This is a genomic window from Parafrankia irregularis (genome assembly GCF_001536285.1).
GTDB lineage: Bacteria > Actinomycetota > Actinomycetes > Frankiales > Frankiaceae > Parafrankia > Parafrankia irregularis.
On the sequence record NZ_FAOZ01000028.1, the window covers coordinates 1 to 115,343 of the forward strand.

General features: G+C 72.5%; 98 protein-coding genes, 1 tRNA gene, 1 other RNA gene and 3 pseudogenes (1 of these 103 running past the window's edge). 72 read left to right on the plus strand and 31 right to left on the minus strand.

The genetic code is table 11. The annotated features are described in order from the left end of the window. The 8 genes and pseudogenes from AWX74_RS40255 to AWX74_RS29565 all read left to right on the plus strand — a co-directional run. A pseudogene (locus AWX74_RS40255) lies at positions 1-200 on the plus strand (IS110 family transposase); the annotation flags it as partial. 784 nt (positions 201-984) lie between these two features. Then, a complete protein-coding gene (locus AWX74_RS29540) occupies positions 985-1,425 on the plus strand; it encodes an SAV_6107 family HEPN domain-containing protein (protein WP_054565807.1) in 441 nt (146 codons plus the stop codon). Beyond that, a complete protein-coding gene (locus tag AWX74_RS29545; RefSeq protein ID WP_091283664.1) occupies positions 1,416-2,120 on the plus strand; it encodes a hypothetical protein in 705 nt (234 codons plus the stop codon). Before AWX74_RS29540 ends, AWX74_RS29545 begins: the two co-directional genes overlap by 10 nt. Beyond that, positions 2,117-3,829, plus strand: a complete 1,713-nt coding sequence (locus AWX74_RS29550) for a DNA polymerase Y family protein (RefSeq protein WP_091283541.1) — start codon at positions 2,117-2,119, stop codon at positions 3,827-3,829. Before AWX74_RS29545 ends, AWX74_RS29550 begins: the two co-directional genes overlap by 4 nt. Further along, a complete protein-coding gene (locus AWX74_RS29555; protein ID WP_091283543.1) occupies positions 3,822-7,130 on the plus strand; it encodes an error-prone DNA polymerase in 3,309 nt (1,102 codons plus the stop codon). Before AWX74_RS29550 ends, AWX74_RS29555 begins: the two co-directional genes overlap by 8 nt. Positions 7,131-7,231: 101 nt before the next feature. Then, positions 7,232-7,384 carry a hypothetical protein gene (locus AWX74_RS40260; RefSeq protein ID WP_162604157.1) on the plus strand — a complete coding sequence of 51 codons (153 nt, stop codon included), beginning with the start codon at positions 7,232-7,234 and terminating at the stop codon, positions 7,382-7,384. 26 nt (positions 7,385-7,410) lie between these two features. Further along, the gene (dinB, locus tag AWX74_RS29560; RefSeq protein WP_341271984.1) at positions 7,411-8,595 is read left to right on the plus strand and encodes a DNA polymerase IV; all 1,185 of its coding nucleotides are present in this window, start codon (positions 7,411-7,413) and stop codon (positions 8,593-8,595) included. Positions 8,596-8,788: 193 nt separating this feature from the next. Beyond that, positions 8,789-9,211, plus strand: a complete 423-nt coding sequence (locus AWX74_RS29565) for a DUF3040 domain-containing protein (RefSeq protein WP_091283545.1) — start codon at positions 8,789-8,791, stop codon at positions 9,209-9,211. 137 nt (positions 9,212-9,348) lie between these two features. Here AWX74_RS29565 and AWX74_RS29570 read toward each other — a convergent pair whose 3' ends face one another. Genes AWX74_RS29570 through AWX74_RS29580 form a run of 3 tightly spaced genes read right to left on the minus strand, consistent with a single transcriptional unit; the run spans position 9,349 to position 14,345 of the window. Then, positions 9,349-11,760 (minus strand): transglutaminase TgpA family protein, encoded by a 2,412-nt coding sequence (locus tag AWX74_RS29570; protein WP_091283547.1) that lies wholly within the window; start codon positions 11,758-11,760, stop codon positions 9,349-9,351. Next, positions 11,754-13,310: a DUF58 domain-containing protein gene (locus AWX74_RS29575; protein ID WP_091283549.1), complete on the minus strand. Its 1,557-nt coding sequence runs from the start codon at positions 13,308-13,310 to the stop codon at positions 11,754-11,756. Before AWX74_RS29575 ends, AWX74_RS29570 begins: the two co-directional genes overlap by 7 nt. A 6-nt stretch (positions 13,311-13,316) precedes the next feature. Continuing rightward, positions 13,317-14,345 carry an AAA family ATPase gene (locus AWX74_RS29580; RefSeq protein ID WP_091283551.1) on the minus strand — a complete coding sequence of 343 codons (1,029 nt, stop codon included), beginning with the start codon at positions 14,343-14,345 and terminating at the stop codon, positions 13,317-13,319. A 539-nt stretch (positions 14,346-14,884) separates the two neighbouring features. On the opposite strand from AWX74_RS29580, the gene mraZ reads away from it, so the two are divergent. From mraZ to mraY, 7 genes are all read left to right on the plus strand, one after another. Next, the gene (mraZ, locus tag AWX74_RS29585) at positions 14,885-15,316 is read left to right on the plus strand and encodes a division/cell wall cluster transcriptional repressor MraZ (protein ID WP_006540930.1); all 432 of its coding nucleotides are present in this window, start codon (positions 14,885-14,887) and stop codon (positions 15,314-15,316) included. 263 nt (positions 15,317-15,579) lie between these two features. After that, positions 15,580-16,599, plus strand: coding sequence for a 16S rRNA (cytosine(1402)-N(4))-methyltransferase RsmH (gene rsmH / locus AWX74_RS29590; RefSeq protein WP_193209704.1), 1,020 nt, complete (start codon positions 15,580-15,582; stop codon positions 16,597-16,599). After that, positions 16,596-18,194: a cell division protein FtsL gene (gene ftsL / locus AWX74_RS29595; RefSeq protein WP_091283555.1), complete on the plus strand. Its 1,599-nt coding sequence runs from the start codon at positions 16,596-16,598 to the stop codon at positions 18,192-18,194. The genes rsmH and ftsL overlap by 4 nt, the downstream gene beginning before the upstream one ends. Continuing rightward, complete coding sequence (locus AWX74_RS29600; protein WP_165615825.1) at positions 18,191-20,584, plus strand: peptidoglycan D,D-transpeptidase FtsI family protein; 2,394 nt, start codon at positions 18,191-18,193, stop codon at positions 20,582-20,584. The genes ftsL and AWX74_RS29600 overlap by 4 nt, the downstream gene beginning before the upstream one ends. 195 nt (positions 20,585-20,779) lie before the next feature. Further along, positions 20,780-22,345, plus strand: coding sequence for a UDP-N-acetylmuramoyl-L-alanyl-D-glutamate--2,6-diaminopimelate ligase (locus AWX74_RS29605; RefSeq protein ID WP_091283671.1), 1,566 nt, complete (start codon positions 20,780-20,782; stop codon positions 22,343-22,345). After that, a complete protein-coding gene (locus AWX74_RS29610) occupies positions 22,342-23,892 on the plus strand; it encodes a UDP-N-acetylmuramoyl-tripeptide--D-alanyl-D-alanine ligase (protein WP_091283557.1) in 1,551 nt (516 codons plus the stop codon). The genes AWX74_RS29605 and AWX74_RS29610 overlap by 4 nt, the downstream gene beginning before the upstream one ends. Before the next feature lie 7 nt (positions 23,893-23,899). Beyond that, a complete protein-coding gene (gene mraY, locus AWX74_RS29615; RefSeq protein WP_006540936.1) occupies positions 23,900-24,967 on the plus strand; it encodes a phospho-N-acetylmuramoyl-pentapeptide-transferase in 1,068 nt (355 codons plus the stop codon). A gap of 42 nt (positions 24,968-25,009) precedes the next feature. Here the strand turns inward: mraY and AWX74_RS29620 are convergent. Further along, positions 25,010-25,331: pseudogene (locus AWX74_RS29620) on the minus strand (transposase). Positions 25,332-25,352: 21 nt separating this feature from the next. On the opposite strand from AWX74_RS29620, the gene AWX74_RS29625 reads away from it, so the two are divergent. From AWX74_RS29625 to AWX74_RS29645, 5 genes are all read left to right on the plus strand, one after another. Continuing rightward, complete coding sequence (locus AWX74_RS29625) at positions 25,353-26,567, plus strand: RNA-guided endonuclease InsQ/TnpB family protein (protein WP_091283559.1); 1,215 nt, start codon at positions 25,353-25,355, stop codon at positions 26,565-26,567. A 167-nt stretch (positions 26,568-26,734) separates the two neighbouring features. Then, positions 26,735-28,270, plus strand: coding sequence for a Mur ligase family protein (locus AWX74_RS29630; protein ID WP_091283561.1), 1,536 nt, complete (start codon positions 26,735-26,737; stop codon positions 28,268-28,270). A 46-nt stretch (positions 28,271-28,316) separates the two neighbouring features. Continuing rightward, positions 28,317-29,768 (plus strand): putative lipid II flippase FtsW, encoded by a 1,452-nt coding sequence (gene ftsW / locus AWX74_RS29635; protein ID WP_091283562.1) that lies wholly within the window; start codon positions 28,317-28,319, stop codon positions 29,766-29,768. A 188-nt stretch (positions 29,769-29,956) separates the two neighbouring features. Beyond that, entirely contained in the window at positions 29,957-31,087 is a 1,131-nt protein-coding gene (gene murG, locus AWX74_RS29640; RefSeq protein ID WP_091283564.1) for an undecaprenyldiphospho-muramoylpentapeptide beta-N-acetylglucosaminyltransferase, read from the plus strand. Between the two features lie 13 nt (positions 31,088-31,100). Then, positions 31,101-32,603, plus strand: a complete 1,503-nt coding sequence (locus AWX74_RS29645; RefSeq protein ID WP_091283567.1) for a UDP-N-acetylmuramate--L-alanine ligase — start codon at positions 31,101-31,103, stop codon at positions 32,601-32,603. Positions 32,604-32,676: 73 nt separating this feature from the next. Here AWX74_RS29645 and AWX74_RS29650 read toward each other — a convergent pair whose 3' ends face one another. Both AWX74_RS29650 and AWX74_RS29655 read right to left on the minus strand, forming a co-directional pair. Continuing rightward, complete coding sequence (locus tag AWX74_RS29650) at positions 32,677-33,219, minus strand: nitroreductase/quinone reductase family protein (protein ID WP_091283569.1); 543 nt, start codon at positions 33,217-33,219, stop codon at positions 32,677-32,679. Positions 33,220-33,340: 121 nt separating this feature from the next. Then, entirely contained in the window at positions 33,341-35,032 is a 1,692-nt protein-coding gene (locus tag AWX74_RS29655) for a UDP-N-acetylmuramate--L-alanine ligase (RefSeq protein ID WP_091283571.1), read from the minus strand. 303 nt (positions 35,033-35,335) lie between these two features. Between AWX74_RS29655 and ftsZ the strand changes: the two genes are divergently transcribed. The 7 genes from ftsZ (at position 35,336) to AWX74_RS40265 (ending at position 40,938) form a co-directional block, all read left to right on the plus strand. Continuing rightward, entirely contained in the window at positions 35,336-36,940 is a 1,605-nt protein-coding gene (ftsZ, locus tag AWX74_RS29660) for a cell division protein FtsZ (protein ID WP_091283574.1), read from the plus strand. Between the two features lie 6 nt (positions 36,941-36,946). Further along, positions 36,947-37,657: a peptidoglycan editing factor PgeF gene (pgeF, locus tag AWX74_RS29665; RefSeq protein ID WP_091283576.1), complete on the plus strand. Its 711-nt coding sequence runs from the start codon at positions 36,947-36,949 to the stop codon at positions 37,655-37,657. After that, positions 37,654-38,610 carry a YggS family pyridoxal phosphate enzyme gene (locus AWX74_RS29670; RefSeq protein WP_091283578.1) on the plus strand — a complete coding sequence of 319 codons (957 nt, stop codon included), beginning with the start codon at positions 37,654-37,656 and terminating at the stop codon, positions 38,608-38,610. The genes pgeF and AWX74_RS29670 overlap by 4 nt, the downstream gene beginning before the upstream one ends. Positions 38,611-38,620: 10 nt before the next feature. After that, positions 38,621-39,181 carry a cell division protein SepF gene (locus tag AWX74_RS29675; RefSeq protein ID WP_091283581.1) on the plus strand — a complete coding sequence of 187 codons (561 nt, stop codon included), beginning with the start codon at positions 38,621-38,623 and terminating at the stop codon, positions 39,179-39,181. A 94-nt stretch (positions 39,182-39,275) separates the two neighbouring features. Continuing rightward, positions 39,276-39,530 (plus strand): YggT family protein, encoded by a 255-nt coding sequence (locus tag AWX74_RS29680; protein WP_054565830.1) that lies wholly within the window; start codon positions 39,276-39,278, stop codon positions 39,528-39,530. 93 nt (positions 39,531-39,623) lie between these two features. Further along, positions 39,624-40,661 (plus strand): DivIVA domain-containing protein, encoded by a 1,038-nt coding sequence (locus tag AWX74_RS29685; protein ID WP_054565831.1) that lies wholly within the window; start codon positions 39,624-39,626, stop codon positions 40,659-40,661. A gap of 106 nt (positions 40,662-40,767) precedes the next feature. Continuing rightward, entirely contained in the window at positions 40,768-40,938 is a 171-nt protein-coding gene (locus AWX74_RS40265) for a hypothetical protein (RefSeq protein WP_165615827.1), read from the plus strand. A gap of 542 nt (positions 40,939-41,480) precedes the next feature. Here the strand turns inward: AWX74_RS40265 and ileS are convergent. After that, positions 41,481-44,831, minus strand: a complete 3,351-nt coding sequence (ileS, locus tag AWX74_RS29690; RefSeq protein WP_226930966.1) for an isoleucine--tRNA ligase — start codon at positions 44,829-44,831, stop codon at positions 41,481-41,483. A gap of 420 nt (positions 44,832-45,251) precedes the next feature. Here ileS and lspA point away from each other — a divergent pair, with 420 nt between their 5' ends. From lspA to AWX74_RS29725, 7 genes are all read left to right on the plus strand, one after another. Beyond that, positions 45,252-46,142, plus strand: coding sequence for a signal peptidase II (gene lspA, locus AWX74_RS29695; protein WP_341271983.1), 891 nt, complete (start codon positions 45,252-45,254; stop codon positions 46,140-46,142). 235 nt (positions 46,143-46,377) lie between these two features. Beyond that, positions 46,378-47,319: an RluA family pseudouridine synthase gene (locus AWX74_RS29700; RefSeq protein ID WP_054565834.1), complete on the plus strand. Its 942-nt coding sequence runs from the start codon at positions 46,378-46,380 to the stop codon at positions 47,317-47,319. A gap of 86 nt (positions 47,320-47,405) precedes the next feature. Then, positions 47,406-48,416 carry a hypothetical protein gene (locus tag AWX74_RS29705; protein WP_091283585.1) on the plus strand — a complete coding sequence of 337 codons (1,011 nt, stop codon included), beginning with the start codon at positions 47,406-47,408 and terminating at the stop codon, positions 48,414-48,416. A 275-nt stretch (positions 48,417-48,691) separates the two neighbouring features. Continuing rightward, the gene (locus tag AWX74_RS29710; RefSeq protein ID WP_006544916.1) at positions 48,692-49,336 is read left to right on the plus strand and encodes a DUF6308 family protein; all 645 of its coding nucleotides are present in this window, start codon (positions 48,692-48,694) and stop codon (positions 49,334-49,336) included. Between the two features lie 172 nt (positions 49,337-49,508). Next, the gene (locus AWX74_RS29715) at positions 49,509-50,471 is read left to right on the plus strand and encodes an ABC transporter ATP-binding protein (protein WP_054566537.1); all 963 of its coding nucleotides are present in this window, start codon (positions 49,509-49,511) and stop codon (positions 50,469-50,471) included. Beyond that, positions 50,468-51,487 carry an ABC transporter permease gene (locus tag AWX74_RS29720; protein ID WP_091283587.1) on the plus strand — a complete coding sequence of 340 codons (1,020 nt, stop codon included), beginning with the start codon at positions 50,468-50,470 and terminating at the stop codon, positions 51,485-51,487. The genes AWX74_RS29715 and AWX74_RS29720 overlap by 4 nt, the downstream gene beginning before the upstream one ends. A gap of 233 nt (positions 51,488-51,720) precedes the next feature. Continuing rightward, a complete protein-coding gene (locus tag AWX74_RS29725) occupies positions 51,721-52,515 on the plus strand; it encodes a hypothetical protein (RefSeq protein WP_091283589.1) in 795 nt (264 codons plus the stop codon). A gap of 109 nt (positions 52,516-52,624) precedes the next feature. Here the strand turns inward: AWX74_RS29725 and AWX74_RS29730 are convergent, their stop codons facing one another. Continuing rightward, positions 52,625-53,299 (minus strand): LON peptidase substrate-binding domain-containing protein, encoded by a 675-nt coding sequence (locus AWX74_RS29730; RefSeq protein ID WP_054566538.1) that lies wholly within the window; start codon positions 53,297-53,299, stop codon positions 52,625-52,627. Positions 53,300-53,541: 242 nt separating this feature from the next. On the opposite strand from AWX74_RS29730, the gene AWX74_RS29735 reads away from it, so the two are divergent. Continuing rightward, entirely contained in the window at positions 53,542-53,931 is a 390-nt protein-coding gene (locus tag AWX74_RS29735; protein ID WP_242666475.1) for a hypothetical protein, read from the plus strand. A gap of 112 nt (positions 53,932-54,043) precedes the next feature. On the opposite strand, the gene AWX74_RS29740 is transcribed toward AWX74_RS29735, so the two are convergent. Both AWX74_RS29740 and AWX74_RS29745 read right to left on the minus strand, forming a co-directional pair. Further along, positions 54,044-56,380, minus strand: coding sequence for a hypothetical protein (locus tag AWX74_RS29740; RefSeq protein WP_091283591.1), 2,337 nt, complete (start codon positions 56,378-56,380; stop codon positions 54,044-54,046). Between the two features lie 125 nt (positions 56,381-56,505). Continuing rightward, complete coding sequence (locus AWX74_RS29745; protein WP_006545650.1) at positions 56,506-56,727, minus strand: hypothetical protein; 222 nt, start codon at positions 56,725-56,727, stop codon at positions 56,506-56,508. 160 nt (positions 56,728-56,887) lie between these two features. Here AWX74_RS29745 and AWX74_RS29750 point away from each other — a divergent pair, with 160 nt between their 5' ends. From AWX74_RS29750 to AWX74_RS29765, 4 genes are all read left to right on the plus strand, one after another. Further along, entirely contained in the window at positions 56,888-57,982 is a 1,095-nt protein-coding gene (locus AWX74_RS29750) for a Nif3-like dinuclear metal center hexameric protein (protein WP_226930963.1), read from the plus strand. Next, entirely contained in the window at positions 57,979-58,722 is a 744-nt protein-coding gene (locus AWX74_RS29755; RefSeq protein WP_091283593.1) for a zinc ribbon domain-containing protein, read from the plus strand. Before AWX74_RS29750 ends, AWX74_RS29755 begins: the two co-directional genes overlap by 4 nt. A 116-nt stretch (positions 58,723-58,838) precedes the next feature. Then, a complete protein-coding gene (locus AWX74_RS29760; RefSeq protein WP_091283595.1) occupies positions 58,839-59,975 on the plus strand; it encodes a bifunctional RNase H/acid phosphatase in 1,137 nt (378 codons plus the stop codon). Positions 59,976-60,231: 256 nt separating this feature from the next. Beyond that, positions 60,232-61,293: an NsdA family TPR-like regulatory protein gene (locus AWX74_RS29765; RefSeq protein ID WP_091283597.1), complete on the plus strand. Its 1,062-nt coding sequence runs from the start codon at positions 60,232-60,234 to the stop codon at positions 61,291-61,293. Between the two features lie 87 nt (positions 61,294-61,380). Here the strand turns inward: AWX74_RS29765 and AWX74_RS29770 are convergent, their stop codons facing one another. From AWX74_RS29770 to rnpB, 4 genes are all read right to left on the minus strand, one after another. Further along, on the minus strand, positions 61,381-62,490 hold the full coding sequence (locus AWX74_RS29770; RefSeq protein WP_091283598.1) for a hypothetical protein: 1,110 nt from the start codon (positions 62,488-62,490) through the stop codon (positions 61,381-61,383). Next, positions 62,487-63,122, minus strand: coding sequence for a SigE family RNA polymerase sigma factor (locus tag AWX74_RS29775; protein ID WP_091283600.1), 636 nt, complete (start codon positions 63,120-63,122; stop codon positions 62,487-62,489). The genes AWX74_RS29770 and AWX74_RS29775 overlap by 4 nt, the downstream gene beginning before the upstream one ends. 15 nt (positions 63,123-63,137) lie before the next feature. Further along, on the minus strand, positions 63,138-63,542 hold the full coding sequence (locus AWX74_RS29780) for a toll/interleukin-1 receptor domain-containing protein (RefSeq protein WP_165615828.1): 405 nt from the start codon (positions 63,540-63,542) through the stop codon (positions 63,138-63,140). A gap of 116 nt (positions 63,543-63,658) precedes the next feature. Beyond that, an RNA gene (gene rnpB / locus AWX74_RS29785) (RNase P RNA component class A) lies at positions 63,659-64,072 on the minus strand. Between the two features lie 118 nt (positions 64,073-64,190). Here rnpB and AWX74_RS42160 point away from each other — a divergent pair. Continuing rightward, on the plus strand, positions 64,191-64,688 hold the full coding sequence (locus tag AWX74_RS42160) for a lipopolysaccharide assembly protein LapA domain-containing protein (protein ID WP_131799564.1): 498 nt from the start codon (positions 64,191-64,193) through the stop codon (positions 64,686-64,688). A 336-nt stretch (positions 64,689-65,024) separates the two neighbouring features. On the opposite strand, the gene AWX74_RS29795 is transcribed toward AWX74_RS42160, so the two are convergent. Both AWX74_RS29795 and AWX74_RS29800 read right to left on the minus strand, forming a co-directional pair. Continuing rightward, positions 65,025-65,672, minus strand: a complete 648-nt coding sequence (locus AWX74_RS29795; protein ID WP_091283604.1) for an MBL fold metallo-hydrolase — start codon at positions 65,670-65,672, stop codon at positions 65,025-65,027. Between the two features lie 202 nt (positions 65,673-65,874). Continuing rightward, on the minus strand, positions 65,875-66,975 hold the full coding sequence (locus tag AWX74_RS29800) for an S-(hydroxymethyl)mycothiol dehydrogenase (RefSeq protein ID WP_091283606.1): 1,101 nt from the start codon (positions 66,973-66,975) through the stop codon (positions 65,875-65,877). Positions 66,976-67,493: 518 nt separating this feature from the next. Here AWX74_RS29800 and AWX74_RS29805 point away from each other — a divergent pair. From AWX74_RS29805 to AWX74_RS29840, 8 genes are all read left to right on the plus strand, one after another. Beyond that, positions 67,494-68,480, plus strand: coding sequence for a ParA family protein (locus tag AWX74_RS29805; protein WP_006540347.1), 987 nt, complete (start codon positions 67,494-67,496; stop codon positions 68,478-68,480). A 234-nt stretch (positions 68,481-68,714) separates the two neighbouring features. After that, positions 68,715-69,404 carry a Zn-dependent membrane protease gene (locus AWX74_RS29810; RefSeq protein ID WP_091283609.1) on the plus strand — a complete coding sequence of 230 codons (690 nt, stop codon included), beginning with the start codon at positions 68,715-68,717 and terminating at the stop codon, positions 69,402-69,404. A 77-nt stretch (positions 69,405-69,481) separates the two neighbouring features. After that, positions 69,482-70,582, plus strand: a complete 1,101-nt coding sequence (locus AWX74_RS29815) for a segregation and condensation protein A (RefSeq protein ID WP_226930962.1) — start codon at positions 69,482-69,484, stop codon at positions 70,580-70,582. Beyond that, the gene (scpB, locus tag AWX74_RS29820) at positions 70,579-71,190 is read left to right on the plus strand and encodes an SMC-Scp complex subunit ScpB (RefSeq protein WP_091283611.1); all 612 of its coding nucleotides are present in this window, start codon (positions 70,579-70,581) and stop codon (positions 71,188-71,190) included. Before AWX74_RS29815 ends, scpB begins: the two co-directional genes overlap by 4 nt. After that, positions 71,187-72,059 (plus strand): pseudouridine synthase, encoded by an 873-nt coding sequence (locus AWX74_RS29825; protein WP_226930961.1) that lies wholly within the window; start codon positions 71,187-71,189, stop codon positions 72,057-72,059. Before scpB ends, AWX74_RS29825 begins: the two co-directional genes overlap by 4 nt. Further along, entirely contained in the window at positions 72,056-73,225 is a 1,170-nt protein-coding gene (locus AWX74_RS29830) for a prephenate dehydrogenase (protein ID WP_091283613.1), read from the plus strand. Before AWX74_RS29825 ends, AWX74_RS29830 begins: the two co-directional genes overlap by 4 nt. Before the next feature lie 159 nt (positions 73,226-73,384). Beyond that, the gene (gene cmk, locus AWX74_RS29835; RefSeq protein ID WP_207550442.1) at positions 73,385-74,224 is read left to right on the plus strand and encodes a (d)CMP kinase; all 840 of its coding nucleotides are present in this window, start codon (positions 73,385-73,387) and stop codon (positions 74,222-74,224) included. Further along, positions 74,221-75,228: a lysophospholipid acyltransferase family protein gene (locus AWX74_RS29840; RefSeq protein ID WP_091283615.1), complete on the plus strand. Its 1,008-nt coding sequence runs from the start codon at positions 74,221-74,223 to the stop codon at positions 75,226-75,228. The genes cmk and AWX74_RS29840 overlap by 4 nt, the downstream gene beginning before the upstream one ends. Positions 75,229-75,231: 3 nt before the next feature. On the opposite strand, the gene AWX74_RS42165 is transcribed toward AWX74_RS29840, so the two are convergent. Further along, positions 75,232-75,363, minus strand: coding sequence for a hypothetical protein (locus tag AWX74_RS42165; RefSeq protein ID WP_278184665.1), 132 nt, complete (start codon positions 75,361-75,363; stop codon positions 75,232-75,234). Between AWX74_RS42165 and der the strand changes: the two genes are divergently transcribed. The 3 genes from der (at position 75,362) to AWX74_RS29855 (ending at position 79,999) form a co-directional block, all read left to right on the plus strand. After that, positions 75,362-76,762 carry a ribosome biogenesis GTPase Der gene (gene der / locus AWX74_RS29845; protein WP_091283617.1) on the plus strand — a complete coding sequence of 467 codons (1,401 nt, stop codon included), beginning with the start codon at positions 75,362-75,364 and terminating at the stop codon, positions 76,760-76,762. The two genes, AWX74_RS42165 and der, sit on opposite strands and share 2 nt — an antisense overlap. Positions 76,763-77,051: 289 nt before the next feature. After that, a complete protein-coding gene (locus AWX74_RS29850) occupies positions 77,052-78,752 on the plus strand; it encodes a hypothetical protein (protein ID WP_131799565.1) in 1,701 nt (566 codons plus the stop codon). A 113-nt stretch (positions 78,753-78,865) separates the two neighbouring features. Further along, a complete protein-coding gene (locus AWX74_RS29855) occupies positions 78,866-79,999 on the plus strand; it encodes a hypothetical protein (RefSeq protein ID WP_091283622.1) in 1,134 nt (377 codons plus the stop codon). A gap of 305 nt (positions 80,000-80,304) precedes the next feature. Here AWX74_RS29855 and AWX74_RS29860 read toward each other — a convergent pair. Together AWX74_RS29860 and AWX74_RS40920 are read right to left on the minus strand one after the other, a co-directional pair. Continuing rightward, positions 80,305-80,378, minus strand: a tRNA-Pro gene (locus tag AWX74_RS29860). A 266-nt stretch (positions 80,379-80,644) separates the two neighbouring features. Continuing rightward, positions 80,645-81,166 carry a hypothetical protein gene (locus AWX74_RS40920; RefSeq protein WP_226930960.1) on the minus strand — a complete coding sequence of 174 codons (522 nt, stop codon included), beginning with the start codon at positions 81,164-81,166 and terminating at the stop codon, positions 80,645-80,647. Between the two features lie 396 nt (positions 81,167-81,562). Here AWX74_RS40920 and AWX74_RS29870 point away from each other — a divergent pair, with 396 nt between their 5' ends. Continuing rightward, on the plus strand, positions 81,563-82,510 hold the full coding sequence (locus AWX74_RS29870; RefSeq protein ID WP_091283626.1) for a class F sortase: 948 nt from the start codon (positions 81,563-81,565) through the stop codon (positions 82,508-82,510). A gap of 46 nt (positions 82,511-82,556) precedes the next feature. On the opposite strand, the pseudogene AWX74_RS42300 reads toward AWX74_RS29870, so the two are convergent. Next, a pseudogene (locus AWX74_RS42300) lies at positions 82,557-82,688 on the minus strand (response regulator transcription factor); the annotation flags it as partial. Between AWX74_RS42300 and AWX74_RS29880 the strand changes: the two are divergent. The 14 genes from AWX74_RS29880 (at position 82,636) to AWX74_RS29945 (ending at position 96,343) form a co-directional block, all read left to right on the plus strand. Beyond that, positions 82,636-82,932, plus strand: coding sequence for a hypothetical protein (locus AWX74_RS29880; protein WP_091283628.1), 297 nt, complete (start codon positions 82,636-82,638; stop codon positions 82,930-82,932). The pseudogene AWX74_RS42300 and the gene AWX74_RS29880 sit on opposite strands and share 53 nt — an antisense overlap. A 1,051-nt stretch (positions 82,933-83,983) precedes the next feature. Beyond that, positions 83,984-85,048 (plus strand): C40 family peptidase, encoded by a 1,065-nt coding sequence (locus tag AWX74_RS29885; RefSeq protein WP_091283631.1) that lies wholly within the window; start codon positions 83,984-83,986, stop codon positions 85,046-85,048. A gap of 151 nt (positions 85,049-85,199) precedes the next feature. After that, positions 85,200-85,820: a cardiolipin synthase ClsA gene (gene clsA, locus AWX74_RS29890; protein WP_054566061.1), complete on the plus strand. Its 621-nt coding sequence runs from the start codon at positions 85,200-85,202 to the stop codon at positions 85,818-85,820. Positions 85,821-85,839: 19 nt separating this feature from the next. Then, entirely contained in the window at positions 85,840-88,356 is a 2,517-nt protein-coding gene (locus AWX74_RS29895) for a mannose-1-phosphate guanyltransferase (protein ID WP_091283682.1), read from the plus strand. A 95-nt stretch (positions 88,357-88,451) separates the two neighbouring features. Continuing rightward, positions 88,452-89,330 carry a DUF881 domain-containing protein gene (locus AWX74_RS29900; RefSeq protein ID WP_091283633.1) on the plus strand — a complete coding sequence of 293 codons (879 nt, stop codon included), beginning with the start codon at positions 88,452-88,454 and terminating at the stop codon, positions 89,328-89,330. Continuing rightward, on the plus strand, positions 89,327-89,677 hold the full coding sequence (locus AWX74_RS29905; protein ID WP_091283635.1) for a small basic family protein: 351 nt from the start codon (positions 89,327-89,329) through the stop codon (positions 89,675-89,677). Before AWX74_RS29900 ends, AWX74_RS29905 begins: the two co-directional genes overlap by 4 nt. After that, on the plus strand, positions 89,674-90,447 hold the full coding sequence (locus AWX74_RS29910; protein WP_242666476.1) for a DUF881 domain-containing protein: 774 nt from the start codon (positions 89,674-89,676) through the stop codon (positions 90,445-90,447). Before AWX74_RS29905 ends, AWX74_RS29910 begins: the two co-directional genes overlap by 4 nt. 40 nt (positions 90,448-90,487) lie before the next feature. Beyond that, entirely contained in the window at positions 90,488-90,868 is a 381-nt protein-coding gene (gcvH, locus tag AWX74_RS29915) for a glycine cleavage system protein GcvH (RefSeq protein ID WP_035951388.1), read from the plus strand. Between the two features lie 509 nt (positions 90,869-91,377). After that, positions 91,378-91,923, plus strand: coding sequence for an FHA domain-containing protein (locus AWX74_RS29920; RefSeq protein ID WP_006540372.1), 546 nt, complete (start codon positions 91,378-91,380; stop codon positions 91,921-91,923). Positions 91,924-91,939: 16 nt separating this feature from the next. Beyond that, positions 91,940-92,749, plus strand: a complete 810-nt coding sequence (ftsR, locus tag AWX74_RS29925; protein ID WP_091283637.1) for a transcriptional regulator FtsR — start codon at positions 91,940-91,942, stop codon at positions 92,747-92,749. 158 nt (positions 92,750-92,907) lie between these two features. Beyond that, entirely contained in the window at positions 92,908-93,393 is a 486-nt protein-coding gene (locus tag AWX74_RS29930) for a bifunctional nuclease family protein (RefSeq protein WP_006540374.1), read from the plus strand. A 367-nt stretch (positions 93,394-93,760) separates the two neighbouring features. Further along, positions 93,761-94,387 carry a MerR family transcriptional regulator gene (locus tag AWX74_RS29935; protein ID WP_006540375.1) on the plus strand — a complete coding sequence of 209 codons (627 nt, stop codon included), beginning with the start codon at positions 93,761-93,763 and terminating at the stop codon, positions 94,385-94,387. A gap of 94 nt (positions 94,388-94,481) precedes the next feature. Then, positions 94,482-95,534: an ATP-binding cassette domain-containing protein gene (locus AWX74_RS29940; protein ID WP_091283638.1), complete on the plus strand. Its 1,053-nt coding sequence runs from the start codon at positions 94,482-94,484 to the stop codon at positions 95,532-95,534. Continuing rightward, entirely contained in the window at positions 95,531-96,343 is an 813-nt protein-coding gene (locus AWX74_RS29945; RefSeq protein ID WP_091283640.1) for an ABC transporter permease, read from the plus strand. The genes AWX74_RS29940 and AWX74_RS29945 overlap by 4 nt, the downstream gene beginning before the upstream one ends. A 47-nt stretch (positions 96,344-96,390) precedes the next feature. On the opposite strand, the gene AWX74_RS29950 is transcribed toward AWX74_RS29945, so the two are convergent. Then, positions 96,391-96,921: a phosphatase domain-containing protein gene (locus AWX74_RS29950; RefSeq protein ID WP_091283642.1), complete on the minus strand. Its 531-nt coding sequence runs from the start codon at positions 96,919-96,921 to the stop codon at positions 96,391-96,393. Between the two features lie 312 nt (positions 96,922-97,233). On the opposite strand from AWX74_RS29950, the gene AWX74_RS29955 reads away from it, so the two are divergent. From AWX74_RS29955 to AWX74_RS29975, 5 genes are all read left to right on the plus strand, one after another. Then, on the plus strand, positions 97,234-100,272 hold the full coding sequence (locus AWX74_RS29955) for an FtsK/SpoIIIE domain-containing protein (protein ID WP_091283644.1): 3,039 nt from the start codon (positions 97,234-97,236) through the stop codon (positions 100,270-100,272). Continuing rightward, positions 100,256-101,542: a hypothetical protein gene (locus AWX74_RS29960; RefSeq protein WP_226930959.1), complete on the plus strand. Its 1,287-nt coding sequence runs from the start codon at positions 100,256-100,258 to the stop codon at positions 101,540-101,542. Before AWX74_RS29955 ends, AWX74_RS29960 begins: the two co-directional genes overlap by 17 nt. A gap of 101 nt (positions 101,543-101,643) precedes the next feature. Beyond that, a complete protein-coding gene (locus AWX74_RS29965; protein ID WP_006540381.1) occupies positions 101,644-101,907 on the plus strand; it encodes a hypothetical protein in 264 nt (87 codons plus the stop codon). A 457-nt stretch (positions 101,908-102,364) separates the two neighbouring features. Next, complete coding sequence (locus AWX74_RS29970) at positions 102,365-103,885, plus strand: alpha,alpha-trehalose-phosphate synthase (UDP-forming) (RefSeq protein WP_091283647.1); 1,521 nt, start codon at positions 102,365-102,367, stop codon at positions 103,883-103,885. A 69-nt stretch (positions 103,886-103,954) separates the two neighbouring features. Then, on the plus strand, positions 103,955-104,146 hold the full coding sequence (locus AWX74_RS29975) for a hypothetical protein (RefSeq protein ID WP_369812870.1): 192 nt from the start codon (positions 103,955-103,957) through the stop codon (positions 104,144-104,146). A 109-nt stretch (positions 104,147-104,255) separates the two neighbouring features. On the opposite strand, the gene AWX74_RS29980 is transcribed toward AWX74_RS29975, so the two are convergent. The 5 genes from AWX74_RS29980 to AWX74_RS29995 form a co-directional block, all read right to left on the minus strand. Beyond that, positions 104,256-104,807 (minus strand): SixA phosphatase family protein, encoded by a 552-nt coding sequence (locus AWX74_RS29980; protein WP_091283649.1) that lies wholly within the window; start codon positions 104,805-104,807, stop codon positions 104,256-104,258. A 152-nt stretch (positions 104,808-104,959) separates the two neighbouring features. Further along, on the minus strand, positions 104,960-105,106 hold the full coding sequence (locus AWX74_RS40270) for a hypothetical protein (RefSeq protein ID WP_165615830.1): 147 nt from the start codon (positions 105,104-105,106) through the stop codon (positions 104,960-104,962). 129 nt (positions 105,107-105,235) lie between these two features. Beyond that, complete coding sequence (locus AWX74_RS29985) at positions 105,236-105,604, minus strand: WhiB family transcriptional regulator (RefSeq protein WP_054566071.1); 369 nt, start codon at positions 105,602-105,604, stop codon at positions 105,236-105,238. A gap of 694 nt (positions 105,605-106,298) precedes the next feature. After that, a complete protein-coding gene (locus AWX74_RS29990) occupies positions 106,299-106,661 on the minus strand; it encodes a rhodanese-like domain-containing protein (RefSeq protein WP_091283685.1) in 363 nt (120 codons plus the stop codon). A 149-nt stretch (positions 106,662-106,810) separates the two neighbouring features. Beyond that, positions 106,811-107,527 carry a cupin domain-containing protein gene (locus tag AWX74_RS29995; protein WP_091283687.1) on the minus strand — a complete coding sequence of 239 codons (717 nt, stop codon included), beginning with the start codon at positions 107,525-107,527 and terminating at the stop codon, positions 106,811-106,813. 768 nt (positions 107,528-108,295) lie between these two features. Between AWX74_RS29995 and AWX74_RS30000 the strand changes: the two genes are divergently transcribed. Continuing rightward, positions 108,296-110,317, plus strand: coding sequence for a GAF domain-containing sensor histidine kinase (locus tag AWX74_RS30000; RefSeq protein WP_091283651.1), 2,022 nt, complete (start codon positions 108,296-108,298; stop codon positions 110,315-110,317). A 120-nt stretch (positions 110,318-110,437) separates the two neighbouring features. Here AWX74_RS30000 and AWX74_RS30005 read toward each other — a convergent pair whose 3' ends face one another. The 5 genes from AWX74_RS30005 to AWX74_RS30025 form a co-directional block, all read right to left on the minus strand. Beyond that, positions 110,438-111,133: a response regulator gene (locus AWX74_RS30005; RefSeq protein WP_054566073.1), complete on the minus strand. Its 696-nt coding sequence runs from the start codon at positions 111,131-111,133 to the stop codon at positions 110,438-110,440. A 467-nt stretch (positions 111,134-111,600) separates the two neighbouring features. Then, on the minus strand, positions 111,601-112,884 hold the full coding sequence (locus AWX74_RS30010) for an MFS transporter (RefSeq protein WP_091283652.1): 1,284 nt from the start codon (positions 112,882-112,884) through the stop codon (positions 111,601-111,603). A 151-nt stretch (positions 112,885-113,035) separates the two neighbouring features. Further along, complete coding sequence (locus tag AWX74_RS30015) at positions 113,036-113,917, minus strand: rhomboid family intramembrane serine protease (protein ID WP_091283654.1); 882 nt, start codon at positions 113,915-113,917, stop codon at positions 113,036-113,038. A gap of 210 nt (positions 113,918-114,127) precedes the next feature. Then, entirely contained in the window at positions 114,128-114,439 is a 312-nt protein-coding gene (locus AWX74_RS30020) for a TFIIB-type zinc ribbon-containing protein (RefSeq protein ID WP_091283656.1), read from the minus strand. Between the two features lie 380 nt (positions 114,440-114,819). Continuing rightward, positions 114,820-115,343 carry the end of a phosphotransferase family protein gene (locus AWX74_RS30025; protein ID WP_091283659.1) on the minus strand. Its footprint extends 538 nt past the window's final position, so only the last 524 of its 1,062 coding nucleotides appear in the window; the start codon falls outside the window, past its right edge; its stop codon occupies positions 114,820-114,822.

A 115,343-nucleotide genomic window follows, 5' to 3' on the forward strand; every position in this document is an offset into this window, starting at 1 on the left:
CCCGCCGGGGGAAGCAGCGGGCCCTGGTCGCTGTCATGCACAAGCTCACCGTCGCGATCTGGCATGTCCTGCACGACAGGACCGGACACAAGGACCTCGGCGCCGACTACCACACGAGGAAGAACCCGCAACGCGCGATGCGACGCATGATCCGCGAAGCGAACGCCCTCGGCCTCACCATCCGCTTCGACCCCGCCTGACCGGACCCAGCCCACCCAACCCGCCACAACCAGCCGATCAAGCCCCGACCCGCAGCTCACGTCAGTTTTTCGTGTCAGATCTGAGGATTTGGGCTGCGAGAACGACCAAAATCCTCACATTCTGCTGATCGCCAGGTAGCTTTGCGTCGCTTTTGTGCCTCTTGTTGTGAATTGTCGACGCGACTGAGGGTGGCCAAGATCTTCAATGCCGTGGGCCGCCGCCGCGACTGCCGCCTGGCGCCGCCGGTGATATCGCCGAGTGCGTCGCGGCCCACCGTTCCCGGGTCGGGTTGTCCCGATCCTCGGCCGGGGGGCCGGGGGCCGGGGCCGGTGGTCCGTGCCCTCTGTGTGGACCACCCCGTCCCGCCCCAGCGCGGCCGGCGGCGAACCGGGCGTCGTGCCGGTCGTTGACGTCCCGTCGTGACGCGGCTATCTTCGAACGTATGTTCGATGTCCGTAACGGGTGGGCGGGCTGACGGCCGAGAGGTCAGTACCTGAGGGGTCGGTACCGAAAGCCAGCACCGGAGAGGTGATCCCGATGGGCACGGTTCGATGGAACACCGTCGATGGGTATGCGGCGGTCGGCGGCCAACACAACGGCGGCCAACACAACGGTGGTCGGGGCGGCGGGGAACCTGACGGCCGGAGCCCGGCGGGTGGTGGCGCACCGGTGAGCGGGCCCGGTGGTGTTGGCCGGCCAGGCTCATCCGGTGCCGCGGTGGCTTCTCGCGGGGGTGCGCCGACCGCGTCCGGGCAGGTGCCCGGGCGGCCTGCTGGTCGAACCATGCTCCCCGCCGCGGGGCTGCCGCGGCGTTCCCGGGACGAGCTTCTCGCCTCGGCGCGGCGTGGGCTGGCCGAGGCGGCCTTCGCGCGTCGGCCCGGCGAGCGTTACGCGCTGGCGCATCTGGCCGCGCTGCGGGTCGCCGCCGCTGTTCTCGCCGCCCGGGCCCAGCCCCGTCCGGGGCATCGGGGCCGTCCGGCGAGCGCCTGGCAGCTGCTGGCGGTGGTGGCTCCGGAGCTCCAGGAGTGGGCGGCGTTCTTCGCCGAGGGCGCCGGCCGGCGCGCGGCGGCGGAGGCCGGCCTCGCCGTCGTGACGGCCAGGGATGCTGATGATCTTGTCCGTCAGGTGGAGATCTTCCTCGGGATCGTCGAGGCGGCGCTGGGCGTGCCCTCCCAGCCGTCGTTGACGCAGGCCGAATCCTCCGAGGGGTGGACGTGGCGCTGAGCGCGCTTCAGCAGATCGTGGCCCATCCGGCGGCGGCGCGGGCCGGTGTGGCGCGGGCTGGTACGGGCGGTGAGCGGCTTCTCCCGGTGCTGCCGGCGTTGGCCCGGGTGCTGCCCGCGGGCGGCCTGCGGCGCGGCACGACGGTCAGCGTCAGCGGGTCGTCCTCGTTGCTGTTGACGTTGTTGGCCGAGCCCTCCCAGGCGGGTGCCTGGTGCGGGGTGGTGGGGCACCGGTCACTGGGGATGCTGGCCGCCATCGAGGCCGGAGTCGTGCCGGAGCGGCTGGCCGTGGTGGCGGATCCCGGGCCGCGGTGGCCGGTGGTCGTCGCGGCCCTGCTCGACGCGATGGACATCGTGGTCCTGCGGCCGCCCCGGGGCGGGAACGGCGCTGACGCCCGCAGGCTCGCGGCCCGAGCCCGGGAACGGGGTGCCCTGTTGCTGGTCGCGGGGGACTGGGAGGCGGCCGACCTGCGGCTGTCGGTGGTCGCCCGGCGCTGGAGCGGGTTGGGGCAGGGCCATGGGCACCTGCGCGGCCACAGCACCCTGGTCCGGGTGGAGGGCCGGGGGGCGGCCAACCGGCCCCGGCAGGTGTGGCTGGCGGGGCCGGGGCATCTGGTCGGGCCGGCCCTGCCGGGCATGCCGGCGGAACTGGCGGAGACGGTGACGGTGCTGCCGATGGCCGCGGGGTCGGGATGAGGCCCGTGCCGACTCGGATGCTCGCGGTGCACATCCCGGACTGGCCCGCCGTCGCGGCCGGCCGGCGGCCGGGTGAGGCGGTGGCTGTCCTCGCCGCCAACCAGGTTCACAGCGCCGGCCCGGCGGCCCGGGCCCGAGGGGTACACCCGGGGCTACGGCGGCGGGAGGCGCAGGCACGCTGCCCTGACCTGGTCCTCGTGCCCGCCGATCCGGACCGGGACGCTCGGGCCTTCGAACCGGTCGTGGCGACTGTCGAAGGCGTGGTGCCCGGAGCGGAGGTGGTGCGGCCCGGCGACTGCCTGGTCCGTTCCCGAGGCGCTGCCCGCTACTTCGGGGGGGACGGTGTCGCGGTCGCCCAGGTGCGGGGCGCGGTCGAGGCGTGCCTTGAAAACGCGGATCTTCAGGCGGTCGTCCGGGTCGGTGTCGCCGACGGTCCGTTCGCCGCGCTGGCGGCCGCCCGTCTGGGTCGGATCGTCCCTCCCGGCGGTACTCCGGGCTTCCTCGCCCCGCTGCCCGTGGAGCTGCTCGACCGGCCGGAGCTGGTCGACGTCCTGCGTCGGCTCGGCCTGGCCACGCTCGGCGCCTTCGCGGGGCTGCCCGCGGCCGACGTGCTGGCGCGGTTCGGTCCGGATGGCGCCGTGGCGCACCGGCTTGCCCGCGGGGAGGACGAGCGGCCGCTCACGCCCCGCGAGCGGCCGCTCGACCTGAGCGTGTCCGTGGAGTTCGAGGCGCCGGCGGAGCGGGTGGAGCAGGCTGCCTTCGCTGCACGCCGGCTCGCCGAGCAGGCCCAGGAACGGCTGCGTGACAGCGGCCTCGCCTGCACGCGGATCGTCATCGAGGCGGAGACGGAGCACGGGGAACGGCGGCAGCGGGTCTGGCGGCATGACGGGCCGCTGTCCGTCGCCGGCATCACCGACCGGGTCCGCTGGCAGCTCGACGGATGGCTGACCGGCACCGCACAGGAGCCGGGCCTCACCGGGCGGCCGACATCCGGGCTGGTGCTCGTGCGGGTCACCCCGGAAGGGCTGCTGCCGGGGGATGGTCGTCAGCTCGGGCTCTGGGGCGAGCCCGGGGCCGCGTCCGGCCGGGTGGATCGGGCTCTGACCCGCGTCCAGGGGTTGCTCGGTCCGGGCGCGGTCACCATCCCCGTGGTCGAGGGCGGGCGTGATCCGTCCCGGCGGGTGCGGCTGGTTCCCTGGGGGGAGCCCCGGGAACCTGCGGAGCTACGGGAACCCGGCGAGTCCCGGGAACCGGCGAAGCCGCGGGAACCGGCGGGCTCGCGGGAACCGGCGAAGGCCGGCCGGCCTCGCGGCCACGGTGGAGGCCCGCGCATCCGTGGTGGGCGCCCGGGCGGCTGTGGCCGGGCCCGTGGAGAGGGGGCTCCGCCCTGGCCGGGAGCAGTTCCCGCGCCCGCGCCGGCCACGGTGCACGACGAGCCGCTGCCCGCCCTCGTCCTCGACGAGGGCGGAGAACCCGTCGGAGTCAGCGGGCGCTGCACGGTGACGGCCAGCCCGGCCTGGCTGTCGGTCGACGGAGCCGCACCCACCCGGATCACGGGCTGGGCGGGCCCATGGCCGGTGGACGAGCGCTGGTGGGATCCGGCCGTCGGCCGGCGCCGTGCCCGCTTCCAGCTGGTGGCGGCGGACGGGTCAGCGTCGCTGCTCTTCGTGGAGATCGGCCGCTGGTGGTTGGAGGCCACCTATGACTGAGAGGCTGGTTGAGAAGCTGACTGCGAAGCCTCAGGTGCCGGTGGTGCCCTACGCGGAGCTGCACTGCCACTCGGCGTTCAGCTTCCTGGACGGCGCCAGCCAGCCCGAGGACCTGGTGGCGGAGGCCGTCCGGCTCGGCCTGTCCGCCCTTGCGCTGACCGATCACAACGGGATGTACGGCACCGTCCGGTTCGCGGAGGCGGCGGCGGCCGCGGGGCTGCCCACCGTGTTCGGCACGGAGGTCTCGTTCGGATCCCCGGCCCCCCGCGACGGGGCGGCGGATCCCGACGCGACCCACCTCGTCATCCTCGCCCGGGACGCGGAGGGGTACCGCCGGCTGTCCCGGGCGGTGTCCGACGCGCATCTGGCCGGCGGGGAGAAGGGAATCATGATCGCGGAGGTGGAGGCCTTCGCGGCGGCCAGCGGAGGGCACTGGCAGATCCTCACCGGCTGCCGCAAGGGCGCTGTCCCGCGCGCGCTGGCCGCGGGAGAACCGGCCGTGGAACACGAGCGGGGGATGGCCGTGGCCGAGCGGGGGGTGGACGCGGCCCGCCGTGCCCTCGACGAGCTCGTCGGTCTGTTCGGTCGGGAGAACGTGGCCGTCGAGCTGTGGGACCGCGCCGCCCCGCTCGACTCGGCCCGTAACGACGCCCTCGCCGAGCTCGCGCGGGACGCCGGGCTGCCGGTCGTCGCCACCGGCAACGTCCACTTCGCCACGCCGGCGTCGGCGCGGCTGGCCGCGACCATGGCGGCCGTGCGGGCCCGGCGGTCCCTGGACGAGATGGACGGCTGGCTGCCCGCGGCCGGCACGGCTCACCTGCGGTCCGGCCCGGAGATGGCCGCCCGGTTCGGGCGCTATCCGGGGGCGGTCGATGCCGCGGCCCGGATCGGCGCGGAATGCGCGTTCGGTCTCGACCTGGTCGCGCCGCGGCTGCCGGACTTCCCTGTTCCCCCCGGGCATGACGAGGCGAGCTGGCTGCGGCTGCTGACCATGCAGGGCGCCGTCCGCCGCTACGGCCCCGCGCGGGCCGAGCGGGTCGCGGGGGCCTACGACCAGCTTGTCCACGAGCTCAAGGTGATCGAGCAGCTGGGTTTTCCAGGTTATTTTCTGATTGTCCATGATATCGTCGAGTTCTGCCGGAGGAGCGATATTCTCTGTCAGGGGCGCGGCTCGGCTGCGAACTCGGCGGTCTGTTACGCGCTTGGCATCACCAATGTCGACGCGGTCTCCTTCGGCCTGCTGTTCGAGCGCTTTCTCGCGCCTGAGCGGGACGGCCCTCCGGACATTGATATAGATATCGAGTCGGGGCGCCGGGAAGAGGTCATCCAGTACGTCTACGGTCGCTATGGCCGGGATCGGGCCGCGCAGGTCGCGAATGTGATCACCTATCGGCCGCGGTCCGCGGTGCGTGATGTCGCCCGCGCGCTGGGTTTCTCGCCCGGCCAGCAGGACGCCTGGTCACGGCAGATCGACCGGGGGATGCCACGCCACGCCCATCCCGCCGATCGGCCCGACACCAGGGCCGATGCCGATGCCGATGCTGGCGCCGGCGCCGGCGCCAGCATCGAGGCACCCGACTCGTCGGCGGGGATTCCGGCCGAGGTGCTTGATCTGGCGGGCCAGCTTCTCGGGTTCCCCCGCCATCTGGGGATCCATTCCGGTGGGATGGTCATCTGTGATCGCCCGGTCGCGGAGGTGGTCCCGGTCGAGTGGGCCCGCATGCCGGGGCGCACGGTGGTGCAGTGGGACAAGGACGACTGCGCCGCGGCCGGGCTGGTCAAGTTCGACCTGCTGGGCCTGGGCATGCTGTCGATGCTGCACGGTGTCTTCGACCTCATCCGCACGCATCACGGCCGGCAGCTCGATCTCGGTTCGATACCGCCGGAGGATCCAGCGGTCTACGACATGCTGTGCGCGGCCGACTCCGTCGGGGTCTTCCAGGTGGAGAGCCGTGCGCAGATGTCGACCCTGCCCCGGCTGCGTCCGCGGCGGTTCTACGACCTGGTCGTCGAGGTCGCCCTCATCCGGCCGGGGCCCATCCAGGGCGGCTCGGTGCATCCGTACATCCGACGTCGCAACGGAACGGAGGAGGTGGTCTACCCGCATCCGCTGCTGCGCCGTTCGCTGGAGAAGACGCTCGGGGTGCCCCTGTTCCAGGAGCAGCTCATGCAGATGGCGATCGACGTGGCCGGGTTCACCCCCGCCGAGGCCGACCAGCTCCGGCGGGCCATGGGGGCCAAACGCGCCACGGAGCGCATCGACCGGCTGCGAACCCGTTTCTACGCGGGAATGGCGGTGAACGGTATCACCGGGGCGATGGCGGACGATCTGTACGCCAAACTCGCGGCCTTCGCGGACTTCGGTTTCCCGGAGAGTCATTCGGTGAGTTTCGCGTTCCTCGTCTATGCCAGCTCCTGGGTGAAACTGTATTACCCGGCGGCTTTCTGCGCCGCGTTGCTCAACGCGCAGCCGATGGGTTTCTACTCGCCGCAGAGCCTGGTCGCCGACGCACGCCGGCATGGCGTCGTCGTGCACGGGCCGGATCTCAACGCGTCCGAGGCGGGGGTGACCCTGGTCGGCTCGCCTGCGGCGCTGCGGCTCGGTCTGGCCGGGGTCCGGCGGCTGGGTGGCGAGCTGGCCGAACGCATCGTCGCCGAACGCCGCGCGTGCGGTCCCTACCAGGACATGAGCGATCTGGTGCGCCGGGTGGGGCTGCGGGCCGAGCAGATCGAGGCGCTCGCGACGGCCGGGGCGTTCGGTTGTTTCGGGCTGGCCCGGCGGGAGGCGTTGTGGGCGGCCGGGGCGGTTGCCCAGGCTCGTCCGGGCCGGCTCGACGGCATGGTGTTCGGCGCGGACGTGTCGGCTGTCGCCGCCGCGCTGCCGGGGATGACCACAACGGAGACCGTGGTCGCCGACCTGTGGGCGACCGGGATAACCCCGGGCTGCTATCCCACCGAGCTTGTCCGCGGCCGGCTGGACGAGCTGGGAGTCGTGGTCGCCCGGCGGCTGCGGGATCTCGGCGGGGGCCGGCGGGTGCTCGTGGCCGGGGTGGTGACGCACCGGCAGCGTCCGCGGACCGCGGGAGGCGTGACCTTCCTGAGCCTGGAGGACGAGACCGGCCTGGTGAACATCATCTGTTCTCGTGGGGTGTGGGCCAGGCACCGGTCGGTGGCCCGGTCGGCACCGGCCCTGATCGTGCGGGGCCGGCTGGAGAGCGCGCAGGGTGTGGTGAACGTGATCGCCGAGAGCCTGCGGCCGCTGCCACTGGCTGTGGGCCGGCGGTCCAGGGACTTCCGATGACGGCGCGGCTCCGACTGGCACAGCCCTTGCATACAGTCACAGACTCAGTCACCATCAGTTACTTTCGCGGGTGGGGTGATTACCGAGAGTGGTGATGTCTGGTGGCTGTGACTCGTATGGACGACCGGCAGGCGGCAGCGGAAGCGAAGAGTCCTCTGCTGCGACAGCGGAACACCTGGCTGCGGCGGCTGGCCGGACTGTCGGCCGGGGGGCTCCTCCTCGGCCTGATCATCGGTCTGCTGCTGCCGCGCTAGGGCCGGGCCTGCCGGAGTGCCCCATCCTGCACGTGGACATGGACGCCTTCTTCGCCTCGGTGGCGGTGCGGGACACTCCCGGGCTGCGCGGGCGACCGGTGATCGTCGGGGGCGGTGACCGGGGTGTCGTGCTGTCCGCGACCTACGAGGCCCGAGCCTTCGGGGTACGCAGTGCCATGCCGATGGCGCAGGCGCGCCGGATGTGCCCGGCGGCGGTCGTCGTCCCCGCCGATCACGGGCGCTACCGCGAGGCCTCTAGCGCGATCATGGGCGTCTTCCGTGACCTGACCCCGCTCGTCGCCCCCATCTCCCTGGACGAGGCGTTTCTGGACGTCGCCGGGGCGCGGCGGCTGTTCGGCGGCCCGGTCGACATCGCGCGGGCGATCCGGGCGCGCATCGCCGCGGAGCAGGGGCTCACCTGTTCGATCGGGGTGGCGCCCTCGATGTTCGTCGCGAAGATCGCATCGACCCGCTGCAAGCCGGACGGACTGTCGGTGGTGCGTCCCGAGGAGGTGCTCGCCTTCCTGCACCCGCTGCCGACGGCGGCGCTGTGGGGGGTGGGGCCGCGCACCGAGGAGACGCTGACCCGGCTGGGGCTGCGCACCATCGGCGACATCGCACGGACCCCGGCGGACACGCTGCGGAGGGCGCTGGGAGCGGGTGCCGCGGATCATCTGATCGCGCTCGCGCACGGCCGTGACGACCGCCGGGTCGACCCGGACCGCACCGAGGTGTCGATCGGCGCGGAGGAGACCTTCCCGACGGATCTGGCCGAGCCCGAACCGCTGGCACGCGAGCTGCTCCGGCTCTGCACCCGGGTCGCCGGCCGGCTGCGCGGGCGTGGCGAGGTGGCGCGCAACATCTCGATCAAGGTCCGCTACGCCGACTTCACCACTGTCACCCGAGCGCGTACGCTGCGCGAGCCGACCGACGTCACCTGGCTGGTCTACCGTGCCGCCCGGGAGCTGTTCGACGAGCTGTGGGGCACCCAGCGGCCACGGGTACGGCTGGTGGGCGTGCGGGCGTCCGGCCTGTCCGCGGCCGCACGGGCCGGGCGTCAGCTGACCTTCGACGAACAACCGGCACGCTGGGCGGACGTGGACCGGGCTACCGACGGGGCACACCGGCGGTTCGGGGACGGATCCGTCCGGCCCGCATCACTGCTGGCATCTCCGTCCAAACGCCGAACGGTGATGATCGTCCGCCCATGATCGTAGGATGGGCCTGGCATGAACGCGGCCGGCCCGGGCAAGACGCCAGTACGCCGAATCGCTCTGGTCGGTAAGGGTTCGAACCTGCTTGGACACAGCATGACCAGTTGCCTACCGCCTCGGCCCCGCACATGCCTATTCTTTGGGTGTCAGGTTCCGTCCGGCGGGCCTGAAGGTCGTGGGAGGAGCGTCGATGCCGCTCTCGGAAAACGAGCAGCGCCTACTGGAGCAGATCGAGCGCGCTCTCGTCGAGGACGATCCGAAGTTCGCGAGCACGGTCCGTTCGACGAATCCCCGGACTTACCTGCTCCGGCGGGTTCGGCGCAGTGCGGGGGTGTTCGTCCTCGGTCTCGTCGTCCTCGTCGTCGGGGTTGTCCTCAACCAGGTGCCGCTGACGGTCGTCCTGGGGATCCTGGGGTTCGCGATGATGCTCTTCGCGGCTCTTCGGGGCGCTGCGGACCTGCGGCGGATGAGCGGGCGTGGGCCTGACACCGGGCGTCGTGCCCCGGGGGTGAGAGGCAGGCCCGGCGGCAGGCAGCGCCAGCCTCGCTCGTCCTCGTCGTTCATGGAGCGGGTCGAGGAGCGCTGGCGCCGGCGCTGGGAAGACGGCTCCTGAGCCGAGGCCGAGACCTGTGAGCCGAGACCTGGGCTGTGAGCCGGCTTCAGCCAGCCGGCGGTCCAGGTCCCGGGTCAGTCCAGGCTCCCGCCAGGTCGCCAGGACCTCTCGGCCCGGTCGCTAGGACGGCCCGGTCGCTAGGACCCCTCGCGGGGGCCGCTGCCGGTCGCCGCGAGGACCGGTCTGTCGTCGTGGCCTGGCGTGATCCGTCGCAGCACGGACGGCGGGGCCACGGTCGCCATCGCCCGCCGCCCACGCGGCGTGACGGACCACAGCACCCTGCGCGCCAGCGCCAGATCGGTCAGCAGAGCAGGGTCGAACGCGATCGTCCCCGGTGGGGCGTAGCGAGCCCGTTCCTGGGCTGTGGCCAGCCGTATCAGCGCGTCCCGCGCCGCGAGGACCTCCGGCGATCCGGCCTCGGGCCCGGCCTCCAGGAACGAGATCAGGCGTTGCGCGCCGGATCGTGGTGAGTCGCTGCTTCGCAGCCGGATCCCGAGGTCGGCGGCGATGTCGACAAGCTCGGCCCAGACGGCGTGGACCCGAGCGACCAGCGCCGCGTCCGTCGGAGCCCCCGAGCCCGCATGGCCGTGTGGGCTCGGGGCCATGCGGCGCCGTCGCAGCACGAGCCGGGTCAGCGCCGGCACGCTGAGCAGCCCCAGAACGCCGAGCCCCAGCCCGACCCAGGGCAGCCACGGGGGCGGGAACGAATGCGTCCGGGCACCCCTGGCGGCCGACCCCACCGGTTGCTCCGGCTCCTCATCGAGGGCGCCTGGGTCCGCGGGAACGGGCGTCACGACCGGGGTGGGCTCGACCCCGACCGCGTCGTCCGCCTCGGGAGTGGACGACGCTCCCGCGTCGTCGGCCGGGTCGGTGGACGGTGCGTAGTCCGGTGCGGGGGTGCTCCCGTCGGTGCGGCGGGTTGGCTCGAAGGGGATCCAGCCCAGCGTCGGGAACCAGACTTCGGGCCAGGCGTGTGCCTGCTTGTTGGTAATCAGCCAGCTGCCGTCGGACTGCTGCGTTCCATGCGTGAAACCGATGGCGACCCGGGACGGCAGGCCGAGCAGCCGTACCAGTACGGCCATGGCGGAGGCGAACTGCTCGCAGTACCCACGCCGGCTGGAGAACAGGAAGTCGGCGAGGGCGCCGTCCTGAGCCGTGGGCGCCCCGGTCAGGTCGTAGGTGAAGTCCGGGCCACGCAGATAGTTCTGGATGGCGACGACCTTCGCGTAGTCGGTGTCGGTGCGGGCGGTGACCCGGTCGAGCAGCGTCGGCAGCCGGGGATCGAGGCCGGCGGGCAGGGCGGTCACGACGTCCATGGAGTCGGGCACGGCACCGGTGGCGGCCCTGATCTGCTCGGAGGTCGGATCGGGAACCTCGGCCTGCACGGTGTAGCGCAGCCCGGCGGTGGAGGTGCGGGTGGAGAACACCGTGCCGGTCGGCTCGGCGAGGCGCCAGTCGCCGACCAGGCCGTCGAAGCGGGTGGGGATACCCGGGACGGGGAGGTACCTTTCGGTCATCTCCTTACTTACCGTCACGGTCGCTTCGGTCGGAACGGTACGGACGTCCGCCTCGGGTCCCGGCAGGCCCGCGCTGACCCGGGCATCCTTGGTCGCGTTCAGCGTCCGGAGCGTGAAGCGCTGGCCGTCGAAGTTCTCCAGCGCGGTGAGCCGCAGGTAGTTGGGGGTGGCGGTGGACACCCGCAGCAGCGGGACCTCGCGTTCGTTGTGGATCTGCTGGGACAGCGAGACGATGGGCTGGATGACGCTGGCCGAGCTGCGGCCTTCGCTGGCCCCGATCGCGCTGCCTCTGTTGACCACTCCCCGCCCGTCCAGAGACGGCAGCACCAGCGGCACGAGCGCCGCGATCACCAGGCAGCCCGCGGCGATCTGTGCCCCGAGCCCGCCCAGACCGTTGCTGATCATTCTGGGGGAGCGGTCCCCCGTCAGGCGGCCCCACCTGGTCACCATGCGGTTGCCGTCCAGCAGCATCAGCGCGACGAAACCGATCGCGCCCAGCACGAAGGGCAGGGTGCCCACGCCGGCGGGGAGGATGGCGGCCGGGACGAGGAAGAGCGCGAGCAGCGGGATACCCGCCAGCGCCGGCCGGTCGACGACGACGACGACGAGCAGATCGACGGCCATGACGACCACGTAGGTGGCGACGAGGACCAGGACGACCAGGCCCGGTTGCTCCGGCACCGGTACCGCGAGCTGCCGGATCTCGTCCCTGATCGGCGTGGCCAGGTCGAACAGGGCCGACGTCGAGGCAGGTGTGGGGATCACGCCGAGCAACGCGGCCTCGTGGGCGCCCACCGCGGTGACGGACATGCACAGGCCGACGAGGCTCAGGCAGAAGCCGGTGAGTGCGGGGTGCCGGATCGACCTGCCGACATGCCGGCCCAGGACGGCCGTGCCCACCCCCACCACTGTCGCGATCAGGACAGTCCGGAACCACCAGATGGTGCCGGCGAACAGCGGTGCCATGGCGGTGCTGGCGAGCAGACAGGCCGCGCCGCCGAAAACGGAGGCGATCGGCCGCGGGGTCACCATCCGCGGCCCGCCGAAGTGGCCGGTCCGCCGGTGGTGGCCGCGGTCGGGGAGGGCTCATACGGCGAGCCGGGTCGGTAGAGCGGCCCGGTGGGTGCCGGGGCCGGGGTGGGCGTCACCCCCGGTGCCGTTCCGGGTGCCGGACTCGGGCCTGATGCCGAGCCCGGCACGGGAGTCCGCGCCCCGGCCCCGGTCGGCCGCGAGCCTGGCCGCGGCGTGTTGTTGCCGCCGACGCCGCCGACACCGGCTGCGCCAGGCGCAGCACCAGCACCAGCACCAGCGCCGAAACCGCCGATGCGCGAGTGCGTTCGTCCGCCGCCCGCCCCAGGACGGAAGATCCGCGGCCAGGTGTCCGCCAGCCGTGTCGTGCGGTCCGCGACCAGCACGGTCCACCCGTGCCTGGTCAGGATGTGCCGGGACATCTCGACGGTGTTGGCGGCGGTCGATTCCTCGGCGCTCCACTGGGCGATGTCGGTCAGCACGGCGATCGCCGGTGCCTTCCGTGGCCGGGCACCGGCGATCAGGGTGGCAGTGGCCTGGTCGACCCGTCCGAGCACGACGACCACCATGCCGGAGTGCTCCGCGGACCGCAGGCGCGCCAGCGCCGGGTTCAGCAGGGCGGACGGGCTCGGCTCGATGACCGCGAGCTGGTCGAGCAGCGCGCCGACGGCGTTGCCGGGGCCGGTGGCGGCCACCCGGCTGCCGGTGAGCAGTCGCACCCCGTAGCCGCTGCGGGCGAGGTTGACCGCGATCGAGCCCGCCGCGCTGACCGCCCACGAGAACGGGCCGTCGGGATGGTCCGCGGGCCAGGAGTCGGCCCGGGTGTCGAGCAGCACGGTGGCCGCGCCGGTGAGCGGCCGCTCGCTTCTGCGCACCGTCAGCTCACCGAGCCGGGCCGTGGTCTTCCAGTGGACCTTGCGTAGGTCGTCTCCGGATCGGTAGGGCCGGGTCGTCGATTCGTCGTCACCCGCCCGAGCGGAGGAACGGCGCACCGCGTTGTTGAGCGTCGACAGCCCGACGGAGGGCACCAGCGGCATGCGTTCGAGCGCGGGCGCGACCGTGAGGCTGTCCTTGCCGCGGAAGCTGCGTTCCAGCTCGCACAGGCCGAACGGATCGGTCAGCCGGATGGTCAGCGGCCCGACCTGGTACCGGCCGCGGGTCTGGGCCCGCATGGAGTACGACAGGTCACGCGAGCCGCCCGGCTCGATGCGGTCCACCACGAAACGTGCCCGGTGGCCGAGATGGGACGTCACGTCCTCGACGAGCAGGACGGACGAGCGCAGCCGGGAGACGTTGTCCAGCCGGATCCGCACCGCGACGGTATCCCCGGCGGTCACGCGGGGTGGGTCGAGCCGGCGCGTGCAGGCCAGGCGGTAGCGAGTCCGGGCGACGAACGCGGCTGCGACCAGGGGGAACATCAGCAGCAGGAGGGCGACGGCGAGCAGGTCCTGCTCGCCGATGATCGCGGCCGCGGCGATGCACGCTCCACCGGCGGCGAGGAACGAGCAGCCGCGTACCGTCAGCCCGCGCAGTGCGGCGATGTAGTCGTGCACGTGTCTCTAGCGACCGCGCCGCGGCGGCCGCGGTTGCGCCTGCCGGGCGACCGGGATCCGGGCGATCAGGTCGGTGACGATCCGCGCCGCGATGTCGTTCGTCGGCTCACCGGAGAGCGTGATCTCCGGGTGCAGCAGGAGGCGGTGCGCGAGCACGGCACTGGCCAGTGCCTGGACGTCGTCGGGGAGCACGTAGCCACGCCGGTCGATGGCCGCGTGTGCCCGCGCGGTGCGGATGAGGTGCAGGGCCGCCCGCGGCGACGCCCCCAGCGTGATCTCGGGATGTCGCCGGGTGGCGCCGACCAGGTCGACGATGTACTGCCGGACCTCGTCCGAGACGTGCACGGAGCGGACCAGGCCGGCGAGCTTGGCCACCTCGGCCGCGTTGGTCACGGGGACGACACCCGTCAGCGGATCGTTCTGCCCGTGGTTGTCGAGCATCGCCAGCTCGGCGGCGGGGGAGGGGTAGCCCATCGAGACCCGGGCGGTGAACCGGTCGCGCTGAGCCTCCGGCAGCGCCCGGGTGCCGTCCATCTCGATCGGGTTCTGGGTGGCGATGACCATGAAGGGCGGCTCGAGGCGGTAGGTGACACCGTCCACGGTCACCTGGTGCTCCTCCATGCATTCCAGGAGCGCCGACTGTGCCTTCGGTTCCGCACGGTTGATCTCGTCGCCGACCACGATGTTCGCGAAGACCGGACCGGGCCGGAACTCGAAGTCGCGGGTTCCCTGGTTGTAGACGCTCACCCCGGTCACGTCGCTGGGCAGCAGGTCCGGGGTGAACTGGATCCGGCGGACCCGGGCGTCGATGGAGCGGGCGAGTGCCTTGGCCAGCATGGTCTTGCCGACACCGGGCACGTCCTCGATCAGCAGGTGGCCCTCGGCGAACAGGACGACCAACGCGGTGCGGATCACATCTGACTTGCCGTCGATGACGGTCTCCGCCGAGCGGCGCACCCGGTCGGCGACCTCGGACAAGTGATCTATGTCGGCCGCGGGGTCATGCCAACGCAGAACTCCCGGCTCCGTCACCACGGTGTCGGCCTCCCTTGGATCTCGTGTCCTGGCCGCTGCCACCGTTACGGGAATGTTGTCCCGTGGCGTCCCGGTCGTCTCACGGGTCCCCCCGCTACACCACCCGGACATGACCGCGACGTGTCCTGCTCCCCTCTGAGTGTGACATCCGTTCGGGGGTGCCCGGGGCGACTGGTCGTCGTTGGTCCTTGCTGGGCCGGCAGTGGGTGATGGAGCGCGGTCTCGGCTCGCACCGTGATGCGCATTCGTAACATTTGCCGATTGCGCTCTGTGATCAAACAATCGCCAATTCAGCCGCTTTATACCACCTTCGTAGTGGCGAACAACCGCTGCTCCCGTCCGGAGTGGGGGAGGTGGGGTGTAGCGGGGTGTCATGGGGGTGTGAGGTGGGGGGGAGTGGAGTAGAGTGGCGCGCAGTGGGGGAGGGGAGCTTGCGGCGCGGGTAGCCGTCGTCTGGTGAACAGCTGCCGGCGGGTGAACCAACCGTCGTCTCTGGTGGCCAGGGCGCGTCTCGGTCGGAGCCAGGCGGGGAGGTGCCGGTGTTTCTCGGCAGCCACACGCCGCGGCTGGACGACAAAGGGCGACTGACGCTGCCGGCGAAGTTCCGGGAAGAGCTGGAAGGGGGGCTAGTGATCACAAAGGGGCAAGAGCGTTGTCTCTACGTGTTCCCTCTGGCGGAGTTCGCCCGGATCAGTGAGTCCCTTCGTACGGCTCCGGTCACGGCAAAGGCGCTTCGTGACTACAGTCGTGTGTTCTTCTCCTCGGCGGCGGACGACGTTCCCGACCGGCAGGGGCGGATCACTATTCCCCCTGCGCTACGCACTTATGCCGGGTTGTCCCGCGAGTGTGTGGTGAACGGCGCCAACACCAGGGTCGAGATCTGGGACTCCACCCGATGGGAGACCTATCTGGCGGACCAGGAGGAGACCTTCGCCGAGCTGTCGGAGGAGGTTCTGCCCGGAGTCATCTGAGTTTTCGCAGGCACGATGTGACCATCGGTCGTCTGTCGAGGTCTCCCCCCGCTCCCACCGGCCGCCACTTCCCCGGCGTCCGGCGAACGAGCGGGGCGGGACCTGGGTGTACGACCCCATCGGCCGTTCCCTCGCAGAGCCGTTTCCGTCGTCGGCGCGGACTCGCGGCATCCCTGACCCGTGCACCGTGAGATGGAAGAGGACCACAGCGCGCCGGCGGCGGCGCGCCCGGCGTCACCTGAACCGGCGTGACCGTCCGGGGGATGTTCCAGTTTTCGACAAGGGCCGAGGGGTTGGCAGTGGACGTCACGCACACGCCGGTGCTGACCGAGCGCGTCGTCGAGCTGCTCACTCCCGCCATGCAGGGGCCCGGGGCGATCGTGGTGGACACGACTGTGGGGCTGGGTGGGCATTCCCTGGCCCTGCTTGAGGCATTTCCGCGGGCCCGGCTCATCGGGCTTGACCGCGATCCGCGCGCCCTCGCCTACAGCCGCCACCGGCTGGCCGACCTCGGTACCCGGGTGGATCTGGTGCACACGGTCTACGACCAGCTGCCGGACGCCCTTTCCGGGCTGGGTGTCCCCGAGGTGAACGGGATTCTGTTCGACCTCGGTGTCTCCTCCATGCAGCTCGACATGGATGAACGCGGATTCGCGTACTCCCGGGACGCGCCGCTGGACATGCGGATGGACCAGGAGCGCGGGCCGACCGCGGCCGACGTGCTTAACACCTACGATGTCGACTCCCTTACCCGCATCCTGCGGAACTACGGCGAGGAGCGCTTCGCCCGCCGGATCGCGCAGGCGGTGGTGAGCGCGCGGCAGACGGCCCCGTTCACCACATCCGCGCGGCTGGTGGACCTCATCCGCGATGCCATTCCGGCGGCGGCCCGGCGCACCGGCGGGAATCCCGCGAAGCGAACCTTCCAGGCATTGCGTATTGAGGTGAACACCGAACTGGATGTGCTCGAGCGGGCGCTGCCGGCCGCATTCGACGCGCTGGCGGTGGGCGGCCGGCTGGTGGTGCTCTCGTACCACTCCCTGGAGGACCGGCTGGTGAAACGCGCGCTCGGGCCGCGGGCGGTTCCAGCCGTACCGCCGGATATGCCGGTGATTCCCGACGACGCCCGCCCAACGCTGCGCTGGCTGACCCGTGGCGCCGAGCCGGCGTCCGACCAGGAGATCGAGCGGAACGCGCGGGCCGGATCCGTCCGCCTGCGTGCCGCGGAACGCGTGGCGGCCGAGCCGGGCCGTGCAAAGAACCCGACCGGAGGTGTCCGATGACCGCTCCCGCGCACCCGCTGCCCCGTGGTGGTCGCGCCCGTCCGGCTCGTCGCGCGTCCGGTTCCGCGGGCCACGGGACGGACCCGGCCGGGCCTGAGTTCCGCCGCGCCGACTACGTCTATGACAGCACCGCATACGACCGGGCCGACTACGACGAGGGCGCATACGACAGCAGCGCGTATGCCGATGCCGCATACGGCCGGGCCGGTCAGGCCACCGTGACGCACGACCAGTCCGTCGAGTCCGTCGAATCCGTCGAATCCGGCGAGGCGAACGGCCAGGTCACCGGGTCGTACGACGAGGCCACCGGGCAGCGCGGCCGTGGCGGTGTGATCCCGCAGCGGGACGGCTCGGCGTCCGGGCCGGTCAGGCGCGATCGGAGCACCGGCTCCGGCCGGGCCCGCTCGCGCGGCCAGAACCACGAAGGTGCCGGCGTCGACATCGCCGGCTACGCCGACATGGAAGACCAGACGATGGACGGAACCGGAACGCGTCCCGCGGCGACGAGGGCCGCTCGCGCGGGCACGGCGGCCCCGCGTGCCCGCGGCGGCGCACGATCGGGCGCGGCGGGCAGCGGCACAGTGCGGTCGGGTGCCGGCCGGTCCTCCGTAGCCCGGGGAGCCGGGGCCGCCCGCACGACTACGAGCCGATCGGCCGCGGCAGCCTCCCGATCCGCCACGGCCGCGAACAGGTCCGGCGCGGGCACGGCCCGTGCGGCCGCCACGACGGCGGCGACCCGTTCAGGTACAGCGTCGAGCCGTTCCGGATCGGCCGCAGCCAGCTCTGGTGCGGCGGCGAGCCGTTCCGGTGCGACTGCGCGGGCTGGTGCGGCGCGGTCGGGATCCGGCCGGTTGGCCGCGTCGATGGTGGGCGGTGCCGCGAGCGCGCCGGCGCTCGGCTCGCCGCTGCTGCGCCCGGACTGGCCACGGCTGTCGTCCTGGCGTCTCCCAGGGCGGTCGAACGCACCGCGCGGTCCCTTCGTGGCTCTTCTGCTCGTCCTGATGGGGGCGGGCCTGCTGTCCCTGCTCCTACTCAACATCGCGCTCATGGAGCACGCGTTCCATGCGGACGAGCTCGAGCAGAAGGCCGCCACGCTCGCCCGTCAGGAGCAGGAGCTGTCGGTCCAGCTCGACGAGCAGTCGGACCCGGGCCAGCTCGCCGCACGGGCCACCCAGCTCGGGATGGTCGCCGGCGAAGTGCCCGTGTTCCTGCCGCGCGACGCACCGCTGCCGCCGGGCGCACGCGTGCTCACTCGCGAGGCGGGCAGCGGGATGCTGCTCGTGGTGGTCCCGTCGGCGGCGGCCAACGGAACGGCCGCGACCGGATCCGCCGCGACCGCAACGACCGCGACTGGAACCGGCGCCGGTCAGGACGCGACCGGCACCGCCGGGACAACCGCATCCGCGGGAGCCGGTACGCCCTCGGGGACAGGTGGCGCCGTTGGGACCGACACGGCAGCGCAGGGCCAGGGCCAGGCTCAGGCGCAGGGATCGGCTTCGGCGGCCGGCCAGGCCACGAGCGGCGGCGGGACGGCGGCGGGTGGCGAGCCCGCGGCCGGTGCCCGAGCCGGTGGAGAGGCGGTAGCCGGTCAGTGAGCTCGACGGGTCGCGGGCCGGCATCCGGCCGTGGACGTTCCCGGCTGCGTCTCGTCACCAGCTCGCCAGCGGAGCCGAGCTCGGGCAGCGACGACCTGCTCGACCCGGCGGTGCGCCGGTTCTCCGGCCGTGATCCGGAGCAGGAGCGCCCGCGGGTGCCTCCCGCGCGCCGGGTGCCCCCGCGCGGTGCCCCCGCCCGCCGCCCGCCGGTCCGTCGAGATCCTGAGCCGGTCGAGGACGACTGGTTCGACGACTACACCGATGCCGAGGTCGACGGCGTCGAGACGACCACCGGCCCGCGGGCGACGCCTGGATCCGTGCCCGCGCGTGGCGGCCGGCGGACCTCGGCCGGTGGCACCTCGGCCGGTGGCACGTCGGCTCGCGGCCGCTCGGCTGACCGTGGCCGTTCGGTGGAGCGCGCAGGGTCCTCGGCCCGGGGTGCGTCCTCGGCGAGGAGTGGGGCGTCAGGGGCGGGCCGTCAGCCGCCGCGTTCCACCGCCCGCGGTACCGCGGGGGCTACCAGGACCAGGCCCGTCCGGGGCACGCCTGTTCGCGGGGCGGCCCGGAGCCGGTCCGGGCCAGCCGGGCGGCGTCCGCCGGCACGGCGAGGGCTGGACGGCTCCGCCACGCGTGCCCCACGACCGTTCGTGCTCGCGAGCCCGCGGCGACGGATCCGGGCGTCCGTCGTCCTGATGGTCGCCGTGCTGGTCGTGATCGCCGGCCGGCTCGCGCAGCTGCAGGGCTTCGGGTCGTCGGCCTACGCGGAGGCGGCGCACCAGCAGGTCCTGCGCAAGTCGGTGCTGCCCGCCGACCGTGGAATGATCACCGATCGGCATGGTTACCCGCTGGCACGGGACATCGAGCAGCGCGCCGTCTACGCGGACCCGTTCGTGATGTCCGAGGCCGAGATCCTCACGGCCGCGCGCAAGCTCGCGCCTGTGATCGGCAGATCCGAGAACGAGCTGCGGAAGCTGATGACGACGAACCGCAAGGCACGGTTCGTCTACCTCGGCCGGGGGTTCGAACGGTCGGTCGGCGACGAGGTCACCGGGCTGGGCCTGAGCGGCATCGGCGTCCTGGACGAGCGGGGGCGCAGCTATCCCGCGGGGACCCTCGGCGCGAACTTCGTCGGTTTCACCAGCCGCGGTGACAACGACGTCCTCGACGGCCGCGCCGGGCTGGAGCTGGCCTACGACGACGTGCTGCACGGCACGAACGGCCGCCGCCAGATCGAGGCGGACCCGTCCGGACGCGAGATCCCGTCCGCGCAGAGCATGGAGAAGGAGCCGGTCGACGGATCGACGCTGCGCCTCACCATCGAGAAGGACATCCAGTGGGAGGCGCAGCGAGCGATCGCGGAGGTGGTGCGGAACTCCGAGGCCGACGGCGGGACCATCGTGGTGATGCAGCCGAAGACGGGGGACCTGCTGGCCCTGGCCGACGCTCCCCAGTACGACCCGAACAACATCACCGAACGGGACCAGGACGCGATCGGGAACCGCTCCACCGGCCAGGCCTTCGAACCGGGCAGTGTCAACAAGGTCATCACGATGGCCGCGGCGCTCGACCGCAGCCTGATCGACGCGACGACACCGATCACCGTTCCGTCGTCCATCGAACGGGGTGGGGTCAGGATCAACGACTCCGAGCCGCACGGGACGGAGCACCTCACCGCGGCCGGTGTGCTCGCGCGGTCGAGCAACATCGGGACCGTGCAGATCGCCGAACGGGTGGGCAGCGCCAACCTGGAGGAGATGATGCGCGCGTTCGGTCTCGGCGAGAAGACCGAGCTCGACTTCCCGGGTGAGACGGCGGGCATCCTGCCGGCGGCGTCGGACTGGTCGGGCAGCCAGGCGGCGACCATCGCCTACGGCCAGGGCATGTCGGCGACCGCGATCCAGATGGCGTCGGTCTACGCGACCGTGGCGAACGGCGGCCTGCGGGTCGCGCCGCGGCTGGTGGACGCCGTCATCGGCCCGGACGGGGTCGCGCAGGAGACAGCACGGGAGCCCGAACGCCGGGTGATCTCGACCGAGACGGCGACCACCCTCACCCGCATGCTCGAGGAGGTGGCGACGAACCAGGGCACCGCCCCGGCCGCCGAGGTCACCGGCTACCGGGTGGCCGGCAAGACCGGTACCGCCAAGCGGTACGACGCGGCCAGCGGGGGCTACAAGGGCTACATCTCGTCGTTCATCGGCTTCGCCCCGGCGGACGATCCGCAGATCGTCGTCGAGGTCGTGCTCGACAACCCGCAGAACGGGGCCTACTACGGCGGCGAGGTCGCCGCGCCCGTCTTCTCCAAGGTGATGAGTTTCGCGCTCACGACCCTGGGGGTGCCGCCGCCGGGGACCAAGCCGGAGTCGCTGGTCCTCGATCTGGACCGCTAGCGCCGTGCCGGCCTGCGACCGTCCCGCCGAGCCGCGCACGCCCTCCGTGTCCGGAGCGTCCGGGGTGGCGCACCCTGTTCTGGCTGGCGGTTCGCCGGTGAGCTGCCCGAAGACGGCCGGGTCGTCCCGGTGGACCACCGGCGTCCACGACGCCCGTGCGGATCCTCTGACTCCCCGCCCACTAAGGTCGTGTCCGTGACCTCCCCGGCACTACGTCCGGCAGCGCCGTCACCGCGGTCGCTGGCCGCTCTGCCTGGCGTCCTGCACCCCGTCGCCGTCGCGTTCGAGCCCTCCGGTGAGCCCGGCCCCTCCGGTGAGCCCGGCCCCGGCGTGCGCCTCGATGACGTCCGCGTCACCGGCGTCACCCATGACTCGCGTGCGGTGATCCCCGGCGATCTGTACGCGGCCCTGCCCGGCGCGAACGTGCACGGCGCCGACTTCGCCGTCGGTGCCGTCGCCGCGGGGGCGGTCGCGGTGCTCACCGATGCGTCCGGTGCCGCCCGGCTGGCCGGCCGGGTCGGGGTCCCCGTGCTGGTGACCGACGACCCGCGCCGCGACCTGGCCCCGGCGGCCGCCTGGGTGTACGGCCAGCCGACCCAGGCGCTGACGCTGCTCGGTGTCACCGGAACCAACGGCAAGACCACGACCGCGTTCCTGCTGGACGCCGGCCTGCGGGCCGCCGGTCACACCACCGGACTGATCGGCACGGTGCAGACCCGCATCGGCGGCACGGTCGTCCCGTCGGTGCGGACCACGCCCGAGTCCAGCGACCTGCAGGCCCTGTTCGCGACGATGGTCGAGCGCGGGGTCACCGCGGCGGTGATGGAGGTCTCCAGCCACGCCCTGGCCCAGCACCGGGTCGACGCGCTGCGGTTCACCGGCGCCGCCTTCACGAACCTCAGCCAGGACCACCTGGACTTCCATCCGACGATGGAGGACTACTTCGCCGCCAAGGCGACGCTGTTCGAGGCCGGGCGCAGCAAGGCCGCGGTGATCTGCGTCGACGACGACTGGGGCCGCCGCCTCGCGCGGCAGCGCCCGGACGCGCGCACCTACTCCGTCACCGGTGCCGACGCCGACTGGTGGCCGGAGGATGTCGTCGCCGGCCCGGCCGGCACGGTGTGCCGCGCGCTCGGCCCGGACGGGGCCAAGGCGGACCTTTCGGTAGCGCTGCCCGGCCGGTTCAACCTGGCGAACGCCCTTGGCGCGCTGGCCCTGCTGGCCGCGGCCGGAGTCCCGCTGGAGGCGGCGGCGGAGGGGATCTCCTCGCTGACCGGCGTTCCGGGCCGGATGGAGCGGGTCGACGGGGGCCAGCCGTTCCTCGCCGTCGTCGACTTCGCGCACACCCCGGACGCCGTGGTCACCCTGCTCGAGGCGGTCCGCCCGCTGGTGACCGGGCGGGTGATCGTCGTGCTGGGCTGCGGTGGTGACCGGGACCGCGCGAAACGGCCGCTGATGGGCGCCGCCGCCGCCCGGCTCGCGGACCTCGCCGTGTTCACCAACGACAACCCCCGGTCGGAGGACCCGGCCGTGATCCTCGACCAGGTCGTCGCCGGCGCCCGTGAGGTGGCCGGCATGGGCCGGTTCGTCGTCGAGCCCGACCGGGCGGCGGCGATCGCGCTGGCGGTCGCCGCGGCCGGGCCGGCCGACGCCGTGGTGGTCGCGGGCAAGGGGCACGAGACCGGGCAGAACGTCGCCGGCGTGATCACCCCGTTCGACGACCGTGAGGTGCTGGCCGCGGCGCTGCGGGCCGCGCGGTGATCGCGCTGAGCCTCGCCGAGGTGGCGGCGGCGACCAGGGGCCGGCTCGCCGACTGCGCGGGCGTGGACCCGGCGGCCCTGGTCACCTCGGTGGTGATCGACTCCCGGCAGGTCGCCCCGGGCTCGCTGTTCGTGGCGTTGCCCGGGGAGCGGGTCGACGGGCACGACTTCGCGGCCGCGGCCGTCGGGTCCGGTGCGCTGGCGGTGCTGGCGGCGCGGCCGGTGGGCGTGCCGGCGGTCATCGTCACCGATCCGGCGGTGGGCCTGGCGGCGCTGGCCGCGAGCGTCCGTGACCGCTACACGGCCACGGTGATCGGCGTGACGGGTTCGGCGGGCAAGACCACCACGAAGGACCTGCTGGCCGACCTGCTCGGCGGGCCGGACGGCGACAGCGCGGCCGATGGCTCCGGCGGGCCCGGCGGGCTGGGTGCCACGGTCGCCGCGGTGGGATCGTTCAACAACGAGATCGGCCTGCCGCTGACCATGCTCCGCGCGGAGCCGGAGACGCGCTTCGTGGTGCTGGAGATGGGCGCTCGCGGCATCGGGCACATCGCCACGCTGTGCGCGCTGGCCCGTCCGCAGGTGGGGCTCGTGCTCAACGTCGGGTCGGCCCACGTCGGTGAGTACGCCGACGGCCGCCGCGGTATCGCCGTCGCGAAGGGCGAGCTGGCCGAGGCGGCCAGCGAGCTGGTCGTGCTCAACGCGGACGACCCGCTGGTGGCGCCGATGGCGGCCCGGGTGCAGGCATCGGCGAAGGTCATGCTGTTCGGTACCGGCGCCGGGGCGGACGTCCGCGCCGAGCGGATCGAGGTGGACGCCGCCGGGCGGGCCGCGTTCGACCTGCTGGCCTCGGGTGAGCGCCACCGGCTGCGGCTGGGGCTGATCGGGGCACACCAGGTCGCCAACGCGCTGGCCGCCGCTGCCGCGGCGATCGGGCTGGGTCTCGCACCGGCCGACGCCGCGGCGGCGCTGGAACGGGCCCGGCCGCGCAGCCGGTGGCGGATGGAGGTCACCACCACCCCCGGCGGTGTCGTGGTGCTCAACGACGCCTACAACGCGAACCCGGAGTCGATGCGTGCCGCGCTGGCGGCGCTGCTGGACATCCGGGGCGACGGGCGGGCGTGGGCGGTGCTCGGGCCGATGGGTGAGCTCGGCGCCGGCGCGGCCGAGGCCCATCGCGACCTCGGCCGGCTCGTCGCGAGTCTCGGCGTGCCGCGGCTGGTCGCGGTCGGGCCGGGCGCTCTCGGGGTGCACGAGGCCGCCCGGGAGGACGTCGGCTGGGCGGGCGAGTCGACCTGGGTGCCCGGTGTCGACGAGGCCGTGGCCTTCCTGGGAGGGCAGGTCCGTCCCGGCGATGTGGTGCTGGTGAAGGCGAGCCGGTCGTTTGGGCTCGAAGCAGTGGCGGCGGGGCTGGCAGCGGGGCCTGTCACGGGCAGCGGTGCCGGTCAGGAAGATCGAAAGGACGGCGTCGCGGGCGCCGCGATCGAGGGGACCGAGTACACGTGGAATACGGTGGGGCACTCCGGCGAACCTGGCACGCGCGGGTGACATTCGCGTGAGAGGCGTTCTCGTCGCCGCGCTGGTCGCGCTGGTGGTCTCGCTGCTCGGCACCCCGTCGGTGATTCGTTTCTTCCGACGCCAGGGCTATGGGCAGGAGATCCGCGAGGACGGCCCGTCCAGCCACCTGACCAAGCGAGGCACGCCCACCATGGGCGGCACCGTCATCATCCTCGCCACACTGGTCGGCTATTTCGTCGCGCATCTGGTGGCCGGCATCGGCCTCACCGCGTCGGGCCTGCTGGTGCTGATGGTGATGACGGGCCTGGGCGTGGTCGGCTTCCTGGACGACTACATAAAGATCCGCAAGCAGCGCAGCCTGGGCCTCACGGCGCGGACCAAGTTCGCGGGCCAGGCGGCGGTCGCGCTGGCCTTCGGGCTGCTGGCCGTCCGGTTCAAGAACGACGCCGGCCTGCTGCCGGGCTCGACGTTCATCTCGGTGGTGCGTGACACCGGCTTCTCGGTCGGGCTGATCGGGTTCCCGCTGCTGGCCTGGATCATCATCGCCGCGACCTCGAACGCGGTGAACCTGACCGACGGCCTGGACGGGCTCGCGGCCGGCACCTCGGCGATGGTCTTCGGTGCCTATGTCGTCATCTCGTTCTGGCAGTTCGGCAACATCTGCGAGGCCGGTGCGCTCACCCAGGGCTGCTACTACGTGCGTGACCCGCTGGACGTCGCGCTGGTGGCCGCCGCGGCGATGGGTGCGTGTTTCGGCTTCCTGTGGTGGAACGCCAGCCCGGCCAAGATCTTCATGGGTGACACCGGTTCGCTGGCGCTCGGCGGGGCCTTCGCCAGCATCGCGATCGTCAGCCGCACCGAGCTGCTGCTGTTCGTGCTGGGCGGCCTGTTCGTGATCGAGACCCTGTCGGTGATGATTCAGGTGGCCTTCTTCAAGGCGACGAAAAAGCGGGTGTTCAACATGGCGCCCATTCACCATCACTTCGAGCTTGCCGAATGGCCCGAGACTACTGTGATCATCCGCTTCTGGATTGTTTCCGGCCTGGCGGTCGCGTTCGGGCTGGGGCTGTTCTACGCCGAGTTTCTCTCCCATGGGGGCGGTTGACCGTGGAAACGTAGCGCGCAAGCCCCGCCCTTCAGGGCGGGGTCAGCGCATCGGGGCTGGTCGCTGTTGCCCTTCGGCGTACTGCTGCGACAGCGCGATGGGGGCTGCTCCGGCGGACGCGGCGAAGTACGATGGCGACCGAAAACGGCCGCACATCGAGGCTCGGTTCACCCGGTCGGTGAACTCTGCTGAGCTCGGCCATCGTCGCGCCGAGGTCGACGCGGACACCAAGCATGATTCGTTCGCAGGCTTCGAGCATCGCCGGGTCGAGCACGCCACGCCGGTACTTCGTCACGAAGACCAAGCGAACGTGGAGCGCGGAGAGCACATGCCTACCACGTCGGTAGTCGTCGGACATCTCCATAGATCAAATAAGGTCGGCGGCATGCCGCTCGTGCGCTACCGCTATCGGGCCTACCAGTCGCCGGGGCAGGCGTTGGCGTTGGCGCGGGCGTTCGGTTGCGCCCGGGTGGTCTACAACGACTGCATCCGGCTCCGTGACGCGGCGCACGCGGCAGGGGAGAGGTTGTCGGACGCCGAGGTGCAGCGTCGGGTCGTCACGTTGGCGAAGCGGACACCCGAACGGGTGTGGCTTGGTGAGGTGTCGTCGGTCGTGCTGGTGCAGGCGTGCCAGGACGCGCGGCGGGCGTTCGGGAACTGGTTCGGCTCGCTGTCCGGGAGACGCAGGGGCCGCCGGGTGGGCCATCCTCGATTCCGGTCACGCAAGGACAACCGGCAGTCGATCCGCCTCACCCGTAACGGGTTCGGGGTCACTACCCGAGGGGTGCGGATCGCCAGGGTCGGGGAGGTCGCACTGGTCTGGTCTCGGGAGTTGCCGTCGGTCCCGTCGTCGGTCACCGTGATCCGGGAGGCCGACGGCCGGTACCACGTGTCGTTCGTGGTCAATGTCGTGGACGAGCCGTACCCGGTCGTGTCCGGCGATGTGGGGATCGATCTCGGGCTCGGCCGGTTGGCGACCTTGTCCACGGGTGAGGTCGTCGCGAACCCTCGGTATCTGCGGTCGAAGCAGCGGCGTCTTGCTCGTGCTCAGCGGGCGCTGGCCCGGAAGCGGAAGGGTTCCGCGAACCGTCGGAAGGCGGTGCGCCGGGTGGCGGTGCTGCACCGGAAGGTACGAGAAACCCGCCGGGACCACCATCACAAGCTTGCCGCTCGGCTCGTCCGCGACAACCAAGCGGTCTACGTCGAGGATCTGGCGGTGTCCGGGCTGGCCCGGTCGAGGTTGGCCCGGTCGGTTCACGACGCCGGGTGGGCGTCGCTGCTCGGGCTGATCGAGGAGAAGGCGGCCCGTCGGGGCCGCATCGTGGTGCGGGTGGGCCGGTTCTTCCCGTCGTCGCAGGTGTGTTCGGCGTGCGGGGTGAAGGACGGCCCGAAGCCGCTGGCGGTCCGGGAGTGGGTCTGCCCGGCCTGCGTTACGAAACATGATCGTGATCTGAACGCGGCTCGGAACATTCTGTTCGAGGGTCGTCGGATCGTCGCCGCCGGCCGGGCGGAGACGGAAAACGCCTGCGGAGCCGATGTGAGACCGGATCCTGTTCCGGCTGTTGGCGTCGAAGCAGGAACCCTTCGAGGTGCCGCGTGAGCGGCACGGTAGGAATCCCCGGCCTTCAGCTTCAGACCGGGGAGGACGTCAAGATGAGTAGGTCCGGATCGCGGCGCGACGGAGAGGCGGACATTGATTCCGGGGGGGTCGCGGGCGCGAGGAACGATCCGGACTTCACGCCGGGCACGACAACGACTGGCCCGACGATGACCGGCCAGGCTCGGACGGAAAGAACCGAGATCCTGGATGCGTCCGAGCTGGTCGGAAAGCCGGTTCTGGTGGTCGGGGTCGGTCTCTCCGGGGTCGCGGCGGCCGAGGCGCTGGCGGCCCGCGGGGCACGGGTGACGGCCGTCGACGCGGCCGACGGCCCCGGCCAGCACACGGCGGCCCACCGGCTGCGCCAGCACGGAGTCGAGGTCCGCCTCGGCGGGCTCCCGGCGGGCCACGGAGCGGCCACACTGGTCGTGACGTCGCCAGGCGTGCCACCCACGACGCCGCTGCTGCGGGCCGCGGCGGCCGCCGGTGTTCCGGTGTGGGGGGAGGTCGAGCTCGCCTGGCGCTGGCGCGGGCTGTCCCGCTGGCTCGCGATCACCGGAACCAACGGGAAGACCACGACGACCGAGATGCTCGGCGCGATGCTGCTCGCCGGTGGCCGGCGGGCCACCACGGCCGGCAACATCGGTACGCCGCTGGTGACGGCGGTCGACGCCCGCCCGCCCTACGACGTCCTCGCGGTCGAGCTGTCGAGCTTCCAGCTGCACTACACCCAGACCGTCGCGCCGCGCGCCGCCGCAGTGCTCAACGTGGCGCCGGACCACCTGGACTGGCACGGCGGGGCCGCGGGCCACGCGGCGGCCAAGGCACGGATCTGGGCGGCGCCGCAGACCGTGGCGGTGGGCAACGCGGACGATCCGGCCAGCCTGGAGCTGCTGGCGCGGGCACCCGGCCGGCGGATCACCTTCGGCCTGGACCCGAACGGAAGCCCGCGGCCCGATCTCACCGTGGTCGGCGGCTATCTGGTCGACCGTGCCTTCTCCGGCGGCCGGCTGATCGCGGTCGCCGACCTCGGCGCGGCCGGCCACTCACCGGGGCGCGGCTCGGGTGCCTCCGGTCGGGTGGCAGCCGGCCGGGGCGCGAGTGTCGACCAGGCCGTGCGGGCCGAGCCGGGCGGGCTGGCCGCCAGCCCGCTGCCCACCGTCGGCGCCGACCTCGGGCCTCACAACATCGCCAACGCGCTCGCCGCGGCGGCGCTCGCCCGGGCGGACGGCGTGGACCCGGCCGCCATCGGCGCCGCGCTCGCGATGTTCCGCCCCGGAGCCCACCGCAACGCCACCGTCGGGCTCCTGCGCGGTGTCCGCTATGTCGATGACAGCAAGGCCACCAACCCGCACGCGGCTGCGTCGTCGCTGCGCGCGTACCCGTCGGTGGTATGGATCGCGGGCGGCCTCAACAAGGGCCTGGAATTCGACGATCTCGTGGTCACAGCCCGGCCTACCCTGCGCGCGGTGGTGCTGATGGGCCGGTGCGCCGACGAGATCGCGGCGGCTCTCGCCCGACACGCCCCCGATGTCCCCGTGGAACGCGCCGGCGGCATGGACGATGCGGTGGAGGCCGCCATGAAGCTCGCGGCACCGGGCGACACGGTGCTGCTCGCCCCCGCGGTGGCCTCGATGGACATGTTCCGTGACTACGCGGAGCGCGGTGACCTGTTCACCGCGGCCGTGCGGGCACGGGAAGGCTGAACGCGTCGGCGCGACCGTCCCCACCGGTGCGTCGGGGAGGGGGAGTGTGAGCGAGCGCATGACCGGCGCGCGTACCACGCGGGCAGGGGGCCCCGGGCGCGCCACCGGCACCGTGTCCGGTTCCGCCGGGTCGTCCGGGGGGTCCAGAGCGGCCTCCAGGGCGTCCGGGCCCGCCACGGCCGCCACCATCGCCGCGTCGGGTCCCGGGCAACCCGGTCGCGGTGATCCGCCGACGCCGGACGAGGCCGGTGAGTCCTGGGCGGACGACCCGCGCACGCCGATTCTCGACCGCCCGATGGCGTCGTACTACCTGCTGCTTTCCTCCGCCGGGCTGCTGTTGCTGCTGGGCCTGGTCATGGTGCTCTCCGCGTCCAGCGTGCGGTCCCGTCAGGACTTCGGTTCGTCCTACACGCTGTTCCTGCGCCAGGCGACCTGGGCCGGCATCGGGATCCCGCTGCTGGTGATCGCCAGTCGCCTGCCGGTGCGGGTCTTCCGCGCGGCCGCCTACCCGCTGCTCGGCATCACGGTGGTGCTGCTGATGGCGGTGCTCGTGCCCGGGATCGGGCATGTCGAGAACGGGTCCAGGCAGTGGATCCCGGTCGGTCCGTACACCCTGCAGCCCAGCGAGTTCGCGAAGATCGCGCTGTTGCTGTGGTGCTCGGACGTCCTCGTCCGCAAGCACCGCCTGCTGGTCGACTGGAAGCATCTGATCATCCCGGTGGTTCCCGGCTTCCTGTTCGTCGACCTGCTGCTGATGCTGGAGCCCGATCTCGGGGGCTCCATCTGCGTCACCGTCGTGCCGCTGGCCGTGCTCTGGGTCGTCGGGACCCCGCTGCGGATCTACGCCGGCCTGCTGGGCGGCATGGTCGCCGCCGCCACCGTCCTGGCGATCAGCGCGCCGTACCGGCTGGCGCGGCTGATGTCGTTCCGTGATCCGTTCGCGGACGCCAGCAACACCGGGTTCCAGGCCGTCCAGGGCATCTACGCGCTGTCATCCGGTGGCTGGTGGGGGGAGGGGCTGGGGGCGTCCAAGGAGAAGTGGCCGGACCTGCTGCCCGCCGTCCACACCGACTTCATCCTCGCGATCATCGGCGAGGAGCTCGGCCTGCTGGGCAGCCTGGTGACGGTCGGCCTGTTCGGGGTGATGGGCTACGCCGGTCTGCGCATCGCGCACCGCACCGACGACCTGTTCATCCGGCTCGCCGCCGCGGGGGTGACCGCGTGGCTCATCGCGCAGGCCGTCGTGAACATGGGCGCGGTCGTCGGGCTGCTGCCGATCACCGGGGTGACCCTTCCGCTGGTGTCGTTCGGCGGGTCGGCGCTGCTGCCGACGATGGGCGCCCTCGGCATGCTGCTGGCCTTCGCGCGGGCCGAGCCCGACGCCGCCCGGTACCTGGCGCAACGCGCCGAGGCGCGCCGGGAGGGCCGGGCGAACCGGGTCTGGCTGCGCCGACGCCGCCGCTCCGCCGCCGCTCCTCTCGCGCAGGACCCGGCCTGACCCGAGCAGACCTGAACCGACCCGAGCAGACCCGCCCCGAGCAGACCCGCCCCAGGCTCGGACATGGGCCGCCCCAGGCTCGGACATGGCCCGGCCCGGGCCCGGACGGGCAGGCCCGGCGAGCCACGCCGGGCCTGCGACCGACCATGTTGTGTGCGGCCGGTGCCGATGTGGAATCGTCAGGGCCGATGTTGCGAAGTGTGCTGCTCGCCGGCGGCGGAACTGCCGGCCATGTGGAACCGGCGCTCGCGGTGGCCGACGCGCTGCGTGCGGACAACCCGCGGATCCGGGTGACCCTGCTGGGCACCGAGACCGGCCTGGAGGCGAAGCTGGTGCCCGCGCGCGGGTACCAGCTGGCCACCGTGCCGAAGGTGCCGATGCCCAGGCGCCCGACCCCGGCGCTGCTGACCGTGCCGAACCGGCTGCTGGCCGCGGTCGGCGCGGCCCGCGCGGCGATGCGGGAGGTGCGCGCGGACGTCGTCGTCGGCTTCGGCGGGTATGTCGCCGTGCCGGCCTATCTCGCGGCGCGTCGGGCGAAGGTGCCGATCGTCGTGCACGAGGCCAACCCGCTGCCGGGCCTGGCCAACCGGCTGGGCGCGCGCCTCACCTCGTTCGTCGCCACGTCCTACCCCAGCACCCCGCTGCGGGGCGCCACGCTGGCGGGGATCCCGCTGCGCGAGGAGATCCTCACCCTGGACCGCTCGGTGCCGGCCGCCCGGGACGCCCGGGCCCGCTACGGCCTCGACCCGCACCGGGCGACCCTGCTGGTGTTCGGCGGCTCGCAGGGCGCCCGCTCGCTGAACAGCGCGGCCGTCGGTGCCGCGCGGGCCCTGACCGGTGCGGGCATCCAGGTCCTGCATGCCGCCGGGCCGAAGAACTACGACGAGGTCGTCGCCGCGCTGCCGGCGGGCCTGCCCGCGCCGTACCGCGTGCTGCCCTACCTGGACCACATCCCGTCCGCCTATGCCGCGGCTGACGTGAGCCTGTGCCGGTCCGGGGCGATGACCTGCGCGGAGCTCGCCGCCGTCGGTCTGCCGGCCGTGTACGTCCCGCTGCCGCACGGCAACGGCGAGCAGCGGCGCAACGCGCTCCCCACGGTCGAGGCCGGTGGTGGCCTGCTGGTGGAGGACGCCGAGCTGAGCCCCGAGTGGCTGGCCGCCAACCTGCTGCCGCTGCTGACGTCACCGGAGCGGCTGGGCAAGATGTCCGCGGCGTGTGCGGGCAGCGGGCATCCGGACGCCGCCCGGACGATCGTCGAGATGATCAGACGGGCGGAGGCGACCCGCCGCCATTCGGGCCCCCGGCACGCGGCGGGCTGAGGACTCCGGCGTGATGGCGCGCGATCTTCCCGAGGGATGGCGGCGGGTTCACCTCGTCGGTATCGGCGGAGTAGCCATGAGCGGCCTCGCGCGGCTGCTGGTCGCCCGGGGCGCGGTGGTGTCCGGGAGCGACGCGGTCGAGTCCCGCCAGCTGGCGCAGCTGCGGGCGCTCGGTGTTCCGGTCACGGTGGGTCGTGATCCGGCCGGCTTCGACCCGGGCGGCCTGGACGGCGTCGATCTCGTCGTGGTGGCGCCCGCGGTGCCCGCCGAGGATCCCGAACTGGCCGAGGCCCGCCGGCGTGAGCTGCGGATCCTGACCCGCTCCGCCGCGCTCGCCGGGCTGATGCAGGGGCATCGGGGCGTCGCGGTCGCGGGCTCGCACGGGAAGACGACCGTGGCGATGATGCTCACCGCCGCGTTGCAGGCGTGCGGGGAGGACCCCACCTTCGCCGTCGGGGGGGACCCCGGCGAGGCGGGGTCACAGACCCACGCGGGCAGCTCCGATCTGATGATCGTCGAGGCCGACGAGGACGGCGGCGCGTTCTGGCAGCTCCAGCCGCACGGTGCGGTGCTCACCGGGGCGGCCGACGAGCATCTGGACTTCTACCGGACGGTGCCCGCCCTGCGCGCGTCGTTCGCGACCTTCCTGCACCGGGTCGAGCCCGACGGCTTCCTGGTCGCCTGCGTGGACGACGAGGCCGCCTGGAGCCTCGCCACCGAGGCGGCACGCCAGGCCGCCAGGGCCACCGAAGCCGCCGGCGCCGGCCTCGGGGCCGGCACCGGGGGCGCCGGCAGGTCCGGCGGGCGGGGGCCGTGGCTGACCGGGTACGGGTTCGGGCCGTCCGCGGACCTGCGCATCGTCGCGGCGGAGGTCTCCACCGCGGGCACCAGCGCCGAGATCATCGCTCACGGCGTACGCCTGGGCCGGATGTCGCTACGGGTGCCCGGCCGCCATCACCTGCTGGACGCCGCGGCCGCGCTGGCGACGGGGCTCGCCCTGGGGGCGCCCGCGGACGGCCTGCTCGCCGGGCTGGCGTCGTTCGCCGGGGTCCGGCGCCGGTTCGAGCCGCTGGGCTCGGCCGCCGGGGTCCGGGTCGTCGACGACTATGCCAACCACCCGGACCGGGTCACCGCCGCGATCTCCACCGCGCGGGCGCTCGCCAGCGGCGGACGGGTGGTCGTCGCGTTCCAGCCGCATCTGTACAGCCGCACCGCGCTGCTCGCCGAGCGGCTGGGTGAGGCGCTGCGGTCCGCAGACTCGGTCGTCGTGATGGACGTCTACGGCGCCGCCCAGGCACCCGAGCCGGGAGCCGGCGGTGCGCGGGTCGCCCTGGCGGCGCGCGGCGGGCAGGCCGAGGTCGGCTACGAGCCGTCCTGGTCGGCGGTTCCGGGCCAGCTGATGGACCGGGCCCGCCCGGGGGACGTCGTCCTCACCCTGGGTGCCGGAGACGTGACGCAGATCGGGCCTGAGCTGTTGCGCCTGCTGACCGCCCGCGCCGCCTCCCACCGCGGCTAGCGCGCCTCCCGCGGGAGGCGCGGCCGCCTGGCGGTGTTCCGTCGGCGAGCCCTCCGAGAGGGCCGGCGAGGCCTCAGCGCAGCGGCGCGAGGATGACGACGGGGATCTCCCGGGTGGTCTGCTCCTGGTGGGAGCGGATTCCCGGCATGCCCTCCACCAGCGCCTCGTACAGCCGTTCCCGCTGGGCGCCGGTGGCAGTGGACGCCTGCGCGTCGAACCGGTCGGTGTCGACCTCGACGGTGACCTTCGGCTGTGCCAGCAGGTTGCGGTACCACTGCGGATGCTCGCCGGCGGCCATGTTCGACGCGTAGACGACCAGGCGGCGGGATCCCGAGCCCTCCGACCGGTCGGCCTCGCCGGAGCCGCCAGCCGCGTCCGCGGAGCTGCCAGCCGCGTCCGCGGAGCCGTCGGCCGCGTCGGACTCGTCCGGTACGTAGCCGAGCGGCGTGGTGTGCGGGCGTCCGGTGGTCTCACCGACCGTGGTCAGCAGCAGCAGGCGTGAGCCGGCCAGGGTCTTCTCCAGCTTCCCCCCGGTGGCCCGGTACTCGTTGATCACCGCCTGGTTGACCACCCTGAAGTCGAATTCACGACTCTGTGCGGGCCGCGTCTCGGTCATCGTCGATCCTCACCCTCGCCATCGGAGCGGCCGGTGGGGCTGTCACGCGGCCACTCACCGACGATTGTCACGCGGCGCAGTCAACCATTCGCGCAGGGAGCTGGCCGGCAGGGAAGGCCTGTCAGGCCGGTCGCGTCCTGGGGATCTGTCCCATCGTGTCCGGAACGGGGGTCTGGTCGTGGTCACCGGGGCGGCGGAGCCGATCCAACAGGAGCGGGCCGACGGTGGTGATCGTGCCGGCGCCAAGTGTGAGGAGCAGGACGCCCTGGTCGCCCTGGACGTTGTCCGCCGCCGCGTCCAGGTCGGTGAGGAGCCGGTCGAGCAGCTCGGGCCAGCTCACATAGTCGCTGCGCCGAGGCCCGCTGATCCTCTTGGCCAGATCGGTCGCGTGCAGGCCGAGGTCGTCCGTCTCGCGTGCGGCGTAGATGTCGGTGACGTAGACGCGGTCGGCGTCCTCGAAGGCCGTCGCGAAGTCGTCGAGCAGCGCGGCGAGCCGGCTGAAGGTGTGCGGCTGGGTCACGGCCCAGACCTGGCGCCCCGCCGCCCGGTCGCGGGCGGCCCGCAGGGTGGCCCGGATCTCCGTCGGATGGTGGGCGTAGTCGTCGACGATCTCGACGGCGGTGCCGCCCGCCGCGCTCGCCTGGCCGACGGTGTCGAAGCGCCGGGCGGCGCCGGAGAACGTCCCCAGCGCCCGCAGCGCGGTCTCTGGCGCCACCCCCAGCTCCGCCGAGGTGGCGAGGGCGGCGAGGGCGTTCAGGGCGACGTGCGGGCCGGGGAGCGCCAGCGCGAGCTCACCCACCTCGACGCCGTCGTGCCACACGGTCGACACCGAGCCGCCGCCGGGCCGAGGCGTATAGCCGACGGCCTGCCAGGTCCGCCCCGCCGCGAAGCCGTAGTCGACGACCCGCGCCCGCCCCGCCGGGCCGGTCTGGTCGAGGGTGGGCCCGGTCTGGTCAGGTGTGGCGTGGGGCTGGTCGGGTCCGGGCTGTTCCGGTGTGGCGTGGGGCTGGTCGGGTGCGGCGGCGCGCTGCTCGAGCCGGGCGAGTACGGCGGCGACCCCGGGATGGTCGCCGCAGACCACGAGCCGCCCGCCCGGGCGGACCCGCGCGGCGAAGTCGGTGAACACCGCGTGGACCGACGCCTCGTCCGGGAAGAGGTCCGGGTGCTCCCACTCGACATTGGTGATCACGGCGAGCTCGGGGTCGAGCCCGGCGAACGCCCCGCCGTACTCGTCTGCCTCCAGCACGAACACATCGCTCGTCCCGGCCACCGCGCTGCCCCCCAGCTGGGCCACCTCGGCGCCGATGACGGCGGTGGGATCCACCCCGGCGGCCCGCAGCACCAGGGTGAGCATGGCGGCCGTCGTGGTCTTGCCGTGTGAGCCTGCGACGGCGACCAGCCGGTAGGCCGCGGTCAGCTCCGGCAGCCAGTCGGAGCGACGCATGACGGGGATGCCGAGCGCGCGGGCCGCGACGATCTCGGGGTGGTCGTCCCGCAACGCGCTCGAGGCCACGATGACGTCCGCCCCGCGCAGCTCGGTGGCCAGCGCGGCCGGGTCGGCGGGCGGCCCGACGCGGACCGCGATTCCCAGCGCCCGCAGCATGGCGACCCGGGCCGAGTCCTCCTGGTCGCTGCCCGAGACCTCCCCGCCGCCGGCCAGGTGGATCTGGGCCAGGGGCGACAGGCCGGAACCGCCGATGCCGAGAAAGTGCACCCGTTTCGCCCGATCGGGCTGTGGCTGGGAAGGGGTGACGATGGACGCCGGCCCGGCCGTCTGCGCGGCCGCGGGTCCTGCGGAGTTCTGACCGGTCACGCCACGCAGTACACACCACCCGGCACGAGTGCGGTGCCGGCGGCCGGGCGAGCCGGTACCGGTGTGACGAAGGGGACGTGAATCCCATCGGTGTGACGCGCCGACAGCTTCCTTGACCACTGCCGAAGCCGTGCCTACTGTCCGATCCACAGTCGGAAGTTGACATAACTGTAACCGTCTAGCTGACGGTGAAGGTTGAGGCTGCTCGGCTGCTTCCCCGCTCCATCGGTCGCAAGACCGCGGGCTCCGGAGCCGGGGAGCCCCCCTGCCTGCCCACCTACGCCGCTGGAGGACCGACACCGCATGGCAGCCCCACAGAACTATCTCGCGGTCATCAAGGTCGTCGGGATAGGCGGAGGCGGCGTGAACGCCGTCAACCGGATGATCGAGGTCGGGCTCAAGGGTGTCGAGTTCATCGCCATCAACACCGATGCCCAGGCATTGTTGATGAGCGATGCCGACGTCAAGCTCGACGTCGGCCGTGAACTCACCCGTGGCCTGGGCGCCGGTGCCGACCCGGAGGTGGGCCGGCAGGCCGCCGAGGACCACCGTGAGGAGATCGAGGAGGTCCTCAAGGGGGCCGACATGGTCTTCGTCACGGCGGGTGAGGGTGGCGGCACCGGTACCGGTGGCGCCCCCGTGGTCGCCAACGTGGCCCGTTCGCTCGGTGCGCTGACGATCGGTGTGGTGACCCGGCCCTTCACCTTCGAGGGCCGCCGCCGTGCCACCCAGGCGGACACCGGTATCGACACGTTGCGCAACGAGGTCGACACCCTCATCGTCATCCCGAACGACCGCCTGCTCGCGATGACCGATCGCGACATCAGCGTGCTCGACGCCTTCCGCAGCGCCGACCAGGTGCTGCTCTCCGGCGTCCAGGGCATCACCGACCTGATCACCACGCCTGGTCTGATCAACCTCGACTTCGCCGACGTCAAGACCGTCATGTCCCACGCCGGCAGCGCGCTCATGGGTATCGGGCGCGCCCGCGGAGACGACCGGGCGACCGTCGCCGCCGAGCAGGCCATCGCCTCGCCACTGCTGGAGGCGAGCATGGACGGCGCCCAGGGCGTCCTGCTGAACATCTCGGGCGGGTCCGATCTGGGCCTGTTCGAGATCAACGCGGCGGCCGAGCTGGTGGCAGACGCCGCGCACCCCGAGGCGAACATCATCTTCGGTGCGGTGATCGACGACGCGCTGGGTGACGAGGTCCGGGTCACGGTGATCGCCGCCGGGTTCGACACGGTCCAGGACCGGCGTACCCGGACGCTGGCGAACCAACGGCGTCCACCTGGCCCGGGCGCGGGCCCGGGGACCGGCCCGCAACAGCTGCCGGCACCCGGCCAGGCCAACCCGCCGCAGAACCCGGGGGCGGCGCCGAACGCCACGGTGCTGCCGCCCATCCCGAGCGTCTCCGCGCCGCCGAGGCCGGCGCCGACCCACGCCAGCTACCTGCCGCCGTCCGGCCCCCAGGTCGGTCACTACGTGCCGGAACCGTTGCCGGACGACGGCCCGGCCGCCCCGGCCGGGGGAGCTGCCGCGGCCGGGACCGGCGGCGGTCAGCGGCTGCCCGGCGCGCCACCGCGGCGGGACTACCCGGAGGCGGGCGGCGAGGGCGGTTTCGGGCGTCCGGCCACCGCGGGCGCTGCCCCCGGCGGGCCGGCGCAGGGCGCCGGGCAGGCGCCGGTGCACCAGGCCTCGGTGCAGGCCGCGCCGCCCCGGCCCGGACTGGCACACAGCGCGGGCCCGGTCGGTGGAGCTGGCACGCAGGACGCCGGCGGGCCCGCGATGGCTGCCCACCGTCCCGAGCCGGCCCGCCCCGGCCCGCGGCCGAACTACCCGCCGCGCCGCCCGGTCCGGCCGGTGGCCGACGACGACGAGCTGGATGTTCCGGACTTCCTGAAGTAGGCGGCGATGCCCGTCCTGGTGACCACCCGCGACGGCGGGACGAGCGGGCCGCCCTACACCGGGCTCAACCTCGGCGATCATGTAGGTGATGATCCGGACGCCGTCGCGGCCAACCGGCGGCTGCTCGAGTCACGGGTCGGGCAGCCCGTCCGGTTCATGCGGCAGGTGCATGGTGCCCGCGTGAGCGTGGTGCGCGGCCCCGGGCCGCCACCGGAGGCGGACGCCATGGTCACGGATGTGCCCGGGGTGGCGCTCGCGGTACTGGTGGCCGACTGCGTGCCGGTGATGTTCGAATCCCCGGCCGCGGTCGGCGTCGCCCATGCCGGACGCCAGGGCATGGTCGCCGGGGTACTGGCAGCCACGCTGGAGGCCTTTGACGGACTCGGCGTCGACCGTGCCGAGCTCCGGGTCACCCTCGGGCCGGCGATCTGCGGGCGGTGCTACGAGGTGCCCGCGGCGATGCGGTCGGAGGTCGGGCGGACGGTCCCCGGCAGCGCGGCGACCACCCGCGCCGGTACCCCGTCGCTCGACCTGCGGGCGGGTCTGCGGGGCCAGCTCGCCGCGGCGGGCGTCGGACCGGTGACCGTGTCGGATATGTGCAGTGCGGAGTCGAGCGAGCTCTACTCGTACCGCCGCGACGGCCGGACCGGGCGCTTCGCGGGCCTGGCCTGGCTGTCGGATATCCGACCGGCGGGTATCCGGCCGGTCGGCACGTGAGCGTCGTGGATCCGCGGCGGGCGGAGGGGCTGCGGTCCCGCCTGACCGTCGTGCGGGACAGGATCGTCATGGCGGCCCGCGCCGCCGGGCGTGATCCCGAGGACCTGACGCTGATCGCCGTCAGCAAGACCTGGCCGTTCGAGGATGTCGTGGCCCTGTGCTCTCTCGGTGTCCGGCACTTCGCCGAGAACCGCGAACAGGAGGCCGGGCCGAAGGTCGAGGCGGTGCGACGGGTCCTGGCCACGCTGCCGGCGCCTTCGGCGGCCTCCGGGCCAGGGAACGCAGGCGCCGGGGACACGCCTCCGACCGGGCGAATCACTCTGGCGGGCCCGCCCGACGGGGCATGGTTTCCATCACGTGCTGACGGCCTCACGACCCTCGGCTCGGCTGTCCGTGTCGATGTGCCGGTCTGGCATTACGTCGGCCAGCTGCAACGGAACAAGGCGCGTTCCGTCGCCGGATGGGCACACTGCGTGCAGTCGGTGGACCGGGGGAGGCTCGCCGAAACCCTTTCCAGGGTGGCCACGGAAAGCGGCTCCACCATTGCCGTGTGTATCCAGGTGAGCCTCGATCGGGTGGGTGACGTGGCCGTCCCGTCGGGTGCGCCGGTCGATAAAGCCTTTCCCACCAGGGAGAATTCCGCTGCGTCGCCGCCGGCGGCCGCCGAGCGCGGCGGCGCGCGGCCGGAGGATGTCCCAGCGCTCGCCGACCTCGTCGCACGCGCTCCAGGGCTCGTTCTTGCCGGGGTGATGGCTGTCGCGCCCCGCGGCGTGCCGCCACGCCCGGCGTTCGCGCGACTGCGAGTAGTGTCCGAACGGCTGCGTTGCGACTTTCCCGAAGCGACGATGGTGAGCGCCGGGATGTCGAATGATCTTGAGGACGCGATCGCCGAGGGCGCGACACACCTACGGATCGGCACCGCTTTGTTCGGTGAACGGCACGGTGTCCCTTAGAGTCGCGCCCATGGGGCTCGGTCGCAGGGCGATGGTCTACCTCGGGCTCGCCGAGGAGGACGACGACTATCTCGACGACGACTACGACGACGACGGGCATGATGATGCCGTTCGAGGCGCCGTACGAGAGGATCGGCGGACCACGGTCGACCCGGTTCCGATAGACCGGTCGGTCCGCCGGATCGAAGCACGGGAGGAGCCGGTCGCCATGTCGCGACGTCCGCCAGTGGAGCACCTGCGACCGTCCGCGCCGACTCCGATGCGCCGTGTGGCGCCGGTCGAGGAGCCGCGGCCCTACCGGATCACGACGCTCCAGCCGCGCAGCTACAATGAGGCACGTCAGATCGGTGAGGAGTTCCGCGACGGGACTCCCGTTATCATGAACCTCACCGAGATGGATGACGTCGACGCCAAACGGCTGGTCGACTTCGCGGCGGGGCTGATCTTCGGGCTCCGCGGTGCGATCGAGAAGGTGACCAACAAGGTCTTCCTGCTCTCGCCGCACAACGTCGAGGTCACGGAGACGGACAAGCGACGCATCCGTGAGGGTGGTTTCTACAACCAGTCATAGCAAGGTCAAGACCGTCCGGTAAGGTCGTCAGAGGCTTCCCCACGTCACCTCAGGAGAGAGCACCATCAGCGCACTTGGATCGCTTCTCTTTTGGGTGCTGACGGCCTACCTGCTGCTCCTGATCGTGCGGTGGGTCCTGGACCTGGTACGTGCTCTCAGTCGTTCCTTCCGGCCGACCGGTCCCCTGGTCCTGGTCTTTGAGATCGTGTACACGGCGACGGACCCCCCGTTGCGTTTCATCCGGCGGTTCCTTCCGCCGTTGAGGGTGGGTAGCGTTGCACTTGACCTCGGCTTCCTGCTCCTCCTCGTGGTGATCATGGTTTTGAGGAGCTATGCGCAGGAGCTGTGACGAGGTCATGTGCACACCGCGACCGCAGGCAGGGCAGACTGCCCGCAGACCGCCCTCTCTTCGGGGAGCGGCGATGCCGCACGAGGAGGCGACGTGGCGCTGACACCGCAGGACGTTCAGAACAAGGTCTTCAGCCCGACGAGGTTCCGTACGGGCTATAACGAGGACGAGGTCGACACCTTCCTCGACGAGGTGGAAGCCGAACTGACGCGGCTGCTCGACGAGAGCAGCGACCTGCGCCGCCAGCTCGACGAAGCCCGTCGGTCCGGCGGAGGTGGTCCCGGCGTGCCGGCGCACCTCATCGAGGAGAACCAGCAGCTGCGGCGTCAGCTCGAGGAGACCCGTCGGCATCTCGGCCAGGCCCAGGCGCAGGTGGCGCAGGCGAGCCGCGAGCGTCAGGCGCCGGTGGGGCCGCCCGGTGGCCCGGTCGGCCCCGGTGGCCAGGCCGGTCCCGTCGGTGGCCAGCAGGCCGGCCCACCCGTCCCCGGTGGCCCGACGGCCGTCATGCCGGCCCTGGTCGGCGGCGGCGGCCAGCCCCCGGTCCGCCCCGGCGCCCCGGGAGCTCCCGGGCAGACCGACGCCGACATCGAGCAGCGGGTCGCGCGGACGCTGGTTCTCGCGCAGCGCACCGCCGACGAGGCGCTGCGCGAGGCGCGGGCGGAGTCCGAGCGGGCCCGGCGTGAGGCGCGAGCCGACGCGGACCGCATCATCGGCGAGGCGCGGGCGCACGTGGCCGAGCAGCTCGGTGGGCTCGAGGACGACAAGCGCCGACTGGAAAGCCAGGTCGAGCAGCTGCGGGCCTTCGAGCGTGAGTACCGCACCCGGCTGCGGGCCTACCTGGAGATGCAGCTTCGCGATCTTGACGGTATGCCGACCCAGCCCGCCGTCGGCCCGGGTGGCCCGTCGCGCCCCGGCCTCAACCCCGGTCAGTCGGCACCGACTCCCGTCCCGGCGAACGTTGGCATGCAGAACACCGGCCCGGGGCAGCCCGCCCAGCACCTGGCCGCTCCGGCCTTCCAGACCGGCCCTCCGATCGGCGCGGGAGCCCTTGCCCGGGAGGCCAACGGCCACAACGGCCGCCCGGATCTGGATCCTGGTCGCCGGGAGGCGGCCGGAATGCAGGAGTTCTGAGCCGCCCGTGCTCTTCCCCATCGGCGCCTGGTCCGCAGCGAGCTGACCAGGCGCCGATGCTTTTGTGTGGTCTCTTCCTCGATGCCCAGCTCAGGATCGGTGCGGCATGGTGATGGTCAGCGGTGCTCTGGTAGCGGTTGCCGCGGTGCTCGCGGTCGTGGGTCTGTTCGGTGCCACAGCCTGGACCTACACATCGCTCGTCGTGCTCTGCGTCGGGGCGGCGCTGCTGCCCCTCGCCGTGGCCCGGCGGACCGCCGGGTGGCCCGGGGCTCGTTAGCCGCTGGGTCCGCCGCTGCTGCCGACCAGGAGTTGAGGTTCGTGGTCGTCGGGGAGCCTGTCGCGAACTGGCGCCGATCAAGATCGCCGGTCGGTGGGTGGGAGGCCTGCACGCCACGAACGCGGCCGGCCCTCTGAGCGCCCGGTAGCCCGGTTGCCCGGTTATCCGGTTTGGTGAGTCGCAAGAGCGCACGATTTTGGTCGTGCCAACGACCAAAATCGTACTTTCTTGCGGGTTGCCAGGTGAATCTGCGCCCTTATTGCCCCTCTTGAGGTGAATTGCTGGCGCTGTGCGGCGGTGCGGGATCCTCGATGGGGGGCTGTGCGGGTGGGGCCCGAGTGCTCGACCGGCGGCTACCGGCACCGACCCTGCGTCATGGTGGCGTCCCATCAGCCCATCAGCGGCCCAGGCGTGTTGGCGGAGTGCAGGCCCATGCCCGCACGGCCACGTGTTGGCTACGCTGGCGGACCAACCAGACCGGTAGCCCGGCCCTCACCGGTAGCCCGGCCCCCGACGGGGCCGGGCCCGGAGTCCCGGGTTGGTCAGCTGGTTGCGGTCACAGACTGGGCGACCCGGCTCAGGGTGAAGGTCAGCCCGAGGTCGGCCGACGATCCCTGGTGCCAACCGGCCGCGGCCGGCAGCTCCTGATCCCGCGGTGTCTCCAGGAACGCGGTGGCCAGGATCTCGTCCGCGACCGTCGCGCCGTGCTCGCGCAACGCCGTCTGGGTCTCCTCCCGGCCGGAGCTCCAGCGCAGCTCGATCCGGTCGGTGATCTCCAGCCCCGCGGCCCGGCGGGCGTCCTGCAGGACCCGCACCACGTCACGGGCCAGGCCAGCCCGGGCGAGCTCCGGGGTGATCGTCAGATCCAGTGCGACGGACAGACCCGACTCGCTGGTGACGGACCAGCCCTCCCGCGGCGTCTCGGTGATGATCAGTTCGTCGCCGCCGAGGTCGATGGCCTCACCGTCCACGGTCACCGTCAGCTGGCCGTCCACCGGCGCCCCGGCGGTGGTGACCGCCGCGGCCACCGCCTTGGTGCGACTGCCGAAGCGCCGCCCCAGTGCGCGGAAGTTGGGCTTCACGCTGATGTCGACCAGGTCCGAGGTCGCGGCCTCGACCGTGACAACGTTGAGCTCCTCGGAGATCTGGCCCCGCAGCTCGTCGGACAGGTCCTCGAAGGCGGACGAGCCGACCACCGCGCGCGGCAGCGGCTGGCGGGTCCGCACCCCGCTCGCCGCGCGGGCCGAGCGGCCGAGCTCGACGATCCTGCGCACCAGGTCCATCTGGTCGGAAAGGCCCGGTTCGACCAGGTCGGCTGGCAGCTGTGGCCAGGCCGCGAGGTGGACCGAGTCCGGTGCCCCCGGCAGGATGCCCGAGAACAGGCGCGACCACAGCCAGTCCGTCAGGAACGGGATGAACGGTGACATCACCCGGGTGAGTCCGTCGAGGCAGGTGTAGAGGGTGGCGAGCGCGTTCGGGTCACCGGCCCAGAACCGCCGCCGCGAGCGCCGGACGTACCAGTTGGACAGGTCGTCGACGAAGCGCGCGATGCGTCGCCCGGCCCGCAGCGAGTCGAAGTGCTCCAGGGCCTGGTCCACCTCGGCGACCGTGTCCGCGAGCTCGGACAACGCCCATCGGTCCAGCACCGGGCGCCGGGCCGGAACGTCGGCCGCCGACCCGGCGGCGGCCTCGGCCGGGTCGGCGGCCGTCGCCGCGGTGCCGGCCCCGTCCGCCGCCGTCGGACGCCAGTCGGCCGCGCCCGCGTAGAGGGCGAAGAACGACGCGGTGTTCCAGTAGGTGAGCAGGATCTTGCGGACGATGTCCTCGATGGCCTCGTGCCCGACCCGCCGGTCCGACCAGGGTGAGCCACCGGCCAGCATCAGCCACCGGACGGCGTCCGCCCCGTGCTGCTCGAACAGGTCGAACGGGTCGAGGACGTTGCCCAGATGCTTGCTCATCTTGCGGCCGTCGGCGTCCAGCAGCAGGCCCAGGCACAGCACCGTCTCGTAGGACGACCGGTCGAACACCAGGGTGCCGATCGCCATCAGCGTGTAGAACCAGCCGCGGGTCTGGTCGATGGCCTCGCAGATGTACTGGGCCGGGTAGTGCTGGGTGAACTCCTCGGCGTTGCGGTGCGGCGCGCCCCACTGGGCGAACGGCATCGCGCCGCTGTCGTACCAGACGTCGATGACCTCGGGGACCCGCCGCGCGGTGGCGTCACAGCTGGGGCACGGCACCGTGACGTCGTCGACGAACGGGCGGTGCGGGTCGAGCCCGGAGTGGTCCTCCCCGGCGAGCGCGGACAGCTCACCGAGCGAGCCCACACAGGTCAGATGGGACGGATCCACCTCGCACCGCCAGATCGGCAGCGGGGTGCCCCAGTACCGGTTGCGTGACAGCGCCCAGTCGACGTTGCCCCGCAGCCACTCCCCGTAGCGCCCGTCGCGGATCCGCCCGGGATGCCAGTCGGTCCGCGCGTTCTCGGCGAGCAGCCTGTCCCGCACCGCCGTCGTGCGGATGTACCAGGACGGCAGCGGGTAGTAGATCAGCGGGGTGTGGCAGCGCCAGCAGTGTGGGTAGCTGTGCGTGTACGTCAGCGCCCGCCACATCAGGCCCCGGGCGGTGAGGTCGGCGGACAGCGGCGCATCGGCGTCCTTGAAGAACAGGCCACCCACCAGCGGGACATCGGGCAGGAACCGGCCGTCCGGACCCACCGGGTTGACCACTCCCAGGCCGTTGGCACGGCACACCGCGAGGTCCTCGGAACCGAACGCGGGTGACTGGTGGACCAGCCCGGTGCCGTCCGTCGTCGTCACGTAGTCGGCGAGCACGACCGAATGCGGAGGGGCCGGCGCCGGCGAGCCCGCCGGTGCGGCGGCGACGACCTTCGCCGCCGCCTCCTCGAAGCGTGCCAGCTCGATCAGCTCGAACGGCCGCGCGTAGCGGGTGCCGGCGAGCTCGGTGCCGGAGAAACGGTCCAGGATCTCGGCGTCCTCACCGACCGCGGCGGCCAGCAGCGGCTCGGCGACCACCAGGAGATCACCGCTCGCTGCCCGGGCGAGCACGTAGGTGACCTCGGGGTTGGCGGCCACCGCGGTGTTGGAGACCAGTGTCCACGGCGTCGTCGTCCACACCAGCAGGTGCGCGCCGCGCCCGGCCAGGTCCCGCGGACCGTCCAGGATGGGGAAGCGGACGTACACCGACGGGTCCGCGGTGTCGCTGTAGCCCTGGGAGACCTCGTGGTCGGACAGCGGCGTCTCGTCGCGGGGGCAGTACGGGGTGACCCGGTAGTCCTCGACGAGCAGCCCCTTGTCGAAGATCTGCTTCAGCGACCACCAGACGCTCTCGATGTACTCGGTGTCCATCGTGCGGTAGGCGGTGTCCAGGTCGACCCAGTAGCCCATCCGCTCGGTCATCGCGGAGAAGTCCGCGACGTGGCGCAGGACGGACTCGCGGCACTTCGCGTTGAACTCGGCGATGCCGTAGTCCTCGATGTCGCCCTTGCTGGTGAACCCGAGCTCCTTCTCCACCGCGAGCTCGACGGGCAGGCCGTGGCAGTCCCAGCCGGCGCGGCGGGGTACGTGGTAGCCCTTCATGGTCCGGTAGCGCGGGAACAGGTCCTTGAACACCCGGGCTTCGACGTGATGGGCTCCGGGCCGGCCGTTGGCGGTCGGCGGGCCCTCGTAGAACATCCACAGCGGGCGGTCCGCACTGGCCTGCAGCGACCGATGGAAGACCTTGGTGTCCTTCCAGCGCTCCAGCGTCTCGCGTTCGAAGGCCGGGAGGTCGACCCGGGTGGGCAGGGTCCGGAACACGGGCGCGGGCGCCGTCGCGGGCACCGGCGGGTCGGACTCGGGCGTGTTGGCCGCGGGTACGTCGGGCGTAGCGGTCATGGTGGCGGTCTCCGTCGGCGGGTGGGGCTCTCCGGCGGAGGGACGACACCCCCCACGTCACTTCCCGCGGCGTCAGTCGCCCGCCGACAGGTGTGGTGGGGAGGTACCGCGGTACCACCCTCCTTGCGCGCCCGGGCCGGGCTGCCCTGACGGACAGCGGCGGGCGGCCACTCTTTGTCTGCCGCGGTGGCCGGATCTACTGGGGGCGGCTGCCCTGTTCTCCCGGCGGCTCAGGGGTGATCTTCGCGGCGCGCTGGCCACCGGGCTCGCACCGCCCCCGGCTCGCTGTGACTGCGCCCGCCGCTACTCGTCCCCGTCGACGCCTTTCCGCGTCCCCCAGCGTAGCCGACGGCGCACAGGTCTCGACGCGGGCACGGCGGGTCGCTCGCGGGCGCCGCTCGGCGAGCGGATCGTCCCGGCGTGACCGGAGGGTACGGGCGCACCCGTAGAGTGGTGGCTGTGGTGGGCGAGCCGGGAGCAGAGCTGAGTGCCGGTGGTGCCGTGCCGTCGGGTGCCGTGCCGTCGAGTCCTGTGTCGTCGGGTGCCGCGCCGTCGGGCGCCGGGCCCGCGCCGGGCCGGCGTCTCACACCGCGGCCAGCTGTCATGATCGTCGTGGTGACCGCGGTCTGCCTGATCGTGCTGGACGTGGTGACCAAGATGCTCGCGGTCGCCAAGCTCTCCGGCCGCGGGCCGGTCGAGATCATTCCCGGCGCGCTCGACCTGCGTCTCACCCGGAACTCGGGGGCGGCGTTCAGCCTGGCCGGCGGTGCCACCGTGTTCCTCAGCCTGGTGGCGTTGGCCGTGGTCGTGGTCGTCGGCCTCACCGCCCGGCGGCTGGCCTCGACCGGGTGGGCGTTCGTCTTCGGGGCGATGGTCGGCGGTGCGGTGGGCAACCTGATCGACCGGATCTTCCGCGCGCCCGGCCCGCTGCGTGGCCATGTGGTCGACTTCGTCCACATCCATCACTGGCCGATCTTCAACCTGGCGGATTCGGCGATCGTGTGCGGCGGAGTGCTCGCGGTGGTGCTCTCGCTGCTGGGGATCGGGCTGGACGGCAGCCGGCTCACCGGCGACCAGCCGTCCGCGGCCAGGCCTGGCACTCCTGGTGCACCCGCCGGCTCCGGAGCCGCTGCGGTGTCTGCTGCCTCCGGTGCCGCTGCCGGGCCGCCGGCCGTGTCTGCTGGGGCGCCGGCCGTGTCCGGCCTTCCCGGCGGTGGTGCGGCGCCCTCGGGGACGGGTGCTGCTGCCGGGCAACCTCGACCGGATGATCCGCGCCAGCCGTCGGATCCGTCCAGGCCAGGTGGGCAATGAGCCTCTTTCCTCTGACGGTCCGCGACGGCTGGCGGGCAGGAGTTGAGGATTTTGGTCGCCAGAGCAGCCGAAATCCTCAACTCTTCGATCCGTGGCCGCGAGCGGTCGCCGTGGCTGGCGTTGCTCCCGAGCAGGAGTTGAGGATTCTGGTCGCCAGAACAGCCGAAATCCTCAACTCTTCGAGTCGCGGCCCCTGCGCGGCTACCGACTTGGAATCCCGGATGGGAACGGCCCGATGACGACGTCCTACACGGATCGGCGTTCGGTGCCGGTTCCGGATGGTCTGGACGGCATGCGGCTCGACGCCGCTCTCGCCCGCATGTTCGGGCTTTCCCGCACCGCGGCCGCGAGCGTCGTGGACGACGGGCAGGTGAGCGTCGACGGCCAGGTGCGGGGCCGCTCCGACCGGGTCGCCGGTGGCGCGTGGCTGGAGGTCGCGCTGCCCGCCCCGCCGCGTCCGGTGACGGTCGACGCCACCCCGGTCGAGGGGCTGGGCATCCTGCACGACGACGACGACATCGTGGTGGTCGACAAGCCCGTGGGCGTGGCCGCGCATCCGGCGCCCGGCTTCACCGGGCCGACGGTGATCGGCGCGCTGGCCGCGGCCGGCTACCGAATCTCCACCTCGGGTGCCGCCGAGCGGCAGGGCGTCGTGCACCGGCTCGATGTCGGCACCACCGGGATCATGGTCGTGGCGAAGAGCGAGCGGGCCTACACGCTGCTCAAGCGGGCCTTCCGCGACCGCGAGGTGGAGAAGGTCTACCGGGCGGTCGTGCAGGGGCATCCGGACCCGCTGCGGGGCACGGTGGACGCGCCGATCGACCGGCACCCGCGGCGCCCCGGGCTTTTCGCGGTCGTGGCGGGCGGCAAGCCCAGCGTGACCCACTACGACACCGAGGAGGCGTTCCGCTCGGCCTCCCTGCTGTCGGTCCGGCTCGAGACCGGTCGTACGCACCAGATCCGGGTCCACCTGTCGGCGCTGCGCCATCCCTGCGTGGGGGATCTCGCCTATGGCGCGGATCCGACGCTGGCGCAGCGGCTCGGCCTGGAGCGGCAGTGGCTGCACGCCGCCAGCCTTGCCTTCGCCCATCCGTCCGACGGCTCCTGGGTGCGCTTCGTCAGTCCCGATCCCGACGACCTCGCCGAGGCCCTGAGACGGCTGAACGACCAGACCTGACCATGCCTGCCAGGAAACCGGTGTCTCCCCGTGCCCAGGGAGCTGCCCCAGCGGACCCCGACGCCGCGGCGGGTGATGACGGACCCGTGTGCGGTGACGGTCCTGCGGGCGCCCCGGGGGCATCCTCCGGCCTGCTCGGCCTGCTCGACCGGGTGGACGACGCGGCGCTGCCGGCGATCGGGCGGGTGCTGAACTGGGCGCAGGCAGGTCTGGGCTCGGTCGGGGATCGCCCGTGGGCGGGGGCGAGGCGAGCGCATGCCGCTGTGACCGCCAGGGTGGCCGTCGACGACGCGCCGGTGGCTGTGACCGGGGCCGAGCCGCGGGCAGCACGAGGCTGGGCGGCCGCCGGTGTGCTGGAGGCCGCCTTCCGGGTGGTCGTCCTCGGGCTGGTCGTGCTGATCGTGGTTGGGGCGGTCACCACCATGCTGCGCGGCTCCGATTCCGGCGGCGCCACGTCCGGCTCGGGTTCCGGTTCCGGTTCCGGGGCTGCGGGCTCCGCCGTCAGCCAGTCCGGAATCGCCGACGCCGCCGCTGACGCTGATGCTGACGACGCCGGTGCCGCGGCTGGCCCGGTCGAACCCGGCATCGTGGTGGGCCCGGCCGCCGGTGACGCTGCCGGGGCCTATGCCGACAGGACACGGTCCGAGCTGGAGTCGCTGAGCGCGGCGGCGCCCGCCGCCGACCTCTACGCCGTCGTCAGCCTGACCGCCTACCAGACACCGGCCGAGCTGGTCCGGACGCTCGCGGACTACCGGGTGACCGAGGTGTTCTTCCGGGTACCCCCGGACGGCGCCGAGACGTCGGCGAACGTTCGTGACCCCGTCGCGGATGTCGAGTCGGCCTTCGACAGCGCCGCCGACGCCGCCGAAACCCTTGGGCGCGAGGACACGGATGCCGTCGCCGCCCAGCGGGCACATCTGGAGGCGATGGCGTTGCGCGCCCGGTGCGGATGTCTGTACGCGGCCGTGGTGCGGGCCCCGGCGGAACGTCTGCTCGAGCTCACGCGTCGCGGGCCGGTGCGCACGGTGCATCCCGCGCCGCCGGGCAGCTCGCCGTCGGCCGTACGATTCGTCCCGCTGGACCCGGTCCGCTCCTGACCCGGCTCCCGGCCCGGTCGAGATCCACCTCGTCCGGGCCTGATCCGATCGTGTCGGTCGGTGCTTTCCGTCCTGTTCGCTGCGAGGTGCCCACCCGCACGTCGCCAGCGGCACGCCTGGGCGGGGCGGCTTGCCCGGTTGTCCCACGGGGGCGTCTTCCGCGTGCGGGGGGTGACAGGGCAGGATTGCTCGTGGCGCGCATCGACGCGTGCCGGCGAGTCGCGGTCCGGCCGTCGACGACGGCGGGGGTGGTGTGACATGAAGGGGGCGCTCGGGTGAGGCTGGCGAGGGGCACCCGGGAGGTCTTCGATGCGGAGAGCCTGCTGGAGGAATACGTAGGCCCGCGCCGACGAGGTCTTCGGTACGCCTATCCGTACTACGACGGCCTCGTCACCAACGGCGACCCCGACCTCCTGTGTACCGGAGATCTGCTGTCGCCCTGCCTGCTCGGTGTGAGTGTCGACGTCGACCGTATGCACACCCTGACCGCGCTCCTGCCGCTGCTGCAGCGCGCGCTGGACCGGCTTCCGCCGGGCATCGAGCTGATCGAGGCGGACGAGGTCACGCTCGACCTGGTGGCCGCCCTCTACGACCCGCTCGACGATCCCGACGTCGCCGACCGGGACGTCAAGGGCTCGCTGATCGCGAAGGTGCTGCACCGCAAGCGGCCGGCCCTGGTTCCGCTGTTCGACTCGAAGGTCAGGATCTTCTACCAGCACGAGGACTGCGTGCCCCCGTCGCCGCGGGACGGGCGGTCCTGGCGGCAGTACATGCAACTGCTCGTCCGTGCCATGCAGCACGACCTTCGGGAGAACGCCGACGAGTTCCGCCGGCTCGCGGGCCTCGTGCCACCGGGTGGTCCGCCGGTGACGCCGCTGCGGATCCTCGACATCGTGGTCTGGATGAGCAGCGCCGTCTGACCGTGTCGTATTGCCCTGACTGTGTGGTTGTCTCTGCTGTCGGTACCGGCGCGCGGGCCGGGCGCGTGACGGGTTGTTCGAGGGTGTCGGGGCGTTCGGGGGTGCCGGCTGGCCCGGGTGTGACGTCGGTGGCATCGGCCCGCGGCGCCACCTCGGCGTGGCGGCTGCGAGAATGACAGCCGTGCTGAGCTACGCCGTGCGTGGCCTCACCCGGCGGCACGGTGCCGGGGAGTGCGCCGTTCTCGCCAACGACCGTATCGATCTCGACGTTCGACCGGCCGAGGTCTTCGGCGTGCTCGGTCCCAACGGGGCCGGAAAGACCACACTTGTCCGCCAGCTGATGGGCCTGCTGCGGCCCGACGCTGGCTCCATCACCATGTTCGGTCACGACATCGTCAACCGGCCCGCGGCCGCCGCCCGGATGGCGGCCTACCTCGGCCAGGACGATCTCGCCCTGGCCGACCTGCCGGTCGGGCTGGCCGTGGAGACGACCGCGCGGCTTCGCGGCCTGTCCCGCGCCGCCGCGCGCCGCGAGCGTGACGAGGTCATCGAGGAGCTCTCGCTGGGCGCGGTGGTGAGCCGGCCACTCGGGCGGCTTTCCGGTGGTCAGCGCCGGCTGGCCTGCGTGGCGGCCACGCTGGTCGGTGAGCGCCCCGTGCTGGTGCTCGACGAGCCGACCACGGGCCTGGATCCCTCCGCGCGCCGGTCGGTGTGGGCGGCGCTCGAACGCCGGCGGGCCGAGCGTGGGACGACCGTCGTGCTGATCACGCACAACGTGCTGGAGGCCGAGACCGTCCTCGACCGGGTCGCCGTGCTGGAGGCCGGTCGCGTGATCGCCTGTGACTCACCCGGCCGGCTCAAGGCGTCGGTGTCGGACGACGTTCGGCTCGACCTCGTCTGGCGGCACGACCCACCGGTGGATGATCCGACGGTCGCCCGGCTCGCCGCCACGGCGCGGGTCACCGGCCGGCGCTGGACGACGCGGCTCGCGCAGGCCGACGCGCGGGACGCCCTGGGCCAGCTCACCTCCGGGCCGGCGTTCGCGGCCCTGGACGATTTCAGTCTCGCGACTCCGTCGTTGGAGGACGTGTATCTCACTCTCGGCGGTACCTGCCGTGATCTGGAGCGGACATGACCTTGACGACGCCTCACACCGCGGCCGGCCCGGGGACACCCGCGCCGGCCGGCTCGGCTGGCTCGCGCAAGCCCGCGGTGGCGGTTCCGGCGGGCTCTCCGAAGCTTCCGGTGGCCGAGGCGGCTGGTGCGACGAAGCTCCCGGCGGCCCCGGTGGCCGAGGCCGCTGCCGTGGCTGACGCGGCGAAGGCCGCGGTGGCTGACGCGGCGGTGCGGCCCGTCGCGGACCTGGGCGACTGCGTGGCCGACGCGTCACCCGTGCCGCTCCCGCTGGGGACGGCCTTCCCGACCGCTCTCGCGGCCGTGTACCGGGGCCAGCTGGCCCGTGCGCGGGTGGCGCGGGTGCCGTTGCTGTTCGTCGCCGCGTTCCAGTCGCTGGGCATCATGATCCTGTTGCGGGGCATCGTCGACGTCGGCGACGACTCGGCGGCGGCCTCGGTCGTGGCCGGCTCGACGGTGCTCGTCGTGGCCTTCGTGGCGCTCAACCTGCTGGCGCAGCGGTTCGGCGCGCTTCGTGCCGCCGGGGCACTCGACTACTACCTGACACTGCCGATCTCCGGCGCCGCGGTCGTCCTCGGAACGGCCGCGTCCTACGCGACGTTCGCGGTACCGGGCACGATTGTGACGGTGTTCGTCGGCTCGGTACTGTATGGCCTGCCGATGACGGGTCTGTGGCTGTTGCTTCCGGTCACGGTTCTGGCCGGGGCGAGCCTGGCCGGTATCGGTGCGGCGATCGGGTTGCTCGCGCCGAAGCCGGAGCTCGCGACGGTCGCCGGTCAGCTCGGTATGAGCGTGGTGCTGTTCCTGGGTGTCATTCCCGCTGACAGGCTGCCGGGTATCGGGCGCCTGGCGCGTGACCTGCTCCCGAGCAGCTACGCGGTCGACGCGTTGGCCCAGGCGTTCGCGCCTTCGGTCGACTGGGCGGGAGTGTCGGCGGATCTCGGGGTCTGTGCCGCGGTCGCCGTGGCCGCGCTGCTGGTGGCCGCGCACGCCCTGCGGCGCGTCACCCGCTCCTGACCTCGAGCCCGCCGCACGCTGGGCGTGGCTCCGGTCGCTGCGGGCCGGAGCGTCCGGGCCCGGTGCCACCGGTGGTCCGGGCCGAGCGGCGGGAGGCGGGGCCGTCGCGGCGGCGGGTACGGTCGATGCCTGAGTCCGGCATCGACGGGGGTCGGCTCGCCCTGGATGAACCGGGTCACCCCGGAGGATCCGGGTCGAAGGGCCGGTGTGGCTGGCGAGGAGACGGACGGGTCGTGGCAGAGTTGCCGGGCGGCACCCGGGGCACCCGGGACATATCGGTGTGTTCCGGGCCGGAAGGGCACCCGCGGGCCGAGGGTGGGGCCGAGCCCGTTCCGGCTGACCCTGCGGCCTCCTCAGACCGGTCCGCCGGGGTACCGGCCGAGCCGGCGGACACGGTGACGCCCACCGGGCCGCCGGTACCGGCGGCGGCGGTACCGGCGGAGCCAGCGGTACACGAGGTGGCAGTGGTGTCCGCGGCGGATCTGGCCGAGGGTGAGGCCGCGGCCTGGGCGAGCACGTCGCCGCCGCAGAGCATGCGGGCCAGGCTGCTCGCCGGGGCCGTGTGTGCGCTCGCGATGGTCGTCGTGGGTCCGCTGCTGGGGTTGTTGTGGGCCGCGTGCGCCCCCCACCTCGACGTGGCGGCGGTGCTCGCCGGGGCGATGTCCGTCTTCTCGGTGCAGAGCACCGTCGACGCCTACTTCGCGATGATCTGCGCCGTGGCCGGAGTGATCGGCGGCCTCGTCACCTACTGGCGTGCGGCGGACGTGGGCTGGCCGGTCGCGGTCGGCCTCGGGGCCGGCGGGGTCGCCGGCTCGCTGCTGGCGGGGGAGGTCGGGCGGCTGCGCCGCTCCGACGCCGCCCTCGACTCGCTCCCTCCCAACGCGACCGACCTCCTGCGCGACCTGGCGGACTTCCACGTGCGGGCCACCGGCCTCTACCTGGTGCTGCCCGGAGTCGCGCTGCTGGTGCTGGCGTTGGCACTCTGGGCCGGCGGGACCACCTTCGGCTGGCCACGGCGCCGCCGCTGACGGAGTCGCCGCTGACAGAGCCGCCGCTGGCGGCGCCGTGCTGACAGCGTCGCCGCAGAAGCGGGCCGGAGGGGCCGGAGCCGGATCGGGTCGGCGTGTGCGCGCCGGGTCAGTTGGAGCTCGGCGTGATCCGGTTCAGCTCGCTCGAGCCGACGGTCGTGATGCGTTCGAGCAGGCCGAGCTCGCGGCGCAGCAGGGCCCGTTCCCCGCGCAGCCGTGCCGCGGCGTCCGGCGCGGCGAGCAGTTCCTGCCGCTCGGCGATGTCGTTGGCGACCGCCGCCGCGACGAGGAAGGACAGCGCGATCGGGTCGGTCGGCAGCTCGGGCAGCTTGACCTCGACGGTGCCGCTGGCGGTGAGGCGCTCGGTGTACTCACGCAGCAGCCGGGTCACCACCGCGGCGTTGCCGGCGGCGGCGGCCTCGTCGCCGACGACGTCGTCGAGGTACTCGACATCGCCGACCAGGTAGGGGTGGCTGCTCTCGTCGACGGAGTGGACCCGGAAACGGGAACCGCCCACGGTGACCATCGAGAACCGCCCGTCCGGGAGGGCCTCCACCCGGCGGACCAGCGCGGTGCAGCCGATCTCGTAGGTCTGCGGCACCGCCGGGCCGACCTCCCGGCCGCGCCGGATGGCCACCACGCCGAAGCGGCGCGGTTCGGTCTCGGGTATTTCGAGCAGTTCGCGGACCAGGACCCGGTAGCGTTCCTCGAAGATCTGCAGTGGCATCAACAGACCTGGCAGCAGGACAGTACCGAGCGGAAACAGCGGCAGTCGCTCACTCACCGTCGCCCGCACCCCCTCACGTCGCAGCATCACCGACCCGTGAGTGGGCCCGTATGTTCCCACCCTGTCCTGTACCGGCCGCCGCGTCCATCCACCGCGGCGGGCGTCACGCGCCGCGGTGGCGGCTGATCCCCGAGAGCGGCTGATCCCCGAGAAGAGGAGGACACCCGGTGAGTGCTCGAGGCCCCGCGCAGTCGGCGTGCGGCGAACCGGAACCGGAACCGGGGAACGGGGAACGGGCTGTGCCGGAGCCCGAGCCGGAGTCGGAGCCGGAGCCGGGGCCAGAGTCGTCTGGGCCGGGGGAGCCGGGGTGGGGGGCGCCGCGCGAGCTGTTGTTCGTGCTGGCCGAGGACGCCACGGCGGCGGGCACGGCTCTGGACGTCATCGGGCGGTGGGCGCAGGTGACCGCGCGCCTGCCGCCACGCCTCGCGCTGGTGATCGTGCCCCCCGGGCGGCTGGCGGACGCCACCGCCGTTCCCGGTGTTCTGGGTGTCTTCGCCGCGGACGTCCCGGCGGAGCTGGCCGCGGCGCTGGACCCCCGGGAACGGCTCTTCGTCGACGGCTGGCTCGCCCGCGCCGTGGCGAAGCCGCCACGTCCCTTCGAAGGCCGGCCCTGGGACGAACCGACCTGACCCGTCCTCGCGCCCGCGCCAGTCGGCCCGCGCCGATCGGCCCTCGCGGCCGGAGCCACCGGGCCGGCCCGGCCCGGCGACGTGGACGTGGACGTGGGGGTTCGCCCTGGAGTCAGAACACCCGCTGCGGGGTCGACCAGACGGCGTCGGCACCGGACCGGGTCAGCAGGTACAGCCGGTTCGAGACCCGAGCCAGCACCTCCAGGTTCCCGGAGTAGTTGCTCTGGATGAGGGCGACCGAGTCCACATGGCCCAGTGACGCGCCGAAGGGCCGCGGCCCGCTCCAGATCGGTGTCGCCCGGTTGTTGTCCCGGAAGAAGTGGATCAGCCCGGTTCCGGCGGCGGGCACCACCACCTCGAAGTTGCGGGCGCCCGGGTAGAGGCTCTGGATCAGCACCGGGTTGCCGGAGACCCCCTCGGCGAAGACGCCGTTCGTCCGCCAGACGGCGGACGAGTCACGGGTGAGGTGCACCAGCCGGGTGCCGACCAGCGCGACGGCCTCCAGCAGGCCGGCGCCGCCGCCGAGCGTCCCGTGGATCAGGCTGACCGCGTCGACCCGGCCGAGGTTCGCGGCGAACAGCTTCGGCGCGCTCCAGGGGTAGCCCGCGACGTCGTGGTTACGCCACATGTGGATGATGCCGACGTCCGCCGCGGGTGCGAGCAGCTCGAAGTTGCCCCGGCCGCCCAGCCGGCTCTGGACCATCGACGGCACGCCGCCGACGTTCTGGGTGAGCTGGACGGGTGGGCGCCACTGGAACGCGCCGGTGCTGTCCCGCCAGAGGAAGAACAGGCGGCTGCCGACGCGGACGACGGTCTCCAGCGGCCCGGGGGTGGCCAGGGTGCTCTGCAGCATGGTGACGGCGTCGACCCGGCCGAGCGCCTGGGCGGTCTGCCAGGGGTCCCGCCAGGGGGTGTCGCGGGCGTCGTTCTCCCGCCAGACGTGGGTGAGCCCGGAGAACGCCGAGGGCACCACGACGTCGAAGTTGCCCCGCACGCCGAGCCCGCGGGACTGGATGAGCACCGGGTTGCCGCTGACGCCGTGGCCCCAGCCGATGTGGGCGGGGGTGTACCGGCAGAGGGCGAACGTGTTGGCCCGCATCAGGCAGTCGACGGGCGCGGGGGCGCAGGCGTCGCAGTTGCCGTTGGGGACGCCGTACCGGCCCCAGCTTCCGCCGCAGTCGCAGCCAGCGCCGGCGTACTCGTCGGGTGCGCCGAAGATGTGCCCGGTCTCGTGCGCGAAGACCCGGTCGATGTTGTCGGGGCCCCAGCCGTCGGCGTCGGCGGCGAGCACGAGGCGTGGCCCGCCGATCGACGCGTAGGCGAAATGGCCCAGCGGGTACTTCGTGACAAAGGCGCAGTACGCCCATTTCGTGCCGAGACGCCCGCGTAGCCCCTCGACGTAGTCGTAGACACCGTCGAAGGTCGGGGCGTAGCCGAGCCGGCTCATCGCCGGGTTGCGCCACACCGACTCCAGGTCGCTGGCGCCCGGGTCGGCCGGGGTGGACAGCTGGACCAGCTGGATGTCGTAGCTGAAGGTGAGCTCGGCGGCCGGATTCTGCGTCGCGTACCAGGACAGCCCGTTCTGGACCTCGGCGACGATCTTCGTGCGTTCCGCGGCGGACATCCGCAGTGCGGCGGTCGGGCCCTCGACGAGGATCAGGCCGACCGCGACCGAGCCCTCCAGGTAGGAGCTGAGCCCGCTGGTGCCCGGTGCGCCGGCGGTGCTCTGGGCCGCGTCGGTGCCGTTCGCCGAGGGCGCGTTGAGCAGCGTCGGCATCAGGCGGGGGGTGACGGACGTCCCCGACCCGCGGGCCGGGGCGATGTCGGTGCAGGGGCGGGCCATGTCCCAGGGCGCGGCGTCGCGCGGGCGGGCCCGCTTGCGGCGGCGGTAGCCGTCGCTGGCGCGCAGGCGGAACGCCTCCACGCCGAGGGACTCCGTCCGGCTCAGGCCACCGGGAAGGGCGAGGGTGGACACGATCGTCCCGTCGCCCGGGGCCGGCTGGGCGGTGGTGGTGCCGGTGGTGCCGGGGGTGCCGTCCTGGGCCGCGGCGACCGTCGCGTCCTGTGACGGGCCGGCATGCGGCCGGCCGAGGACCCTGACCCGGCCGTAGCGGTGCACCGTCCGCTCGCCGTGCTGAGCGCCCGCGTTGCCGCCGGCGCCGGCCGGCGTGGTCGAGCGGCGGGTCCTGGCTCCCCAGACGGGCATGTCGTCGAGGGACGAGTCGTCCAGCAGCCCATGGGCGACCCCGCCTGCGCCCGCCGCGTCCAACTCCAGCGCGCCGGCCGCACCGGCCGCGCTGGTCAGGCCGGTCGGGTCCGGCGAGTCCTCCTGGTCGCCACCGGCCGCCGAATCCCGCGGGCCGAGCAGGCCGCGCCGGGTATCCGTCCCAGGATCTGGATCATCGACGGTGATGAGGATCCGTTCGTCGGCCGGTACGTCCCCCGCCATGGGAAATCAGGTGTCCTCTCGTAGGGAATGCTTTGCGAGGTTGTATCGCGTTGAGTCGACGTTGTTGTCGGATTTCCGGTTTTCTGGCAGCAACCGACCCGGCGGTGGTCCGGGCTGCCCCGGGTTCACTGCTGCAGGCGCGGACCCGGGTTGAAGGTCGGCGGGGCCGGCGCAACCGGGGCGCCCTGCTGCCACGAGCTGCCGACGGCCAGCCGGTCCGGTGCGGCCATGGCGTCTGCGACCTTTCCCATCAGCGCCTCGACCAGGCGCACAGCCTGCGCCGTCGCCAGGTTCAGAACAATCTCCGAATCCCCGGCGATCTGGAAGCGCACCGATACGTCAGCCATGCTCCAACCCTTCTTTCCGGCGTGGTAACCCCGTGCGGACGTCCTACGCCAGGGGTGACGTTACGGGTCAGGCATGGACGAACTGACGGCGCCCGGTCAGTTGACGGCGGATGGTCACCGGTCGACACCCCCGAGCGGTCGTCCGGGTAAGGTCGCGGGGATGACCACCGTTGCTGCGACGGTCCGTGACTGCGTCTGGGCGCTCGAATCGTGCTATCCACCGGCCTGGGCCGAGGCATGGGACGCGGTCGGGCTGGCGGTCGGCGACCTGGATGCCCCGGTCCACGACGTGCTGTTCGCGGTGGACCCCACGCCCGAGGTCGCCGCCGAGGCGGCCGCCAGGGCCCAGCTGCTGGTGACCCACCATCCGCTCTTCCTGCGCGGCGCCCACAGCGTCGCCGAGTCGACGCCCGGCGGCCGGGTCGTGGCGACGCTGGTCCGGGCCGGGGTGGCGCTGTTCACCGCGCACACGAACGCCGACGTCGCGGACCCGGGCGTCAGTGACGCCCTGGCGGCGGCGATCGGCCTGCGCGACGTCGGGCCGCTGGTGCCCAACGGGTCGCGCGCCGAGGGTGGGCGCGTGCGCACGCGGACCGATGCCGGCACCGAGTGCCGCGGGCTCGGGCGGGTCGGTGTCCTGCCGGCAGCCGAGCCGCTCGCGCAGTTCTGCCAGCGGGTCGCGCAGGCGCTGCCGGTGACCGCCGGTGGGGTGCGGGCGACCGGCGCTCCCGACCGGGCCGTGCGCCGGATCGCCGTGTGCGGCGGCGCGGGTGGCGAGCTCGCCGCGGCGGCCGCGGCGGCCGGGGCGGACGTGCTGGTGACCGCGGACGGCCGCCATCACCACACCCTCGACGCGGTCGGGGCGCATCCCCTGGTCATCGTCGACGTCGCGCACTGGGCCAGCGAATGGCCGTGGCTCGCCGGTGCCGCCGACCGGCTGCGTGCCGGGCTGGCCGCGCGGGGACGTACCGTGAACACGGCGGTGTCCACACTTGTCACGGATCCGTGGCGGCTGCAGGTGTCGGCGACACCCCGGCCGGACCAGCCGGCCCAGCCGGACCAGCCGGCCCAGCCGGAACGGCCGGCCCAGCCGGAACGGCCGGCCCAGCCGGAACGGCCCGAGCAGCCGGAACGGCCCGAGCAGCGTGACCAGCAGGACCAGCCAGAACAGCCCGACCACGCAGATCATCTGCCCGCTCCGGTCCACGCGCCGGGTGCGCGTCCGGAAGAAGGGTTCCAGGCGAGGAGCTCATGAAGGCCGACCCAGCAACGCAGCTTCGCCTCCTCGACCTCCAGGCGCTGGACACCGCGCTTGACCGGCTCGCCGCCCGGCGCCGCGCCCTGCCGGAGCTCGCGACCATCGCCGAGCGGTCGGCGGCGTTGGACAGCGCCGACGCGGACATCGTCCGGGTACAGACGGAGATCGCGGACATCGGGCGCGCCCAGCGGAAGCTGGAGACCGAGATCGAGCTCGTCCGCACCCGCGCCGACCGCAACCGCACCCGGGTCGACTCCGGCCAGGTCGGCAACCCGCGGGAGCTGGAGAACCTGCAGGCGGAGCTGGCCTCGCTGGCCCGCCGCCAGGGCGTGCTCGAGGACGAGGCGCTCGAGCGCATGGAGGCGGTCGAGGCACTCGAGGTGAAGCTGACCGACCAGATCGGCGGGCGAGAGCGCCTCGCGGATGAGCGGCAGGCCGCCGAGGTGCGCCGCGACGAGCAGTTCGGTGAGATCGACACCGAGGCGGCGAAGCGGCGCGGTGAGCGCGACGCGCTCGCGCCGTCGCTGCCGGGCCCGCTGATCACTCTGTACGAGCGCATCCGCTCGTCGTCCGGGGGCGTCGGCGCGGCCGCGCTGGTGCGGCGGCGCTGCGAGGGGTGCCACCTGGAGCTGTCCGGCGGGGACCTGCGCGCGGTCGCCGCGGCCCCGGCCGACGAGGTGGTGCGCTGTGAGGAATGCCGCCGCATTCTGGTCCGAACGGCCGAATCGGGCCTCTAGGGCCGGATTCGTCCCCCGTCCGCTGTTCACGGCGTCGCACGGCCGGTAGAGTCTCCCCTCCCCCGTGGGGGCGGCCACCTCCTCCGCGGATCCGGACGAGCGAGGGGAGTGACGGCATGAGCGCTTCGCGCAGGCTGGTCATCGAGGCCGACGGAGGTTCCCGGGGCAATCCCGGGCCTGCCGGGTACGGCGCCCTCGTCCGGGACCCGGCGACCGGTGAGGTGCTCGCGGAGCGGGCCGCCGCGATCGGGACGGCCACCAACAACGTCGCCGAGTACGAGGGCCTGCTCGCGGGGCTGCGGGCCGCCGCCGACGTCGCCCCCGACGCCGACCTCGAGGTCCGGATGGACTCCAAGCTCGTCGTCGAGCAGATGAGCGGGCGCTGGAAGATCAAGCACCCGTCGATGCGCCCGCTCGCCACCGAGGCCTCGGGGCTCGTCTCGCGGTTCCCGAGCGTCCGGTTCGTCTGGGTGCCCCGGGCCCGTAACGCCGACGCCGACCGGCTGGCCAACGAGGCGATGGACGCGGCTGCCGCGGGCCGCACCTGGGAACCCACGATCCCGCAGTCGCCGGATCCGCTGCCGCACCAGGCGCCGACCACCAACCGCCTGTCCGGGTGGATGGCCCCGCCCGCGCCGCCGACCGTCACGGTCCTGCTCCGGCACGGCCAGACACCGCTGTCGGTGGAGAAGCGGTTCAGCGGCACGGTGGAGGCCTCGCTCACCGACACCGGGCTCCTGCAGGCCGCGGCGGCGGCCGACCGGCTGGGTGCCGAACCGTTCGACGCCGTCATCTGCTCGCCGCTCAAGCGGGCGCGCCAGACCGCCGACGCGCTCGCGCGCGACTACGTGATCGACGAGGACCTTCGCGAGACCGACTTCGGTGCCTGGGAGGGGCTGACGTTCGCCGAGGTCCGGGAACGTTTCCCGAACGAGCTGAACGCCTGGCTGGCAGATCCGGCGGTACCGCCGCCGGGTGGGGAGAGCCTGCTGGGCACTGTCGCACGGGTCGCCGCGGCCCGGGACCGGATCATGGCGGAGTACGCCGGCGGCCGCGTCCTTGTGGTCTCACACGTGACCCCGATCAAGGGGCTCACCCAGCTGGCGCTCGCCGCCGAACCGACCGTGCTCTACCGCCTGCACCTCGATCTGGTGTCGATCACCACGATCGACTGGTATTCCGACGGGCCCGCCGTGCTGCGCGGCTTCAACGACACCCACCACGTGGCCCGTCTCGTCGTCGAAGGCGAGTAGCGGCCTCGGGTGACCGGCTCCCCGCGTGGGGAGCCGGTTGTTCTTTCGTAGCGCAAAGGTGGGTGTGTGCGGCGCCAGCGGACACACCCACCCGCACCAGTCGCGCAACAGCTGTGTCCCGCAGTGGCACACCCGGTGACGAGCCCTCCCGAGCGGACGCAGGATTCCGTGACATGTGCGGAGTGCGGGGTCCGTCGACGGCGCCACCTCGGAGGCGGTTGCCGTCCTCCGCTGTGCCACGCGGAGGACATCAACGATGGATGCCAGTTCCCGGCGCCGGCTGCTGGCCGCCGGCGCCCTGCTCCCGCTCGACCTGCTCGCCGCCGGCGAGCGCCTCGGCGTGGGTGGATGGCTGGGCGCGGGTGGGCGGCTCGGTTCGGGCGACGGCGGCATGAGTCCGCCGTCGGATCTCCTCGGGCATCTGGACGGCCGCGTCGCGCAGATCACCGCCGACTACGAGCGGTCCCCGATCAGCGCGACCGCCGCCCAGCTGCGTCGTCACCTGCCCGTTGTCCGGTCGCTGCTGCTGCGTGACTCCATCCCGCCGCTGACCCGGCTGCGGCTGCACCACGTGACCGGCCGGCTCGGCGCGCTCTGGGCCACCACCCGCCATGACCTCGGCGACGTCGCCGGCGCCGCCGCCGCGTTCGACGAGTCCTACGCGCATGCCGCCCAGGCCGGCGACGCCACGCTGATGTGCTGGATCCGGCTGTGGCAGTCCTCCCTGGCCCGCAAGGCCGGGCGGCTGGCGGACGCGGCCGAGCTCGCCGCCGCCGGGGCCGCGCTCGTCGGCAGCGGCACGCCGGCGGCGGCGCGGGCGGCCGCCATCGAGGCCCGCGCCCACGGCGCCCTCGGTGACCGCTGGGCCGTGCACCAGGCGATCGGCCGGGCCTGGCACATAGCCGGTGCACTCAGCGAGGAGCAGCACGGCGAGCCGGGTTTCTCGATCGACACGCTGCATGTGCTGACACTGTCCGAGCTGTCCGCCGCCGCCTACGTCGAGCTGGGCATGCCGGGCGCGGCGAGCGTCTACACCGACGCGGCGATCCACCACCTGGACGCGGCCGGTGCCACCGGCCTGCGCTCGATGGTCCGCATTGCCGCCGCCACCGCCGCGGCCAAACGACGCGACCTGGACCAGGCAGTCGAGCTCGTCGACCAGGCCCTCACGATCTCCGGCGACCGGCCGAGCACCGTCATCGCCGGGCGGTCACGAAGGTTCGTCTCGGAGGCCCGCGGCTACGTCGGCTGGCACGCCGATCTCGACGACCTCGACGATCGCGTCCGCGCCTGGAAGGCCCCGCGACTGGCCCCCTGACCGCGCCGCGCGCTGACGCGCGGCCGCCTGACCGGTTTCTCGCCCGTTCCGACGTCGGCCTGAGCGGATCCGTCTGTCTGGGGCGGCCTACTGGTCGGCTGTGGGCGTCCGGAGGGCGGTGGGTGTGCCCGTTTCCCTCGTCGGAGCGGACGTCAGGGGCGAGGGACGGAGGGGATTGGTGTTCTCCGGCCCGTTGCACGCCGGGTACTGGGCGCACATGGTGACCGTGGCCTGGGCGACGAGGGTCCCGGCGGAGTCGTAGGCGTACAAGGTCAGCGGCATCTGGTTCACCGCGTGGTACTGGGCGACATCCGGGGTCGTGACCTGGATGTGGGTGATGAACGCGCCGGTCGAGGGCTCGAAGGGGACGATCACGGCGTCCCCGGTCGGGAGCGCTGCGACGAGCAGGGCGACCTCCGGGGCAACCTGCCCGACGGCCCACCGTCGCGCGTTCCACTCGCCCAGCCTGCCGGACCCGTCCTCACCGGAACTGAACACCTCGACGGTGCTCGCCGGCGGCCTGGTCAGGTCGTGCCGGCCAGCCGGCCACAGAAAAGGTCCGTTCAGGTCGGCGAAGTCGGATTCGGTGCCAGTCGCCGCGTCGGTGTAGGCCCGACACATCCCGGCACCACCGGCATCCGCGATCAGGACCTGCAGGCCCCGCCGGCTGGCGACGGCGATCATCTGGCGCGCCGCGTTCGGTGGCAGCTGAGCTTCACCCGGCGTGTGGCAGCGGGCGTCGACGAAGCCCCGCTGGGCGGTGGTGAGAGTCAGCAACTGCGGGGTGTCCACGTAGTGCAGCTGGATCGGCGGCCTGCCCGCGGCGGCCGGTACCTCGGTGGGGTTGGTGGTCGGCGGGGCGGGGCGGACCGGCGGTGGGCTGAGGGCTGGCGGCGGGCTGAGGGCTGGCGGCGAGGTGCGAACCACGCCGGGAGACCCGTCCGCGGGCCGGATCGTCGTCCGGCCCTCCGGTTGGCCACCGGTGAGGACACCCACCCCGACCAGGACGGCCGCGAGGACCGCGGCGCCGGCTGGGACGGCGACGGTGAGGCGACGGCGCCGCCGTCGGGCGGCAGGCCCCGCGGCCACCGCGGCCGGCACCAGCCCGGCGGGCAGGCGGACATCCAGTTGGTCGGCCGCTGTGTGCAGCCAGCCGGCGACCGCGTCGTCGGAGCTGGGCGGTGCGGTCTCGTTCATGGAAGCTCCTCCTGCCCGATGACGGGGCGTGCGACCCGGGACGGGTTCGGCGGGCCAACGGGGTCAGCGATGCCAGTGGGGGCAGCGAGGTCGGCGGGGCCAGGGTCTGGCCCAGAGGCAGAGCCGGGGCCGAGGCCGGTGACCGCGGGATGGGAACGCAGTTTGGCGAGGCCTTTCGCGGCCTGGCTTTTCACCGTTCCCGCCGAGCAGCGCAGCAGCGCGGCGACCTCGGCCTCGGGCCGGTCCTCGCAGTAGCGCAGCACGACGACGGCCCGCTGTCGCGGCGGCAGCGTGGCGAGCGCCGCGGCCAGCCCCACCCGGTCCTCAACGGCGGCGAGCTGCGACGACGGCTCCGCCCGCTCCGGCGGGACGTCGACGAGAACCTGGCGGACGCGCCGGTGGCGAAACCGGCGGGCGTTCGCGTTGACCATCACCCGGCGGGCATAGGCGTCGGGCCGGTCATGGCCACGGACCCGCGGCCAGACGACGAACATGCGCACCAGCGTCGTCTGCGTCAGCTCCTCCGCCTCCCCGGCGTCGCCGGTCAGCAGGTAGGCGAACCGCAGCAGCCCGGCCGCCCGCGGCGCGAAATACGCCGTGAACCCGTCGCTGTCGCCCTCGTCTGTATGCAACCCGACCTCCTTGCCCTACAGAGGCCAGCAGGCGGCTCCCGGGTTGCCTGGCTTTCCGAACTCGTCCAAAGGGACCTCTCCAGGCAGCCCTGGCCGCCTGCAGTCCTCGACCCGGAAGACCAGCAGGCCCCGGCGACGTCCCAGCGGGTCGCGCTGCCAGGCGGTGCGCATCTCCGCCGTCGCGAAGGACGACTTCATATAGCGGGCCGAGAGGATCACGACGGTGCGTGCGGCCTGTTGGAGGCCCTCGTCCATCTTCTGGATGAAGTTGTTGCCGGGCTGGAAGTCCCATTTCTGGATGACCACGCTGTAGTTCGCGTCAGTTCGCGTCCTCCAGCACCAGGCGACCCACTTGGCCCAGTCCTCGTCGGCACCGGTGTAGGAGATGAAGAAGTCCGGGCTCGCGCCGGCTCTCTCCACGGTGCCCAACTGGGTAATGCCGGCAGTATTGCAGTCACTGTCTGACAGCGGAGCGAGTGTCCATGCGCGCAGCGTGGACGGCTGAACCCCGCTGCAGGTCATCAGTGGACGCGGGGCGGACGAGTTGGCCTGTACGCCGGGTTCTGTACCGGGTCGCCTCACGGCTTGCCGGTGACGGTCATCCATCTAGGACCGCCGTTGCCGGCGGCCTCCAGCGGCCTACCCGCAGGCTCGGGCGGGCAGCCCTCGAACGCCTGCGCAGCCCTGACCGAATCCGGCCGGGGCCTCTTGGCCTTGCTCCAGGTGGGGTTTACCTAGCCGCCCGGGTCACCCCGGGCGCTGGTGCGCTCTTACCGCACCGTTTCACCCTTACCGGCTCCGTGCGGTGCCGGCGGTCTGTTTTCTGTGGCACTGTCCCGCGGGTCACCCCGGGTGGGCGTTACCCACCACCTCGCCCTGTGGAGCCCGGACGTTCCTCGGCGGCACCGGGGTCAGTGCCCCGCTGCCGACGCGACCGTCCGGCCAACTCGTCCGCGGGGCTCAGCATATGGCACTGGCCGTCCTAGACTGCGTCCACGGGTATCAGTGCCCGGAACGACGAACTCCTGCCGGCCTGGGCTGGTTGGACGCATCCGCAGGGGGCGGGCGATGACGGCACCACAACAGCCGGGTGGCGGCCTGGACAAGTCGCTGACGGCGGCCCCGGGGCAGCTCCCGCCGGCGACCGGGGCCCTGCCGGCCCAGCCGCAGCCCGGCGCGTCGGGTCCCGCCGGCACACCGGGCACGCCGGGTGCGTCGGGCACGCCGGGTGCGTCGGGCACGCCGGGTGCGCCGCCGGCACCGGGTACGCCGGGTACCGGGCCTGGCGGGGGTGCGCGGCCGGCCCGGCGTGGGGTCGCCTACTCGACCTATGCGATCACGGTGCTGGTGCTGCTGATCGCGATCGCGGTGATCCTGTTCGTGGTGAAGAACGACCAGCAGATGAGCATCTGGATCTTCGGCTCCACGCAGGTCATGTCCGTCGCCGGCGCGCTGGCCGCGGCCGCCGCGGCGGGGCTGGTGGTGGGCCTGCTGATCGGAGTGATCCCGCAGATCAGGCTGCGTCGTCAGCTACGTCAGCTGCGCCGGGACAACCGCACCAGCTGACCGGCGACACTGCTGCGCGTTCCCGTGGCGGCGCCGATGGCTCCGCCACGGGGGTCGGCGTGGCTGCCCGCGAGATCCCGCCTCGGTGCGGTCGGGTCCGACGCTGCCGTTCGAAGAGTGAAGGCTTCTGGTTGTTCTGGCGACCAAAATCCTTCGCCCTTGTCAGGTAGCAATGCTGGCCGCGGCCATCGGGGCCCGGATCCGGCGCTTCTCGGGATTCTGCGACAACCTCAGCCCCGACGTGCGGCGAGCACCGGAAATCCCCGGCGCCAATCCATGACCCGCGCACCGGCGCATCGGGCGCACCGGCGCTCAGTTGAATTGAATCCGAAGGATTCAGTGACCGCGGCGCACCCAGTCGTCATAGTCGACGGCTTCCTCGCCGATCGTCGTGTCATCGCCGTGGCCGGTGTGCACGATGGTTTCCGAGGGAAGGGTGAGCAGCTTTCCGCGGATGGAGGAGAGAATCGTCGGGAAGTCGGAGAAGGACCGCCCGGTCGCGCCCGGTCCGCCGCGGAACAACGTGTCGCCGCTGAACAGCACCGGGTCGCCGCCCAGCTCACCGAACAGGCAGACCCCGCCGGGGGAGTGACCGGGAGTGTGCAGCACGCGCAGCGTGCCGCCCGCGATCGGGATGGCCTGGCCGTCCCGCAGCGACTGGTCGGCGGGGCGCTCCGGGTAGATCTGGCTCCACAGCTCCATGTCGTCCGGATGCAGGGCGATCGGCGCGCGCACCCGGTCCGACAGCTCCGCGGCCGCGTTGATGTGGTCGTTGTGACCGTGCGTCGCGACGATCAGTGACACCTTGCGCCCGTCGACAGCAGCCTCGATGACGGCCGGGTCGTGCGCCGCGTCAATGATGATCACGGTGCGGTCGTCGCCGACGAGCCACACGTTGTTGTCGACGGTGAACGACTGTCCGTCGAGGGTGAAATCCCCTCGGGTGATGACTCTGTCGACGCGCTGGACGCCGTTGACCGTCACGTTGACTCCTCTCGGCGCCGGCCCCCGTCCGGTACCGGCAGACCCCGACCGACCGTACCCGTCCGATCGCCGGCGCGACGTCCCGCCGGCCGGCCACACCCGTCCGGCTTCACCGGAACCGGGCATAACGTCCAAGGTTGGACGGAGCGCAGTCACGGGACGCGGGTGCGGCGGGCCGGCAGCGGGGTGGCGGCGGAGTGGGTCAGATCAGGACGACGCTGCGCAGCACCTCGCCGCGGTGCATGCGCTCGAACGCGGCCTCCACATCGCCGATGCCGACGGTCTCGGTGATGAACGCGGACAGGTCGAGCCGGCCGCGGCGGTGCAGGTCGATGATGATGGGGAAGTCCCGGGTCGGCAGGCAGTCCCCGTACCAGGACGAGGACAGCGACCCGCCGCGGCTGAACACCTCGATGAGTGGCAGCTCGAGGGTCATCGACGGGTCCGGCACACCGACGAGCACGAGGCGGCCGGCGAGGTCGCGGGAGAAGAAGGCCTGCCGGTACGTCTCGGGACGTCCGACCGCCTCGATGACGACGTCCGCCCCGTTGCCGTCCGTCAGCGCGCGCACGGCCTCGACCGGGTCCTGTGTGCTGGAGTTCACGACGTCGGTGGCACCGAACTTCCGGGCCCATTCCAGCTTGCGGTCGCTCAGGTCGATCGCGATGATCCGGCGGGCGCCCGCCACCGAGGCGCCGGCGATGGCCGCGTTGCCGACTCCGCCGCACCCGAACACGGCGACTGTCTCGCCGCGGCCGACCCGCCCGGTGTTCACCGCGGCGCCGAAGCCGGCCATCACCCCGCAGCCGATCAGGCCCGCGGCCTGCGGCGGGACGGCCGGGTCGACCTTGACGCACTGCCCGGCCGCGACCAGCGTCAGCGGGGCGAAGGCGCCGATGCCCAGGGCCGGCGTGAGCGGCGTGCCGTCCTGCAGGGTCATCGGGTTGACCGCGTTGCGGGAGTCGAAGCAGTACCAGGGTGCGCCGCGCAGACAGGACCGGCAGACCCCACAGGGGGCCCGCCAGGCGAGCACGACGTAGTCGCCGGGGGCGACCGAGGTGACGCCTTCGCCGACGGCCTCGACCGTACCGGCGGCCTCGTGCCCGAGCAGGAACGGATAGTCGTCGTTGATCGCGCCTTCCCGGTAGTGCAGGTCGGTGTGGCACACGCCGCAGGCCTGTACCCGCACCCGGGCCTCGCCAGGCCCGGGAGCCGGCACGACGATCTTCGTCAGGCCTACCGGCTCACCCTTTCCTCCGGCGACGACCGCCTCCACCGTCACTGCCTGTGGGCCCTCGGCCATGGCACTCCTCTTTCCGTCCGCGCCGGTGATTCCGCCGCACCGATGCGGCGGCGCAGGCATCAGCCGGCGAACTCAGCCAACACCCGACCGTCGCCGTACCGCAATGTGCGCCAACGCGGAAGCCCGTGGACACGACCGAGTGGAGACGGCGGGTGAAGCGGCGACTAAATCACCGCGAAACGCGCCGGGTGGGCACCGAAGTTCGAGTCATGCATGCGAGATTGAGCGCGACACGCCGACTGGCGGGCCCCGAGACGGCCGATACCGGGTCCGGGTCGGTACGCTCCAACCGGTCCGTTTCTGCTCGTCACAGGAGGAGATCTCCGCCGAAGACGCAGTAACAGGCGACACACAGCAAGCCCCGAAGCAGTGACAGCCCCGAAGCAGTGACGAACCGCCCTGAACGAGTGACACCCCGAACCTTGTTACACCCCGAACCTAGTGACGCCCCGATGCAGTGACCCACCCGAACGAGTGGCGCAGGGACTGTCCGAGCAGTCGTGAGGAGCAGGTACTTCGTGGTCCGTTCCGACTCCGCGGTCACCGGTCCGCCGGGCCGCCGCTACTACGGCGAGGTGACGGTCGGCGAACCTCGCCTGTCCGAGGACGGCCGCCTGGAGGTTGGCGAGGATATCGCCGACGACGGTACCGGCAAGCCGGGCCCCACCGGGCGCCCCATGCCCGTCTTCCCGGTGCCGGACGCACTGACCTCGCATGGCCCCGCATGGGTCGTCGCGATGTGTAACCAGAAGGGTGGCGTGGGGAAGACCACCAGCACGATCAATCTCGGCGCGGCGCTGGCCGAGTACGGCCGGCGGGTCCTGCTGGTCGACTTCGACCCGCAGGGCGCGCTCTCGGTGGGCCTGGGCATCAACCCGATGCAGTTCGAGGTCACGGTGCACGACCTCCTGCTGGGTGGCGACGTCGACATCCAGGACACGATCGTCGAGACCCAGGTGGAGAACCTCGATCTGCTGCCGAGCAACATCGACCTGTCGGCTGCCGAGGTGCTGCTGGTCACCGAGGTCGGCCGGGAGCACAGCCTGGCTCGCACCCTCGCCCCGATCATGGATGTGTACGACGTCATCCTGATCGACTGCCAGCCCTCGCTGGGCCTGCTCACCGTGAACGCGCTCACCGCCGCCGACGCCGTCATCGTCCCGCTGGAGTGTGAGTACTTCGCGCTCCGCGGCGTGGCGCTGCTTCTGCAGACCATCGACAAGGTGCGGGAGCGCCTCAACTCGCGGCTTGAGCTCGCCGGGATTCTGGCAACCATGTACGACGCCCGAACGCTGCACGCCCGGGAGGTCCTCGCCCGGGTCGTGGAGCGCTTTCCCGACGAGGTCTTTCACACCGTGATCAACCGTACGGTGCGTTTTCCGGAGACGACCGTCGCGGGTGAACCAATCACCACCTATGCCCCCACATCGGTCGGCGCGGCCGGATACCGTCGACTGGCCCGAGAACTGATGGCCCGCTACGCGACGCCGCCAGCCGTCGGGTGATCCGATCGGTCGGTGACCGGCCCGCTGGGCCGGGCGCCGCACCGCAGGACCGGCTGCCGCGTCACCTGGGCCGGCTGTTCGGGCCGCCGCCCGGGTGGCCGGCCACGGTGATGCCGCCGCCGGTCGGGTCGGGTGGTGAGCGGGCCGGGCGGTAGGCGGCGCGGTCGCGGGGAGACGGGGCCCGGTCGGCGGGTCCTGCGACAGGGACAACCGATCGGGGACGGAAGAAACGCTGTGCTGTTTCAGCTCGCCGAGCCAGCGGCGCTGCTCGGCATCCTGCTTGCCTTCGTCGTCGGCGTCTTCGTGCACGACGCCGCGCAGATCTTCGCCGCCCGCCTCGCCCGGGACCCGATGCCCGCGCGGTCCGGGCGGCTGACCGCACGGCTGGGGACCCAACGGGTCAGCCCGTTCAGCTGGGTCGGCGTGCTGCTCGGCGGCGCCGGGTGGACCGAGCCGATCCGGATGAACGACGTCTGGCGCCGGCGCCGGTTCCACGTCACCGCCGCGCTGCTCGCCGGCCCGCTCGCCTACGCGCTGCTGGCGCTCGCGGCACTGGGCGGCACCCGTGGGCTCAGCGAGCTTGTGCTGATGGTCCAGGGCGACCGGGTGGCCGAGATCTTCGGCGCCAGCTTCGCGGTCGAGCTGCTGATGTGGATGGCGTACACGTTCGCCTCGATGTGCATCCTCAGCCTGGTCCCCGTCCCGCCGGCCGACGGGGGGCGCATCCTGTTCCTGCTCGGTCCGCAGAGCGAGGGCTGGCGCAAGGCGCACTACCACCTCACCGAGCGCAACATCGGCGTCGCGATCCTCCTCGCGGTGGTCCTTCTGCCGGTGCTCTTCGCGGGCTTCCCGTCCGTGCTCGGCCAGCTGACCCTGCCGCTGCTGCGCGGCCTGGGCTCGCTGATCGGGCTCGATCTGCTCTGAGCGAGGACGAGAGTTCCGCGGACCGGGCTGAGGCGACGGCGACGGCAACGGCAACGGCCGCAGGCACGGCCGCAGCAATGGCCACGGCGCCAGCAACGACCGCGGCGACCGGGGTTGCGGCGACCGGGGCTGCGGACGTCTCCGCGGCCTCGGCGGCCAGCGCGCGAGGGGGCCGCACCGAGCCGTTCGTGGTCGAGTTGGACAACTTCTCGGGGCCGTTCGACCTGTTGCTCTCGCTCATCGCCAAGCACCGGATGGACGTCACCGAGGTGGCGCTGTCGAAGGTGACCGACGAGTTCGTCGCGCACATCCGGCGTCTCGGCGACCGGTTCGACCTGGGGCAGGCCACCGAGTTCCTGGTGATCGCCGCGACCCTGCTCGACCTGAAGGCCGCCCGCCTGCTTCCCGGCGCGATCTCCGATGACGAGGCCGAGGACCTCGCCCTGCTGGAGGCGCGCGACCTGCTGTTCGCGCGGCTGCTGCAGTACAAGGCCTACAAGGAGGCCGCCTCGATCTTCAGCGCGATGATGGCGCTGGAGGCCAGGTTCGTCGCCCGGGCGGTGCCGCTGGAGCCGCGGTACGCCGCCGCGCTGCCCGAGGTCCAGATCAGCATCGGCCCCACCGAGCTCGCGGCGCTCGCCGCCCGGCTGCGGGAGCCGCCACTTCCGCCGCAGGTGGCCACCGACCACGTGCACCTGCCCAGGGTCAGCGTCCGCGAGCACATGATCGCCGTCATCGGGATGCTGCGTGAACTCGGTGTGGCCTCCTTCGGCGTGCTCTGCGTCGGGCTGCTGGAGACGATCGAGGTCGTCGCGCGTTTCCTGGCGCTGCTGGAGCTGTTCCGCGAGGGACGCATCACCTTCGAGCAGGAACGGCCGCTGGGTGAGCTCATCGTCCGCTGGGTGGCCCGCGCCGAGGATGAGGACCGTCCTGTCGGGGCCTCGCTCTACCCTGGCGAGGCAGGGCAGGACGGGCCCGCCTTCGACCCGGGTCTGCCGGATCTGACGGCCGCGGCGCCAGCCGGAGCCGGAGCAGGATCCGCGGCCGGAGCAGGATCCGCGGCCGGCGACGGATCCGCGGCCGGCGACGACGGCGGAGACTGGGACGGTGACGACGACCTGGCCGGCCGTCGGAGAAGGCCGAGGAGGCCTCGAGGAGCGAGGAGAACCACGGAGTGAGCGGCGATCCCACCCACGCGGGGGAGGCGGGGGCAACAGGCGCGACAGCAGTCGAAGAGGCGAGCCGCCCCTCGGACATCGCGCTGGTGGAGGCGGTCCTGATGGTGGCGGAACGGCCGGTGGGCGTCGCCGAGTTCGCCACCGCGCTCGACATCCCCGCCCGCCGCGTCGAGCAGCTTCTCGTCGAGCTGGCCGAGGCGTACAGGCGCGAGGAGCGCGGCTTCCGGTTGCGCCACGTCGGCAAGGGGTGGCGGCTCTACACCGCGGACGAGTGCGCGCCGTGGGTGGAGCGTTTCGTGCTCGCGGGGCAGTCGGCTCGCCTGTCGCAGGCCGCGCTGGAGACGCTCGCGATCGTCGCCTACCAGCAGCCGGTCAGCCGCGGGCGGATCTCGGCGGTGCGCGGCGTCTCGGCCGACGGGGTCATCCGTACCCTCACCGCGCGCAACCTGGTCGAGGAATGTGGCCATGACCACGAGTCGGGGGCCATCCTCTACCGGACCACCGACTACTTCCTGGAGCGGATGGGCCTGCGCGACCTTGACGAGCTGCCTCCGCTCGCACCCCTGCTGCCCGGCGTCGCGGATATCGATGACATCGTGGCGTCATGAACGGCACCGTCTCCGACCCGAACAACCCGAACGACCCCTCCGACCTCGCTGGTTCCGACCGCGATGGTTTTGACCTTGCCGACCCCGGCCGCGTCGCCGCGTCCGGCCGCTCCGGCCGGCCGGGCCAGAAGCCGGGGCCCGAGGCTGAGGGCATCCGGCTGCAGAAGGTGCTGGCCGCGGCCGGCATCGGGTCCCGCCGAGCCAGCGAGGAGCTGATCGACGCCGGGCGGGTCCGGGTCGACGGTGAGGTCGTGCGCGAGCAGGGCCGCCGGGTCGACCCGGAGCGTGCGGTCATCGAGGTCGACGGCGAGCGTGTCGTCACCCGGACGGGGCTGGTGCACCTGGCACTGCACAAGCCCCGCGGAGTGCTGTCGACGATGTCCGACGACCGTGGCCGGCCGACGATCGCCGACCTGCTCACCGAGTTCGGGACCAGGCTGTTCCACGTCGGCCGGCTGGACGCCGACAGCGAGGGCCTGCTGCTCGTGACCAACGACGGTGACCTCGCGCACCGCCTGATGCACCCCTCCTACGGTGTGCAGAAGACCTATCTGGTCGAGATCACCGGCCCCGTCCGCAAGGACCTGCCCCGCCGGCTGCGCTCGGGGGTGGAGCTGGAGGACGGCCCGGTGAAGGTCGACTCCGCCAGGATCATCGACATGGCCGCGTCCCGGGTGATGATGGAGATCGTCCTGCACGAGGGTCGCAACCACGTCGTGCGCCGGGTGATGGAGAGCGTGGGCCATCCGGTGCACCGGCTCGTCCGCGTCTCGTTCGGCCCGGTCGCGCTGGGTACCCTGCGGGCCGGCCGGGCACGGCACCTCACCCGGCACGAGGTCGGTGCCCTCTACAAGGCGGCCGGGCTGTGACGTCCAACAGGTTCGCCGCGCCGTACGTGCGGCCCGGGGTCGACACGGCGGCGGCCGACCCTCCGGCCTGGGACGACCGGAACCTGCCCGAGCTGCGGCGGGTGGCCGTCGTCGGCTCCGGGCTGATCGGTACGAGCATCGGGCTGGCACTGTCCGCGCGCGGGATCGAGGTGTTCCTGCGGGACACCGACGAGGCGCAGGTCAAGCTGGCCGAGGCGATGGGCGCCGGCCGGCCGTGGCAGGGGGAGCGGGTCGACCACGCGGTGATCGCGACCCCGCTGCCGACCGTCGCCGCCCAGCTGCGGGAGCTGCAGCGGGGCGGCCTGGCCGCCACCGTCAGCGACGCCGGCAGCGTGAAGGCACGTCTGCTGGTGGAAGCCGTCCAGCTCGGCTGTGATCTCGGCAGCTGGTGCCCGGCGCACCCGATCGCCGGGCGGGAGCGGCACGGCGCCGTGTCGGCCCGTGCGGACCTGTTCGCCGAGCGGGTCTGGGCGATCTGCCCGGTCCCGCACACCGGTGCCGACGCCGTCGCCGCGACCGCGGCGCTGGCCCTCACCTGCGGCGCCATCCCGGTCCGGACGACGCCGGAGCGCCACGACGCGACGATGGCGGTGCTCTCCCATGTGCCGCAGCTCGTGGCCAGCGTCCTCGCCGGGAGCCTGCTCGGGCTGGACTCCCACGACCTGCCGTTCGTCGGCCAGGGCTTCCGGGACACCACCCGTCTCGCCGACAGCGACGCGGCCCTGTGGGCGTCGATCATCGACGGCAACCGTGGCCCGATCGCGGAGCGGGTGCGCCTGCTCGGGCGGGAGTTCACCCACCTCGCCGACGTGCTCGCCGAAGGCACCCGGGAGGAGGTCGTCGCCGCCGTCTCGGGGGCGATGGGCCGCGGCCACCGGGGCCGGGCGCTGCTGCCCCGCAAGGCCGGTGCGAAGGCACTTCCGTGGGGGTGGGTCGGCGTCGTTCTCGACGACCGGCCGGGCCAGCTGGCGGCCCTGTTCGCCGTCATCGGCGAGTGGGAGGTCAACATCGAGGATGTCGGGCCGTTCGAACACAGCCTCGACGCCCCGGCCGGGATCGTGGAGATCGCCGTCGACCCGGCTGGCGCCGATGGCCTGGTCGAGCGGCTGACCGAGGCCGGATGGACGGCATACCGGCGCTCCTGACGGAGCAGCGAGTAGCCTGATCCGGGTCGGCCGCCCGGCAGGTGCACGTAGGGACCAACGGCTCGTGCTCCGGGGACCTCGGTGCGTGGGTTCGGCGCCGCCGGCCGGTTGCACAGAAACATGCGGGTCGACAGACACGCGTCCGGACGGAGGAGACGGGTGAGCCCCGACGACGGGTCCGCTGCGCCGGGGGTTGCGGCCACCGGCAGCCACGACGATGCTTTCGTGACGGAGGACCAGGAGACCACGCGGTCTTCGTCCTCGTCGCAGGCGGGAGCCGCTCCCGCACCCGACCCCACCCGGTCCGCCGCCGGTGGCCTCGTGGTCGCGGTGGACGGGCCCGGCGGCTCCGGGAAGAGCACCGTTTCCAGGCAGATCGCACGTCAGCTGCGGCTGCGGTACCTGGACACGGGTGCCATGTACCGGGCGATCACCCAGGTCGCGCTGGACCGGCGCATCGACATCGAGGACCCGGTCGCGGTCGCGGAGGTCGCCGAGCGCACCGTGCTCACGATCGGCACCGATCCGGACCAGTCGACGATCCACGTCGACGGAGTGAACCTCGACGAGCAGATCCGCACCCGGGCCGTCACCAACGCGGTGAGCGCGATCGCGGCCGTGCCCGCGGTGCGGGCGCGACTCGTCGCCCAGCAGCGAGAGATCATCGCCGAGTCGCTCGCCGCCGGCGGCATCGTGGTCGAGGGCCGCGACATCGGCTCGGTCGTCGCACCGGAAGCCCCCGTGAAGGTCTTCCTCACCGCGTCCACCGAGGTGCGCGCGCTGCGGCGGTCCCGCCAGCTGGGGGAGAAGGGCGTCGACGACGTGGCCCGCACCCTCGCCGAGCTTGACCGGCGAGACGCGCTCGACAGCTCCCGGACGGTCGACCCGCTGTCCATCCCGGAGGGCGCCATCGTGCTGGACTCCAGCACGCTGTCGGTCAGCGAGGTGGTGGACGAGGTCATGCGCCGCAGCGAGCACCTCCTGGCTCCGGCACCATGACCAGCCCGGACGCCGTCACCAGCCCGGACGCCCCGGCCAGTTCGGCGGGCCCGGCCGGCCAGAGTGGCGCACCGGCGGTGGATGCCGCCGCCGTCGACACCAAAGGGGCGGGCGCCGTCGACACGGTGAGCGTGGCTGAGGAGGCCGCGGAGGCGCCCGCGGCGCAGGTGGCGCTGGCGCGACCGGCCGAGCTGGCCGCCCAGCCCACCGCCTCGTCGTCGGGCACGTCCCCGGCCGCCGCGTCCCCGGCCGCCGCGTCCCCGGCCGCCACGGCCGCGGCGTCCACGGCAGCGAGCCGGGCCGGGGCCCGCGGCACGGCGCCGGCGCACCGCGGCGCGGCGTCCAAGCCGTTCAACGACATCACGCACCGCGTGCTCAAGCCGCCGGTGCGCTGGGTGCTCAACCACCTCGTGATGAGTGTCACCCACGAGGGCTGGGAGAACATTCCCCGCGACGAGCCCCTGATCTTCGCCGGCAACCACAGCAGCTGGATGGACGGCCCGCTGGTCGTCATCGAGGCGCCGCGCACCGTGCGGTGCCTGGTGAAGTCCGAGATGTACAAGGGCATCGTGGGCTGGTGGCTGACATTCGTCGGCCAGATCCCGGTGGACCGCGGCCGCCCGGACCGGGCCGCCCTGCACACCGCGCTGGACGAGCTCAGCCGCGGCGGCGCCATCGGCGTCTTCCCCGAGGGCACCCGCGGCAGCGGCGAGATGGCCGCCGTCCAGCACGGCATCGCCTACCTCGCGGTGCACGGGCGGTGCCGGGTGCTGCCGGTGGCCTGCATCAACACCGGGGACGCACTGCCGAAGGGCGCGCGCTGGCCGCGGCGTTCGGTGAAGTGCCGGGTGGTGTTCGGTGAGCCGTTCGCGGTGGAGGTGCCGGCGAACCCCCGGTCCCGGCGAGCACTCGCCGCGGTCGCGGAGGACATCCGGGTGCGCCTGGCGGACCATCTGACGACCGTGCGTGCCGGTGCGTCCGGGGAATCCGCGGCGGCGGAGTAAGTTCTACCGGATCGCTGTTTGTTCCGGGTGTGTCTGACGGGCCCGCCTTCCGCGGACGGGCAGCTCGTCAACCACACCCACCGAGATGTCCAGCCCGAGCCGGATGTCCAGCCCGAGCCGGAGTGCAGCAGTCATGAACATCGAAGACCTCGCCGCCGAGACCCACGACGACCTCGCGGGCCGGGGCTCCTCGGCGTCGGGGCCGGCCGCCGGCGGTCAGCCGGTGCTCGCCGTCGTCGGGCGGCCCAACGTCGGTAAGTCGACGCTGGTCAACCGCATCCTCGGCCGCCGCGCCGCGGTCGTCGAGGACACTCCCGGCGTCACCCGCGACCGCGTCGCCTACGACGCGGTCTGGAACGGCCGTCGGTTCACCGTCGTCGACACCGGCGGCTGGGAGCCGGACGCCCGCGGCCTCGCCGCCAGGGTGGCCGAGCAGGCCCGGGCCGCCCTCGACACGGCCGACGGCGTGCTGTTCGTCATCGACACCACGGTCGGCGCGACCGACGCGGACGAGGCCGTCGCCAGGGTCCTGCACCGGTCGGGCCGGCCGGTCATCCTCGCGGCGAACAAGGTCGACGACGCGCGGACCGAGGCCGACGCGGCCGCGCTGTGGAGCCTGGGCCTGGGTGAGCCGTACCCCGTCTCCGCGCTGCACGGCCGCGGTAGCGGTGACCTGCTCGACGCGGTCCTCGCGGTGCTGCCCGAGGCGCCCAGGGAACGCTTCGTCGAGGAGGACGGCCCGCGGCGGGTGGCGCTGATCGGCCGGCCGAACGTCGGCAAGTCCAGCCTGCTCAACAAGATCGTCGGTTCGGAGCGCTCGCTGGTGCACGACGTCGCCGGCACCACCCGCGACCCGGTGGACGAACTCGTCACCGTCGGCGGCGAGACGTGGATGTTCATCGACACGGCCGGTCTGCGGCGGCGGGTGAAGGAGGCGTCCGGCGCGGAGTACTACTCCTCGCTGCGGACGGCGTCCGCGCTGGAGGCCGCCGAGGTCGCGATCGTGCTGCTCGCCGCCGACGAGCCCATCACCGAGCAGGACCAGCGGATCATCAGCATGGTCACCGAGGCCGGGCGGGCCCTCGTGCTGGCGTTCAACAAGTGGGACCTGCTCGACACCGAGCGCCGGCTCGACCTGGAGCAGGAGATCGTCCGGGACCTCGGCCGCGTCGCCTGGGCCCCCCGGGTGAACATCTCCGCCCGCACCGGCCGCGCCACGGACAAGCTCGCGCCGGCCCTGCACACCTCACTGGAATCCTGGGGCACCCGCATCCCGACCGGGCGTCTCAACGCCTGGCTAACCGAGATCGTCGCGGCGACGCCGCCGCCGTCACGGGGCGGCAAGATCCCCCGCGTGCTGTTCGCGACCCAGGCCGGGGTGCGCCCGCCGCGCTTCGTCGTGTTCACCACCGGCTTCCTGGAGTCGGCGTACCGCCGGTTCCTGGAGCGCAAGCTGCGGGAGGACTTCGGCTTCGCCGGCACCCCGATCGAGATCTCGATCCGGGTCCGCGAACGCGCCGACCGCCGGGCCTGACGCCGACCAGTACCTTCGCGGCCAGCTCCGGGGGATCGGCTCGTTTCTTCTGGTCACTCCTGCGCTGCCTGGCGGCCGGAAGCGGGGCCGGTTGGCCGCCGCCGGCTCCGCCCGGCACTCGCGCAGTAGCCGCTATGCGACCACGCGGGCGTACCGCTGCCCTGGGCCGAGCCGTGGGGCAGATGTATCCCCAGGTGGATGAACAACTGCCAGGCCCTTCGTTCATCGTCGCCCGACCGCTTGACTACTGCTACTCTAGGTAATTAGTCAAGTGCGTAGAGGAGTTTCGATGACGGGTCCGGCAGCGTCCGTTCGTCGAGCGATCCCGGTTCGCGGCCGGCGGGCGACGGCCTGGCCCGATCATCAGCATGTGCCCGAGCTCGGCACCTGGCCGACCGCCCACGTGGCGGCCGACCAGGAGGCGCGGCGTGGCCCGACCGCGGCGGCGGACGGGCGGCATCGATCGCCTGAGCTGGTGCCCGGAACCCTGTACCGGTTCGTGCAGGGCGTCGACGAGCGCCCCACGCCGATGTCGCCTGAGCAGCTTCAGAGCCTGCATGACCCGTTCGCCGCCCGCCTGCTGGCTTCTGGCGTCTTTCCGATGACACTGCCGGAGCTGCTCGGCGGCCTGACCGAGGCCAGGCTGCTGCTGCGGCAGCGGTCCTACGTCATGGGCGAGGCTGGGCAGATCCCGCCGGAGCAGGCCCGGCAGGCGAACCTGTTCCGGGACCTGCGCTACGTCGTGATCCGCTCCGACCACGGCGGCGAGGCTGACCTGCTGGTCAGCACCAGCGCGGTCGACCCGCCGGAGATCACCTTCCTGCAGGTCGCGGCCTGGGATGACGAGCACGGCCTGTTCAACTACTACATGCGCGTCGCTGGTAGCTGGGTGTGGGGCGGCGACTCGTACAGCGCGCTCGCCCCGGAATCTCGCGGTAGGGGGTGTTTCGACAGCCATGTCAACGGCAGCGTAGTGATGAAGGAACTACGCGCGCCCTGGCTGCACTGGAAGTCGATGAAGGCAGGGGTGCGGCTCGACGACGACGACCCACTGCGCACCGAGCCGCTGTTCCGCGACGCCGACGGCGCGGAGGACCTCGAGCTGCTCGTCCGCGCCTCGGTGAGCAGATGGACGCACGCTCGACTCGACCGGGTCGACCGGGCTGGGCGGATCGACCACCCGGACTGGCTGCTGCGCCACCTGTGTACCAGCACGACCGTGAACCTCGCGAGCTCCGACCAGGAGAGCCGGGTGCTCGCCGCGTCGCAGGACGAGAACGACCGGCTTGTCGTCCCGACCAGCTTCTGGCTCGACGTCGACCTGTTGCTGAACACTCTGGAGATCCCGGCGAACTTCGACCCGGTGGCTGTGCCGGTGGCGCTGTATGCAGCCAGCCTGCACAAGTATGACTACGCGCTGGTCGAGGGGGACTTCCGCCAGCCGGGCGACACCCACTTCGCGTTCTGCGTGCCGGAGCCGGCGTTCGAGGACACTGAGGTGGTCAGGCAGATGGTGAGACGTGGGCTGCTCACACCACGCCTGGTGGCCTGCGTGGCGATGGTGGACTTCCCGAACCCTGTGTTCAGCGATGCCCGGGAACGGCTGCTCGAGTACGTACCGGACGGCCCTTTGGACCTGCCGGCCGGCGTGCCGGGCCGGTTGGCAGCGGAGTTCGCCGCTGCGATCCTCGCCGTCGCCGAGAAGACTCCTGACGGCAGCCCAGAGCGGGAGTTCGCCGCGAACTGGCAACTCGGCGACAGCGGTTGGCAGGATGCCTTCGCCACCCGCCTGGAGGACTACATGAAGGCGGTCACCGCACAGGCTGCCATGCCAGCCGGGTTCGATGCCTACGTCCGGTTGGCGGAATCCCGGCGGAACCGGTTTCGGGCGATGCGCCTCGCCGAGTTCACGCTCACCCTGCCGACCACCAACATCCCGCGAGGCGCTCCGCCGCTGCGGATGACCGCTGGCGGCGCCGTGACCACATGACCGCCGCGGCCACATGAACGCGCGGTGATCTGCGGCTGCCGCGGCGACAGATCGATCACCTTGTCGGGTGGTCCGGCGCCAGCCGGGCGGCGGGCCCGTCGAGAGGAGCTGCAATGACGGTACTGAACCAGTTCGATCCACCTGGGCACCTGACCGACCTCGACGCGAACGGCAGGGCGGTGTGGAGCAGCTTCATCTCGGAGCAGTTCGACGCGTCCGCCGCCGGCCGGCGTGACCACCTCAACGACGCCCCGCGGGCCCGCTTCTACAACCCGACCAGGGTCGACACCGCCCCCGACGCGCAGACCAGTGACATCAGCTGGATCGCGTTCCCGCGTAACATCAAGGTCAACTCGGTAGCGGACATCCAGCGTTGGCGGCGCGCCGACGCCTCGCGCGACGTGCAGGACGAGTACTGCGAGTGGAGCGTCACCCGAAACGAGCAGGGCCAGATCACCCGGGTGGACTTCACCTGCGAGGGCCCGGAGTACTGGGAGGTGCTCGCCCAGCTGGACCCGGCCAGGGTCGTCCGGCTCTACCAGGAGTTCGTCAGCCCCAAGGTGAGCCAGGGCGACCTGTTCGACGCCTCCGGCAACTATGTGCGGCGCAATCCCTGGAACACCGGAACCGTCCAGGGTGCGATGCACCTGGTCCAAGGGGCGAACACGCTCTCCGCCGAGATCGAGCTCGCCGCCGCCGCGACCATCGTCCGCGTGGTCAACGACACCGAGCTCACCAGCGAGCAGGAGCTGATCAAGTGCTCGCAGTACGGTGACGCCACCCGCAACAGCGACCCGCACATAGGCGGGGTGGTCAACGGCCTGGCCCGCCTCGACGCCGACATCACCCTCGCCAACCCGGTCGGGCTGTACTTCGACGACCTGTCGACGGCGGGTTGGGAGAGTCCGGACGGCTCCGACCCGAAGCGGTTCTGGACCTACACCCGCGGCGAGGACGGCCACCCGGTGCGCGCGGCCTTCGAGGTGCCGGCAAGTGAGAACTTCACCGTCAGTGACATTAGTGTCGGCGGCCAGCCGATCCGCTTCGGCGCGCAGATCGCCGATTTCATCAGCATCAGGCTGACCGGGGTCGCGTGCCGGATCGGGAAGAGCCGGGTGGCGCCGATGCCCTGTGTCGCGCCCACTCTGGACGTGACCGGTGCGCCGGTGACACCCGCCCCTGTCGCCGCCGCCGGTCCGTCACCCTCCGCCGCGATCCGTGACATGGACGTGATCGCCACCCGCTGACACCGGGCCGACCGGCAAACCGCCGGTGGCGGGGCGACCCGAACGCCGGCAGACCGCGCAGGAAGCGTGCCCGGATCGTCCCGCTGATCACGGAGACGCCTGTCCGGGTGCAGGTAGCGCTGGGTCGTGGTCAGTTGGTCTGTGACCGCCACGGGATAGTCCCTGAGTCGCCATCTGACCGGCTGGTCCCAGAGACGAGACGGAAGAGCCGTCGGACCGAGGCCTTTCCAGGATTGTCTGACGGACGCGAAAAAGCCCGCTGAGCAGGTGGTTTACCTGTTCGGCGGGCTAATCAAACCGCACTGTCGGGACGACAGGATTTGAACCTGCGACCCCCAGACCCCCAGTCTGGTGCGCTACCAAGCTGCGCCACGTCCCGTTCTGACCAACGTTACCCTACCGGAAAACCGGCCCCTCGACCGTGCCGGATGGACCCGGGGTGTGAGGTGAGGTGCGACGCCGCCCCCAGTGATCAGGGGTGGAGCCTGCCTGCGGTGCTGGTTGGCTGGCGCAACCGTATCGCATGGGGGATCGACCGCGTCCGTGGGGGTGGCGCGGGTGTCGCGGCTCGCCTGAGATCCGGGATCGGCCGGTGCGGCGAACGCACACCGGCCGATCCCATCCTCATTTCTGGGGAGGGTCGGCTCAGATGGACCCGTGCCCGCGACGGCGCATCCCCGCGCCGATCAGGAGGGCACCGAGGCCGGCGCCGGCGATCGGCAGCAGCGGCGAGCTGTCCCCGCCGGCCGCGCCACCGCCACCGGCACCGACGCCGCCCACCGGGGCGCCGCCGACACCGACGCCGACCGCGCCACCTGCGATGACACCTGCGCCGACCGCGCAGTCGCGGTCCTTGTCATCCTTGTCGGCGAACCAGTCGTCCTTGTCGTCCTTGCCCTGGTCCTTGTCGTTGAACTTGTCGTCCTTGTCAAAGTCCTTGCCGTCCTTGCCGTCGACCTTGTCGTCGACCGCGGCGCGGGCTTCCTTGTCGTCCTTGTGGTCCTTGTCCTTGTCGCCGAAGATGTCCCAGTCGTCCTTGTCCTTCTGGTCGGCGCACTTGCCCTTGTCATCGAAGATGTCGGCGTGCGCGGCCGTCAGGCCCGGCCCGAAGGTGAGGATGACGGAAGCCGCGCTCGACATGGCGAGAAGCGCGGCGCTCCGTCCCATTCCCTTCCTCATTTGGTCCCCTCTCTCACACATGGTGACTACCCGATCACTGCGAGTGACACCATAGCGAGGACTGGTCCGGATGGGACGCAGCGAGACGGCGTGGTGCGACAGGTTCGAACGGCCGTGGGCTCGGTCGCGGACGGTGTGGCATTCCATTGCGGGACTTGGGGTGAGCCGCGCTCCCTGTGCCCATCGCCCGCGCTTGGTCGATGTGACCGGGGCTGGTGTGCGCGCTCGTGCGACGCGCCCCTTGACTACGGTCCGCATCCTCCTCGTGTCGTTAGCATCACGTTACGTAGTTCCTGGAGGTCGTCGCGGGAGATCGTCCCGGGAGGCTCCCGGAGGACGGAGAGCGCTGTGGGACGTGCGGAGTCGGGGCGGTTGCCGACGCGGATGACGTTTTCACGCCTCCTGCTCGTCGCGGGCGCGGTGCTGATCGTCGGAAGCGGGTTCCGCCTGGCCGATGTCGGTTCCGATGCTCCTTCGGACACGGAGCGTGTGGCGGAGAGCGGCCTGGGTGCGGACGTCGGTCGCGCCGGCGCGGCGGGCACCCCGGGTCCTTCCGGCGCCCCGGGCGCGAGCGCGACGCCCCTGCCGACGCTCCCACCGGTCGTGGTGACCGATCCGACCCGGGTGCGGATCCCCGTGATCGGCGTGGACGCCCCGATCATCCGGCTCGGTCTCAACGGCGACGGCTCGCTGGACGTGCCGAAGAAGTGGGGAGAGGTCGGCTGGTACGACAAGGGCCCGGCACCGGGCGCGATGGGGCCCTCAGTGCTCGTCGGCCACTACGACTCGACCTCTGGACCGGCGGTGTTCTACCGGCTGCGGGCGCTGCGTCCCGGTGACCAGATCGAGGTCTCGTCTCCGGCCGGCCTGAAGACGACCTTCACCGTGGACCGGACCGAGGACGTGACCAAGAAGACGTTCCCGACCGATCGGGCCTACGGGCCGGTGAACCGTCCGGAGCTGCGTCTGATCACCTGCACCGGTGCCTTTGACGAGAAGACCAAGCACTACCTCAGCAACCTGATCGTCTACGCGCACGCCAACAGCATTCCCGCGGCGCCTTCCACCGCTGTCGGACCAGCCGCGCCCGGCGCGGCTGGCGGGACAGCGGTGGCGCCCGCCGCGGCAGGGTCGCCCGCGCCTGCTCCGGCTGGTCCCGCTCCGGCCGGTTCCATGGCGCCGGCTCCGGCCGGTTCTGCGGCGCCGGCACCGGCCGGTCCGGCGCCGGCGGTGCTGCCAGGCCCGACGGTCCCTGCAGGCGGGCCTGCGGCGCAGTCATCACTGCCGGTGGTTCCGAGCCGGCCGGTCTCGGCGGTGCCAGGTGCGCACTAGCGGCGGGGTGTCCCGATGGAGGTGGGGGCCGGTTGTGCCGAAGGTGGATCCGGCGGCCACTGACCACAGCCCCGTCGGCCCGCATGAGAACCTCCAGGACGGCGAACTCCTTGCGGGACAGCAGGATGAAACGACCGTCCCGGGACACCTGGTGCCGCGGCACGTCCAGCTCGACACCGGGCGAGGGTCCGGTGCTCCGCAGCGACCACGACACGGATTCCGATGAGGGCCCGGTGTTCGCGGGCGAGGCGGGGCCTGGCGACGGCCCGGCACCTGGCCTCCCCGGCGCTCCCGACCCGAAGGTCACCAGCGCGCTCGGCCAGTGCGCGCAGGAGGCAGGCCTGCCCGGTCTCGCTCTGGAAACGCGCTCAGCGGACGGGACCACCACATCGGTGGTGGTCGTGAGCGCGGCCCGCGAGTAGGCCGAACCTGATTCTCAGCCGCGTCAGGTGTGCACCGGTTCGGCCCGTTGCTGGACCACCGAGCACGCCTGACGCGGCTTCGACCTGCTCCGTGGTCACCCAGGCGAACGGCACCCCGGTCGATGATCGCCCGCGGCAGCATGGCGATCGCGTGGCGGGGCTTGGTCCCGGACTCGACCCGGCAACGGGACCCGGGGCGGGTTCCCGGTGGGTCGCCAACGGTGGGAATTTCATTCAGTGGTCCTGCTCTGGTCTTCCGGGGGCCGGGGATGCGCAGGGTGGCGGGACGGCCCGATTCCGGCACGTCGGTGTGTGATTCGCATGGCCAATGTGTATTGCCCGGGCGCCGCTCCCTTGGCGGCGCCGCGGCGATGGCACTGCCGGCGGTACACGGGGGTGTTCGCGTGATGCACCACCAAGGGTGGTATCCCGTCTACGGACGACCTTCGCGTTGTGTTTCGAACGCATTGCCTGGAGGCGCCGCACAGGCGCCCGCCAACGGTGTCAGACCACGGTCTGGGGGGTGGCGCTGCGGTCGCCGCCGATGGCCGTCCGGGCCGCCGTCCACCCCTGCGGGTGCCGCCGGATTCCCTATACCAGGCAGGCTCCGCTGGGCATTGCCCGGGCTGGGAGCGTGGGTCGATCCGGACGGCACCCAGCCGGTTCGCTCCGACAGAAAGTAAGCAGCTATTTCCGCATCGTGATCGGACGGTGTGGTGGGTGATTGTTGTGTGGGGGGTGATTGTCGGCCGCCTGTCGAAGTCCACTATCTTCAGCAGCGGCACCTGCGCGCAGATCTAATCGAGAGTGCCGAGCACCGCCCGATGTATGTAAAGCGTCAAGCCGAAGCGCCGCGTCCCGCCCCCGGCCTGACGACCCCTCCGAGACAGGTGGGGCGGGACGAGGGATGTCGGCTGCCGGCAAGTGGGTACCCCCGTGCCCGATCTGCTGGTCGACCGTCCGGTCCCGTCGGCCGATTGCGGCCGGTGGGACGGCGCGTTGCCGAACCTGGCAGCGTGTTTCGCAGGCGCCGGAGAGAGAAGGACTCGCGTTGCCCCGTCGCGGAATTGCCTGGCTGCCTGAGGACTGGGACCAGTTCGTCAAGGGGCGGCAGCGCTCCTCGAACGTCCGATCCGGCACCGGCTCCCGACGAGGTGGCCAGCCGCCCCGGCGCGCCGCGACGATCGCCGCCTTCACGACCGGGACGCTCGCCGCGTCCACCGCCGCGTTCGCCGCGACGGTGCCTTCCACGCCTGACACCTCCGCCTCCCTTGAGCCGGGCACGACCCAGACGGCGTCCGTACTGCCGGGCCAGGGCCAGAGCAGCCCCGAGGACGAGGCGTCGGCGGCCGCCGCGGCCGCCGCCGCTCCGCTGGCGGGGGCGATCGCCGCCTCCGAGCCGATCTTCACGAACATCGAGCTGACCACCGACGGCTCCACCGTGGCCCCGAACGCGCCGGTGGTCCTCACGGTCCGGGCCAGAGAGGCGAGCGGCACCCCGCTGGGCAACCAGCAGGTCCGCGTCGTGGTGGTCAACGGGCCGAAGTGGCAGACCACCCGGGCGCTCACGACCGACGCCAACGGCCAGGCCCAGATCACCGCGCGGCTGCTCAGCACGACCACGATCACCGCGGTGTTCGACGGCACGAGCGCGCTGCGGCCGTCGGTCGCCACGTCGGCCACGATCACCATCAAGGCGCCGACGACGACGTCGTCGTCGCGTTCCAGCGTCAGCCAGGCGATCCCCTCGGTGATCCCGGGCAGCTCCATCGGGGAGAAAGCGGTCTACCTGGCCTCGCTGCAGAAGGGCAAGCCGTACGTGTGGGGGGCGGAGGGCCCCTACTCGTTCGACTGCTCAGGGCTGGTGCAGTACGTCTTCAAGCAGCTCGGCCGATCGTTGCCGCGTACGGCGCAGGGGCAGTACAACGCCTCGACCCACGTCCCGCAGTCCGGCAAGCAGCCGGGCGACCTGATCTTCTACGGTACCGAGAACAACATCTACCACGTGGGTATCTACGCGGGGAACGGCTACATGTGGGCCGCGCCGCAGACCGGTGGTGTGGTGTCGCTGCGGCCGATCTACAGCTCCACCTACAAGGTCGGGCGGATCATGTGATGGCGGCCCGCCGCGGACGACACTCGATGACCTCAGCGACACACATCCGCTAGCGTCAGGGCACGACCCGCGTCCCGAGGTCGGCGCGCGAGGCCGTTGGCACCGTCGGTGCCGCCACGCGCATGGCCGGGTCGGGGAGGAGGGACTCGGCGTGACGGCGGCTACGCAGGCCTCCGACCGGATCTGGACCATTCCGAACCTGCTGTCAGGTCTGCGGCTGCTGGGCGTCCCGCTGTTCCTGTGGCTCGCGCTCGGGCCGGAGGCGGACGGCGCGGCACTCGGGGTGCTCGCCTTCGCCGGCGTGAGCGACTACCTCGACGGCAAGCTCGCCCGGGTTCTGAACCAGACCAGCCGCCTCGGGGTGATGCTCGACCCGCTGGCCGACCGGCTCTACATCCTCGCCACGATCGTCGCCCTCACCCTGCGCGACATCGTCCCGTTGTGGTTCGCGGTACTGCTCGTCGCCCGCGACGCCGCGCTGCTGCTGCTGGTTCCGATCCTGCGCCGGCTCGGTGTCGGTACCGCCCTTCCCGTCCACTACCTGGGCAAGGCCGCGACCTTCAACCTGCTCTACGCCTTCCCGCTGCTGTTGCTGTCGGCCGGCGATTCGTGGCTGGCCACGGCGGCACGTCCGGTCGGGTGGGCGTTCGCCATCTGGGGTGTCGCCCTGTACTGGTGGTCCGGCCTCCTCTACTTCGAACAGGCCCGCCGCCTCGCCGTCGAACGCGCACGGCCGGTGGCGTCCGCGACGTCCGGGAAGATCGGGAGGTAAGGCCGTGAGAGCCGTCGTCATGGCGGGCGGCGAGGGCACCCGGCTGCGGCCGCTGACCGCGAACCTGCCGAAGCCGCTGCTGCCGGTCGTCAACCGGCCGATCATGGAACATGTCCTGCGCCTGCTCAAACGGCACGGGTTCGACGAGACCGTCGTGACGGTCCAGTTCCTCGCGGCGATGATCCGGAACTACTTCGGGTCCGGTGACGAACTGGGCATGCACCTGTCCTACGCCACCGAGACAACCCCGCTGGGTACCGCCGGCAGCGTCAAGAACGCCGAGGACGCGCTGCGGGACGAGCAGTTCCTCGTCATCAGCGGTGACGCGCTGACCGACATCGACCTGACCGACCTCGTCGCCTTTCATCGGGAGCAGGGCGCGCTGGTCACCGTCGCGCTCAAGTCGGTGCCGGACCCGTTGGAGTTCGGCATCGTCATCGCGGGCGAGGACGGGCGGATCTCCCGCTTCCTGGAGAAGCCGACCTGGGGCCAGGTGTTCTCGGACACGGTGAACACCGGCATCTACGTGATGGAGCCGGAGGTGCTCGGGTACGTCCCGGCGGGCGAGGCGGTCGACTGGTCGGGGGACGTCTTCCCGCGGCTGGTCGAGGCCGGTGCCCCGGTATTCGGCTACGTCGCCGGCGGCTACTGGGAGGACGTGGGCACCATCGCGAGCTTCCAGCGGGCCCAGGCCGACGTGCTGAACCGGCAGGTGGACGTCGAGATCGGCGGTTTCGAGCTCTCCCCGGGCGTGTGGATCGGCGAGGACGCGGACGTGCATCCGGACGCGGTCCTCAAGGGCCCGCTGATGGTCGGTGACTACAGCAAGGTCGAGGCCGGCGCGGAACTGCGCGAGTTCACCGTGCTCGGCAGCAACGTGGTGGTGAAGCGCGGCGCCTTCCTGCACCGCGCGGTCGTCCAGGACAACGCGCTGATCGGGCCGCGGACGAACCTGCGCGGCTGTGTGATCGGCAAGAGCACCGATGTGCTGCGGGCCGCGCGTATCGAGGAGGGCGCGGTCATCGGGGACGAGTGCGTCATCCAGGAGGAGGCGTTCGTCTCCCACGACGTCAAGGTGTACCCGTTCAAGACGATCGAGGCCGGCGCGGTCGTCAACACCAGCGTGATCTGGGAGTCGCGCGGGCAGCGCTCGCTGTTCGGGCCGCGCGGCGTCTCCGGGCTGGTCAACGCGGAGATCACGCCCGAGCTGGTGGTGCGGCTGGCCAGCGCCTACGCGACGACCCTGAAGAAGGGCTCCACCGTCACGACGGCCCGGGACGGCTCCCGGGCCGCCCGAGCGCTCAAGCGCGCGGTGATCAGCGCGCTGACGGCGGGCGCGATCAACGTCCGTGACCTGGAGGTGGCCCCGCTGCCGGTCGCGCGGTTCGACGTGCGGACCTCCGACGCGGCCGGCGGCATCATGCTGCGCTCCAAGCCCGGCGACGCGGAACGTATCGACATCGTCTTCCTCGACGCGGACGGCCACGACCTCTCGCCGGCCGCGCAGCGCAAGCTCGACCGGGTCTTCAGCCGGCAGGAGTTCCGCCGGGCCTTCCCCGGCGAGATCGGTGACCTGCGTTTCCCCGCGCGCACGGCCGACGTCTACAGCCAGGATCTGCTGGACCGGGTCGACACCAGCGGGCTGGCCGAGGCTGATCTCAAGGTGGTCGTAGACCCGTCCGGTGGAGCGGCGTCGCTGCTGCTGCCGACGCTGCTCGGCCGGCTCGGCGTGGATGTCCTGACGGTCAACGGCCGGCTGGACGAGACGTACCCCGAGCGCGGCGCGGCGCAGGAACGCCGGGCTCTGGACCGGCTCGGCGCGCTGGTGGCGAGCTCGCGGGCCGCCTTCGGGGTCCGGTTCGACCACATCGGTGAGCGGATCACGATCGTCGACGAGCGCGGTGACCTGATCAGCGACGAGCGGGCGCTGCTGGTCATGCTCGACCTGGTCGCGGCGGAGAACCGCGGGGCCACCGTCGCGGTGCCGGTCGCCACCACGCGGGTCGCCGACCAGGTCAGCCGGTTCCACGGGCTGACCGTGCGGCGGATGCCGATGTCGGGCGCGGGGCTGTCCAAGGTCGCCGAGGACGAGCGGGTCGTGTTCGCGGCCGACGGCAAGGGCGGGTTCGTCGTTCCCGAGTTCGCGCCGGTGATCGACGGTCTCGCCGCGTTCATCCGGCTGGTCGCGCTGGTCGCGCGGACCCGGCTCACTCTGAGCGCGATCGACGCGCGGATCCCGCCGGTGGCGATGGTCCGGTCCTCGGTGCCCACGCCGTGGGCGGAGAAGGGACTGGTCATGCGCCGCGTCGTCGAGTCGGTCGGCGGTGACTCCGGGACACAGGTGGACACGACGGATGGTGTGCGGGTCGTGAACCCGGATGGTTCGTGGGCGCTGGTGCTGCCGGATCCGTCCGAGGCTGTGACCCACCTGTGGGCCGAGGCCGCGGACCTGGGTGACGCGCAGCGGCTCCTCCGCCGTTGGAGCGCCGTGGTGGAGGCCACACCCCCGGTGGAGGCCACCACCGGCCAGCGCTGACCGGTCGGCCGGGAGCCGTGGCGGTCCGCCGGCGCGGGGCGGAGGCCGCGGAACGCGGCGGGGAGGTCACGGCTCCGGTTCGGGCATCGGCAAGAATGCCGGGTGTGCAGGCACGGACCCAGACGGCGCTCGAGCGGGTGGCCGCGACGGCGCTCGATCCGGGCTACGCGCAGGCGTCGGCGGGTCGTCCACCCGCCCGCCCGGGGCGTCGGCGGGGGTCTCGTCGCGCGCGGCGCAACCGCTGGCATTCGCTCGCGATGCCGCTTGCGCTGCTGCTGACGGGGCTGCTGACGGCACTGACCATCCGCCAGGGGATGGCGGCGCTGCCTGCGGGGGAGCGGCTGCAGGCGCGGCTGAGCGCCGAGTACGAGACGCGCTCGGCGAACCGGGACGACCTGGCCGCCGACGTGCGTGAGCTGCGTTCGGCCATCGCGGACCTGCGCGCGCGCCAGCGGTCCGCCGACGACGCCTGGGACACCGCCACCGCACGGATCGGCGCGCTGGCCGCTCCGGCGGGGCTGGCGGCGGCCCGGGGCCCGGGGGTGCGCCTGACCCTCACCGACCCGGCGGCCGGCCCGCCCGCGGACGCGGGGAACCCGCGGCCGACGGCGGAGCTGACGCCGGGCGGCCGGCTCGCCGACCACGACCTGGCCGACATGGTGAACCTGCTGTGGAGCGCGGGTGCCGAGGCGGTGGCGGTCAACGGTGTTCGGCTCACCGCCCTGAGCGCGGTACGCGCGGCGGGTGACGCGATCCTGGTGGGGCTCAGCGCGGTCGAGGCGCCCTACGTCCTCGACGCCATCGGCGACTCCGCGGCGATCGTGTCCCGGGTGTCGGCCGCGCCGGTCACCGTGCGGCTGCGTACCCGGGCCGGCGCGCCACCGGACGCGGTGACAATCGCCCGGCTCGGCGCGGTGACCCTGCCGGCGGCCGCGGACCCCAGCCTCCGATACGCCCGAGGGAGTGGATCATGACACGTGCGGCCGCGATCACCGGCCTGGTCGCGATCGTCGTCGGAGTCCTCGCCGGGCTGCTGGCCACACCGCAACCGCCCGGGTGGCTGGATCCGTATCTGCCGGTGGCTGTCCTGGCCGCGGTCGACGCCGCGGTCGGAGGGCTGCGCGCGGCGCTGGAACGTGTCTTCTCCGACCGTGTCTTCGTCGTGTCCTTCCTGTCGAACGTCGTGCTGGCGGTCGCGCTCGTCGCTCTGGGCGACGCGCTGGGTGTGGGGGGTGCGCTCTCGACCGCGGTGCTCGTCGTGTTCGGGATCAGGATCTTCACGAACGCCGGCACGATTCGCCGTCTGGTGCTGAAGTCGTGACGACAGACGGTGTGGTCGGGCCCGCCCCGCCCCCGCCCGCCCCGGCTGTCGCCTCCCCGACTGTCGGGAACGGGACACCGGGCGGCGGTTCCCGGTTTCGGCTCGTTCGGCTTGCGTCGATCCTGATGCTCGCGCTGCTCGGGTTCGGGGTCACCGTCGTGATCCGATCGGCGGACTCGGCGGACCATCTCGCCCGGGTGCGTCCGGACGAGCTCGCGAGCCGGCTGGACAGCCTCTCGATCGGTGGGCAGCGGCTACAGGTCGAGGCGAGCGGGCTGCAGGAGACCCGAGCGGCGCTCGCGGACGACGGCCGCGCCCAGGCCGAGCTCGACCGGGCCCGTCAGGAGGCCGACACGCTGGCGGTGCTCGCGGGGACAGCCCCGGTCACCGGGCCGGGCCTCACGCTCACGGTCAGTGACCCGCGCGGCAACGTCGACGCCTGGATCCTCGTTGACGCGCTCCAGGAGCTGCGGGACGCCGGCGCCGAGGCCATCGAGCTGTCCGGGGTGCGCGTCGTGGCCTCGACCTACATCATCGACGCCCCTGGCGGGGGGATGACGGTGGACGGCGCCACGGTCGCCGCGCCCTACGTGCTGCGCGTGATCGGGGAAGCGCACACACTTGCCCAGGCGATGCGGATCCCCGGCGGGGTGCTCGATACGGTAGCTACCCGGGATGGCGCGCAGGCCGAGATCACGAACTCCGACCGGATCGAGATCGGGGCCCTGCGCACCGTGCCGAGCCCCCGTTTCGCCCGTCCGGCGGACTGATCGGCCGGTGTTCGACACCACGACCCAGGAGGCGATTGCGCTGTATCCCGACGACCTGAAATACACCCGTGAGCACGAGTGGGCCCGGGCCGACGGGAACCGGGTGCGTGTCGGTATCACCGCGTACGCCCAGGAGGCGCTGGGTGACATCGTCTTCGTCTCGCTGCCCGAGGTCGGGGAGGAGGTCTCGGAGGGTGAGCCGTGCGGCGAGGTCGAGTCGACCAAGAGCGTGTCGGACATCTACGCGCCCGTCTCGGGCACGGTCACCGCACGCAACGAGGTGCTGTCCTCCGCTCCGGAGCTGGTGAACTCGGACCCGTACGGCGACGGCTGGCTGGTCGAGGTCACGGTGGCGGATCCGTCGGTGCTCGACGAGCTCCTCGACGCGGCGCAGTACCGGGACCACGTCAAGGAGCAGTGAGTCCTTTCCGTCGCTGGTTCCGGCCTGCCGCGACAGCGCCCGACAGAAGTGAGACGGAGAAGGCTCAGCAGGCCGGCTTCCGGAAAAGTCAGGCGATCCGTACACGCATCGTGGCAGGCCGGTCATGAGTCGGCCGTGCATAGCTGCTCGGAGTGGCGCTCATCGTCGGTGCTGTGGCTATCTGTCCGATATGTCGGCGCGAGCGGATTGTCAAGCGGCCTGCGCTCGCCGCATGCGTCCGGTGACGCCACGCCGAACAATCGCCCGACGCATCCTTTTCACGACGGTGCTCCTGATGCACTAGCCTCGGAGTGCGCCGTGACGGGATCGGGTGCGGCCACTGCCGCGTTCGACCGTCCGCGTGCGGTGATGGCTCGGGTACCTCGGGTTTCGCCGGGTACTTCGGGTCCACCCCTGTCGGGCACCACTCCAGCCGCCGCGAGGGCGGCGGACCGAGCGGCCGGCCACCCGCGTGCGTTGCGGGCGACCGGCAGGAAGCGGACGAGACTGTGTTCTGCACGAGGTGCGGCCAGCAGAACCCGTCCGACGCGCTGTACTGCGCGCGGTGCGGGTCGCCTCTGGTACGTCCGGGCGAGCCCGTGGCGCCGGAGCGACCCGCGGAGCAGACGTCGACCCTGAACCTTGCCGCGGCCCTCTCCGGTATCGAGGGCGACCATGTCGACGACTCGACCGAGCGCGACGCCGTCGCCGCGGTCGATGCGCTTCCGCCGGGTTCAGCCCTGCTTGTCGTCAAGCGGGGGCCGAACGCGGGTAGCCGGTTCCTGCTGGACGCGGACCTCACCACGGTCGGGCGCCATCCGGAGAGCGACATCTTTCTGGACGACGTGACCGTTTCCCGCCGGCATGCCGAGTTTCACCGCTCGCCCTACACGAAGGGTTTCTCCGTTCGTGACGTCGGCAGTCTCAACGGCACCTACCTGAACCGCGAGCGGATCGACTCCGCCGAGCTGACCGGTGGTGACGAGGTCCAGATCGGCAAGTTCCGCCTGGTCTTCCTGACCGGTGCTACCTACGGCGGGGTCGGCGTCCGGTGAGCGGGGGTACGGCGCGGTGAGCGGCGGCGGCGCCGCGGCGGAGTCGATGCGCCCGTCGGGCCGTGCGGAGGAGTTCAGGCCGGGCGTGGCCCGGCGCAGTCCGTCCGCCCGGGCCGAGGACGCCGCGAAGACACTGAACATCGGCGAGGTCCTGGACCGGCTGCGAGCCGAGTACCCCGACATCACCCTTTCGAAGATCCGCTACCTGGAGTCCGAGGGGCTGGTCGAGCCGGCACGCACCAGCTCCAACTACCGGAAGTACTCGCTGGACGACGTTCTGCGGCTTCGGCATGTTCTGCATGCCCAGCGCGAGCGTTACCTCCCACTCCGGGTGATCAAGGAAGAGCTGGCCGCGCTGGACCGCGGCGACACCGCGCTGCCCCGCCCGGGGCCTCGGGCCGTCCCGGACCGCCCTGTCGGGCATGGCCTGGACGCCCTGATCGGCGCCGAGCGGGTCCGTCTGTCGCGCCGGGAGCTGTTGGCCGCCAGCGGCCTGGACGACGACGTCCTCGCCGAGCTGGAGGGTAACGGGCTTGTCGGGCCCATCGCCGGTGGCGGGTACTACGACTCCGACGCACTGCTGGTGGCCCGTACCGTGGCCCTGCTCGCCTCGCACGGCGTCCAGGTGCGCCACCTACGTGCCGCCCGTGCCGCGGCGGACCGTGAGGCAGGTCTCATCGAGGCCGCTGTCGCACCGCTGCGCTCCGGGCGGCTGGGAGAGTCCGACGGGCGCGCCGCGCAGACCGTCGACGAGCTTGCGACGCTGCTGGTGCGCATGCATGCCGCACTGCTGCGTACCCGGCTTGCCGCGAGCCGGTCGGGGTAGCACATACCCACTACGCACATGGTGCGAGTCCGTACGGAAAGTGAGAACCGGCGGGCGCGCTGACGCGGGGCGGTAGCGGGGATACTGTCTCCTCGTGGGGTTTTCCGGCTCCGGTCACAGCGTCCCACCCTGCCCCACCTGCGCTAGGAGGTAGATCGGTGCATCGGCTGGACATCGTCGGCGTGCGTGTCGAGCTTCCGTCGAAGCAGCCGATCGTTCTGCTCAAGGAGGTGGGAGGCGAGAGGTACCTGCCGATCTGGATCGGAGCGGTCGAGGCCACAGCCATCGCCTTCGCCCAGGAGGGCATCACGACGGCCCGCCCGATGACCCACGACCTGATGCGGGACGTCCTGCGCGCCCTGCAGACGGAGCTGACCCAGGTCACCATCACCGACCTGCAGGACGGCGTGTTCTTTGCCACCCTGGTCTTCGGTAACGGGGTCGAGGTCTCCGCCCGGCCCTCGGACGCGATCGCCCTGGCCATGCGGATGGGCGCGCCCGTGTACGGCGTGGAGGCGGTGCTGGCGGAGGCCGGCATCACGGTCCCGGAGGAGCAGGAACAGGAGCAGGAGAGCGAGCTGGAGAAGTTCCGGGAGTTCCTGGACACCATCTCGCCGGAGGACTTCAACACGCCGGGCTCGTGATCATCGGTCGGTTCGGCCGGCCCGCCGGTCGCGGCCATGGCCGAGCCCCCGTCCGATGTGTCCCGATCGCGGGTGTTTCGCCAAAATAAACCCGAACTCCGCTGTTTGACGCCCGCATGTCCACTGGACGACGGACACGCCGGCTTGGATCATTGAAGGGACGATGCCCCGCCCCTACGGTCGGGCGAACCGGTTGCCGAGCCAGTGGTTGGCGGGGCACCGGGGTTCACCGCCGCGCAGGGGAGCGCGCGCTCATGTCGCGGCGCGTCGGGCTGCGCGACGCGCCTCGGCGCGGCGGCGGTGACGGTGTGCGGCATCGTCGGCGGGCGGGCCGTGAGGCTCCCGGACTGTCCGGAGGATGGGACTGGTGAAGAGTGGCACCTCGATCGGGGCGGCCGCGCGGGTGGCGCCGGACGATGCGGATCCCCACTGGGGGGACGACGAGCAGGCGACCATGATCGAGCAGGGGCAGCTCTTCGGCGACGAGATACCGCAGCCGCCGGGGGATGATGTCGGCTACCGGGGGCCCACCGCCTGTGCGGCGGCGGGTATCACCTACCGCCAGCTCGACTACTGGGCCCGGACCGGGCTGGTGGCGCCGAGCGTGCGGGGTGCCAGCGGGTCCGGCAGCCAGCGGCTCTACTCGTTCCGGGACGTGCTGGTGCTGCGGGTCGTCCGCAAGCTGCTGGAAGCCGGGGTGTCGTTGCAGAACATCCGGGCGGCGGTGGAGCACCTGCGGACCAGGGGAGTGGCGGACCTCGCCCACCTGACACTGATCAGCGACGGCTCGACCGTCTACGAGTGCACCTCGGACGACGAGGTCATCGATCTCGTCCGGGGCGGCCAGGGCGTTTTCGCCATCGCGGTGGGCCGGGCCCTGGAGGACATGCGCGGTCAGCTCGCGGAACTGCCCTGTGAGCGCCCTGGGCAGCCGGCGGCGGCCCATCCGGGCGATGAGCTGGCGCACCGGCGACGGCGGCGCAGCTCGGCCTGAGAGCCCGAGACCCTCGGCGGCCGGCCGCGGTCCGCGGCCCGCCACAGCGAAAACTCGCTCGAGAACTGTCGGTGCCCTGGCGTACCTTCGCCCTGTGACCGATCAGACAGCGGTCCTCGTCGAGGGCCTTCGCAAGAACTATGGCCGACATACGGCCCTGGCCGGGCTTGACCTGAGTGTCAGCGTCGGCAGTGTGCACGGTGTCCTCGGCCCGAACGGGGCCGGCAAGACGACCGCCGTCCGGATTCTGTCGACGCTGCTCGCGGCCGACGGCGGCCGGGCCGAGGTGCTCGGCGTCGACGTGCTGCGCCATCCGGAGCGGGTCAGGCCACGCATCGGCCTGACGGGCCAGTACGCGGCCGTGGACGAGCGGCTGACCGGCCTGGAGAACCTGGAGATGTTCGGCCGGCTGTACCGCCTGCGGGCCCGCACGGCGCGGGCCCGCGCGATCGAGCTGCTGGAGCGGTTCGAGCTGACCGAGGCCTCGCGGCGGCAGATCAAGACCTATTCGGGCGGCATGCGCCGCCGTCTCGACCTCGCGGCGAGCCTCATCATGGCTCCGGCCGTGCTGTTCCTGGACGAGCCCACCACCGGCCTGGACCCGCGCAGCCGCCAGGCGATGTGGCGCGTGATCGCGGATCTGGTCCGCGAGGGCACCACCGTGCTGCTGACCACGCAGTACCTGGAGGAGGCCGACCAGCTGGCGGACCGGGTGTCCGTCATCGACGGCGGCCGGGTGATCGCGGAGGGGACCTCCGACGATCTCAAGCGGCAGATCGGCGGTGACCGGCTGGAGATCACGATCGCGCCTGGCGACGACCTCGACGCCGCCACGGCCGTGCTAAGCCGGCTGGGTACGGGGCCGGCCGGCGTGGCCGCCGAGGAACGCCGGGTGACCGTGCCGGTCGCCGGCGCGGCCGTGCTCGCCGAGGCGGTGCGGTCGCTGGACGAGATCGGCGCCACGATCGTCGACGTCGGGCTTCACCGGCCGTCCCTCGACGACGTCTTCATGGCCCTGACGGGTCACGGTGCCGCAGGTGGCGCTGATGGCTCTGATGGCGCCGACGGCGCTGATGGCGGGAAGGACGCCGTGCGGCCGCCCGGCCCGCGGTCGGGTGACGACGAGTCGGATCTGGTGGCGACATGAGCACTCTGGACCTGAGCCCGGTTCCCGGGCGTGGCAGGCTCGCCTGGGAGGCCGCGGACGCCTGGGTGATGTGCCGGCGCAACCTCGTCCAGACCTGGCGGGTGCCGGAGCTGCTGGTCTTCGCGACGATCCAGCCGGTGCTGTTCGTCCTGCTGTTCACCTATGTCTTCGGCGGCGCGATCAACGTCGGTCCGGGGGTGGAGTACGTCGACTACCTGATGCCCGGCGTCTTCGTGCAGACGGTGATCTTCGGGTCGATGATGACCGGCATCGGGCTGGCCACCGACAAGGAGGCGGGCCTGATCGACCGCTTCCGCGCGCTGCCGATGAGCCGCTCGGCGCTGCTGACGGGCCGGACCCTCGCGGATCTCGTCCGCAACGCGTTCATCATTCTGATCATGCTGCTGGTGGGTCTGGCGGTCGGCTTCCGGTTCGGGAACACGACGGTTCCCGCCGCGCTGGCTGGGTTCGGCCTCATGCTGCTCTTCGCCTACGCGTTCTCGTGGCTCTCGGCGGTCATCGGCATGTCGGTCGGCAGCGCGGAGGCCGCGCAGTCGGGCGGAATGATCTGGATCTTCCCGTTCGTGTTCGCGAGCTCCTCGTTCGCCCCGGTCGAATCCATGCCCGGCTGGCTCCAGGCGTTCGCGAAGCACCAGCCGGTCACCTGCACCGTCGACGCGGTGCGAGCCCTTTTCCTCGGGGGCCCGGTGGCCGGGGACCTGCTGGCGGCTCTCGCCTGGTGCCTGGGAATCCTCGTGGTGGCCGGGCCGCTCGCCGTCCGCGCCTACCGCAGGGGCACCGCCCACTGACGCCCGCCCACCTCGCGGCCCGGTCGGCTCCGCACCGCCCGGTCACCTCAGGTGCGCCCCTCCTCGTTCTGGGCGTTGCCCAGGGTGGGCTCGTAGGCGAGCCAGTCAGCACGCAGGACGGGCCAGCCGTCGGCGCGCAGCAGCTCCACCACCGCCGGGTCGTCGTCGACCACGACGGCGACCCGGCGGCGTGAGCCGAGGCGGCGCAGCTCCGACCGCTTGAAGATCCGCGCGGGCCGCCGGTCCGCGTCCGGGCGCATCCGCAGCTCGCCCACCGGCAGGCCCTGCGCACGCAGCCAGCGCTCGGTGGCGGCGCGGGAGCGCTCGGGGCGACCCGTCAGCCAGATCACCTCGTGGTCGCGGGCGAGGGTGCGGACGAGCTCCACGCCCTCGACGAGCGGCGGGTCGACGTCGGCGGCGGCGAAGAAGGCCTCCCAGTCACCCGGGAGTGCCCGCAGGAACCGCAGGCGGTGCCGGACGTCCGCCACGACACCGTCCACGTCGATGACCGCGAGCGGTGGCTCGCCCGCATGCTGAGCGCCCACGCCCAGGTCGGACACGCGCCCCGGATCCGCCACTTCTGCGCCTCCTGTACAGCAATCACGTCGCAGCATCTCCGCTGGGCCATTGCTCATTGAACACCGCGCCACGGTGGATAATGCGCCGGTCTCCCTGCCAGCATCCGGTACGTTCCAGTTCGTCGCCGGCGGTCACCCTGCGGAACCCGCCGAACGGGCCGGAGACACCCTGGTGGTCGCTGATCCGGCGTGTGGTGAAACGGCACGATGTGACGGAGCGGTCGCTAGCGTGGTGTCTCGGGCACGGCGGCGGGGCGACGGCCGTCGGCCGCCTGCCGCGGACGCGGAGCACAGCTGTCGCGAGGAGGTCGCGTGTCGGGCACACGGCGAGCGCGCCTGCTCGTCTCCGGGATCTCCGAGAACCTCGGGGTGGTCCTCTCGCTTGCCGACCGGCTTGACGAGCAGGCCGCGCGGCTCGAGGCCGGCGAGGGGCCGTCCGCCGCGACCGTGACGCTGGACGCGGAGACGATCAGCGAGGCGGCCGCCGACCTCGCGGGCAGTCTGGAGGGTGTCCGGCTCGCCCTGAGCGAGGCGGCGTCGCTCGCGCGGCGCCACGCGCCCGCGTTCGCCGGTGCCGGCTGGGACGCACCGGAGTGGCACAGCGCATCCGTCGCCGCACCCGTCGCCGGCCCAGCTGCCGCCGGCCCCGCGGGCGGCCTGGCCGGCCCCGCGGGCGTGGCCGGTCCGGCCGGCCTCGGTGGCCCCGTGATCGGGCCTGGGGGGCAGCCCGGCCTGTGGCGGCTCGGGCGCATCCTCGTTCCGCCGCTGGCACGCGGGGGGCGACCCGTCGAGGTGCCGCTGGCGGTGCCGCTGCTGGACGCCGGGAACCTCCAGATCACCACGACCCGCGAGCGCCGCGGTGAGGCCGTGGGCCTCGTCCGGGGTCTGCTCACCCGCGTTCTCGCGAGTGCGTCGCCGGGCGCGGTCCGGGTCACGGTCTACGACCCGCACGAGCTCGGCGCGGGGCTCGCGGGCTTCGCGCCGCTGCGCGCCCACGGAGTGGTCGGGCCCACCCTGACCTCCCGGGCGCGGCTGGAGGCCGCCCTCGCGGAGCTGTCCGCCGAGGTCGGCCGCATCACGGTCGACCGTCTCGGCGGCCGGTTCGACTCGCTGCGCGAGCGGGAGGACGCCGGCGTGCCCCGCGGCGAGCCCTGGCGCCTGCTGATCCTGCTGGGCCTGCCGCCGCTGGCCGACGAGGCCGCTCGCACGCTGGAGGCGGTGGCGGCCCAGGGGCCGTCCTGCGGGGTGCACATCATCGCGGTCGTCGAGGCGGAGGAGGGCGCGGACGCCCCGGGCGGCCGGGGGGTGCCGAGCCTGCCCCGGGCCGAGACGGTGACCGCGGTGGAGCTGCAGGGGGACCCGGGCGACGTCGGCGCGGTCATGCCCGGCGGGTGGCGGACGTCGATGTCGGGCCTGCTCGGCTGCGCGCTGGACGACGCGCCTCCGATGTCGGTGGTCGCCCAGGTCACCACCCGGGTGGTCGCCGGGGTGGAGCAGGCCGTGGTCCGCGGGCCGGATCTGGGCGGCCTGCTTCCTCCGGGGCTGTGGGAGTACGAGAGCTCCGCCGGGGTGTCGGTACCGGTCGCGCACGGCCCCGACGGAGCGGTCGGGCTGACCTTCGACGACGACACGGTCCACTGCCTCGTCGGTGGCCAGGCCGGGGCGGGCAAGTCGACGCTGCTGCTCGACGTGGTCTACGGGTTGGCCGCCCGCTACGGGCCGGACCAGTTGCGCTTCCACCTGCTCGACTTCAAGGAGGGCCTGGAGTTCGCCCAGTTCGCGCAGCGGCCGGGCGACCCGTTCTTCCTTCCACACGCGGACACCGTCGGCATCGAGAGTGACCGCGAGTTCGGTGTCGCGGTGCTGCGCGCGGCCCGCAACGAGATGCAGCGGCGGTCCGTCACGATGCGCGCGCTGGGCGCCCGTGACCTGCGCGGGCTGCGCGCGGCGGACCGTAGCTCCCCCTGGCCGCGGGTCGTGGTCGTCGTCGACGAGTTCCAGGTGATGCTCACTCCGCTCGACACGGTCGCCCGGGAGGCGGTCTCCCTGCTGGAGGTGCTCGCGCGGCAGGGCCGGGCCTACGGCATCCACCTGCTGCTGGCCAGCCAGACGCTGTCCGGTATCGACGCGCTGGACGCGACGGCCGGCAAGCGGGGGTCGATCTTCGGCCAGTTCGCGCTGCGCGTCGCGCTGCGGACGTCCATCTCCGAGTCGCGGGTGCTGCTGTCGACCGCGAACGAGGCGGCGGGTGCGCTGTCCGGGGTCGGTGAGGCGATCGTGAACCGGCGCAACGGTCACCCCGTCGGCAACGAGCACGTCCGCGTGGCCTACCCGGACCCGGCGGTGCTGGCCGAGCTGCGAGACCAGCTGAGCGCGATGGTGGTCCGGGCGGTTCCGGCGATGCGCCCACCGCGGGTCTTCGTCGGCCACGCTCCCGCCGTCCTCACGGACAACCCTGCCTTCCAGGCGCTGGCCGGCCGGCCGGTGCCCGCCTCGGGTGATCCCGCCGGGGGCGGCGCCGCCTACGGCTCCGGCTCCGGCGCCGCCCTGCTCCCGGCGGATGGCTCGGTCGACGGCTCGGCGGGGGATCCGCTGGCGTTCGTCGGGGTGCCGCTGGATCTCGCTCCTCCGGCGGTGGGCGTGCGCCTGGCCCGGCTGCCCGGCCGTCATCTGGCGGTGCTCGGCCCGCTGCGGCGGGAGGCGGTCGGGATGCTGCAGGCGGCGGCGGTGTCCGTCGGTGCCCAGACCGCGCCGGGCAGCCTCGTCGTCGACATCGTCGCGGTGGATCCGGCCACGGTGTCAGCCGCCGAGACCCTGGCATCGGCGTTGCGCCGCGCTGGCCATCCGACCTATGTGACGGACGTGACCGGCCTGCGGGGGGTCCTCGCGTCCGCGGGGGCGGAGATCCGCGCCCGCGAGGAGGCGGCGCTCGCCGGGCAGGGTGGTGCCGCGTCGACCACCCGGCTGCTGGTCGTCTTCGCCCTGGACGCGGGCCGGGCTGGTCTGGAGGCGCGTGACGACGCCTCGCGGCGGTCCGGGCTGGACGATCTGCGGACCCTGACGCGTCGCGGCCCGGCGGCCGGGGTGCACCTGCTGGGCTGGTGGCGTGCCCCGTCCCGGCTCGCCGACGACCTGGGGCCCGGGCACCGGGACGACATCGCCGCCTGGGTCGCCACCGGGCTGCCCGGGGGGGACCTGTTCGGACTGGCCGGGCACCGTCCGGTCACGGCCGGTACGACCCCGAACCGGGCCGTGCTGTTCGACCGGCACGTCCAGGCCGAACCACGCACGGTTGTCCCCTTCGCGCCCCTTGAGACCCGGTCCGGTGCTGACAATGGGACGGCGGTCTGACGGGGTGGCGGAGGTCGACGACGAGTGGTGGAGGGACGGCGTGCGAGGTGAACACGACGAGGGCCCCGGCGCGGTGACCGACGGGGAGCCCGGAGCGGTGACCGACGACGCGTCCGCCTACAGCCTCGCCGAGCTGCCGGGCCGGCACCTCGTGCCCTCGCCGGTGCCCTCCCCGGTGTTCTCGGCGTCGGCGTCGGCCGCGATGGCGATGGAGTTCGCCCAGCCGCCCGGCGGCTACGCCAGGCCGCTGCCCGCCGCCGCGGCGCCGGGCAGCCACCCGGTGGCACTGGTTCCCCCGGCGACCGGGCAACCGGCGTCGGTCGAGCATCCCCTGGTCGCCGCGAACCGCTACCGGGAGCTCATGGGCGCCTCCGACACGGTGCGGGCCCTGCTCGCGCAACGGCTGGCCGAACGGCAGGAGGGCCACGACGTCCTCGCCCGTCGCCACCGGGCCGCGGCCGAGGACATCCGCTCCCGGGTCGCCGTGGTCTGGTCCCAGGTCGGCGGCTCGTTGGAATCGCATGGGCTGGACGGCCTCGACCAGCTGCGACCGCGGGAGGGCACCGAGCCCGACGTCGAGGCCGTCTACCAGCAGTACGCGGGCGACCTGGACGGGCTCGGCGGCGGTCGCGGCGGTCGCGGTCGCGGTGGTCGCGGTGCCCCCGCCGCCGTCGCGCTCCCCGGTGAGAAGCGGCTCGGCGCGGCGGCCTCGATCGATGGCGGCGGGATCGACGGCCGCGGGAAGGGCGGCCGCGGCCGCTCGCAGGCACCCGTCGACGGGCTCGTCGGTGCCGACGACCTCGTCGACCCGGAGCGGGCGAGGAAACTGGCCTACCGCCTGTGCCTGGAGGTGATGTCCCGCTCCGCCGAGCTTCGGGCCGTCACCAAAGGGGTCCCCACCGGGTCGAGCGGGCTGATCGTGGCGCTGGTCTGCGTGCTTGCGGGTGCGCTCACGGTGGCGGCCCGGGTGTTCGGGGAGGCGTCGGCGCTGCCCTGCCTGGTCGCGGCCGGGGCGCTCGGCGCCGTGGCGGTGGTCGCCAGCGCGGACGCGTCCGCCGTGTCCGCCGCGCGTTCGGCCCTGCTCGCGGCGGGCTCGGCGGGAGTGGCGGTTCTCGCGACCTTCCGTTTTGTGCCGATCGAGCCGGCGGGGACAATTGGTGCCCTGGCCTGCCTCGCTCTCGCGATGCGCTTCGGGCTCGGCGTGGGCGCCGGCGCGAGCACAGGCACGGGTGCGGGTCCGGCGGGTGGCGGCCGGAGCAGGCGGAGCTGAGCGGCCGGCGGCGACGTCGCCGGGCGGGCGGGGCGTTGATCGGCTGGCGGAACGTTGATCGGCTGGCGGAACGTTGATCGGCTGAAGGAACGGAGTGCACGGTGGCAGGGACGATCGCCGACGTCAAGGCGCAGCTCGACGAGGCGTTCCGGCGAACCGAGGAGGTCACGGGCCAGCTCGAGGGCGCGCTGAACATGATCGAGGAGGCGCAGGCGATGGTCGTCGCGGCGACCGACGGCAGTGAGCACCTCGCCGTCGAACAGCTCACCAGCGCCCTGGTCGAGACCCGCGACAGCCTGGAGAACGCGCTCGCGGCGCTAGGGTCCGCGGTCCAGGAGGTCAAGGTCTACCGGGACACCCTGTAGGCAGGAGAAAGTAGGCCGCGATCGCGTCCGGCGCGGAACACGTTCGGCGGAACACGCGGAACACGCGGAAAACGTGGCGCGGAACACATCGTGGCGTAGGGCACATCGCGGCTGCGGGCAGTCACCGGGTCCCGCCGGCCCGCAGGCGGCTCGGCGGGATCGCCCGCGGACGTCTGACCAGGTGTTGCGCAGTACTGTGCCGAACGGGCTCGCCTCGGCGCGACCGAAGCCGATCCTTGCACGGGCAGTGTGGATATGGTGACCGGACGAATTTCCGGGTAACACCTCTCCAGCCACGCGGCGACGCGGTGCATCCGGTTTCCAGGCTCACTACAGTCCGGGTTGTCCCGTGCGCCCGACCCTTCGGTGGGCTCCGGCCGACAGTGTCCGCATTGCCGGCCGAGTGCCTGCCGTTCGACAGCCGGGCACCATGACGACCAGGAGGGCTCCTTCTGCCGTGTCGGATATCGACCTGCTCGATCTCCCGCTGGTTCTGTTGTCCAACCGAGGTCCTGTCAGCTTCGATCGCGATACGTCCGGCCGAACCGTCAACCGGGGTGCCGGCGGGCTGGTCTCCGCCCTGTCCGGCCTGGCGGAGCATCTGGATGACGCCGTCTGGGTCTGTGGCGCGGCGACCGCCGAGGACGCCGCCGTCGCCGCGGAGAACGATGGCGGCGCGATCCTGGTGCAGACCCAGCCCTTCCCACACGCGGTGGAGGGAGACCCGGACGGCCCGTCGATCAGGGTGCGTCTGGTGGTGACCGACCCGGCCGCCTACGCCGACTTCTACAGCGTGTGGTCGAACCCGATCCTGTGGTTCATCCAGCATGGTCTGTACGGGCGGTCGCTGGCACCGGTGCTCACCCGCGCCGAGCACGACGCGTTCGAGCGGGGCTACGCGGCGGTCAACCGCGCCTACGCCGACGCGGTCGCCGACGAGGTCCGGTCACGTGGCGGCAAGGCGCTGGTGCTGCTGCAGGACTACCACTTCTACCTGGTCGCCGAGCACGTCCGCGAGCAGTGCCCGGACGTCGTGCTCACCCACTTCGTCCACATTCCCTGGCCGGGTCCGGACGAGTGGCGGGTGCTGCCGGGTGACATCCGTGAACGTCTCCTGCGTGGTCTTCTCGGCAGCGACGTCGTCGGCTTCCACACCCGCCGCTACGCCCGGAACTTCGTCCTGTGCGCCGGCGAGCTGCTCGGGCTGCCCATCAACCTCGACGAGCTGACCGTCCAGGTCAACGACCGGACGGTGCGGGCGCGCTACTACCCGATCTCGGTCGATCCGGCCGCGCTCGACGCCACCCTCGCCAGCGAGGAGGTCGCCGCGCACGTCGCGATGCTGCGCTATGTCTTCCTCGATGACGACCGCCAGCTGGTGCTGCGCGTCGACCGCACCGACCCCAGCAAGAACGTGGTCCGCGGCTTCCTGGCCTTCGGAACGCTGCTGGACCAGCATCCGGAGCTGGTCGGGCGGGTGAGCTTCCTGGCACTGCTCCAGCCGAGCCGCACGGACGTCCCGGAGTACGCCGACTACATCGCACTGATCGGCGCCGTCGTCGCGGAGATCAACGCGAGGCACACCAAGGAGGGGCGACAGCCGATCGATCTGCGCATGGTGGAGGACTTCACCCTCGCGGTCGGCGCCTACTCGATCTGCGACGTGCTGATGGTCAACGCGATCGCTGACGGGATGAACCTGGTGGCCAAGGAGGTGGCGATCGTCAACCGGCGCGGCGGCGTGCTGGCCCTGTCGGAGATGGCAGGCGCGCACGAGGAGCTGGGCGAGTTCGCCGTGACGCTGCACCCGTTCGACGTCCAGCAGATGGCCGACGCCCTCTACGAGGCCCTGGTCATGCCCATGGACGAACGCCACCGCAGGCTGGCGGCCGCGGCCGAGCAGGTCCGCACCCACGATGTCCGGCGCTGGCTCAACGACCAGTTGGTGGATCTGCGTCACCTGGCCGGATTCGGCTGAGTCGTGCCCCGTGCGGGTACGCTCGGCGGGAGGTCGGGCATGTGTGCCATGGTCGAGACAGGAGTGGACGTGTCGGATACCGGTCATGTGAAGGCCAACATGGGGTCCTGGGCCGCGGTGTACATCCTCATCGTGGGCTTTGTCCTGGGCACCCTCGCGCTGATCCTCGGCTCGGTGCCGCTGTGGATCGGGACGGCGGTGGCGCTGGTCGCCGGTGCCGGTCTGGCTCTGGTCTCCAACATCATGGAGCAGGCCTACTAGAACGCCGGCCCACCCGCGTCGTCGTGCCAGGCCGGCCGGCGCCGGACCGGAGGTGAGCCTCCGCCCTGGCGCCGGCTTTGCCTTGTCGGCTCCCGGCCAAGGTTCGTGATCAGACGTCGGTGGCCTGCTCGGGCGTGCCGGCGGCCTCCCGCAGCGAGCGTGGGGTGACGAAGTCGACCAGCCGTGTGGAGGCGGGTCCGATCTCGCTCCACCGTGGCACGGTCAGGTCCTGGACGGCCAGCGCGGCCGTCGGGAAGGTCGGCACCCGGTGCCGCTCCGGCGGGCTGAGCAGGCCCATGGCGAGGCTGTGCAGGCCCGGGTTGTGGCCGACGACGAGTACCGAGGGCACGCCGTCATCGACCTGACGAAGGCGCATGAGCAGGTCGTTCGCCTCGGCGAGGTAGAGCTGGTCCTCGACCAGGACGGGGACGCTGCTCGGCAGGGCATGTGCGAGATGCGCGACCGTCTCCCGGGTGCGCACCGCGGAGGAGCACAGCACCAGGTCGGGTTCCAGCCCGGCGGCGACCAGGTGGTCGGCGATCAGCGCGATGCTGGTACGGCCCTTCGGCGAGAGCGGCCGGTCCTGGTCGCGCATCGTCGGGTCGGTCGCCACATCGGACTTCGCGTGCCGCAGCAGCAACAGGCGGGGGGAACGTCTCACCGTGCGACTCCGGCGTGCGTGGCGGCTCCGGTGTGGAGGGTTGGCCGCCCCGGTGACGCCGGCGTGGTTCCGCCAGCGGCCGGGTCACGCCATCCGCCCGTGATCCCTGCGTGATCCCCGTCGGCACCGGACACGTCAGCTCCTCCCGTCCGTCACAGCTCGAACGCTCCCCGCGCGAGCCAGGTTCGCCGCGACGACTCGCAGACTGCCGACATCCGGACGTCCTCGTCAATCGCGGTGCCCGTTGCGGTGCCCACATACGGTGCCCACAGCGGTGGAGCTGCCGGGACGACGACCACGGCCCGATCACCATCCAAAGTGATCGGGCCGTGTGATGTCGCGGGGCGTGTGATGTTGCCGGGAAGGTCGGCCGGCCGGTGCTGCGGCCTGCCGAGGGCTGGCCTGCCGAGGGCTGGCCAGCCGGGAGGTCAGCTCGCGACGGAGATCGTCAGCAGCAGGCGGTCGGCGGCGGCGAGCGCGTCGTCGGCGTTCAGCCGGCCACGGGGGATCAGGGTCGAGCGCTGGTCCGAGGTCAGCCCGCCCCAGACACCGTGCTCCTCCTGACGGAAGATCGCGGTAGCCAGGCAGGCGCGCTGGACCGGACAGCCGGAGCAGATCTTGCGGGCGCGGGACTCGGCGGCGGCGCGGGCCTTGGTGTTACGCCCGTCCGGCGGGAAGAAGGCGTCGGGGTCGCCGTCGCGGCAGGCGGCATCCTGGCGCCAGTAGACCGGCCAGCCCTCGCCGAACGGCTGCGGCGGCAGATCCCGACCAGGCAGAACGGGTACACCGGCGCTCATCGCGCGACCTCCGTCCGGACCGAGTCGGACGGCGGCGGGGACATGGGTTCGGCGGGGCTACCGACCGGTAGCATGCCGGGCATCGTGGGCATACCGTCTCCTGCTGACGTTGCAAAGGCGGACAGGTGCGCTGCGGACAGGCAATACCCGGCGTTGCGCCAGACGCCGGACTGGTGGTGGGGCCTACCTGCTACAAGCCGAGAGCCCCCGGGCCCGTCCATGTGGTGCGACCGGAAGGTTCCGGTCTCCCGCACGGAAACGGGCCCGTCTCGTCTCGTTAACCGAGGAACGTAGACTTCTCTCGAGCGGATAGCAAGGGTTCCGAAACGCCCACGTCCGGTCCTCTGTGGAGGTCGATGATCCGTCGGCTGACGTGGCCGCGGGTCTCACCCTCTCAAGCTCCCCGTAACCATGTAACTGCTTTGGTCCGACGTGTGCTGCAGGTCTCGTGTCTGCGAATGTTCCTGTCACGCAGGCTTTTTGGGTAGTCAGCAAGATCGTTTGTTGGGTGCCGGGTGGGGCCGCCGTGACGTATGGGGGTGCCTGATCTACCTGATCCGCTGCCGGGTCGGGCTCCGGTTGCCGGCAGGTAAAGGGGTGCTGGCCGCCGTCCCGGAGTTCAGATCGGCGGCCGGCGGGGGCCGAAATGTGCTGAGGACCACACAGGGGTACGGGCGTCGTTGGGCGTCCGGCGTCAGCCTCGGGTGATCGGTAGGCCCGCCGCGGCCCAGGCGTGGAACCCGCCGATCACGTCGGTCGCCGCGGTCAGCTGAAGATCCAGCAGCGCCGCCGCGGCGAGGCTCGAGGTGTAGCCCTCCGAACAGATGATGATCGGCCTGATGTCGTCGCCGGTGGCGAAGGCCGCCCGAGCCTCGCAGGTCGGATCGAGACGCCATTCGAGCACGTTGCGCTCGATGATCACGGCGGCCGGAATCGCGCCCTCGGCCGCCCGCTGCGCGGCCGGCCGGATGTCGATCAGGATGGCGCCGGCGGCGACGGCCGCCGCAGCGTCGTCGGGCGTGAGCCGATCCAGGCGGGCCCGCGCGGCCGCCAGCATCGCGTCGACACGGCTGCCGCTCGCGCCACTGCTCACACCGAGGCCGCCACCGGCCGTGCTGCGGCTGCCGCCGTCACCGCCACCGTCACCGGCACCGCCGCCACCCGGGCCGCCGCCACCCGTACCGCCGTCGCTCACACCGCCGTCGCTCACACCGACATCCCGGACGTCAGGCGGGGGTGGCCCGCACGGGGCCGCGGCGCGAACGGGTCCGTCGTCGGCGGGGCCGCGGTCGTGACCCGTGCCGCCCCGGCGCCGGCACCGGCGGCGACGGCCGCTGACCGGGCACCGCGCTGTGCGACGTCCGCCCGGTCGAGCGGTACGGGCTGGTCGAGAGAGGCGAGCTGGCGAGGCGCGTAGCGCAGGGGAAGCTCGGGGGGCGAATAGGCGTGGATGGTGGTCGCCCGCAGCTGGCCGCGGTTCACGATCCGGTGCACGTGGTCGGTGCCGAACCCGGCCACCGCACCGGTGCCGTGCTGGCGGGTCCGGGAGATGCTCCAGTCCCGACCACACTCGTCCTCGTCCAGGACGCCCGCCGCGACCGCCAACGCGCCGAGCGCGCCGCCGTGGTCGTGGATGTCCGTCTGCTGGCCGGGGCACCAGCCGATGAGCCACACCTCGACGGCGCCGGACAGGACCAGGCGTGTGTACCAGCGCCGTCGCGGATCGTGGCGCACCAGTGGCTGCCAGAGGTGCTCGGCCGCGGCGAGGCCGGCGACCAGGTCACGCAGATCGGGCAGGTCCAGCTCGCGCGGCTCGTCGGCCAGGAAGCGCTCGGGCACGAACGGGACGCCGGCCCGGATGGCGGCAGGTGCCGTCGACGTGGGCTGGACCGACTGGAGCAGGGCGGGATGGATCAGGGGCATCGAAGCTCCTTCGAACACCGTCGCCGCTGCGACGGACCACTGGAGGACACCGTGAGGCGTCCGCGGATCGGCCGGGGGCACGGCGTCGACCGGAACGTTCATGGGCGCGGGGCCTGGTTGCGCCGGACGGCAGGCGCGTGGCCACGGGCGGGCCTGCCCGGAGTGGGGTGAGGCGCGAGTGTGTGCCGCGTGTGGGCGCTTTGGCAGCCACGTGCGGCCCGGCAGCCACCCCGCGGCCATGCCCGGGAGCGCCTGCGCCGCGCTCGGGCGGTCTCGTCGCTCTCGCCCCGCCAGGGCTGCGGCCTGCCGGCCACCGCCCGCGGAGCCACCGACGGGGCTGGCCGCAGGTGGGGCGGCCATGCCCGCGGCAGGTCACCGTGGGGAGAGGTCGGAGGGCTCGCGGAACTCGGACGCTGCCGCGTGGGCCGCGGCGGTGCACTCGTCGTCGCGAAGAACCCGCAGCTACGAGGAGCTGTCAGGGGGCGATGAGGCGGCGCAGCGCCGTGTCGGACCTGAGGGCAGGCTACGCGGCGTCACGCCGCGGCCTGCGAAGTCAGGCCCGGGTCATACAGGCCGCGGCGACGACCCTGCTCAGGTCGGTCACGCGGTCGCTGTGCAGAAGGAAGCCAGAGGCGGCCATGCATGAACTGTACGCCAACGCGGTGCGGTCTCGTGGCAGGGCGCAGTTCGTTCGATACACCCGGCAGTGTCCCAGACCGGCGCCTGTCTGGTTATCGTCACGTGAGGCCTGTGGACGGGAGATGCGAGATGGTCCAGACCGGCTCGGGGACGGACGCACTCGTGGCCTCGGCGGGCAGCGCTGGTTCCAGCGGGAGTGCACACGGCCCGCCGACGACGCCGACGGGGGAGATCTTCACGGTGCAGAGCCGCATGCGCGGCCTGCTGGACGCCGTCGTCGACGTCGCCCGTGAGCTGAGCCTCCCCGTCACCCTGCACCGCATCGCGCAGGCGGCGCGTTCGCTGGTGGACTGCGAGCTGGGCGTGCTGGGGGTGCTGGGCCCGGACGGTCAGATCACGGACCTGATCAGCGGCGGTGGGACCGGTGACGAGGTCCCGGCCGGCATCGTCCGGATGCCGCGCGGGCGGGGCCTGATCGGCGAGCCCGCCGGGGAGCATCCGGCGCCGGCCGCGGCGGTGACAGGCGCGGTTGTCGTGTCGCCCCAGGCCCTCGGCTTCCCGCCCGGCGGCTGCAGCTTCCTGACCTTCCTACGGGTGCCGATCGCCGTGCGCGGCGAGGCGTTCGGGAATCTGTACCTCGCCGGCAAACGCGGCCCGGAGTTCACCCAGGAGGACGAGGACCTCGTCGGCGCACTGGCCGCCGCGGTGGGCTTCGCCATCGAGAACGCACGTCTCTACGAGGCGACCAGGCGGCGTCAGGCGTGGCTCACGGCGAGTGCCGAGATCACCACGGCGCTGCTGTCGGTGGCGGAGCCGGTCGAGGCACTCGGGCTCGTCGCGCGGCGGGCCAGGCAGGTCACCTCGGCACGCCTGGCCGCGATCGTCTCGCCGGCGCGCACGGCCCGCGCGGGCGCCGCCGGGCCGGCCCGGACCGGCCCGTGGCGGCCCGCGGCGGTGCCTGGTGTGCCCGGTGCGTACGGCTCCTCGGGTTCCTCGGAGGCCTCCGATCCGTCCGGTGTCCCGGGTGCGTCCGGTGCGTCGGGTCGGCCGGGTGCGTACGGCGACGGGTTCGCGGTGCCGCTGGAGATCGCGGTGGCCGACGGGGCGGGCGCGGAGAGCCTGCAGGGGCGGAGCCTGCCCGAGTCGACGGGCCTGCTCGGCGTCATGCGGGCCGGCCGGGCCAGGATCATTCCGCCGGAGCGGGTGGACCCCGCCGCCCGCGATCTGCTGGGTGAGGTCGTCGACGGGCTCGAGATCGGCGCCGTGATGATCGTTCCGCTGTTGGCGGCGGGGCGGCCGCTGGGGATTCTGGTGCTTGCGGCACCCCCGGGAGTGGCCGTCTTCGAGCACCTCGACCTGGAGATGGCGGCGGCGTTCGCCGGGCATGCGGCCCTCGCGCTGGAGATGGCCCGGGTGCAGCGCGAGCGGGAACGGCTCGCCGTGTTCGAGGAACGCGACCGCATCGCCCGGGATCTGCACGACGTGGTCATCCAGCGGCTGTTCGCCACCGGTCTGCAGATCCAGGGCCTGTCGCGGGTGATCGACGACGCCGCGGCGGCCCGGCTGACCTCCGCCGTCCGCGAGCTGGATCAGACGATCGCCGACATCCGACAGACGATCTTCTCGCTGACGGCGGCCTCCGGGGCGGTCGACCTGCGGGCGGAGATCGCGGCGATCGTCGCCCAGGCCGAACAGGCGCTCGCCATCCGGCCGACCGTGCGTATCGACGGCCCGGTCGACCGCGGCATACCCACGGTGATCCACCCGCATCTGCTGGCAGCCATCCGTGAGGCGCTGTCGAACATCGCTCGCCACGCTCGGGCCACTCGGATCCAGGTGCTGGTACGGGTCACCAACACGGACGTCTCGGTCCAGGTGCGCGACGACGGCTGTGGCCCTGGCGGTGCCTCCCGCAGCAGCGGCCTGGCGAACCTTCGCCGCCGGGCGCTCGACCTGGGTGGCCGGATGGAGTTCGGTCCGGGGGAGGGCGGCATCGGGACCACCGTGCGGTGGCATGTCCCACTGGTTCAGCCCGTTCCGGTGCCGCGGGCGCTGAGCCGGCTGGGCCACACGGCGCCTCCGGGTGTCACGACCCCGGGCGGCGTGGTGGACCCCGGAAACCGCGGCGACAGAGCCCCAGGGGCACTCTGAGCGCCCGCACGGCGCCCTGTGGCCGTGCGCGCGGGAGCCGGCGGGTGTGCCAGGCTGACGGCGTGGGTCAGGCCGACAGCGTGGGTCAGGTTGACCGTACGGGCCGGGTCACGGCGTGGGTCAGGTCGACAGCTTGGTGGCGAACACCGCCGCCTGTGTCCGGCTCTCCATACCGAGCTTGGCGAGCATGCTCGACACGTAGTTCTTGACGGTCTTCTCGGCCAGGAACATGCGTGCGGCGATCTGGCGGTTCGTGAGCCCCTCCGCGATGAGGGACAGGATCCGCCGCTCCTGGTCGGTGAGGCCGGAGAGCCGCTCGTCCTCGACCGGACCTTCCCGCAGCCGGTAGAGCACCCGTGAGGTCACCGCCGGGTCGAGCAGGGACTGCCCTGCCGCCACCTGGCGCACCGCGTCGACGAGGGCGTTGCCGCGGATCTGCTTGAGGACGTAGCCCGCCGCCCCGGCCATGATGGCGGTGAACAACGCGTCCTCGTCATCGAACGAGGTGAGGATCAGGCACGCGATCTCCGGGGCGTGGGAGCGGACGTGCCGGCAGACCTCGATGCCGCTGCCCTCCTGAAGGCGCGCGTCGAGGACGGCCACGTCGGGCCGGAGCATGATGATCTCTGCGATCGCGTCGTCCGCGCGCCCCGCCTCGCCGACGACGACGATGTCGGCCTCGTCGGACAACAGGTCGCGCAGCCCGCGGCGCACGACCTCGTGATCGTCGAGGAGGAAGACGCGGATCGACCCCGGGCGCGACGACCTGGCAGGTGATGCGCCGGTTTCGGGACTGCTCGTCGTTAGCTCTGCCACCGTTGACTCCGCCCGACCCCGCCGTCGTTGAAGACCGTCATCATCGCTGAGGGCACGCGCCATCGTTGAGCCTTTTCCGTCTCACGTTTGTCGAGCGCCGTAGCCGCAGGGCCGTAGCCACCGGACAGAGTCGACGATGGAAGGGGCTCATTGAGGACCGTCGCCTTTTGTCACGTGCAGCACGCAGATTATAACTCTCCCGATCGGGGACTTCGGTGGGTTCGGCCGTTGTGGGGCGGTGCTCCGGACTGGCGCCGACCCCGTCGCCAGGCGTGTCGCGTTCGTGTCGGTTCAGCCCGATCCACTCTGGCCTGGAGGGCGGGCTCGACGGGAGGCGGCCGGCCGGTGCGGTCACCGCTCCGGCCGGTGTCGCTCTTTGATTGCCTACCCGTCGTTTTTTCTGGGCTGTCTGATCGTTGCCCGCCCGCCGCTGGCCGCCCTCCGATCACCGTGCGATCGTGGCGTGGTCACAGTGCGGTGGTCGCCCTGGCGGGGGCTGCCCCGCCGCCGTCGAGGGCGGTGGCGGCGGGCTGGGTGGATCCGACGCCCGGCCGTGATGCCGCGGACCCATGCCGCGAGGCGATGGCCCGACGCCCCAGCAGCGCGGCGATGCCGATGGTCAGGCCGGCCACCGCGGTGACGAGCAGCCCGTGATGCGCGCCGCCGCTGTCGACGAGCATGCCCGCGACGGGTGTGCCGGCCGCGAGCCCGCTGACGACGGCCATGGTGAGCCAGGTGAAGCCCTCGGTCCGGGCCTGGGCGTCCACCAGACGCTCGACCAGCGCGTTTCCGGTGATCAGCGTGGGCGACGAGGTGGCCCCGGCCAGTAGTGCGAGCGGGATCATCAGCGGCAGGGCGACGCCGGCGAGTGGCAACGTCATGCCGAACGCCATGAAGGTGGCGGCCCGCAGGAAGCGGTCGGGCAGCGGTCGGGAATGGTCCCGCGCGCCGTAGACGAGCCCGGAGAGGGCGGAGCCGCCGGCGAACAGGCCGACCAGCAGGCCGCCGACCGCGGCCAGGCCCTCCTCGCGGGCGAAGGCGACCATCGACACGTCCACCCCGCCGAACGCGAGACCGATACAGAAGAAGACCACGAGCACGGTACGAGTTCCGGGATCGCGCAGCATTCGTGGCCTTGTAGTGATCTCTGCATCGCGTGGTCCCGGGTCGGTGTCCCGCAGGAACACCAACGCCGTGGTCCCGGCGGTGAGAAAGACCATCGCCGCGATCAGCCCGGCCGCCGGCGTCACGAGCACGGCGAGCATGGTGACGAGCACCGGCCCGAGCACGAAGACCAGCTCGTCGAGCGCGGACTCCAGTGCGAGGGCGGTGCCGAGCAACTCGTCCCCGGAGAGCCGGGCACTCCAGCGGGCCCGGGAGCACGCGGCCACGGGCGGCAGCGAACCGCCGGCCACCAGGGCGGCGGTGAACCAGACCGGGTGGGGTGCGCCGGCGGCCACCGTGGCGATGAGCGTCGCCATGGCCGCGAGATGGCAGACCAGGCAGGCGAGCAGCACCCGGGCCTGCCCGAAGCGGTCGAGCGCGCGCCCGAGGCGGGGTGCGAGCAGGGCCTCACCTACCGCGCTGGTCGCCGCGACCGCGCCACCCAGCCCGTAGGAATCCGTCCTGGCCTGGACGAACAGGACGGTTCCGACAGAGATCATCGCGATGGGAAGCCGGCCGATGAACGCCGCGGGCACGAAGCGGACGGCGCCCGGGGTCGCCAGGGCGCGGTGATATGCGGTGGTCATGACCGCATTCACACTGCCCCATCAGACAGGCCCATGACCAGCGGTTTTGTGCCACATCTGAGCTGCCGGAGAGGTCCGGTGGTCGGTCGGACGCGGCGGGGGCTCCGGCCGCGGCGCCTGGCGTCTGGCGTCTACCGCGGGAGCCTTCGTCTCAGCCGCGGTGGCGGGGCCGGGCGGACGCACGACGCGTCCCACCGAGGCCGGGTGGCTCCCGGACCCACCGCGGCTGCGCCGCCTGACGGGGCGAGGGCCCCGCGGCACGCAGGCGCTGGACGAACGGGGCCACCAGCACGGCACCCAGCACGAAGCCGACCACATGGGCGCCGTAGGCGACGCTCCCGCCACCGGAGACGCCGATACCGGTGAAGTACAGGTACTGCAACGCGAACCAGAACCCCAGCACGATCCAGGCCGGCAGCCAGAAGGGCAGGAAGAACAAGACCGAGACAAGGCCGATCACCCGGGCGCGTGGGAACACGACGAGGTAGGCGCCGAGTACCCCGGCGACAGCGCCCGAGGCGCCGATGAGGGTGTCGGTGGTCTGGCCCTCGAAAAGAGCGAAGCCGTAGGCGGCCGCCATCCCACAGGCCAGGTAGAACAGCAGGTACAGCAGGCGGCCCATCCGATCCTCGATGTTGTTGCCGAAGACGCCGAGGAACAGCATGTTGCCGATGAGGTGCAGCCAGCTTCCGTGCAGGAACATCGAGCTGAGCGCGGACAGCACCGGCGACTTGTGGAACGTCGCCGGCGACTCCACCAGGCACCCGACCCGGCCCTGGCTGTCCACCGTGAGCCGCCCGGAAGCCGCCGACGGGAGCTGCCTGTTGGTGAGCAGTTCCTTGGGGATCGCGCCCCACTCCGCGTAGAAGCGCTGCTGTTCGCAGACGTTCTGCGGGCGCGAGGCCTGCACGCCGGCGACCGAGCTGACCATGGGCGTGAAGAACACGAAGACCACGACGTTGGCCGCGATCAGCAGCCAGGTGATGACCGGTCTGCGCCGCAGCGGGTTGATGTCGTGAATCGGAATGACCACGACGTCATCCTGCCGTACCCGACCGAGTCGGTCGCATCGTCTCCACCATCGCGATGGCCGGGCGGGCAGGCGCCGGGATGCGCGCGGGCCGCCAGCCGCCCCCGCCGGGCCCTGACGCCCGCCCTCCCACGCGGGACGTCCGCACGGGGACGTGCTCGTGGGGAGGGCACGGCGTCTCAGGACGAGAACGGTTCCAGGGCGAGAACAGTCTCAGGAGGAGAACAGGAGGCGGGTGAGCCGCCCGTGCCCGTAACCGTGCCCATAGCCGTGACCGTGGCTGTGGCCGTGCGAGCCCCAGGCAGGCTGGCTGTAGTGGCCACCGGGCGGCGGCATCGGCGCGGGCGGGGGCGCCGGCTGCGACCACTGGGACTCGAGCCGGGTGATGGCCTCGAGCTCGCCGTAGTCCAGGAAGATCCCGCGGCAGTTGTCGCACTGCTCGATCTGGACTCCACTACGGGTGTAGGTCCGCATCGCGCCATGGCACTTGGGGCAGACCAGGCCATGTCCAGCAGAGTAGTTCATCCCTACCCTTTCCATGCGTACAGTCGCGCCGTGGGGCGGAAGCTACGCCACGGCGCTCACCTGCGATCGCCAGGGGTCGCTCCGGGCGGGCCCTCGGCGCGGAGGACCAGCGAGAGATTATCCGTCGATGGTCAACAGAGGCGAGGTCCGCACTTCGTCGGCAGGCCGACTGGACCAGGCCGACTGGACCAGGACGAGTGAAAACGGTGCCGTCACCTCGCACCGACCTCGCACCAGTCTCGTGCCGAGCGGTGGTCAGACGCTGTGATGTCCGGCTCCGGCGGAGTCCATCGTCCGTGAACGGGGCCCCGGGCGTCGTCGGACGTCGGGCAGGTGACAGGGCGCGGCGTCCAGGGATCCCCGCGCTCGGCATTTCGTGATCAGGTGCCCGAGGCCAGCCGGCGGGCGCAGTCGAGGAAGGCCCGGGCTCCTTCGTCGAACGGGGTGCCGCGCAGCAGGTGGTCGGTGATCGCGCCCGCCGCGTACTGCACGGTCACCGCCCGGGCCGGTCCGTCCACCGCCGCCCAGGGATCCGGGTCGGAGCCGAGGCCGACCCCGCCCGCGCCCCGGTAGGCGTCGACGAAGCGTGACCAGACAGCGACGGGAAGCACGCCGGCGGCGAACCACGCGGCCGGGCGGGCCAGGTCCCAGGCGGGGTCGCCCCAGCCCAGGTCGTCGATGTCGATGATCCGCCAGCACTGGTCGGTGGTGGTGGCGGTGGAATGCGGCTCGCGGGGCGCCCGGACGACCTGCCCGAGGTGCCAGTCGCCGTGGATCAGCGCCACCCGTCCGCCCGGCCGGCTCGGTGCCTGCCGCAGCCAGGGTGGCAGTGCCGCGTGCGCGCCACGGACGTCCTCGGCGAGACGGAGGATCTCCGCGGCCACGGGTCTGGCCGGTCCTTCGC

Bases quoted from the DNA above. Each gene is read 5' to 3' on its own strand.
- AWX74_RS29540 (WP_054565807.1), top strand. From the start codon at position 985: ATGCTCCCCGCCGCGGGGCTGCCGCGGCGTTCCCGGGACGAGCTTCTC.
- AWX74_RS29550 (WP_091283541.1), top strand. From the start codon at position 2,117: ATGAGGCCCGTGCCGACTCGGATGCTCGCGGTGCACATCCCGGACTGG.
- AWX74_RS29555 (WP_091283543.1), top strand. From the start codon at position 3,822: ATGACTGAGAGGCTGGTTGAGAAGCTGACTGCGAAGCCTCAGGTGCCG.
- AWX74_RS29565 (WP_091283545.1), top strand. From the start codon at position 8,789: ATGCCGCTCTCGGAAAACGAGCAGCGCCTACTGGAGCAGATCGAGCGC.
- AWX74_RS29570 (WP_091283547.1), bottom strand. From the start codon at position 11,760: ATGGTGACCCCGCGGCCGATCGCCTCCGTTTTCGGCGGCGCGGCCTGT.
- rsmH (WP_193209704.1), top strand. From the start codon at position 15,580: ATGTTCCAGTTTTCGACAAGGGCCGAGGGGTTGGCAGTGGACGTCACG.
- ftsL (WP_091283555.1), top strand. From the start codon at position 16,596: ATGACCGCTCCCGCGCACCCGCTGCCCCGTGGTGGTCGCGCCCGTCCG.
- AWX74_RS29625 (WP_091283559.1), top strand. From the start codon at position 25,353: ATGCCGCTCGTGCGCTACCGCTATCGGGCCTACCAGTCGCCGGGGCAG.
- AWX74_RS29630 (WP_091283561.1), top strand. From the start codon at position 26,735: ATGACCGGCCAGGCTCGGACGGAAAGAACCGAGATCCTGGATGCGTCC.
- murG (WP_091283564.1), top strand. From the start codon at position 29,957: ATGTTGCGAAGTGTGCTGCTCGCCGGCGGCGGAACTGCCGGCCATGTG.
- AWX74_RS29645 (WP_091283567.1), top strand. From the start codon at position 31,101: ATGGCGCGCGATCTTCCCGAGGGATGGCGGCGGGTTCACCTCGTCGGT.
- AWX74_RS29650 (WP_091283569.1), bottom strand. From the start codon at position 33,219: ATGACCGAGACGCGGCCCGCACAGAGTCGTGAATTCGACTTCAGGGTG.
- ftsZ (WP_091283574.1), top strand. From the start codon at position 35,336: ATGGCAGCCCCACAGAACTATCTCGCGGTCATCAAGGTCGTCGGGATA.
- pgeF (WP_091283576.1), top strand. From the start codon at position 36,947: ATGCCCGTCCTGGTGACCACCCGCGACGGCGGGACGAGCGGGCCGCCC.
- AWX74_RS29675 (WP_091283581.1), top strand. From the start codon at position 38,621: ATGGGGCTCGGTCGCAGGGCGATGGTCTACCTCGGGCTCGCCGAGGAG.
- AWX74_RS40265 (WP_165615827.1), top strand. From the start codon at position 40,768: ATGGTGATGGTCAGCGGTGCTCTGGTAGCGGTTGCCGCGGTGCTCGCG.
- ileS (WP_226930966.1), bottom strand. From the start codon at position 44,831: ATGACCGCTACGCCCGACGTACCCGCGGCCAACACGCCCGAGTCCGAC.
- AWX74_RS29700 (WP_054565834.1), top strand. From the start codon at position 46,378: ATGACGACGTCCTACACGGATCGGCGTTCGGTGCCGGTTCCGGATGGT.
- AWX74_RS29715 (WP_054566537.1), top strand. From the start codon at position 49,509: ATGACAGCCGTGCTGAGCTACGCCGTGCGTGGCCTCACCCGGCGGCAC.
- AWX74_RS29720 (WP_091283587.1), top strand. From the start codon at position 50,468: ATGACCTTGACGACGCCTCACACCGCGGCCGGCCCGGGGACACCCGCG.
- AWX74_RS29740 (WP_091283591.1), bottom strand. From the start codon at position 56,380: ATGGCGGGGGACGTACCGGCCGACGAACGGATCCTCATCACCGTCGAT.
- AWX74_RS29745 (WP_006545650.1), bottom strand. From the start codon at position 56,727: ATGGCTGACGTATCGGTGCGCTTCCAGATCGCCGGGGATTCGGAGATT.
- AWX74_RS29750 (WP_226930963.1), top strand. From the start codon at position 56,888: ATGACCACCGTTGCTGCGACGGTCCGTGACTGCGTCTGGGCGCTCGAA.
- AWX74_RS29755 (WP_091283593.1), top strand. From the start codon at position 57,979: ATGAAGGCCGACCCAGCAACGCAGCTTCGCCTCCTCGACCTCCAGGCG.
- AWX74_RS29760 (WP_091283595.1), top strand. From the start codon at position 58,839: ATGAGCGCTTCGCGCAGGCTGGTCATCGAGGCCGACGGAGGTTCCCGG.
- AWX74_RS29765 (WP_091283597.1), top strand. From the start codon at position 60,232: ATGGATGCCAGTTCCCGGCGCCGGCTGCTGGCCGCCGGCGCCCTGCTC.
- AWX74_RS29770 (WP_091283598.1), bottom strand. From the start codon at position 62,490: ATGAACGAGACCGCACCGCCCAGCTCCGACGACGCGGTCGCCGGCTGG.
- AWX74_RS42160 (WP_131799564.1), top strand. From the start codon at position 64,191: ATGACGGCACCACAACAGCCGGGTGGCGGCCTGGACAAGTCGCTGACG.
- AWX74_RS29800 (WP_091283606.1), bottom strand. From the start codon at position 66,975: ATGGCCGAGGGCCCACAGGCAGTGACGGTGGAGGCGGTCGTCGCCGGA.
- AWX74_RS29815 (WP_226930962.1), top strand. From the start codon at position 69,482: ATGGCCACGGCGCCAGCAACGACCGCGGCGACCGGGGTTGCGGCGACC.
- AWX74_RS29825 (WP_226930961.1), top strand. From the start codon at position 71,187: ATGAACGGCACCGTCTCCGACCCGAACAACCCGAACGACCCCTCCGAC.
- AWX74_RS29840 (WP_091283615.1), top strand. From the start codon at position 74,221: ATGACCAGCCCGGACGCCGTCACCAGCCCGGACGCCCCGGCCAGTTCG.
- der (WP_091283617.1), top strand. From the start codon at position 75,362: ATGAACATCGAAGACCTCGCCGCCGAGACCCACGACGACCTCGCGGGC.
- AWX74_RS42165 (WP_278184665.1), bottom strand. From the start codon at position 75,363: ATGACTGCTGCACTCCGGCTCGGGCTGGACATCCGGCTCGGGCTGGAC.
- AWX74_RS29850 (WP_131799565.1), top strand. From the start codon at position 77,052: ATGACGGGTCCGGCAGCGTCCGTTCGTCGAGCGATCCCGGTTCGCGGC.
- AWX74_RS29855 (WP_091283622.1), top strand. From the start codon at position 78,866: ATGACGGTACTGAACCAGTTCGATCCACCTGGGCACCTGACCGACCTC.
- AWX74_RS40920 (WP_226930960.1), bottom strand. From the start codon at position 81,166: ATGGGACGGAGCGCCGCGCTTCTCGCCATGTCGAGCGCGGCTTCCGTC.
- AWX74_RS29870 (WP_091283626.1), top strand. From the start codon at position 81,563: ATGACGTTTTCACGCCTCCTGCTCGTCGCGGGCGCGGTGCTGATCGTC.
- AWX74_RS29880 (WP_091283628.1), top strand. From the start codon at position 82,636: ATGAAACGACCGTCCCGGGACACCTGGTGCCGCGGCACGTCCAGCTCG.
- AWX74_RS29895 (WP_091283682.1), top strand. From the start codon at position 85,840: ATGGCGGGCGGCGAGGGCACCCGGCTGCGGCCGCTGACCGCGAACCTG.
- AWX74_RS29900 (WP_091283633.1), top strand. From the start codon at position 88,452: ATGCCGGGTGTGCAGGCACGGACCCAGACGGCGCTCGAGCGGGTGGCC.
- AWX74_RS29905 (WP_091283635.1), top strand. From the start codon at position 89,327: ATGACACGTGCGGCCGCGATCACCGGCCTGGTCGCGATCGTCGTCGGA.
- AWX74_RS29945 (WP_091283640.1), top strand. From the start codon at position 95,531: ATGAGCACTCTGGACCTGAGCCCGGTTCCCGGGCGTGGCAGGCTCGCC.
- AWX74_RS29960 (WP_226930959.1), top strand. From the start codon at position 100,256: ATGGGACGGCGGTCTGACGGGGTGGCGGAGGTCGACGACGAGTGGTGG.
- AWX74_RS29985 (WP_054566071.1), bottom strand. From the start codon at position 105,604: ATGAGCGCCGGTGTACCCGTTCTGCCTGGTCGGGATCTGCCGCCGCAG.
- AWX74_RS29990 (WP_091283685.1), bottom strand. From the start codon at position 106,661: ATGCTGGCGGCCGCGCGGGCCCGCCTGGATCGGCTCACGCCCGACGAC.
- AWX74_RS29995 (WP_091283687.1), bottom strand. From the start codon at position 107,527: ATGCCCCTGATCCATCCCGCCCTGCTCCAGTCGGTCCAGCCCACGTCG.
- AWX74_RS30000 (WP_091283651.1), top strand. From the start codon at position 108,296: ATGGTCCAGACCGGCTCGGGGACGGACGCACTCGTGGCCTCGGCGGGC.
- AWX74_RS30010 (WP_091283652.1), bottom strand. From the start codon at position 112,884: ATGACCACCGCATATCACCGCGCCCTGGCGACCCCGGGCGCCGTCCGC.
- AWX74_RS30020 (WP_091283656.1), bottom strand. From the start codon at position 114,439: ATGAACTACTCTGCTGGACATGGCCTGGTCTGCCCCAAGTGCCATGGC.